The 112040-nt window shown below is 69.4% G+C and carries 100 protein-coding genes and 1 pseudogene (2 of these 101 cut by a window edge); 47 read left to right on the top strand and 54 right to left on the bottom strand.

All coding sequences use genetic code 11. The features are described from left to right. Positions 1-203, bottom strand: the 5' end (the start) of a protein-coding gene (locus DEH84_RS00700) for a hypothetical protein (RefSeq protein ID WP_109033848.1). The gene continues 616 nt to the left of window position 1, outside the view; the window shows 203 of its 819 coding nt (coding positions 1-203); the start codon lies at positions 201-203; its stop codon lies beyond the left edge, outside the window. After that, the gene (locus DEH84_RS00695; protein ID WP_245932798.1) at positions 200-4912 is read right to left on the bottom strand and encodes a contractile injection system protein, VgrG/Pvc8 family; all 4713 of its coding nucleotides are present in this window, start codon (positions 4910-4912) and stop codon (positions 200-202) included. Before DEH84_RS00695 ends, DEH84_RS00700 begins: the two co-directional genes overlap by 4 nt. Between DEH84_RS00695 and DEH84_RS19335 the strand changes: the two genes are divergently transcribed. Together DEH84_RS19335 and DEH84_RS00690 are read left to right on the top strand one after the other, a co-directional pair. Beyond that, positions 4850-5119: a hypothetical protein gene (locus DEH84_RS19335; RefSeq protein WP_245932801.1), complete on the top strand. Its 270-nt coding sequence runs from the start codon at positions 4850-4852 to the stop codon at positions 5117-5119. The two genes, DEH84_RS00695 and DEH84_RS19335, sit on opposite strands and share 63 nt — an antisense overlap. Positions 5120-5368: 249 nt before the next feature. Beyond that, a complete protein-coding gene (locus DEH84_RS00690) occupies positions 5369-6703 on the top strand; it encodes an Hsp70 family protein (RefSeq protein WP_109033846.1) in 1335 nt (444 codons plus the stop codon). Here the strand turns inward: DEH84_RS00690 and DEH84_RS00685 are convergent. Further along, positions 6679-7344: a response regulator gene (locus DEH84_RS00685; RefSeq protein ID WP_109033845.1), complete on the bottom strand. Its 666-nt coding sequence runs from the start codon at positions 7342-7344 to the stop codon at positions 6679-6681. The genes DEH84_RS00690 and DEH84_RS00685 overlap by 25 nt on opposite strands. A 230-nt stretch (positions 7345-7574) precedes the next feature. On the opposite strand from DEH84_RS00685, the gene DEH84_RS00680 reads away from it, so the two are divergent. Then, on the top strand, positions 7575-8669 hold the full coding sequence (locus DEH84_RS00680; RefSeq protein ID WP_109033844.1) for a porin: 1095 nt from the start codon (positions 7575-7577) through the stop codon (positions 8667-8669). A 96-nt stretch (positions 8670-8765) separates the two neighbouring features. Here the strand turns inward: DEH84_RS00680 and DEH84_RS00675 are convergent, their stop codons facing one another. Further along, positions 8766-9803: a ProQ/FINO family protein gene (locus DEH84_RS00675; protein WP_109033843.1), complete on the bottom strand. Its 1038-nt coding sequence runs from the start codon at positions 9801-9803 to the stop codon at positions 8766-8768. Between the two features lie 152 nt (positions 9804-9955). Here DEH84_RS00675 and DEH84_RS00670 point away from each other — a divergent pair, with 152 nt between their 5' ends. After that, positions 9956-10843 carry an MBL fold metallo-hydrolase gene (locus DEH84_RS00670; RefSeq protein WP_109033842.1) on the top strand — a complete coding sequence of 296 codons (888 nt, stop codon included), beginning with the start codon at positions 9956-9958 and terminating at the stop codon, positions 10841-10843. A 151-nt stretch (positions 10844-10994) separates the two neighbouring features. Next, positions 10995-11549 (top strand): isochorismatase family protein, encoded by a 555-nt coding sequence (locus DEH84_RS00665; RefSeq protein WP_109033841.1) that lies wholly within the window; start codon positions 10995-10997, stop codon positions 11547-11549. Between the two features lie 4 nt (positions 11550-11553). Here DEH84_RS00665 and DEH84_RS00660 read toward each other — a convergent pair whose 3' ends face one another. Both DEH84_RS00660 and DEH84_RS00655 read right to left on the bottom strand, forming a co-directional pair. Then, positions 11554-12711: a pyridoxal phosphate-dependent aminotransferase gene (locus tag DEH84_RS00660; protein ID WP_109033840.1), complete on the bottom strand. Its 1158-nt coding sequence runs from the start codon at positions 12709-12711 to the stop codon at positions 11554-11556. A 27-nt stretch (positions 12712-12738) separates the two neighbouring features. Then, positions 12739-14838: a TonB-dependent siderophore receptor gene (locus DEH84_RS00655; protein ID WP_159098792.1), complete on the bottom strand. Its 2100-nt coding sequence runs from the start codon at positions 14836-14838 to the stop codon at positions 12739-12741. Between the two features lie 121 nt (positions 14839-14959). On the opposite strand from DEH84_RS00655, the gene DEH84_RS00650 reads away from it, so the two are divergent. The 3 genes from DEH84_RS00650 to DEH84_RS00640 are packed head-to-tail and all read left to right on the top strand — an operon-like array spanning position 14960 to position 17298. Further along, positions 14960-15274 carry an iron uptake protein gene (locus DEH84_RS00650; protein WP_109038130.1) on the top strand — a complete coding sequence of 105 codons (315 nt, stop codon included), beginning with the start codon at positions 14960-14962 and terminating at the stop codon, positions 15272-15274. Between the two features lie 13 nt (positions 15275-15287). After that, positions 15288-16985 carry a PepSY-associated TM helix domain-containing protein gene (locus tag DEH84_RS00645; protein ID WP_109033838.1) on the top strand — a complete coding sequence of 566 codons (1698 nt, stop codon included), beginning with the start codon at positions 15288-15290 and terminating at the stop codon, positions 16983-16985. Continuing rightward, a complete protein-coding gene (locus DEH84_RS00640) occupies positions 16978-17298 on the top strand; it encodes a DUF3325 domain-containing protein (RefSeq protein WP_109033837.1) in 321 nt (106 codons plus the stop codon). The genes DEH84_RS00645 and DEH84_RS00640 overlap by 8 nt, the downstream gene beginning before the upstream one ends. Positions 17299-17301: 3 nt before the next feature. Here the strand turns inward: DEH84_RS00640 and DEH84_RS00635 are convergent, their stop codons facing one another. The 7 genes from DEH84_RS00635 to rpe form a co-directional block, all read right to left on the bottom strand. Continuing rightward, positions 17302-17997 (bottom strand): response regulator, encoded by a 696-nt coding sequence (locus DEH84_RS00635; protein ID WP_109033836.1) that lies wholly within the window; start codon positions 17995-17997, stop codon positions 17302-17304. Beyond that, entirely contained in the window at positions 17990-19366 is a 1377-nt protein-coding gene (locus tag DEH84_RS00630) for a sensor histidine kinase (protein ID WP_109033835.1), read from the bottom strand. Before DEH84_RS00630 ends, DEH84_RS00635 begins: the two co-directional genes overlap by 8 nt. A gap of 63 nt (positions 19367-19429) precedes the next feature. Continuing rightward, positions 19430-19783 (bottom strand): DUF2149 domain-containing protein, encoded by a 354-nt coding sequence (locus DEH84_RS00625; RefSeq protein ID WP_109033834.1) that lies wholly within the window; start codon positions 19781-19783, stop codon positions 19430-19432. Then, positions 19780-20274 carry a MotA/TolQ/ExbB proton channel family protein gene (locus tag DEH84_RS00620; protein ID WP_109033833.1) on the bottom strand — a complete coding sequence of 165 codons (495 nt, stop codon included), beginning with the start codon at positions 20272-20274 and terminating at the stop codon, positions 19780-19782. The genes DEH84_RS00625 and DEH84_RS00620 overlap by 4 nt, the downstream gene beginning before the upstream one ends. Beyond that, positions 20271-21077 (bottom strand): tetratricopeptide repeat protein, encoded by an 807-nt coding sequence (locus DEH84_RS00615; RefSeq protein WP_159098791.1) that lies wholly within the window; start codon positions 21075-21077, stop codon positions 20271-20273. Before DEH84_RS00615 ends, DEH84_RS00620 begins: the two co-directional genes overlap by 4 nt. Positions 21078-21200: 123 nt before the next feature. Then, the gene (locus DEH84_RS00610; protein ID WP_109033831.1) at positions 21201-21854 is read right to left on the bottom strand and encodes a DsbA family oxidoreductase; all 654 of its coding nucleotides are present in this window, start codon (positions 21852-21854) and stop codon (positions 21201-21203) included. A 17-nt stretch (positions 21855-21871) separates the two neighbouring features. After that, positions 21872-22555, bottom strand: a complete 684-nt coding sequence (gene rpe, locus DEH84_RS00605; protein ID WP_109033830.1) for a ribulose-phosphate 3-epimerase — start codon at positions 22553-22555, stop codon at positions 21872-21874. A 155-nt stretch (positions 22556-22710) separates the two neighbouring features. Here rpe and apaG point away from each other — a divergent pair, with 155 nt between their 5' ends. Together apaG and tlpB are read left to right on the top strand one after the other, a co-directional pair. Further along, positions 22711-23085: a Co2+/Mg2+ efflux facilitator ApaG/CorD gene (gene apaG / locus DEH84_RS00600; RefSeq protein WP_109033829.1), complete on the top strand. Its 375-nt coding sequence runs from the start codon at positions 22711-22713 to the stop codon at positions 23083-23085. Continuing rightward, entirely contained in the window at positions 23085-25262 is a 2178-nt protein-coding gene (tlpB, locus tag DEH84_RS00595) for a transporter-like protein TlpB (protein WP_342755625.1), read from the top strand. Before apaG ends, tlpB begins: the two co-directional genes overlap by 1 nt. Here the strand turns inward: tlpB and DEH84_RS00590 are convergent. After that, positions 25172-25396 (bottom strand): hypothetical protein, encoded by a 225-nt coding sequence (locus tag DEH84_RS00590; protein ID WP_109033828.1) that lies wholly within the window; start codon positions 25394-25396, stop codon positions 25172-25174. The two genes, tlpB and DEH84_RS00590, sit on opposite strands and share 91 nt — an antisense overlap. Here DEH84_RS00590 and mltA point away from each other — a divergent pair. Next, positions 25395-26627 carry a murein transglycosylase A gene (gene mltA, locus DEH84_RS00585; RefSeq protein ID WP_179950598.1) on the top strand — a complete coding sequence of 411 codons (1233 nt, stop codon included), beginning with the start codon at positions 25395-25397 and terminating at the stop codon, positions 26625-26627. The two genes, DEH84_RS00590 and mltA, sit on opposite strands and share 2 nt — an antisense overlap. A 15-nt stretch (positions 26628-26642) precedes the next feature. On the opposite strand, the gene DEH84_RS00580 is transcribed toward mltA, so the two are convergent. The 9 genes and pseudogenes from DEH84_RS00580 to DEH84_RS00540 all read right to left on the bottom strand — a co-directional run bounded on the left by DEH84_RS00580 (position 26643) and on the right by DEH84_RS00540 (position 37887). Then, positions 26643-29186 carry an EAL domain-containing protein gene (locus DEH84_RS00580; protein WP_159098790.1) on the bottom strand — a complete coding sequence of 848 codons (2544 nt, stop codon included), beginning with the start codon at positions 29184-29186 and terminating at the stop codon, positions 26643-26645. A gap of 64 nt (positions 29187-29250) precedes the next feature. Continuing rightward, positions 29251-30075, bottom strand: a complete 825-nt coding sequence (locus tag DEH84_RS00575; RefSeq protein WP_159098789.1) for a DUF481 domain-containing protein — start codon at positions 30073-30075, stop codon at positions 29251-29253. A gap of 115 nt (positions 30076-30190) precedes the next feature. Then, on the bottom strand, positions 30191-30634 hold the full coding sequence (gene cynS, locus DEH84_RS00570; protein ID WP_109033824.1) for a cyanase: 444 nt from the start codon (positions 30632-30634) through the stop codon (positions 30191-30193). An 89-nt stretch (positions 30635-30723) separates the two neighbouring features. Further along, positions 30724-32457 (bottom strand): cation:proton antiporter domain-containing protein, encoded by a 1734-nt coding sequence (locus DEH84_RS00565; protein WP_109033823.1) that lies wholly within the window; start codon positions 32455-32457, stop codon positions 30724-30726. After that, positions 32406-34140, bottom strand: a pseudogene (locus DEH84_RS00560) (methyl-accepting chemotaxis protein). The gene DEH84_RS00565 and the pseudogene DEH84_RS00560 overlap by 52 nt, the downstream one beginning before the upstream one ends. Positions 34141-34272: 132 nt before the next feature. Further along, on the bottom strand, positions 34273-34926 hold the full coding sequence (locus tag DEH84_RS00555) for a response regulator (protein ID WP_109033821.1): 654 nt from the start codon (positions 34924-34926) through the stop codon (positions 34273-34275). Further along, positions 34923-36140: a sensor histidine kinase gene (locus DEH84_RS00550; protein WP_109033820.1), complete on the bottom strand. Its 1218-nt coding sequence runs from the start codon at positions 36138-36140 to the stop codon at positions 34923-34925. The genes DEH84_RS00555 and DEH84_RS00550 overlap by 4 nt, the downstream gene beginning before the upstream one ends. Positions 36141-36182: 42 nt before the next feature. After that, positions 36183-37127, bottom strand: coding sequence for an alpha/beta hydrolase (locus tag DEH84_RS00545; protein WP_109033819.1), 945 nt, complete (start codon positions 37125-37127; stop codon positions 36183-36185). A gap of 28 nt (positions 37128-37155) precedes the next feature. Next, positions 37156-37887 (bottom strand): hypothetical protein, encoded by a 732-nt coding sequence (locus DEH84_RS00540; RefSeq protein WP_159098788.1) that lies wholly within the window; start codon positions 37885-37887, stop codon positions 37156-37158. A 200-nt stretch (positions 37888-38087) separates the two neighbouring features. On the opposite strand from DEH84_RS00540, the gene DEH84_RS00535 reads away from it, so the two are divergent. Next, entirely contained in the window at positions 38088-38915 is an 828-nt protein-coding gene (locus DEH84_RS00535) for an HDOD domain-containing protein (protein ID WP_109033817.1), read from the top strand. Positions 38916-38918: 3 nt separating this feature from the next. Here the strand turns inward: DEH84_RS00535 and priA are convergent, their stop codons facing one another. Further along, positions 38919-41066, bottom strand: a complete 2148-nt coding sequence (gene priA / locus DEH84_RS00530; RefSeq protein ID WP_109033816.1) for a replication restart helicase PriA — start codon at positions 41064-41066, stop codon at positions 38919-38921. A gap of 871 nt (positions 41067-41937) precedes the next feature. On the opposite strand from priA, the gene DEH84_RS00525 reads away from it, so the two are divergent. Then, positions 41938-42150, top strand: a complete 213-nt coding sequence (locus DEH84_RS00525) for a hypothetical protein (protein WP_109033815.1) — start codon at positions 41938-41940, stop codon at positions 42148-42150. A gap of 100 nt (positions 42151-42250) precedes the next feature. Here DEH84_RS00525 and DEH84_RS00520 read toward each other — a convergent pair whose 3' ends face one another. The 4 genes from DEH84_RS00520 to DEH84_RS00505 all read right to left on the bottom strand — a co-directional run bounded on the left by DEH84_RS00520 (position 42251) and on the right by DEH84_RS00505 (position 46141). Continuing rightward, positions 42251-42754, bottom strand: coding sequence for an SET domain-containing protein (locus DEH84_RS00520; RefSeq protein WP_109033814.1), 504 nt, complete (start codon positions 42752-42754; stop codon positions 42251-42253). A 34-nt stretch (positions 42755-42788) separates the two neighbouring features. Then, on the bottom strand, positions 42789-43655 hold the full coding sequence (locus DEH84_RS00515; protein WP_109033813.1) for a hypothetical protein: 867 nt from the start codon (positions 43653-43655) through the stop codon (positions 42789-42791). A gap of 222 nt (positions 43656-43877) precedes the next feature. After that, positions 43878-45179: a class I SAM-dependent methyltransferase gene (locus DEH84_RS00510; RefSeq protein ID WP_109033812.1), complete on the bottom strand. Its 1302-nt coding sequence runs from the start codon at positions 45177-45179 to the stop codon at positions 43878-43880. 80 nt (positions 45180-45259) lie between these two features. Then, positions 45260-46141 (bottom strand): LysR family transcriptional regulator, encoded by an 882-nt coding sequence (locus DEH84_RS00505; protein ID WP_109033811.1) that lies wholly within the window; start codon positions 46139-46141, stop codon positions 45260-45262. 138 nt (positions 46142-46279) lie between these two features. Here DEH84_RS00505 and scpC point away from each other — a divergent pair, with 138 nt between their 5' ends. After that, positions 46280-47791, top strand: coding sequence for a succinyl-CoA:acetate CoA-transferase ScpC (gene scpC, locus DEH84_RS00500; protein WP_109033810.1), 1512 nt, complete (start codon positions 46280-46282; stop codon positions 47789-47791). A gap of 24 nt (positions 47792-47815) precedes the next feature. On the opposite strand, the gene DEH84_RS00495 is transcribed toward scpC, so the two are convergent. Then, positions 47816-48529, bottom strand: a complete 714-nt coding sequence (locus tag DEH84_RS00495) for a Crp/Fnr family transcriptional regulator (protein ID WP_109033809.1) — start codon at positions 48527-48529, stop codon at positions 47816-47818. A 154-nt stretch (positions 48530-48683) separates the two neighbouring features. On the opposite strand from DEH84_RS00495, the gene DEH84_RS00490 reads away from it, so the two are divergent. Genes DEH84_RS00490 through alkB form a run of 3 tightly spaced genes read left to right on the top strand, consistent with a single transcriptional unit; the run spans position 48684 to position 51446 of the window. Next, positions 48684-49220, top strand: coding sequence for an Mpo1 family 2-hydroxy fatty acid dioxygenase (locus DEH84_RS00490; RefSeq protein ID WP_109038128.1), 537 nt, complete (start codon positions 48684-48686; stop codon positions 49218-49220). A gap of 32 nt (positions 49221-49252) precedes the next feature. Further along, on the top strand, positions 49253-50758 hold the full coding sequence (locus tag DEH84_RS00485) for an aminoacyl-histidine dipeptidase (RefSeq protein WP_109033808.1): 1506 nt from the start codon (positions 49253-49255) through the stop codon (positions 50756-50758). Between the two features lies 1 nt (position 50759). Next, on the top strand, positions 50760-51446 hold the full coding sequence (gene alkB, locus DEH84_RS00480; RefSeq protein ID WP_109033807.1) for a DNA oxidative demethylase AlkB: 687 nt from the start codon (positions 50760-50762) through the stop codon (positions 51444-51446). Positions 51447-51467: 21 nt separating this feature from the next. Here the strand turns inward: alkB and DEH84_RS00475 are convergent, their stop codons facing one another. The 4 genes from DEH84_RS00475 to DEH84_RS00460 form a co-directional block, all read right to left on the bottom strand. Then, a complete protein-coding gene (locus DEH84_RS00475; RefSeq protein WP_109033806.1) occupies positions 51468-52400 on the bottom strand; it encodes an MBL fold metallo-hydrolase in 933 nt (310 codons plus the stop codon). Between the two features lie 138 nt (positions 52401-52538). After that, the gene (ahpF, locus tag DEH84_RS00470; RefSeq protein ID WP_109038127.1) at positions 52539-54098 is read right to left on the bottom strand and encodes an alkyl hydroperoxide reductase subunit F; all 1560 of its coding nucleotides are present in this window, start codon (positions 54096-54098) and stop codon (positions 52539-52541) included. A 207-nt stretch (positions 54099-54305) separates the two neighbouring features. Beyond that, on the bottom strand, positions 54306-54881 hold the full coding sequence (ahpC, locus tag DEH84_RS00465; RefSeq protein ID WP_109033805.1) for an alkyl hydroperoxide reductase subunit C: 576 nt from the start codon (positions 54879-54881) through the stop codon (positions 54306-54308). 201 nt (positions 54882-55082) lie between these two features. Next, entirely contained in the window at positions 55083-57020 is a 1938-nt protein-coding gene (locus DEH84_RS00460) for a reprolysin-like metallopeptidase (RefSeq protein ID WP_109033804.1), read from the bottom strand. A gap of 380 nt (positions 57021-57400) precedes the next feature. Between DEH84_RS00460 and flhD the strand changes: the two genes are divergently transcribed. The 3 genes from flhD (at position 57401) to DEH84_RS00445 (ending at position 60963) form a co-directional block, all read left to right on the top strand. After that, positions 57401-57724 carry a flagellar transcriptional regulator FlhD gene (gene flhD, locus DEH84_RS00455; protein WP_109033803.1) on the top strand — a complete coding sequence of 108 codons (324 nt, stop codon included), beginning with the start codon at positions 57401-57403 and terminating at the stop codon, positions 57722-57724. A gap of 56 nt (positions 57725-57780) precedes the next feature. After that, on the top strand, positions 57781-58317 hold the full coding sequence (gene flhC, locus DEH84_RS00450) for a flagellar transcriptional regulator FlhC (protein ID WP_109033802.1): 537 nt from the start codon (positions 57781-57783) through the stop codon (positions 58315-58317). 465 nt (positions 58318-58782) lie between these two features. Then, on the top strand, positions 58783-60963 hold the full coding sequence (locus tag DEH84_RS00445) for a TonB-dependent receptor family protein (RefSeq protein ID WP_109033801.1): 2181 nt from the start codon (positions 58783-58785) through the stop codon (positions 60961-60963). Between the two features lie 75 nt (positions 60964-61038). Here the strand turns inward: DEH84_RS00445 and DEH84_RS19330 are convergent, their stop codons facing one another. Continuing rightward, on the bottom strand, positions 61039-63588 hold the full coding sequence (locus DEH84_RS19330) for a sigma-54-dependent Fis family transcriptional regulator (protein ID WP_245932642.1): 2550 nt from the start codon (positions 63586-63588) through the stop codon (positions 61039-61041). Positions 63589-63846: 258 nt separating this feature from the next. Between DEH84_RS19330 and DEH84_RS00435 the strand changes: the two genes are divergently transcribed. The 11 genes from DEH84_RS00435 to DEH84_RS00385 all read left to right on the top strand — a co-directional run bounded on the left by DEH84_RS00435 (position 63847) and on the right by DEH84_RS00385 (position 76956). Then, positions 63847-65208 carry a PQQ-dependent sugar dehydrogenase gene (locus DEH84_RS00435; protein ID WP_109033800.1) on the top strand — a complete coding sequence of 454 codons (1362 nt, stop codon included), beginning with the start codon at positions 63847-63849 and terminating at the stop codon, positions 65206-65208. A 61-nt stretch (positions 65209-65269) separates the two neighbouring features. Further along, positions 65270-66931, top strand: coding sequence for a diguanylate cyclase domain-containing protein (locus DEH84_RS00430; RefSeq protein ID WP_109033799.1), 1662 nt, complete (start codon positions 65270-65272; stop codon positions 66929-66931). Between the two features lie 49 nt (positions 66932-66980). Further along, positions 66981-67463 carry a DUF456 domain-containing protein gene (locus DEH84_RS00425; RefSeq protein ID WP_109033798.1) on the top strand — a complete coding sequence of 161 codons (483 nt, stop codon included), beginning with the start codon at positions 66981-66983 and terminating at the stop codon, positions 67461-67463. A gap of 139 nt (positions 67464-67602) precedes the next feature. Beyond that, the gene (locus DEH84_RS00420; RefSeq protein ID WP_109038125.1) at positions 67603-70644 is read left to right on the top strand and encodes a type VI secretion system Vgr family protein; all 3042 of its coding nucleotides are present in this window, start codon (positions 67603-67605) and stop codon (positions 70642-70644) included. Next, complete coding sequence (locus DEH84_RS00415) at positions 70593-71471, top strand: DUF4123 domain-containing protein (protein WP_109033797.1); 879 nt, start codon at positions 70593-70595, stop codon at positions 71469-71471. The genes DEH84_RS00420 and DEH84_RS00415 overlap by 52 nt, the downstream gene beginning before the upstream one ends. A gap of 17 nt (positions 71472-71488) precedes the next feature. Continuing rightward, a complete protein-coding gene (locus DEH84_RS00410) occupies positions 71489-72244 on the top strand; it encodes a DUF3304 domain-containing protein (RefSeq protein ID WP_109033796.1) in 756 nt (251 codons plus the stop codon). Then, positions 72241-74436, top strand: coding sequence for a T6SS phospholipase effector Tle1-like catalytic domain-containing protein (locus DEH84_RS00405; protein WP_109033795.1), 2196 nt, complete (start codon positions 72241-72243; stop codon positions 74434-74436). The genes DEH84_RS00410 and DEH84_RS00405 overlap by 4 nt, the downstream gene beginning before the upstream one ends. An 80-nt stretch (positions 74437-74516) precedes the next feature. Next, positions 74517-74966, top strand: a complete 450-nt coding sequence (locus DEH84_RS00400; protein ID WP_109038124.1) for a DUF3304 domain-containing protein — start codon at positions 74517-74519, stop codon at positions 74964-74966. 46 nt (positions 74967-75012) lie between these two features. Further along, complete coding sequence (locus tag DEH84_RS00395; protein WP_109033794.1) at positions 75013-76074, top strand: SEL1-like repeat protein; 1062 nt, start codon at positions 75013-75015, stop codon at positions 76072-76074. Next, positions 76071-76457 carry a YfeK family protein gene (locus tag DEH84_RS00390; protein ID WP_245932641.1) on the top strand — a complete coding sequence of 129 codons (387 nt, stop codon included), beginning with the start codon at positions 76071-76073 and terminating at the stop codon, positions 76455-76457. The genes DEH84_RS00395 and DEH84_RS00390 overlap by 4 nt, the downstream gene beginning before the upstream one ends. A 73-nt stretch (positions 76458-76530) precedes the next feature. Next, a complete protein-coding gene (locus tag DEH84_RS00385) occupies positions 76531-76956 on the top strand; it encodes a hypothetical protein (protein ID WP_109033793.1) in 426 nt (141 codons plus the stop codon). 58 nt (positions 76957-77014) lie between these two features. Here the strand turns inward: DEH84_RS00385 and DEH84_RS00380 are convergent, their stop codons facing one another. The 4 genes from DEH84_RS00380 to eat form a co-directional block, all read right to left on the bottom strand. After that, positions 77015-78409, bottom strand: a complete 1395-nt coding sequence (locus DEH84_RS00380; RefSeq protein WP_109033792.1) for an L-serine ammonia-lyase — start codon at positions 78407-78409, stop codon at positions 77015-77017. Positions 78410-78504: 95 nt separating this feature from the next. Then, entirely contained in the window at positions 78505-79371 is an 867-nt protein-coding gene (gene eutC, locus DEH84_RS00375) for an ethanolamine ammonia-lyase subunit EutC (RefSeq protein ID WP_109033791.1), read from the bottom strand. Beyond that, complete coding sequence (locus DEH84_RS00370) at positions 79371-80780, bottom strand: ethanolamine ammonia-lyase subunit EutB (protein ID WP_109033790.1); 1410 nt, start codon at positions 80778-80780, stop codon at positions 79371-79373. The genes eutC and DEH84_RS00370 overlap by 1 nt, the downstream gene beginning before the upstream one ends. A 2-nt stretch (positions 80781-80782) precedes the next feature. After that, positions 80783-82180, bottom strand: a complete 1398-nt coding sequence (gene eat, locus DEH84_RS00365; RefSeq protein ID WP_109033789.1) for an ethanolamine permease — start codon at positions 82178-82180, stop codon at positions 80783-80785. Positions 82181-82382: 202 nt separating this feature from the next. Between eat and DEH84_RS00360 the strand changes: the two genes are divergently transcribed. Both DEH84_RS00360 and DEH84_RS00355 read left to right on the top strand, forming a co-directional pair. Continuing rightward, positions 82383-83210 (top strand): TorF family putative porin, encoded by an 828-nt coding sequence (locus DEH84_RS00360; RefSeq protein WP_109033788.1) that lies wholly within the window; start codon positions 82383-82385, stop codon positions 83208-83210. An 84-nt stretch (positions 83211-83294) separates the two neighbouring features. Beyond that, the gene (locus DEH84_RS00355; protein ID WP_109033787.1) at positions 83295-84320 is read left to right on the top strand and encodes a helix-turn-helix domain-containing protein; all 1026 of its coding nucleotides are present in this window, start codon (positions 83295-83297) and stop codon (positions 84318-84320) included. Between the two features lie 16 nt (positions 84321-84336). On the opposite strand, the gene DEH84_RS00350 is transcribed toward DEH84_RS00355, so the two are convergent. Continuing rightward, positions 84337-84546 (bottom strand): DUF1289 domain-containing protein, encoded by a 210-nt coding sequence (locus DEH84_RS00350; RefSeq protein ID WP_109033786.1) that lies wholly within the window; start codon positions 84544-84546, stop codon positions 84337-84339. Positions 84547-84648: 102 nt separating this feature from the next. Here DEH84_RS00350 and DEH84_RS00345 point away from each other — a divergent pair, with 102 nt between their 5' ends. From DEH84_RS00345 to DEH84_RS00335, 3 genes are read left to right on the top strand one after another with little or no spacing between them, the layout of a single operon-like run. After that, the gene (locus DEH84_RS00345; protein WP_109033785.1) at positions 84649-85332 is read left to right on the top strand and encodes an ABC transporter ATP-binding protein; all 684 of its coding nucleotides are present in this window, start codon (positions 84649-84651) and stop codon (positions 85330-85332) included. Next, positions 85329-87932, top strand: coding sequence for an ABC transporter permease (locus DEH84_RS00340; protein ID WP_109033784.1), 2604 nt, complete (start codon positions 85329-85331; stop codon positions 87930-87932). Before DEH84_RS00345 ends, DEH84_RS00340 begins: the two co-directional genes overlap by 4 nt. A 5-nt stretch (positions 87933-87937) precedes the next feature. Beyond that, on the top strand, positions 87938-89098 hold the full coding sequence (locus tag DEH84_RS00335; RefSeq protein ID WP_425429015.1) for a lipocalin-like domain-containing protein: 1161 nt from the start codon (positions 87938-87940) through the stop codon (positions 89096-89098). A gap of 236 nt (positions 89099-89334) precedes the next feature. On the opposite strand, the gene DEH84_RS00330 is transcribed toward DEH84_RS00335, so the two are convergent. The 3 genes from DEH84_RS00330 to arfB are packed head-to-tail and all read right to left on the bottom strand — an operon-like array spanning position 89335 to position 91614. Next, entirely contained in the window at positions 89335-90261 is a 927-nt protein-coding gene (locus tag DEH84_RS00330; RefSeq protein ID WP_109033783.1) for a matrixin family metalloprotease, read from the bottom strand. A 51-nt stretch (positions 90262-90312) separates the two neighbouring features. Next, the gene (locus DEH84_RS00325; RefSeq protein WP_109033782.1) at positions 90313-91188 is read right to left on the bottom strand and encodes an SIR2 family NAD-dependent protein deacylase; all 876 of its coding nucleotides are present in this window, start codon (positions 91186-91188) and stop codon (positions 90313-90315) included. Between the two features lie 27 nt (positions 91189-91215). After that, complete coding sequence (gene arfB, locus DEH84_RS00320; protein WP_109033781.1) at positions 91216-91614, bottom strand: alternative ribosome rescue aminoacyl-tRNA hydrolase ArfB; 399 nt, start codon at positions 91612-91614, stop codon at positions 91216-91218. Between the two features lie 111 nt (positions 91615-91725). On the opposite strand from arfB, the gene DEH84_RS00315 reads away from it, so the two are divergent. Together DEH84_RS00315 and DEH84_RS00310 are read left to right on the top strand one after the other, a co-directional pair. Next, complete coding sequence (locus DEH84_RS00315) at positions 91726-92769, top strand: diacylglycerol/lipid kinase family protein (protein WP_245932639.1); 1044 nt, start codon at positions 91726-91728, stop codon at positions 92767-92769. Between the two features lie 6 nt (positions 92770-92775). Then, positions 92776-93573 (top strand): metallophosphoesterase family protein, encoded by a 798-nt coding sequence (locus DEH84_RS00310; protein WP_109033780.1) that lies wholly within the window; start codon positions 92776-92778, stop codon positions 93571-93573. Between the two features lie 8 nt (positions 93574-93581). Here the strand turns inward: DEH84_RS00310 and DEH84_RS00305 are convergent, their stop codons facing one another. Beyond that, a complete protein-coding gene (locus DEH84_RS00305) occupies positions 93582-94172 on the bottom strand; it encodes a GNAT family N-acetyltransferase (RefSeq protein ID WP_109033779.1) in 591 nt (196 codons plus the stop codon). A gap of 152 nt (positions 94173-94324) precedes the next feature. Between DEH84_RS00305 and DEH84_RS00300 the strand changes: the two genes are divergently transcribed. Together DEH84_RS00300 and DEH84_RS00295 are read left to right on the top strand one after the other, a co-directional pair. Further along, positions 94325-95269 (top strand): lipase secretion chaperone, encoded by a 945-nt coding sequence (locus tag DEH84_RS00300; RefSeq protein WP_109033778.1) that lies wholly within the window; start codon positions 94325-94327, stop codon positions 95267-95269. A gap of 24 nt (positions 95270-95293) precedes the next feature. Continuing rightward, a complete protein-coding gene (locus DEH84_RS00295) occupies positions 95294-96244 on the top strand; it encodes a lipase family alpha/beta hydrolase (RefSeq protein WP_109038120.1) in 951 nt (316 codons plus the stop codon). Between the two features lie 43 nt (positions 96245-96287). Here DEH84_RS00295 and alaC read toward each other — a convergent pair whose 3' ends face one another. Then, the gene (alaC, locus tag DEH84_RS00290; protein ID WP_109033777.1) at positions 96288-97496 is read right to left on the bottom strand and encodes an alanine transaminase; all 1209 of its coding nucleotides are present in this window, start codon (positions 97494-97496) and stop codon (positions 96288-96290) included. Positions 97497-97605: 109 nt separating this feature from the next. On the opposite strand from alaC, the gene DEH84_RS00285 reads away from it, so the two are divergent. Beyond that, positions 97606-98112, top strand: a complete 507-nt coding sequence (locus DEH84_RS00285) for a YbaK/EbsC family protein (RefSeq protein ID WP_109033776.1) — start codon at positions 97606-97608, stop codon at positions 98110-98112. A gap of 9 nt (positions 98113-98121) precedes the next feature. On the opposite strand, the gene DEH84_RS00280 is transcribed toward DEH84_RS00285, so the two are convergent. The 5 genes from DEH84_RS00280 to acuI form a co-directional block, all read right to left on the bottom strand. After that, a complete protein-coding gene (locus DEH84_RS00280; RefSeq protein ID WP_109033775.1) occupies positions 98122-98400 on the bottom strand; it encodes a hypothetical protein in 279 nt (92 codons plus the stop codon). A 30-nt stretch (positions 98401-98430) separates the two neighbouring features. Beyond that, entirely contained in the window at positions 98431-99498 is a 1068-nt protein-coding gene (locus tag DEH84_RS00275) for an alpha/beta fold hydrolase (RefSeq protein ID WP_159098786.1), read from the bottom strand. Positions 99499-99567: 69 nt separating this feature from the next. Next, positions 99568-100161 carry an HD domain-containing protein gene (locus tag DEH84_RS00270; protein WP_109033773.1) on the bottom strand — a complete coding sequence of 198 codons (594 nt, stop codon included), beginning with the start codon at positions 100159-100161 and terminating at the stop codon, positions 99568-99570. Positions 100162-100233: 72 nt separating this feature from the next. Then, on the bottom strand, positions 100234-100551 hold the full coding sequence (locus tag DEH84_RS00265) for a nucleotide pyrophosphohydrolase (protein ID WP_109033772.1): 318 nt from the start codon (positions 100549-100551) through the stop codon (positions 100234-100236). An 11-nt stretch (positions 100552-100562) separates the two neighbouring features. Beyond that, complete coding sequence (gene acuI / locus DEH84_RS00260; protein ID WP_109038119.1) at positions 100563-101543, bottom strand: acrylyl-CoA reductase (NADPH); 981 nt, start codon at positions 101541-101543, stop codon at positions 100563-100565. Between the two features lie 136 nt (positions 101544-101679). On the opposite strand from acuI, the gene DEH84_RS00255 reads away from it, so the two are divergent. The 3 genes from DEH84_RS00255 (at position 101680) to DEH84_RS00245 (ending at position 105289) form a co-directional block, all read left to right on the top strand. Then, on the top strand, positions 101680-102156 hold the full coding sequence (locus DEH84_RS00255; protein ID WP_109033771.1) for a prepilin-type N-terminal cleavage/methylation domain-containing protein: 477 nt from the start codon (positions 101680-101682) through the stop codon (positions 102154-102156). A gap of 11 nt (positions 102157-102167) precedes the next feature. After that, complete coding sequence (locus DEH84_RS00250; protein WP_109033770.1) at positions 102168-104516, top strand: putative bifunctional diguanylate cyclase/phosphodiesterase; 2349 nt, start codon at positions 102168-102170, stop codon at positions 104514-104516. 74 nt (positions 104517-104590) lie between these two features. Beyond that, a complete protein-coding gene (locus DEH84_RS00245; protein ID WP_109033769.1) occupies positions 104591-105289 on the top strand; it encodes a DUF4197 domain-containing protein in 699 nt (232 codons plus the stop codon). Between the two features lie 19 nt (positions 105290-105308). Here DEH84_RS00245 and DEH84_RS00240 read toward each other — a convergent pair whose 3' ends face one another. The 5 genes from DEH84_RS00240 to DEH84_RS00220 form a co-directional block, all read right to left on the bottom strand. Beyond that, a complete protein-coding gene (locus DEH84_RS00240; protein ID WP_109033768.1) occupies positions 105309-106574 on the bottom strand; it encodes an MFS transporter in 1266 nt (421 codons plus the stop codon). A 9-nt stretch (positions 106575-106583) separates the two neighbouring features. After that, positions 106584-106934, bottom strand: a complete 351-nt coding sequence (locus tag DEH84_RS00235; RefSeq protein ID WP_109033767.1) for a hypothetical protein — start codon at positions 106932-106934, stop codon at positions 106584-106586. A gap of 67 nt (positions 106935-107001) precedes the next feature. Then, the gene (locus DEH84_RS00230) at positions 107002-108660 is read right to left on the bottom strand and encodes a response regulator (RefSeq protein WP_159098785.1); all 1659 of its coding nucleotides are present in this window, start codon (positions 108658-108660) and stop codon (positions 107002-107004) included. 94 nt (positions 108661-108754) lie between these two features. Next, positions 108755-109006 (bottom strand): ATP-binding protein, encoded by a 252-nt coding sequence (locus DEH84_RS00225; protein WP_245932638.1) that lies wholly within the window; start codon positions 109004-109006, stop codon positions 108755-108757. A gap of 16 nt (positions 109007-109022) precedes the next feature. Next, positions 109023-109364 (bottom strand): zinc ribbon domain-containing protein YjdM, encoded by a 342-nt coding sequence (locus tag DEH84_RS00220; protein ID WP_109033765.1) that lies wholly within the window; start codon positions 109362-109364, stop codon positions 109023-109025. Positions 109365-109504: 140 nt separating this feature from the next. On the opposite strand from DEH84_RS00220, the gene DEH84_RS00215 reads away from it, so the two are divergent. The 3 genes in view from DEH84_RS00215 to DEH84_RS00205 are tightly spaced (at most 1 nt apart) and all read left to right on the top strand, a layout consistent with a single transcriptional unit that may run on beyond the window. Continuing rightward, positions 109505-110338 (top strand): hypothetical protein, encoded by an 834-nt coding sequence (locus DEH84_RS00215; RefSeq protein ID WP_109033764.1) that lies wholly within the window; start codon positions 109505-109507, stop codon positions 110336-110338. Between the two features lies 1 nt (position 110339). After that, a complete protein-coding gene (locus tag DEH84_RS00210) occupies positions 110340-111902 on the top strand; it encodes a hypothetical protein (RefSeq protein WP_109033763.1) in 1563 nt (520 codons plus the stop codon). Then, on the top strand, positions 111883-112040 hold the 5' portion of the coding sequence (locus DEH84_RS00205) for a glycerophosphodiester phosphodiesterase family protein (protein ID WP_159098784.1). The gene runs 766 nt beyond the window's last position; the window shows 158 of its 924 coding nt (coding positions 1-158); its start codon is at positions 111883-111885; its stop codon lies beyond the right edge, outside the window. The genes DEH84_RS00210 and DEH84_RS00205 overlap by 20 nt, the downstream gene beginning before the upstream one ends.

The following is a 112040-nucleotide window of genomic DNA, read 5'->3' as shown; positions in this document are numbered from 1 at the left end:
GGAAATCCGTTCAGACGGAGTTCATCCTGTTTGATGATCACTTGTGGCTGGCCGTTGCGATTGACTCCTTCAGGATCGCCCACATACAGGGGCTCACGGGCATCACAAGCCGCCACGAGCAACGTCATCGCCAACAGGCATGGAGGAAGGCTCTTTGCCCCGCGCAACATGCGGATCAGAAGATGAGTGCTTGCGCCCGTCATGCAACCCCCTCCTTGCGGATGGTTGCCATCACGTCTGTCCTACCAGTCAAAGCTGCATAGTGCTCTGTCCAGAACGCCCATGACGCTTGGAACTGCCGGGGAATGGTACGCTCATGTTCGTGCCCCTCGCTATCGTGTCGATGCTCACGCGCGCGTTTCAAAGCGGAAGTCTGATCTGACGCTTTCACGATCGCCGCTTTGTTGTTCTCAGCCCATATGCGCACATCGTGATCAAACTCAGGGGTGTAGCTAGGGTGTTTGAAATACTTGCTCGCGCAAGCGACGGCTGCCGCTGCGTTTGATTTTCCTTCCCAAACATCTGCCACGCAACGGCCTACATCCAGCACCGCCCGCTGAGCCAGTGAGCCAGCCAGGTCATGCAAGGGATGATCGTTGGCGTCTTTGGCCACCATGGTGTGTGTCGGGTCAATCGAGTTTGCGAAATCATAGTCATCGATCTGCGGCTGGCGAATGCGGCCACCTGCCTGTTGCTTGATCGCGGCGGCCAAAACGCCATACACCCAAACGCGGGCGTCCTGAACACCTGCTTTGATCACGTCAGGCACATAGCCGCCAGCAACATCGATTGCTTTGTACATGACTTGGCAATAGCCCTTGTACGCAGATGCAGTGGAGGTTCGCCCGCTGTCGTTCAATACCGCCCAGAACACCCAATCACTGAGTTCCAACCCCTCGTAATAGATCTTGTTGAGCCTTGATCCGGTTTGGCTGGCTGGCAGCAGCAAGTCGGCCATCTTGTACATGAGCGAGAACTGCGCATCTTGGTCTGTGAACTGGCCTGTTGTGATGGGCATGTCACGCAATTCAGCTTTGGTTGGAACCCAAGCCACGACCTTTCTATACTTTGCTTTGTGAAGCGCCAACTCCACGAAGTTGGTATGCGCAAAGAAGTCTTCCAATACGTGCAAAGCAAACCCCAGTCGCATCAAGCCTTCTGGCGTCTTGCCCAGCTGACAGGCTTTCTGAATTTGTCTTTGCATGTAGACCAGCGATGAGGGGTGATCGCCAGTGAGCGCCGGGTCGGCAATGTAGCGGCGCACGCTGGTCGCGGGATCAACTTCCAGCATTCGCTTGTCGATGGGCAAATCAACCAGCCACCCCTTTGGATACTGATGAGGCCGTTGATCTGGCAAGCCTGCCGGGTTGTCAATGTGCTCTTCCGGCCGGTAGCATCCCAATAGCTCCATGCACTTAGGCAGGCGAGATTTGTGGAACTCAATGTCTGAGCGCGCATTTCCCCAATCAGCCTGACCCTTCAAGTACGAGGCGGCCACCATCTGGCCCATGAGCATCACCGCAGTGGTGATGCTCTCGCGGGAGAGGCCCAAGCCCTTTTTGCCTGGTGGCAACATGAAGGCATCGCACAACTGAGACCAGTCGCGCAGCCAATTTCCGTAGTAAATCAACCCTCGCTCATAGCCCTTGAAACGGTCGTCCGCCGCAAGCGCTGCCTCAATGCTGTGATGGTTGTGAACCCCCTTGCGCGGCTCGTCCTTCATCATCTTGGCATCAAACACCGGCAGGACCTTCGCAGGCCCGTCGCGATCCGGCCTGTACACCCCGTCGTGCAGGTAGGGCACGCCTTGGGTGCCGCTGACGTCCACAGCCTTCAGATAGGCTCTCTCAGTGTGTTGTATGGCCCGTTGAGGCAATTGGTGTCTGACCTTCACATCACCGCTGGCTTCTGGGCTCTGCAAAGCACCATAAACCGTTTCGCCCTGGGCGAGCAAAGGAAGTAGCGTAAGGGAATACGCCGGGCCATCGGCGCCCCCGGACTCTCCTCCGATATCGGACCACACATGGCGCAGTTGGAATTCAATGTATTGGCCCCAGGCACCAACCAGGGCCAGCAGGAGATCCCACTGAGCTGTTTCATCGTTTTGCGCCGCCTTGGCGGCCAGCGCCCGGTCCACCCAGATGCATCTTTCGTCTGGATCGTATTCGGCACCGCCGCCATACGCCAGTTGATGGGGAACCTCTGGCAATCCCGCTTTGGATTTCGCGTAGAACGTCTGGTAAGCGGACAAAGGAATGTCTGTGCCAAAGGTCGAGGCCATGTCGCTCACAAAAGCGGGTTCATCCGACTCCGACGCAAATGTCTTGAGTTGGTCCCGCGCAAACGTTGACCTAAAAGTGCCCTCAGCCACGCCCAACGCAGCGAAACGTTGAGTAGGCATCGCAGGCAAGCGTGCTGCCTGACTCCCGCCTCCCGCCCAATCATGCCCCGCCGCCTTCACCGTCCACGTCCCCGGGCAGGTGAAGGTGATGTTCCCGCCCTTGAGCTCGATCTGGCTCTGCCCGGCCGTCAGCGTGATGCTGTTGCTGGCCTGAATGCGGATCTCGTCGGTGGTGCTCTGGATGGTCAGGTCTTTGTCCGACCAGATTTGCTGCGCGTCGGTGTGGGCACGCAGGCTCAGCGGGCCGTTGGCCGCAATCGCCTTGATGCCGCCCGCGTGCGTGTACAGGCTGGTGGTCTGGCCGCTGACGGCGCTCAGGGTGTGCGCGGCCGTCAGCTGCACGTCGCCCTGCGTGGTCAGGCTCGTGTCCTGGCCGCTGAACAGGCCGATGCTGGCCGGCGTGACGAACACGGCGCTGGCCGGGGTGTCGAGGTGCAGCAGGGGCTTGGCAAAGCGCTCGACCGGGTCCTGCAAGGTGCGGCTGCCGGGTTGGGCCTTCTTCGCTGGCTGGCCGCCTGCCGCGCCGTCGTACTTGCCTTGCGCAGTCGGGTCCATGGCCTCGGTGTGCTGCTGCAGCGCCTGGCTGGCGTCGTGGCTGGCCAAGCCGACCGCGCCCTGCTGGCGGGCGCTCTGGCTCAGCGCATCGCCCAGCTGGCGCGCGCCCTTGAGCTGGCTCACGGCTTCGGCCGCGTCCATCTGGGTGCTCTGCACGCTGGCGCCCATGGCGGGCCGGGCGCTGGTGCTCAGCAGCAGGCCCTGGCCGGCGCGCACCACGGCCCAGCCGTCGGTGTGGCCGTAGAAGCCTTCGCCCAGCCAGGCGCCGCGGTGGGCGCAGCCCGCACCGCCCCGGCCGCTTTGCTGGATCAGGTGGCCCAGGCTCAGTTCGCTCCAGCCGGTGGCGCCGCTGTGGCTGGCCAGGCGCATGCGCAGTTGGCCGGTGGCATCGTCAATCAGCCACTGATTGGCGCCGCCGCCGTCCAGGTGGGGGCTGTGCCAGCCGGAGATCGTGCCGGGGTGGTTGGTGCCGGCGTCCACGCCCGCCGGCCAGGGAAGGTCGTGCTGGCCGTTGTGCAGCTGACCGATCACCAGCGGGCGGTCGATGTCGCCGTCGACGAAGTCGACCAGCACCTCGGTGCCGGCGCGCGGGGTGAAGACGGCGCCCCAGTTGGGGCCGGCCACGCCCTGGGCCACGCGGACCCAGGTGCCGCTGGTGGCGTCGCCCGGCGCATGGCCGGTCTCTGCACCGCCCGGCGTGGTCGGCGCGCTCAGTGCGCCGGCCAGCGGGCGGGCGCCGCGCTGCCAGCCGAACTGAAGGCGGATGCGGCCGTCGCGGTCGGTGGTCAGCGGTTCGCCGTCGTGCGCCACCACCACGGCAGTCTGCAGGCCGGGGGCCGTGGGCGCATCGAGGGGCGCGGGGGCCAGTCGGAGGCTGGCGGGGGCGGCGTCAAAGCGGTTGCGGTAGCTGCCCTGTTCGATGTCGGGCTGGCGCAGCAGGCGGGCGGCTTCGCTGCCGAGGTTGTTGGCCGCCTCGTGCACCACGCGCAGGGCGCGGAAGGCCCCCGGTGCGGTGGGCTCGGTGGCGGGCGGGCGTCCGGCTGCGGCCGTGCGCACGGCCGATGCCAGCGCCGTGGCGCCGCCGTAGAGGCTGTGTTCGGTCAGCAGGAAGCGGGCGCCTTCGTGCAGGCCACGCACGGCGCTGTCCCCCTCGGCGCGGACGTGGTGCAGCGCGTGTGCGGCCATGCGGGCCTGGGCGCGGGCATCGGCCACGGCCGGGCTGCCGGGCTGGGCGGTGCTGACACGGCCGTCAGCGTGCTGGCGTTCACCGTGGCCCCGGTAGTCTTCCAGTGTGGGCAGCGCGCCCTGCTCGGTCGGGGCCGTGGCGGTGCCGGCCACGCCGGCCAGCTGGCGCTCGTCCCACGCAGCGAGGGTGACGGCGTTCGGGCCCACATGGCGGCCCACGCGCCAGGCGGTCACGGTGTCCTGGGCCAGGCCGTCGTCGAACAGGCCGGTGCCCCAGAGACCGCCGCCGCGCATGTCGGGCCGGCTGAAGCGCAGGGGCCCGAGGTCGGGCACCTCGGCCTGGTCGTCGAAGATGACCAGCGTGTGCTTCGCGGCGCGGGCGCCTGTGATTGCGCCTTCACGCGCGCCGTCGTGTTCCAGGCGCCAGCTCCAGCCCTGCTGCGCCATCAGGCGGCGCACGAAGCGCCAGTCGGTCTCGCGGTACTGGGTGGTAATGGCGCGCAGCGGGCCAGGGTCGGCCACGTCGAAGCGGAAGTGCGCCTGCGGCCAGGCCGAGAGCACGTCGGAGACGATGTCCTGCGCGGTGCGATCCTGGAAGATGCGGGTGTCGCGACGGTGGGTGAGCCAGTGGGTCCAGGCCGCCAGCGTGAGGCGGTAGCGGGCCAGGCCGCCGTCGGCGCCGAGTTGGGCGGTGCGCACGACGTAGCCGTGCCAGTTGCGCCAGGTGCCGTCGGCTCGTTTCAGGCGCAGCGTCATCTGCTCGCCTTGCAGGGCCTTGAGTTGGAGGAAAGCGCTGGTGGAGACGGCGTCGACCTCGGCCCACAGCGGTTCGTCGGCCTGCACGGCTTCGGTGATGCGGCAGCGCTCGACCACGAGGGTGGCCGAGGGCAGGGCGGTTTCAAGCTGCAGAAGTCGGGTCGCCTGACCGATGCCCAGCGCCGCCTGGAGGCGCGAGGCGAGCTCGCCGGCCAGGGATGAGGGATCGGACAGAAGAGGCCGCGCAGCACGCGCGGCCGAGACCATGCCGCCCACGGACGGTAGGTTCATGCACTCACCTGAGTTTTATTGTCGGTATCGCGCGATTCTCCGCGGGGCCCTTCCCCCGCCCCACCACACCTGATGGGGAAAATTGCAAACAAGCGTTACGGTGCGCAACCTGCTCGCGGGGTGCGGGGCCCCTACAATCGCGGGCCCGTTTGCTCCCCCTCGCCTCCCGGGCTTGCTTCCATGTCCTACTGCGCCATCGACTTCGGCACCTCCAACTCGGCCATTGCCATCCCGGAGGCCGGCGGCGGCATGCGGCTGGTGCAGCTGGAAGGCGAGCACCTGACCATGCCGACCGCGGTGTTCTATTGCACCGATGCGGACGACCTGCCGCCTGGCTCGGTGCGCGGCGTGGGGCGGGATGACGCGCTGCCCCGCACCTTCGGGCGCGCCGCGGTGGCCGCCTACATCGAGGGCTATGAAGGCCGGCTGATGCGCTCGATGAAGAGCGTGTTGGGCACGGCCCTGGTCGACCAGACCACCGAAGTCGGCAACGGCATGGGCGTGAAGTACCTCGACATCATCACCGGCTACCTGCGGCACCTGCGCGGCAAGGCGGAACAGGCGGGCGGCGCGCAGCTCGACCGCGTGGTGATGGGTCGGCCGGTGTTCTTCGTCGATGAGGACCCCGTGCGGGATGCAGCCGCGCAGGCTTCGCTGGAGGCGGCGGCCCGCGCGGTCGGCTTCACGGACGTGGCCTTCCAGTACGAGCCGATTGCCGCGGCGTTCGACTACGAGCAGCAGGCCACCACCGAGCAACTGGTGCTGGTGGCCGACATCGGCGGCGGCACGTCGGACTTCTCGGTGGTGCGCGTGGGGCCGGAACGCGCCCAGGCACTCGACCGCCGCAGCGACATCCTCGCCAACCACGGCGTGCACATCGCCGGCACCGACTTCGACCGGCGCGTGTCGCTGGCCAGCGTGATGCCGCCGCTGGGCTATGGCGGCTTCGGCCCGAGCCTCAAGGGCCAGGCGCCGCGCCCCGTGCCCAGCCGCGTGTACTTCGACCTGACCACGTGGCACCTGATCAACACGGTGTACCAGCCACAGCGCGTGGCCGAGCTGCGCAGCATGGCCGACTTCTATGGCGACCCGGTGCAGCACCAGCGCCTGATGAAGGTGGTGAACCAGCGGCTGGGGCATGCGCTGGTGGGCCGCGCCGAAGCCGCCAAGATCGCGGTGGCCGAAGGCGGCTCGACGGACATCGACCTGTCACTGATCGAAGCCGGTCTGCACAGCCCGCTGACGGGGGCACAGGCCGAGCAGGCGCTGCGCGACGACCTGGCGCGCATCGTGGCGTGCGCCCGCGAAACGGTGACCCTGGCCGGGGTGCCGGCCGAGGCGATCAGTGCGCTGTACTTCACCGGCGGCTCGACGGGGCTGAAGCTGCTGACCGAGCAGCTGGAAGCGGCCTTCCCGACGGCACAGGCCGTGCGGGGCGACCGGCTCGCTTCGGTGGCCACCGGCCTCGGCCTGCATGCCGCGCGGCTGTTTCAGTCGGCGTCGGTCAGCAGGTAACCCAGGCCGCGCAGCGTGGTGATGCTGGCGCCCGTGCCCTCCAGCTTCTTGCGCAGGCGCGACACATAGCTTTCGATGGCTTCGGGGCGGGCCGAGGCATCCATGTCGTACACCTTCTCGAACAGCAGTTCGCGCGCCACGGGGCGGTCCAGCCGGGACAGCAAGGCCTCGAGCACGGCCAGCTCACGCGGCGTCAGAGACAGCGGGCGGCCCTCGCAGGTGACCAGCCGGCTCGCGGTGTCGAACGCCAGGCGCCCCACCCGCACCACGGGTGCACGCCCCATCCCCCGGCGTGACAACGCCCGCACGCGGGCTTCCAGTTCGCTGAGTTCGAAGGGCTTGGCAAGGTAGTCGTCGGCGCCCATGTCGAGGCCGCTCACGCGCTCGGCCAGGCTGTCGCGCGCGGTGAGGATCAGCACCGGCAGCCCGCTGCCCCGGGCACGCAGGCGGCGCAGCACCTCCAGGCCGTCGATGCCCGGCAGATTGAGGTCGAGGATGGCGAGGTCGTAGGGCTGCGTGGCCAGGGCGTGGTCCGCGTGATCGCCCCGGCCCATCACGTCCACGGCGTGGCCGCCCTGGCGCAGCGCTTTCGCCAGGCAGTCGGCCAGCGCTTCCTGGTCCTCGACAAGCAGCAGGCGCATGGGGATTCAACCTCGTTGTGGTGTGCAGGGGCCTGAAGGCCCACCCGATTTCATCACGGAACGCCCGGCACCGCGCAGCCCGCGCACCGTCGGTGTGGGCGCCGGGTCTCGGTGTTTTCCCGTGAAGCGGCGGCCCGGACGGCCATCGCCAGATTTCTGACAGGAAGGCTGTCGATCATCCGCGGCCACTGACCCATTTTCCTATTTCAACGGGGTCAGACGGAGACGACATGACTCACACCCGCCGCCTTTCCCGCCTGCCTGTCCTGAGTGCCACCGCACTGGCCGCCTTCTTCGCCGCGTTCGGGGCGCAGGCGCAGTCGACCAACCTGACGATGTACGGCCTGATCGACCTGGGCATGGAATACCGCACCCAGAACAACGCCGCCGGTGACAGCCAGTGGCGCCTGAACTCGGGGGGCATCAACACCTCGCGCTTCGGCTTCAAGGGCAAGGAAGACCTCGGCAACGGCCTGAGCGCCCAGTTCAATCTGGAAGGCGAACTGAGTGCCGACACCGGTGCCGCCGACAGCACGCTGTTCGGACGCCAGGCCTGGGTCAGCCTGGACAGCAATGCGCTGGGCAGCGTGGCGCTGGGCCGCATGTCGACCGTGGCTTACGACTTCATCAGCGCACACGACTTCATGGGCTACGCGCCGCAATACTCGTGGGTCACGAGCACGGCCACGGTGCCGAAGGCCTCGTTCACCAGCCGCATCAGCAACGGCGTGCGCTACCTGGGCACCTTCGGCAAGATCAAGCTGGGCCTGAACGCCGGCCTCGGTGAAGTGGCGGGCTCGCTCAACGCGAACACCAGCCGCGGCGTGTCCGTCGGCTACGAAGACGGCCCTGTGTCGGTGCAACTGAGCCTGGATGATGGCCGCACCGCCGCCACGGAAACCGCCACCAACTCGACCAGCAACCGCAGCTGGATCGCCTCGGGCACCTACGCCCTGGGCACGGGCAAGGTCTATGCAGGCGTGCGCGACACCAAGCGCGAGCCAGTGGGCACGGTCAGCAGCAGCAATGCCGCCTTCCACACCACCGTGTACTGGCTGGGCGCCAGCGCGCCGGTTGTCGACAAGGTGACGGCCTTCGGCGGCGTGTATGTCGAGAACAAACATGGCACGCCGTCGAACCCGGTGATGCTGGCTGGCAAGGTGCACTACGACCTGTCGAAGCGCACCCGCCTGTACGCCACTGCGGCCATCGCCCGCGCGAAGACCGAAGACGGCAGCCGGACCCTCACCGGCGTGTTCCGCGACCAGACGCCGCTGACCAACCACCAGACGGGCATCGGCTTCGGGCTGCAGCACCGTTTCTGATCGGCGTTCCGCCCAGAAGAAAAGCCGTGACGGTATGACCGGTCACGGCTTTTTTCATGGCGCGCCGGCGTTCAAGGCCGGCACATGGGACGCAGGTCAGGCCTTGCCGGACTTGGCCTTGGCGGCTTCGAGGGCCAGGGCCAGCGCCGACTTCGGCGCGTTGCCATCAGCCGGGCGCTCGCGGCGCGGGGCGGCGTCCTGACGCGGGCGATCGGAGCGATCGTTGCGGCGGGGACCACGGTCGTTGCGATCGCCGCGGTCGGGGCGCGGGCCTTGGCCGGCACGCTGCTCGCCATCCGGACGGCGAGGGGCGCGGTCGCCGCGGGGGCGATCGCCTTGCGGACGGTCGCCGTGCGGACGGGCGCCCCGCTCTGCACGCTCGCCGCGTTCGGCCGGGGCCGGTCGGGCGCCGGGTTCACCGCCAGCGGCCGGGGCGGCTTCGCCCGGCGCGCGCTCGGCACGCGGGCCGCGCGCACGTTGTTCACCGCGATCGCCGCCGCGGTCACGGCGCGGGCCCTGACCGTTGCGCGGGCCGCGGTTGCGAGGCTCGGGGCGGGGTTCGGCGGCTTCCTTGCGGGCCTGGGCCAGCAGGGCCTCGAACGCTTCGGGCGCCACGCCCTTGTCGGCGCAGTAGGCCTCGGCGGTCAGCTTGCCGGCGTCGACATCGGCCAGCACGGCCGCGCGGTCGCGGCGTGCCTGGGCTTCGGCCTCACGGCGCTCCTTGACCAGCGCGCGGCGGCGGGCCAGCTCGGTCTCGGCAATCTGACGGTGCTCTTCAGACAACTCGCCCGCAGGCTGGCCGTCGAGGTCGAAACGCGAGGTGCCCTTGCTGACGGCGATCAGGTAGGCCGTGGCGTGCGTGTAGCGGCGGAAGAAACCCGACAGGGCCGTCTTGGAGAACACGCCGGGGGCGCGCTCCTGGATGTCGACCTGGATGCGCAGCTTCAGTGGCTTGGGCTCGCCGCCGAACAGCGCGGGGAAGCGGCGCTGGAGCTCGGCCGCGCACTCTGCGGGACTCATGCCGGCCGGTGCAGCCGATGCGTCCGCCTCCGGCACGTCGGGCGTCGCCGGGGTGTCGGGCTCGGCGGGCTGGGCGGAAGGAAGGTCCGAAGGAGGCAGGGGAGTCGAAGACATGAAGCAGGTGGCAGCGCCAGAGGGCGAAACCTCGATTGTGCGCGATGTGGCGGCCGTTGCCACGATAGACCGCTGCCCCAGCGTCGGGAACGGCCCTTGCCGGCACCGTCGGTGCGGCAAAACGTCGCACACGGATCCCCGGGAGGCATGACATGGGCTGCCGCGTACACCACCTCAACTGCATCTCGTCGTGCCCGCTGGGTGGCCGGCTCATGGACGAGCGCCTGCCCACCGTGATCGACCGCGCCGAGCTGAGCTGCCACTGCCTGCTGGTCGAAACGAACGACGGCCTGGTGCTGGTGGACACCGGTTTCGGCCTGGGTGATGTGAAGGCGCCCCGCACCCGGCTCAGCCGCTTCTTCCTGACCTTGCTGCAGCCGGCGCTGGCCGAAGAGATGACAGCGGTGCGGCAGGTGGCGCGTCTGGGCTTTGCCGTGTCGGACGTGCGGCACATCGTGCTCACCCACCTGGATTTCGATCATGCCGGCGGGCTGGACGACTTTCCGAACGCCACGGTGCACATGATGCGCAACGAGTGCGTGCACGCCGAAGCGCAGCGCACCTGGCTGGATCGGCAACGCTTCCGGCCCGCGCAGTGGGGTGCCAGCCGCGCGCGGTGGGTGCTGCATGAGGCTTCGGGCGGCGAGGTGTGGGAGGGCTTCGAGCGCGTGCGCCCCCTCGGTGAGGGGTTGCCGGATCTGGCCCTGGTGCCGCTGCCAGGCCACACCCACGGCCATGCGGGTGTGGCGGTGCAGGCGGACGGGCAGTGGGTGTTGCTGGCGGGCGATGCCTACTTTCACCGCCGCGAGATGGACACCTTTGCCCCCTGGTGCCCGCCCGGGCTGCGCGCATACCAGACGCTGATGGAGAAGGACCGCACCCAGCGGCTGGCCAACCAGGCGCGGCTGCGGGCGCTGCACGGCGCCCACACCACCGGCCTGACGCTGTGCTGCTCGCACGACCCGGTGGAGTTCGAGCGGCTCAGTGGCCGCGCGCTCGGCGCCCTGCCGCAGGCGCCGAGCCACGCGCCGCCGGCCTGAACGGCTCGGTCTATCTGACGCCATGGGAGGCCCGCTGGGGCTGGCAGCACAGTCAGCCGCCCGTGCCTGACTGGCGCTGCTCCATCACCTTGCGCACCCGGCGTCGCGGAACGCGTTACGCTGGGGGCTGAGCCACAACCGGAGCCCCTTCATGCTGATCCGTGCCGACGATGCCCTGCTGCTGGTGGTCGACCTGCAGGACCGCCTGATGCCCGCATTGGCCGAGGGCGACGCCACCGCTCGCCACGCGCTGGACCTGATGGCCACCGCAGCCGAACTCGATGTGCCCATCGTGGTGTCGGAGCATTGCGTGGACAAGCTGGGCGGCTCGCTGCCCACCGTGCGGGACGCCGCCCACGCCACCGGCGCCACCATCGTCAACAAGACGCACTTCAGTTGTGCCAGCGAGCCCGGTTTTCTTGGCATGCTGGAGCGCCTCGGGCGGCGGCAGGTGGTGCTGGTGGGGGCCGAAGCCCATGTGTGCGTGATGCAGACCGGCCTCAGCCTGCTCGCTGCGGGCCACGCCGTGTTCGTGGTGGCCGATGCGGTTGCGTCTCGCGACCCTGCGCAGAAGGCGCTGGCCCTGCAACGACTTCAGGGCGCGGGCGCGGCGGTGGTCAGCAGCGAGATGGTGATGTTCGAGTGGCTTGGTTGCGCCAATCACCCGGCGTTCCGGCAAGTGTTGCCGCGCATCAAACGCGGCTGAACGGTCAGAGGCGGATCAGGCGCTCGAGCGCCTTCTCCAGCGTGGCGGCCGACTTGGCAAAGCAGAAGCGGATCACGCCCTCGTCTCGGCCATCGGGGTAGAAGGCCGAGACCGGGATGGCGGCCACGCCGTGTTCGGTGACCAGGCGCTCGACAAAGGCGCGGTCACCTTCATCGCTGATGGCGCTGTAGCGCACGCACTGGAAGTAGGTGCCTTGGCATGGAAGTAGCTCAAATCGTGAGCCTGAGATCGCCTGGCGAAAGATGTCGCGCTTGCCCTGGTACAGCGCCTTGAGCTGCTCGTACCACCCCGGCCGTTTCATGAACGTCGCCAGCGCCACCTGGCTGGGCGCGTGCACGGTGAACACGATGAACTGATGCGCCTTGCGGAACTCGGCCATCAGCGCGCGAGGCGCCACGCAGTAGGCCACCTTCCAGCCGGTGATGTGATAGGTCTTGCCGAAGCTCGAGACCACCACGCTGCGCTCGGCAAGGCCGGGATAGCGCAGCACGCTTTCGTGACGCACCTGGTCGAACACCATGTGCTCGTAGACCTCGTCGCTGAGCACGACGATGTCGGTGCCCTGGAGCAGCGCCTCCAGCCGGGCCATGTCGTCGGCCGTCCAGACGCTGCCGGTCGGGTTGTGCGGGCTGTTGACGATCACCATCCGCGTGCGCGGCGTGATGAGGCGGCCCACTTCGTCCCAATCGGGTCGCCAGTCGGGCTGGCTCAGCGTGGCGTACACCACCTTGCCGCCCTGCAGCTCGACGCTGGGTGCATAGCTGTCGTAGGCCGGCGCGAAGACGATCACCTCGTCGCCCGGGTGCACCAGCGCCGCGATCGCGGTGAAGAGGCCCTGCGTGGCACCGGCCGTCACGGTGACCTCGGTGTCGACGTCGTAGGCCACGCCGTAAAGCGCCTGTACCTTCTCGGCAATGGCCTCGCGCAGCACCGGCATGCCCGCCATCGGGGCGTACTGGTTGTGGCCGGCGCGCGTGGCCTCGTCGAGCAGCGCCAGCAGGTCGGCCGGCGCATCGAAATCGGGGAAGCCCTGCGAGAGGTTGAGGGCACCGTGCTGCTGGGCCAGCGCCGACATCACCGTGAAGATGGTGGTGCCGACCTGCGGCAGGCGAGAGGCAATGGAGACGGGCGTGTCAGGCATGGGCCAGAGGATAGCCCGTCGCCAACCTCAGAACGTGTAACGGGCCGTCAACGCTGCATTGAGGCGTGCGCCGTAGCCGCAGTCCTGGCCGAGGCCGCGGCACCACGACAGATAGGTCTTGTCAGCCAGGTTCTTCACGTCGAAGCGGAAGTCCCAGGGGCCAGTGACGTAGCCCACCATCGCATCCACCAGGTTGACCGTCTCCAGCAGCGGCTGGCCGTTGGCGCCGGTCACAGACCCGGTATGGCGCACACCCGCGCCCACGCGCCAGCCGCCCGGCAGGCGGTACTGCGCCCAGGTGGACGCGGTGCGCTCGGCCACCGAGGCCAGCCGCAGGCCGGTCTGGTCGTTCACGGCGTTCATGTCGGTGTAGTTGGCCGACAGTTCGAGCGCGTCCATGCGGTGGCGTACCTCCACTTCCCAGCCCTTGGTCGCGGCCCCCGTCTGCGCCACGCCGCCCGGCGTGCTGCCCTGAACCACGCGGTTCGTCTCCTTGATGTCGAACCACGCGAAGTTGACCGAGGTCTGGCCGGAGTCGGACAAGTACTTGAAGCCCGCTTCCTTCTGCTCACCTTCGGTGGGCTTGAGGAAGCTGGCGCTCGACGTGCCGTCCGTGCCGAGGTTGGGCACGAAGGCTTCCGAGTAGCTGACGTAGGGCGACACCCCCATCGGCAGCTTGTACATCAGGCCCAGTCGGCCCGTGGTGGCCTGGTTGTGCACCGTGGTTTCCGCACCGCTGACGGCCACCGTGACGTTGCGCGCGTGGTCACGTCGCAAGGCGGCCGACGCCACCCAGGGGCCCCAGCTGATGTGGTCGGTGGCATACAGGCCGGTCTGAATCAGCTTGCTGTCCGGGCGGTCGCTCCAGGTCAGCGCCGACGTTCTCACGCTGCCATAGACCGGGTTGTAAAGGTTGATGTTGGTGCCCGCGCCATAGCTGTAGTTGTATTCATCCCAGCGCGCGTGCTGGTGGTCGAGGCCCACCGCCACATGGTGGCGCGTCGGGCCCAGCGTCAGCTTGCCCTCCAGGCGCACGTCGCCCGCAAAGACCTCCGTCTTGCGGTCGGTGGTGTAGATGGTGCGGGTGATGTCGCCCGCATCGGTGGGCACAGCCCCCACGGTGGCCCAGTGCTCGCGGGTCACGCTGGCCGAGTGCGTCTTGCGCAGCGTGGCGGTGGTGCGCCAGTCGTCGTTCAGTTGCTGGTCGAGCAACAGCGTGAACTCGTTCTTGCGCGTGTCGTAGCGATCCCAGCCGGGCTCGCCCACGAAAGTGCTGCTCGACAGCCGGCCCAGCGGCGCCGGGTCGATCGTGCCCTTCGAAGGCAGGAACTGCGATGACACCTGCCCCTTGTATTGCTGGTGCGTGTACAGCGCCGTGATGCTCGTGCCAGCGCGCGGCTGCCACGTCACCGAGGGCATCAGCACCACCGCGTCGTCGGCCACGTGGTCCACCTGCGTGTCGCTGTCGCGCTTCAAGGCCACCAGGCGATAGAGCCATTGGCCATCGGCAGACAGGGGCCCCGTCAGGTCAGCGGCCACCTGCTTGCGGTTGTGGCTGCCCACCTGCACCTCGATCTCGCGGCGCGGCGTGGCCTGCGGCCGCTTGCTGACCACGTTCACGATGCCACCCAGTTCGGCCTGGCCGTACAGCACCGAAGACGGGCCCTTGAGGACTTCCACACGCTCCAGCGTGTAGATGTCGGGGCGCACGTTGTTGTAGTAGCCGTAGATGCCGCGCAGGCCGTCGACATAGGCCGCCGGGGACAGGCCGCGGATGGCCGCCCAGTCGCCCCGGGTGTCGAAGCCATAGCGGCCGGCCTGCACCCCGGCGCTGTAGAGCAGCGCGTCTTCCACGCTGCGCGCGCCCGTCTCGCGGATCTGGGCGACGTCAATGACTTCCATCGAGAACGGTGTCTCGTACACGCTGACCGGGCTCTTGCCCACGGTGGCGGCGCGCGTCTGGGTCACCAGCGGGTCGGCCTTGGCCGCCTTGCTGGCCTTGACGCGCACCTCGGGCAGGGCTCCACCGGCCACGGGTGCAGAGACCTCGGCGTCGGCCGCGAAGGCGGTTGCAGAACAGGCCAGCAGGGCGGCCAGAAAGAGCGGAGAAGGAGGGTGACAACGCATGGCAAAGGTATGTCTATGTAACGCTAATGAGATTGATTCGCATTCTATAATCTCATCTCGAAGCATGTCGACCGGCCCGGTAACGATGTGCACCGCCCTCCGTCGCCCACTCGCCACAACCATGTCCACCCTGATCCACGCCCCCTCGCAAGCGCCCCGATGGCGCTGGTTCCACCGCATCGTTCTGAGCGTGCTCGGGGCCTATGCCTTCACGTGGGGCGTTTCGGCGCTGGCCGTGGTGGCCCTGGTCGCCGCTGGCATCGGCTTTCACGAAGCCGAGCACGGCGTGCTGATCGCGGCCTTCCTGGTCTACCTCGTTGCCTTTTTGTGGGCCTTCGCCGCGCCGCGCCTGGGCCGCGTGTGGTGTGTGCTCGGTGGCGGGGGGGCGGCCTCGATGGCAGCCGCCCTGCTGTGGCAGCGCGCGCTGATGAGCTGAAAGGAGCCCTGCAATGAACTGGACTTTCCGTCAGGCCATGGCCTGGATGCACACGTGGTTCGGGCTCGTGCTCGGCTTCGTGCTCATGGTGGTGTTCTTCTTCGGCTCGCTCTCGGTGTTCGACCGCGAGATCGACCGCTGGGCCATTCCGCAGACGCGTTTTGCGCCGCAGCCCATGCCGTCGTTCGACCACATGCTGCGGCCGCTGATGGACAGGCTGGAGCCGTCGCCCGTCGAGTACGCGGCCAAGATGCCGGTGCTGCACGATGCTGCGAAGGGCCCGATGACGCCGCGCGAAGCGCTGCCCATCGACGAGTTCTGGGCCTACACCACCCACCGTGACCCGGTCCTGCTGGTCGGCGCCGATTTCGCCGTGCCCCTGCCCAAGGACCCGGCGGCGCACAACCACATCCACAACCGCGTGACGGTGGACCCCCGCACCGGCCAGATCCTGAAAGACGACCAGCTGAAAGTGGGCAGCGCCTTCTTCTACCCGCTGCACTACAGCTTGCACCTCAAGTGGAAGAACATCGGCTACTTCGTGGTGGGCCTCGCCGCCTTCATCATGCTGGCGGCGCTGGTCAGCGGGGTGGTGATCCACCGGCGGCTGTTCCGCGAGTTCTTCACCTTCCGGCCGCGCAAGCACCTGCAGCGCAGCACGCTCGACCTGCACAACCTGACCGGCGTGCTGGCCCTGCCCTTCCACTTTTTCTTCGCCTTCACGGGGCTGGTGATCTTCGCGGCCTCGATCTACCTGCCGCTGGGCCACACCGTGCTCAAGTCGCTGCACGATCAGCACGCCGTGCTGGAAGCAACGCGCACGGGCCTGCCGCACGAACGCGCCGGGGTGGCCGCACCGCTCGCCTCAGTCGATGCCATGGTGGCCGAAGCGCGCCGCCGCTGGGCCGAGCGCGACATGCCCGGCCAAGTGGGCTTTCTGAAGCTGCACCACATCGGCGATGCCAACGGCTACGTCAGCGTCTACCGCGCGGGCAGCGACCGTGTGGCCCTGGTGGGCGAAGGCATCCACTTCCAGGCCAGCACCGGCCGCGTGCTGTACGAAGACCCCCCCCGGGCGCCCGCGTCAGCCGTGCACCAGTTCCTCTCGGGCCTGCACCTGCAGCACTTCGAACACTGGCTGCTGCGCTGGCTGTATGTGGTGGGCGGCCTGCTGGGCTGCCTGTGCATCGGCACCGGCTTCGTGTTCTTCGTGGAAAAGCGCAAGCAGCAGCACGCGCGCCAGGGATCGGCCGGTGCGCGCGTGGTCGACGCGCTGGCCGTGACCACCGTGACGGGCATGCTGCTGGCCACCACCGGCATGCTGCTGGTGAACCGCCTGCTGCCCGCAGACCTCAGCGGTGCAGCCGATTGGCAGATGCGCGCGTTCTGGGGGATCTGGCTGCTGAGCCTGGTGCATGCAGGCTGGCGCAACGCGCCGGTGTCGCGCGGCCTGCGCTCACCGGCCTGGCGCGAGCAGTGCCTGGCCGTGGCCCTGGTGGCGGTGGCGGCCGTGGTGGCGAACGGCTGGAGCACGGGCGCCCACCTGGGCGTGACCATGCCCGCTGCCAACTGGCCGGTGGCCGGAGTGGACCTGAGCCTGCTGGCCACGGCCCTGCTGGCCCTGGCGGTGCGACGCAAGCTGGGCCGCGTTCAGCCCGTGGTGCAGAACGCGCCGGGCACGCCGCGCGCACAGGAGGTGGCCCATGTCTGACTGGCTCAACACGCTGATGGCGCCCTTGCTGGCCCACGCCGGCATGGTGTGGCTGGCCTTGGCCATGCCGGTGCACTGGCAGCAGGTGCAAGACACCCGCTCAGAACCTGAGCCAGGCACGCAGCGCCGCCTGCGGGTGCTGGGGGCAGCGGCGCTGGGGGGGGCCCTGGTGGCCTGCCTGCAGCGCGATCACCCCTCGATGGCGGTGCTGGTGTGGGTGATGTGGCTCACCGTGGCCGCCGTGGCCGTGACGCTGGGCCTGGCGTGGCGCCCCCGCACGTGGCGCCTGTGGGCCGGCTGGCGCAGAAGCTGATGCTCAGGCGGCCCCGGCGCCGCCTTCCGCCATGGCATTCAGGCTCGCGTCTGCCTGCTCCAGCAGGGGCAGCATGCGCCGGGTCAGCTCGATGTCGCTCGTGACGCCAAGCTTGCGCTTGATCTGGTAGTGCAGGTTGCAGATGGTCTTCTCGCTGAGGTGCAGCGTCGCGGCAATCTCTGCCACCGGCAAGGGCCGAAGCAGCATGCGCAGCACCTCGAACTCGCGCGGCGTCAGCGCATCGAGGCCGGTGTCGCCCTCCACACGGGCCAGCGCGAGGGCCTGCGCCACATCCGGGCTGAGGGCACGCCGGCCGGCGGCCACTTCGGCAATGGCGTTCAACAGCGTCTCGGCCGGGCTCGACTTGCTCACATAGCCCCGCGCCCCGGCCCGCAAGGCCACCTGCGCAAAGTCGGGCGAGCCGTGCATGGTGAAGATCAGCACGCGGGCCTGCGGATCGAGCGCAAGCAGCCGGCGGGTCAGCTCGAGCCCACTCTGCCCCGGCAAGGCCATGTCGGTCACGACCACATCGGGCCGGTTCTGGCGGTAGAGCTGGTAGGCCTCTTCGGCACTGCCCGCGTCGTCGATCAGGTCGAGGTGAGCCTGCCGGCGCAGCAGGTGGCGGTAGCCGGCCCGCACGATGGCATGGTCGTCGACCAGCAGCAGGCGGATGACGGGGGTGGCGGCAGATTCAGGCATGGGCAGACACCGGGCGCAGCGGCCATTGCAGGGTCAGGACAAAGGCGTCTCCGGCCGGGGCCGGCTCGCGCGCCGCGTGCAGATCGCCACCACGGGCACGCACCCGCTCGGCCATCATGCCCAGGCCCAGCCCGGTCCCGGAGGCCGCACGGTTCGGCGGGCTCGATGAACAGGCATTGCGAACCGACAGGCACAGGCGGCCGTGCGCCAGGGTCACCGACAGGCGAACCGGCTCACGTGCATCGGCATAGCGCGCGGCATTGGTCAGGGCCTCCTGGCAGGCGCGGTACAGGCCCAGGCTGGTGGCCTCGTCCAACTCGGCAGGCCAACGTGCGGGCAAGGTCAGCTCGGCCCGAAGCGGTGGCTGGCGCGCCGCACGCTGGCGCAGGTTCCAAGCGCTCACGAGGTCCTGCAAGGCCCACTGCAGGCCCTGCTCATCCAGCAGGGGCGGGCGCAAACGAACCAACAGACCACGCACGCCGGCGGCCAGTTCGTTCACGGTCGCATCCAGGATCTCGGTGTCTTCGATGGTGGCCGGCTCGCCCACCGCGGCACTCTGGCGGATGCCGGACGACACCGCCTGCAGCGCGGCAATGCACTGCCCCATCTCGTCGTGCAGGTCGTGGGCGATGTCGCGGCGCTCGGCCTCCTGGGTGTCGATGAGCCGTATCGTGAGTGCTGCGCGGATGGCCGTCAGCTGTGCCAGGGTGGCGGCCAGCCGCTGGATGCCCTCGCTGAGCCGGCGGAACTCGCGCGCGCCCTGTCTGGGCAAGGACAAGGTGTGCTCGCCTTCGCCCAGCCGGTCGAGGGCCGCCACAAACCCGGCGGTGGGCTGCAACAGGCGGCGCAACACCAGCCACACCAGCAAATCGAGTGCGGCAATGGTGGCGGCCGTCAGGCTGGTCAGGTCCTGCAGCCGGCTCCACAGCTGCTCGATGACAGCGGCCTGCTGGGGCTCGATGCGCAGCACCCCGTCTTCGCGCGACCACAGCCGGATCCCCCGGGTGACACTGACGGGCAGGCGCTCGCCCAGCCACGTGGCCAGCCAGGCCGGCACCGCTTCGGTGGGCACGGGCGGCTCGCACCCCCACTGCACCAGTGGCTGGTCGATGGCCTGGTAGCGCAGGCACACCGGCCGGCCATACAACGCCACCACCCGGGCCAGATCGGGCAGGCGCCCGCCCGCATCCTGCGCCACCAGTTGCCGGCGCAACTGCTGCTCGGTCAGCCGCTGCAGGATGTCTGCCTGGGCCTCGATCGTGCCGCGCCCTTCCTGCTGCAGCCGCCACACCACGAAGCCCGACACCCCGAACCAGCACAGCAGGCCGACCAGGGTCATGCGGATCAGCAGATGGGCAGACAAGGACATGGCCAGCGAGGATACGCGCAGCGGCGGCTTTGCACAGCGGTGTCGGCCCTGTGCCAGGCTGTGTCACTCCGGCACATACACCATGCCGCCGTCCTGCATCTTGTACAGCATGCCGGCCTTCACGCCGGCCCCGGCGCCCTGGCCATCGGTGGCCTTGTAGCGGTCGATCTTCTGGCCGTCCTTGATGACGATCTCCATGTCGGGCTGACCCGCACGGCGGATCACGGTCAGCTTGTCGTCGGTGAAGGGGGTCAACGGGTTCTGGCTCACCACCAGCAGCAGGGCCGCCACCAGCACCAGGAACACGTCGATCAGGTTGACGACCGACAGAATGGGGTCGTCGTCTTCCAGGTCTTCGAGCAGGCCTGAAGTGCGGCGCTGACGTGCACGCGGCGGGACAGGTTGGAAGTCGCTCATGACATGAGCTCCTCGTCGCCGGATAGGCTCAGCATGTCGGCGGCATACCAGCGGCGGCGCACCTGGGCCACCGCATACGTGATGGCCGCCGCAATCAGCGCGAGGATGACGGCCGAGAAGGCCACCATCAGGCTGCGCGAGACCTCGGCCATCTGCCCATCGGCCAGCGCCTTGAGTGCCGGCCCCATCGGGATCATCGTGGCCACCAGGCCCAGCATGGGCGCCACGCGGGTCACCAGCCGCACCAGCTCCAGCCGGCGCAGGGCCAGGGCCTCGAGGTGGCTGAGAGACAAGGCCGGCTCGAGCTCGCGCCACATGCGCATCTCGAAACCGGCCGGCAGGCCCTGGTGGCGCTGCCAGGCCTGCCGCACAAAGCCACCGAGCGCCACGAAGGCGTAGGCAAACGCGGCGCTGATGGCCACCAGCACGGGCACCAGAAAGAGCTGGCTCACGCCATACATGGCGTGGTCGATGGAGGCGATGGCGCTCATGCGGGTTGCCCTCCTGCCTGCAGGCGAATGCCGGCGAGCCGGGTGCGCCCCTGTCGCCACGCCCCGATGGCCACCAGCAGCGCCAGCAGGGCGCCCATCCCCACGGTGTACCAGCCTGGAAATGCCGTTGTGGTGGCGGTGGGCTGCTTCTGCAGCGCCTGGCCCTGCACATCCTCAGTCGGCACGCCCACGCCCTTGCCCGTGCGGTCACGCGAGCCGGTGTGATAGCCAGTCTTCAGAAAGGTCTGCGCATCTTCGCTGCCTTCGGCGGCAGCCTGCTCGAACCACTTGCGCGCCTCGGCCTCGTTGCGGGCCACACCGCGGCCTTCCCACAAGGCGCTGGCGTAATGCAGCTTGCCCATCACGGCATAGCCATCGTGGCCGGACTCGGCCGCGCGCTTGAACATCGCGGTGGCCGCCACAGAGTCCTGCGGCACGCCCTCGCCTTCCTGCAGCAGATGGCCCTTCCAGATCATGGGGCCGACGAAGCCCTTGGCGATGCACTTGTCGAAGATCTTGTGGGCAGTGGCGTAGTCGCCGCACTTGGCGGCGAGGTAGCCGTAGGCGCACATCGTGATGCTGGCGGGTTGCTCGGCCTGGTAGGCCAGCGACAGGTCACTGACGTTGTTGGCCGCCATGCTGGAGGGCCCTGCGCCGGTGGGCTCGGGCTGGCCGCAGGAGCCAGTTTGTGCGCCGGTCTGTGCGCCGGCTGTGGCAGCAGACAGCGCCAGCATCAGCGCCACACCAGAGGGAATCCGGCGCGCGCGGGGTGGACTGAACGAGGGGGATGGAACCGGGGGCATGGGGCACTCCTGAAGCATGAGGCCGCGTCGAGCGGACTGACCTCAATGTAGGAAGCCTTCAGGCCAGCGGCCAGGGAAGGGAGCCCGAGTGGGGGCGGGCAAATTGCCCGAGGTGGCAAGGGCTCAGCCCTGCGCCGCAATCTGCCTCAACACCTTCACATAGTTCTCCACCGGCTGCCCACCCGACACCAGATGCCGGTTGTTCACCACCAGCGCCGGCACGGCCTGGATGCCGGCCGACATGTACATCTCTTCCTGCTCGCGCACCTCGTCGCCGTAGCGGCCTTCGGTCAGCACCATCTGCGCACTGGCCTCGTCCAGGCCGGCCTCGCGCACGCAGGCCAGCAGCACGCCGGGGTCGTCCATGGCCTGGCGGTCGCGGTGGCAGGCTTCCAGCAGCGCCTGCTTCAGCGCCAACTGCTGCTCGGGGTGCTCTTCGCCCGCCCAGTGCAGCAGGCGGTGGGCATGGAAGGTGTTGTAGATGCGGCCGCGGCCTTCGGTGTTGAAGGTGAAGCCCAGCTCGGCCCCGCGCTGGCGGATGGTCTCGCGGATCTGCGCCTGCTGTTCCAGCGTCGAGCCGTACTTGCGTGTCAGGTGCTCGCCAATGTCTTCGCCACCGGGCGGCATCTGCGGGTTCAGCTCAAACGGCTGGAAGCGCAGCGTGAACTGCATCTCATCGGCCAGCTGGGCCATGGCCTGGCGCAGCGAGGCCAGGCCGATGGCGCACCACGGGCAGGACACGTCGGAGACAAAATCGAGTTGCAGCGTGGTGGCCATGAGGGTGAAGCTCCGGTTCAGCGAGCGAGTTCGGCGCGCATCGCGTCGATGACGGCCTTGTAGCTCGGCTGGCCAAAGATGGCGCTGCCGGCCACGAAGGTGTCGGCGCCGGCGTCGGCCACGCGGCGGATGTTGTCGACCTTGATGCCGCCATCGATCTCCAGGCGAATGTCACGGCCCGATGCGTCGATGATCTTGCGCACCTTCTCGGCCTTGCGCAGCGTGCTGTCGATGAAGCTCTGGCCACCGAAGCCGGGGTTGACGCTCATCAGCAGCACCACGTCGACCTTGTCGATCACCCATTCCAGCACGTCCACCGGGGCGGCCGGGTTGAACACCAGGCCGGCCTGCACGCCTTCGGCCTTGATGAGTTGCAGCGTGCGGTCGACGTGCGTGGAGGCATCGGGGTGGAAGGTGACGATGTCGGCGCCCGACTTGGCAAAGGCCGTGGCCAGCGCGTCGACCGGCTGCACCATGAGGTGCACGTCGATGGGCACGGCGGTGCCGTCGGCCCGCACGGCGTGCTTGCGCAGCGCCTGGCACACCATCGGCCCGAACGTCAGGTTGGGCACGTAGTGGTTGTCCATCACGTCGAAGTGGATCCAGTCGGCCCCGGCGTCGATGACGTGGCGCACTTCCTCGCCCAGGCGGGCGAAATCGGCGGACAGGATGCTGGGGGCGATGCGGAAGGTGCGCGACATGCTGGAAACCTCGGGAGACGGGACAAACCGCCATTGTAGGAAGGCAGCCGAAGGGCCGAGCCGCGCCATCAACCCTGACGGCCTCAGGGACAGCCCCACACGATGCTGGGTTTTGTGACGGACGTCACGCGCGGGCTTTCCCTAGAATGGGTCGCATGAGCCTGCCTGAATTCACCTGCTCCGTCCGGCCCGAGTACCTGGCCGAGCAGAGCAACCCCAGCCGCAACGAGTATGCGTTCAGCTACACGGTCACCATCCGCAACACCGGGGCGGTGACGGCGCAGCTGGTGGCGCGGCAATGGCTGATCACCGATGCCACGGGCCGCACCCAGGAGGTGCGCGGGCTGGCCGTGGTGGGGCACCAGCCGGTGCTGAAGCCGGGCGAGCAGTTCGAATACACGAGCTGGACCAGCCTGGACACCCCGCATGGCGTGATGCAGGGCACCTTCTATTGCATGACCGAGGACGCCCGCCCGTTCGAGGCGCCCATTGCGCCGTTCACGCTGGCGCGGTCTCAATCGCTTCATTGATGGCTTTGTTCAAGACTCTGCTGCGACCGCTGACCCGTCAACGCTGGTGGCCCCGGCCCGGCAACGGGATGTCTCTGGAAGCGCTGCTGGACAGCGCCGACCCGCACGCCCCGCTGGTGGAGCGCCACCTGTGGCTGATCCAGCTGATCGACTGGGTGCGCCGGGGTGAACCGCTGAGCGGCACGCAGTATGTGGTGCGGCTGCTGGCCACCCAGCCGGAACGCCGCGCCCGCGTGGTGGCCCTGCTGGCCGCCTTCTGGCGTGACACCGACGTGGCGGCGCTGCTGGCGGACTACGGTTTTTCGCCGCGCAGCTCCTTCCTGAACGAACTGGGCGAGCGTCTGCGCCGCAAGACCCTGCCCGGCACGCCCGATACCGGCGATCTGGCACGGCTGTTCACGCTGCTGTTCGACGACCCGAACGACGACGCCTGGCTGGCGCGCCTGGACGCAGCCACGCTGGCCGAGATGGCAGTACTGTGGCGCGAAGCCCTGGCCGAGCCCACGGTGTCCGCGCGCACGGCGGGCTGGCGCGAGCCGTTTCTGGATGCGATCGCGTACCTGGTTTCTCAGGTGCGGGCCGCGGGCATGTCGCCAGCCTTTCGCGGGCGACTGGGCACGCGGGTGGACGATGGCATCCCCGATGAGCGGGACGCCGGCATCCCCTCACAGACAGTGGCTGCGCAGCTCAGCGACGAGCAACTGGGCCGGCAGGCCTTCCGGCAGCTGGGCCGGGCCGCCGAACGCCTGCACGAACTGTCGCTGACCGAGGCCGAACGGCCCGATGGTGACAACGGCCCCTCGACCGCGCTGCTGCAGGAAGCGCAATACCTGCGCGCCCTGCTGGACCGCTGCGCGCAGGCGGCCAGCGGGCTGCACGGCCACCTGGAGGCGCAGGGCATCTCGGTGGACCTGGTCTTCCAGATCGACCAGCTGTGTGCGCGCTGCCGCCGCGTGGAGCAGCTGCTGGAGGTGATTCTGGCGCCCCAGCCGGCCCCGGTGCTGCGCAACCTGCTGTGCGAACTGCTGGAGCAGGGCCAGCGGCGGCGCAGCGTGCGCGCGCTGTTTTCGCGCCATTACGCGATGCTGGCCCGCAAGGTGGCCGAACGCAGCGCCGAGACAGGCGAGCACTACATCACCCGCAACCGCGCCGAGTACCGCGACATGCTGCGCCGCGCCGGTGGCGGCGGGGCCGTGATCGCCGGCACCACGTACATGAAGTTCGCGGTGGTGGCGCTGGGCCTGTCGCCGTTCTGGGCCGGGCTGGGGGCGGGGTTGAACTACGCGGTGAGTTTCGTCATCGTGCAGCTGCTGCACTGGACGGTGGCCACCAAGCAACCAGCGATGACGGCGCCCGCCATGGCCGCGCGCCTGGCCGACACCCGCACCGACGAGGCCGTGGAAGGGTTTGTCGACGAGGTGGCCCACCTGATCCGTTCGCAGGTGGCGGGCATCGTGGGCAACCTGGCGGTGGTGGGGCCGCTGGTGTTGCTGGCACAGGTGGTGGCCTGGTGGGCGCTGGGCAAGCCGCTGATCAGCCCCGCCAAGGCCGAGTACGTGCTGCATTCGCTGACGCTGCTGGGCCCCTCGCTCTGGTATGCCGCCTTCACCGGGGTGCTGCTGTTTGCCTCGAGCATCATCGCGGGCTGGGTGGAGAACTGGTTCGTGCTGCACCGCCTGGACAGCGCCCTGCGCTGGAACCCGCGGATCCGGCTGTGGCTGGGCGCCGACCGCGCCGCCTACTGGGCCGGCTGGTGGCGCGAGAACATCTCGGGGCTGGCAGCCAATGTGTCGCTGGGGATGATGCTGGGTCTGGTGCCGGTGATTGCCAGTTTTCTGGCGCTGCCGCTGGACGTGCGCCACGTGACGCTGTCGATGGGCCAGCTGATGGCCGCTGCGGGCACGCTGGGCCCCGATGTGATCCACCACCCGGGCTTCTGGTGGTGCGCTGCGGCCGTGCCCCTGACCGGGCTGCTGAACGTGGGGGTGAGCTTCGTGCTGGCCCTGCGCGTGGCCGTGCGTTCGCGCGAGGTGCGCGTGAGCGACCGGGCACGGCTGCGCAAGGCGGTCTGGCGCCGCGTGCGCACTCAGCCCTTGAGCTTCCTGTTCCCGCCGCGTGAAGCCGCGTCGGCCTCGCTGGCCGGCTCGGCCGCCGGGCCGGTCGAGCCGCGGCCCTGAGCCTCGTCGGCCGCGGGCCCACCGGGCTCGTCGTCATCGAGCTCACCGCCGCGGCGGCCCGAGAACATCGTCCACCACACGACGAAGCCCAGCAGCGCCAGCGCGGCAGCGGCTTCCAGCACAATCAGGTCCATGATCGTTCGTCCGTTGAAACCGGGGCGCACCGGCCTGCTCGCGGCCATTGTAGGCACCCTCGCCGCCTGCACCAGCGTGCCCCTGCCCCCGCCGCAGAAGCCTGCGCCCGTGGTCACCCCCACCCCATCGCCTCCGCCCGCCGTGCCGGGGCCGGGCCGCACCGGTCCCATCCCGGGGGCCCTGCAGCGCACCAAGTCGCAATGGGCGCCCGCCCGTTGGGAAGACCTGCCGGGCTGGGACACCGACCGCATCCGCGAGTGGTGGCCGGCGCTGCACCGCAGCTGCCTCAAGCCCGTGAACGGCTGGGCCGGCCTGTGCACCGAGGTGCGCCGCCTGGGCGCGGCCTGGGGTGGGCAGGTGGACGATGGCTTCGTGCGGCAATGGGTGCAAGGGCACCTGCAGCCGTGGCGGGTGGTTGGCCTGGACGGCGTGAGCGACCGCGGCCTGCTGACCGGCTATTTCGAGCCCATGCTGGAAGGGCGCCGCCGACCGGAAGGACGGTTTCAGCACCCGGTGCACCGACCGCCGGCCGACCTGGCCCAGCGCCGCCCGCACCTGAGCCGCACCGCACTGGAAACCACCGCCGAGGGCCGGGCCGCACTGGCCGGCCGCGAGCTGGTGTGGCTGGCCGATCCGCTGGACGTGCTGCTGGTGCAGGTGCAGGGCTCGGGCCGCGTGCGCGTGCTGGACGAGCCCGATGCCCAGGGGCGGCCCCGCGTGGTGCGCCTGGCCTTTGGCGGGCACAACGACCAGCCCTACCAGTCGGTGGCGCGCTGGCTGGTGGACCAGGGTGCCTTCCCGCTGGAGCAGGCCTCGTGGCCGGCCATCCGGCAGTGGGCCGCGCAGAACCCGACCCGCGTCGGCGAGATGCTGCGCGCCAACCCGCGCGTGGTGTTCTTCAAGGAAGAGCCGCTGCCCGACCCGGAGGTGGGGCCGGTGGGCGCACAGGGTGTGCCGCTGACCCCGGGCCGCTCGATTGCCGTCGACCGCGACAGCATCCCGCTGGGCACGCCGGTGTGGGTGGACAGCACGGTGCCGCAGCCGTGGTCGGCCACGCCATCGGCGCAGCCGCCACTGCGCCGTCTGGTGATGGCGCAGGACACGGGTGGCGCCATCCTGGGTGCCGTGCGCGCCGACTTCTTCTGGGGCTGGGGCGACGAGGCCCTGGCGCTGGCGGGCCGCACCAAGCAGCCGGTGGCGCTGTGGGTGCTGTGGCCGCGCACGCCCTGAGGCGCAGACTCTGGCTCAGTCAGTGAGCCACTGGGTGGCAAACACGTCGCCCGGCACGGCGCGGCCGCGGTACCAGCCCTGAACCTGGTCGCAGCCGAGGGCCTGCAGCACGTCGGCCTGCGCGTCGTGCTCGACCCCCTCGGCCAGCGTGCGCAGGCGCAGGGCGCGCGCCATGCTGATGATGGTGTGCACGATGGTGTGATCCTCGGGCTCGTCCAGCATGTCTCGCACGAAGCTCATGTCGATCTTGAGCTTGCTGACGGGCAGGCGCTTGAGCGCCGCCAGCGACGAGTAGCCGGTGCCGAAGTCGTCGATGGACAGCACGAAGCCGGCGGCCACCAGGGCTCGGGCCTGTTCCTCGGCCTTCTTCGGGTCCTGCATCATCGAGCTTTCCGTCACCTCCAGCTCGATGCGCTGCGGCGTGATGCCGTGCGCGTGCACCAGCTGCACGGCCCGCGCCACGAAGCCCTCGTCCGTCATCTGGCGGGCCGACACGTTGACGGCCACCCGCCCGGGGAACACGAGGCCCGCGTCGTCCCAGGCCCGCACCTGGCGCGCCGCCTCGGACAGGGCCCAGTCGCCGAGTTCGTCGATCAGGCCGCGGGTTTCGGCCACGGGGATGAACTCGGATGGAGCGATCCAGCCGGCTTCCGGGTCGTGCCAGCGCGCCAGGGCCTCGGCGCCGCACAGCGCGCCGGTGCTGAGGTCGAACTGCGGCTGGAAGTGCAGTGAGAGCTGGCGCGCATGCAGCGCGCTCTTGAGGCGTGTGGCCAGCAGCATGCGCCGCTGCAGGCCCTCGCTCATGCCCGCGTGATAGAAGCGCATGGTGCCGCCGCCGGCCGCCTTGGCGCGGTACATGGCGGTGTCGGCGTGCTTGAGCAGGTCTTCGGCGGTGCGGCCGTCTTCCGGGTACAGCGCAATGCCGATGCTCATGCCCACCGTGAAGCGCACGCCGTTGACGAGCACCGGCTGCTCGACGGCCTCGAGCAGGCGCTCGGCCACCTGCGAGGCCGAGGCCGCATCCGACGGGCCGAGCAGCACGAACTCGTCGCCACCCAGCCGGGCGAGGGTGTCGCGCTGGCGCACGACGGCATTCAGCCGGGAGGCCACATCGGCCAGCACCTGGTCGCCGATCAGGTGGCCTTGCGTGTCGTTGATTTCCTTGAAGTGGTCGAGGTCGACATAGAGCAGGGCCACGCCATGGTGATCGCGCTCGGCCTGGGCGAGCGCCTGCTGCAGGCGGTCGAGCGCCAGCGTGCGGTTGGGCAGGCCGGTGAGCGTGTCCTGGAAGGCCAGGCGCTGGATGCGCTCGCTGGCCTGGCGGCGCTCGGTGATGTCGTAGACCGTGCCGAACGCCTTGACGACGCGGCCATCGTGCCCGCGTTGCAGCTTGCCGCGCGACTCGACCCAGCGCACGGTGCCATCGGGGCGCACCACGCGGTGTTCGATGCGGAAGGGGCGGCCGGCCAGCGCGGCGCGCCAGGCGCTGTCGACCTCTTCGCGGTCTTCCGGGTGCACGGCCTCGAGAAACGCCTCGTAGTTGACGGGCCCGCCGGGTTCGCGGCCGTACAGCCGGTAGGCCTCGTCGGACCATTGCGTCTGGCCGCTGCGCAGGTCGACGTGCCAGCTGCCGATGGCCGCCACGGCCTGCGCGTTGAGCAGGTCGGTTTCGAGCCGGGCCTGCAGGCGCAGGTCTTCGACGACCAGCAGCAGACGCTGGCCGGGCAGGCCGCTGCTGTCGGGCAGCATCGACAGGGTCAGGCCCACGGGCAGGGCCACTTCGCTCGGGCGGTCCAGCACGCGCAGCGTGGTGGACTCGCGCACCGGCCGGCCCTCGCCCATGCGGGCCAGCAGCGGTTGCAGCGGGCGCAGGTCGACGACCTCACCCAGCGCCAGCCCCTGCAGCGCGGTGGCGGTCGTGCCGATCAGCTCACCGAGCGCCCGGTTGGCGTACAGCACCTTCAGGTCACCCGAGAGCACCAGCGTGCCGAAGGGCATGCCGGTGAACACGTTCACATAGTCCTGCAGGCGGGCGATCTGCTGATCGCGGTGCGCGATGTAGCTGTCGATGGCCAGCCCGATGTCGAGCAGCACCACCTTCATCAACGCCTGCAGTGCCGGCACGAAGCGCGCGGGATCGGTGCCCAGGCGCTCGACCATCGGGGGCAGCAGGTCGACCAGGTAGTGGCTGTAGGCACCCAGATACCAGGCCGGCGCCAGCCCCACGCGGGCGTGCGCCATGCCGATGGCCAGGCGACGCTGCAGGTAGCTGGCGTCGTACGGGCCGGCCGTGAGGCTGTCGAAGTAGGCGCGCTGGGTGAGCTTGAGCCGGTCGAGCACGCCGGGCGACGCGATCAATGGAGCGATCTCGTCGAAGCGCGCGAGGTGGTCGTAGAACGCGTCGACAAAGCCGGGGGCCACATCACCCAGCAGGTCGTGCAGGGCCTGCAGCTCGGCGACATCGGCGGGGCTGAATTCGAGAAAGGCCTGCCGGCGCACAAAATCGGCCAGCGCAGAGGACGGCAGCACGGCAGCGCCATCCCGATCGGTCGGGGCCATGAGGGGTGAGGAGGGAAGGGGGAGGAAAACCCGCATTATGGGGGGTGGTGTCGCCCCCCGTCACTCACTGTCCGATCTTCAGGGAGATGCCGGTGAAGATGGAGAGGTCGCTCTTCTTCTGGCCTTCGGCCACGCGGCTGTTGTAGGTGTTGGTCACGCCCACGGTCAGGGCCAGCGAGCGCGACATGGCCACACTGAGCGAGCCGTTGAAACCCGTGAGGTTGGGCCGCTCGCCCGTGACGCCCGGGTAGTACTCGAGCCGCTGCTTGAAGAAGGTGTTCTCGGTGAGCTGGTGGGTCGTTTCTTCACCGAACAGCAGGCCGCTGCTGCGAAAGCGCATGCCGGTCTCGCCGGAGATGGTCTTGTCGACCTCGTAGCGGTCGTCGGTGTGGCTCACGCCGGCAAAGACGTCGACGGTGTGCACCTCGGTGCGCAGCAGGTGCCGGCCGAAGCCGGCCGCCAGCTGGGTGCGCAGGGCGAGCTGGGTCATGCGGTCGCGCTCGAAGCCGAGCTTGCCGAAGGCGAACACGCGTGCCGAGATGTCGGTGTTGTGCTGGGCCGAGGCATCCCACCGGCCGGCGGTGGTGCGCGAGGTGCCATCCACCTTGTTCTTGCCCTCGTTGACGTGGGCCACCAGCGTGGTGCGCGTGGTGTCGGTGGTGTGCGCCACATCGAAGTTGAGCAGCAGCGCCCGCGTGCTGGTGTTGCCCGAGGTGGCCGCCAGCGAGAGGCCCAGCACGCCCTTCCATTCGCCGGTGGCCTCGCCCGGGGGCACCGCCACCCGCACGGGCGCAATCACCGCTGGCGGCGCGGGACGCTGGGCCAGCACGGGGCCGCACAGGCACAGGGCGAGCAGGGGAACGGCGCGGCATCGGCGGCGGGCGGTCATGGCGAGAGGCTTCCTTCGTGTCCGTGAGGAGGGGGTGCGAAGGATTGTCACGGCAGCCGCCTGCGGCCTTGTTTCACAACGTGATGCCCATGAAGGCATCAGGCGTCTTCCCCCCTCAATACGTCTTGTAGGGCAGGAACTTGCCGGACATGACGATCTGCACGCGGTCGCCGGCGGGGTGGGCTTCGCGCTGCAAGTCCATCCGGAAGTCGATCGCGCTCATGATGCCGTCGCCGAACTCTTCGTGGATCAGGGCCTTGAACGTGGTGCCATAGACGCTGATCAGTTCATAGAAGCGGTAGATCAGCGGGTCGGTGGGCACGCTGGTGGGCAGCGAGCCCTTGTAGGGCACTTCCTGCAGCCACAGGCGGGCTTCGTCGGGCAGATCGAAGACGTCGCCGATGACGGCGGCCTGCTCGGCGGTCAGCGTCATCTGGCCGAGGCAGGCGGCCGTCACCCACTCCTTGCTCAGACCCACTTTTGCGGCCACGTCGGCCCACTTCAGGCCCTTCTTCACCTTGGCCTGGATGACCAGGTCGGTCACGTCTTCGCGGTTCATCGTTGCTCCTGCAGTCGGGATGCCCCACTGTAGGAAGCCGACGATGTGGGCGCCATCACGACACCTGTGATTCCGCTGTAGGGCTGGCCCTACAAGGCCTTGCGGGCGCCGCGCTCCAGCTCGATCGTGTGGGCCACGGCCGCATCCGGCACCCCGAGCGCCTGCAGCGCCGAGGCGGTCAGCTGCAGGCCGGCCTCGACGGCCTCGGGCACGACGACGGTGGCCCCGGCATCCAGCAGCTCGCGCGCATGGTCTTCGTCGCGACTGCGGGCCACCACGGGCACGTGCGGGCAGGCGCTGCGCAGGGCCTGCACCGCGTGCAGGGCGGCGGCGGGCTGGTCCATCGTCACCATGACGACGGCGGCGCGGTCGACGTGCAGCTTCTGCAGCATCTCGGGCCGGGCCGCGTTGCCGTAGAACACGGGCCGGCCTTCGCTGCGCCATTGCGCCACGCGGGCCGCGTCGTGTTCCACCGCGATCCAGGGCACGCCCTGGCGGCTCAGCACGTCGGCGGCCAGGCGGCCCACGCGGCCGAAGCCAGTGATCACCACATGCCCGCCGGAGACATCGGCCTCGTCGACCACGGTCGTGTCACGCGGGCCACGCACCCGGGCATCGAGCGCCTCCCCCGCGCTCGCGCCCCAGCGGGCCAGCATGGGCGTGACGAACAGGCTCAGGCCCACGACCAGCAGAATGAACTGCACGGTCTGGCGGTCCATCAGGCCCGAGGCCGCGGCCACGCCGACCACGATGAAGGCGAACTCGCCTCCCTGGCCGAGCAGGAAGCCGCCTTCGATGGAACGCCCCCACGACAGGCCGCCCGCGCGGAACAGCACGGCCACGATGGCGGCCTTCAGCGCGATCAGGCCCACGACCGACAGCGGCAGCCAGACCGGATCGTGCAGGATGGCCCGCACGTCGATGCCCATGCCGACCGACATGAAGAACAGGCCCATCAGCAGGCCCTTGAAGGGCTCGATGGTGATTTCGACTTCGTGGCGGAACTCGGTTTCGGCCAGCAGCAGCCCGGCCAGGAAGGCACCCAGCGCCATCGACAGGCCGGCCGCCGCGGTGAGGCCGGCCATGCTCATGCTGATGAGCAGCGTGAGCGCCATGAACACCTCGGGCTGACGCTGCTGCGCGAAGGCCCGGAACACCGGCTGGATGAGGCGGCGCCCGAAGACCACGATCAGACCCACCACCAGCACCGACTTGAGCACGGTCAGGCCCACGGCCGTGCCGACGTCGTCCCCCGCGCCGCGCGGGCCGAGCAGGTCGATCAGGATGAGCACGGGCACGACGGCCAGATCCTGGAGCATCAGCACCGAGAACGTGGCCTGGCCCAGCGGCGTGCCCAGCGCCTGACGCTGGGTGAGCAGCTGCACCACCACGGCAGTGGACGACAGCGCCAGCACCAGACCCAGCACCAGCGCATTGGGCCAGCGGTTGCCGAAGGCCCATGCCAGCACACCGATGCATGCGGCGCTCAGCAGCACCTGCGCCGTGCCGGCCCCGAACACCCATTTGCGCAAGGCCCACAGCCGCTCGGCCGACAGCTCGAGCCCGATCATGAACATCAGGAAGATCACGCCGAGTTCGGCCAACTGGGCCACGCCCTCCGTTTCATGGAAGGTGATGTGGGCCAGCCACGGGAAGGTGTCGATCCACAGCGCCAGGCCGTTGGCCCCGAGCAGCACGCCGACGGCCAGGAAGCCGACGATCTGGTTGACGCGCAAGCGCTGCAACAGCGGGATCAGGATCCCGGACAGGGTCAGGAACACCAGCGCTTCGCGCAGAAACGGCAGGGTGTGGGATTCGGACAAGGGCAGACTCCTCCTCGGCGGACAGACGGACGCGGAGGACAGACCTCCATCGTCCGAGCATAGCCGGGCCGTCTGCGGGGTGGTCCGCGAAAAAGCCGCGCGGGGGCCTCAGAGGCCGCGCGGCGCCGGGCTGGCGCGGCGTGCAAACACGCCGATGGCCTCGCTGAGCCGACTCGCGCGTGCATGCAGGTCGGCGGCACTGGAGGCGGCCTGCTCCACCAGCAAGGCGTTCTGCTGGGTCATCTCGTCGAGTTCGGACACCGCGTCCCCCACCTGCGCCACGCCCGACGACTGCTCGGAGGTCGCTTCGCTGATGTCGTTGATCAAGGCCGTGACGCTTTGCACCTGCGCCACGATGGCGGCCATGGACTGCCCGGCCGAGTCCACGAGCGCGGCGCCGTCCTGCACCTTCTGCACGCTGTCGTGGATGAGCGACTTGATCTCGCGGGCGGCCTCGGCGCTGCGTTTGGCGAGGCTGCGCACCTCGCTGGCCACGACGGCAAAGCCGCGCCCCTGCTCTCCGGCCCGGGCCGCCTCGACCGCCGCATTGAGCGCCAGGATGTTGGTCTGGAAGGCGATGCCGTCGATGACCCCGATGATGTCGGCAATCTGGCGGCTGGACGACGAGATGGTGCTCATGGTGCTGACCACCTGCCCCACCACCTCACCGCCCTGGCCTGCCGCCGCACTGGCGCGCCCGGCCAGGTCGGCCGCCTGGCGGGCGGTGTCGGCGTTGGCGCGCACGTTGGCCGTGATCTGCTCCATCGAGGCCGCCGTCTCCTCAAGGTTGGCCGAGGTCTGCTCGGTGCGGGCGCTCAGGGCATCGTTGCCCGCGGCGATCTGCTCGCTGGCCTGCCCCACACCGCGCACCTGCTCCGCCACGTCGTCCACCAGCGAGCGCAGGTTCAGGCCGGCCTGGTTCACCGAGCGCAGGATGGTGCCGATCTCGTCGACGCGGTCGAGCTGGATGTTCTCGCCGGGTTGACCGGCCGCCACACTGAGCGCCTGCCGTTCCAGCTGGGCCAGCGGCCGGGCGATCTGGCACGTCAGCCACCACCCGCTGAGCCCGCCGAGCACCGCGACGGTCGCGCCCAGGCCGGCGAGGGCCGCGCCTTGCATCCCCAGCGCGGCCGCGGCCACCATCGTGAGGGCGCCCGTCAGCAGCAGGGGCGCACCCAGGCGCGCCCGCACGCCCAGTGTCTGCAGGCAGGACAGCCAGCGCCACGCACCGGTGCGGATCACCAGGCCCTGATGAAACCCGAGCGAGCCGGCAGCGCCTTCACGGAAGCGCTTGTAGAGGGCCTCGGCGGCGGCCACTTCCTCACGGCGAGGCTTCGTGCGCACCGACATGTAGCCCGTGACCTGCCCGTTGCGCCGCATGGGGGTGACGTTGGCGCGCACCCAGTAGTGGTCTCCGTCCTTGCGCCGGTTCTTGACCAGCGCCGTCCACGAGCGCCCCTTCTTGAGCGTGTCCCACATGTCGGCGAACGCCTCGACCGGCATGTCCGGGTGGCGCACCACGTTGTGGGGCTGGCCGAGCAATTCGTCGCGCTCGAAGCCGCTGACCGCGAGGAACGCGGCGTTGGCATAGGTCACGCGGCTGTCCGGGTCGGTCGTGGACAGCAGCGTCGCATCGCCGGGGTAGTCGTGCTCGCGTTGGGTGACGGGCTGGTTGCTTCGCATGGGGGGGCCTTCCGCAGATGTGCCGCCCATCCAGGCTTTTCGGTCAGACAGCGGAGCGCATGGTCCCATGATCTGTATCAATACGTAACGTCGCGAGGGCGCGAAGACGTGAACATTTCATGATGGATAACGTCAAACGGTAACAATTCTCTGCCGAACTGCGTACAGCGCCAGCTCGACGTCGTTGCGGGTGCCGGTTTTCTCGAGGATGCGGGCGCGGTAGGTCGAGACCGTGTTGGACGACAGGCTCAGGGCCTGCGCGATCTGGCCCACGGACTGCCCCTGGGCCAGCAGCCGGAACACCTGGTGTTCGCGCTGCGACAGCACCTCGTGGCCGGGGCGGTCGCGCAATTCGTGCAGCGAGACGGCCAACGCCTCGGCCGCCGACGCCGTGAGGTACACCCCGCCCGCCGCCGCCTTGCGCAACGCCGCGGTCAACTCGTCGGGGTCGGCCGTCTTGTTGAGGTAGCCCGCGGCCCCGGCACGCAGGCAGCGCACGGCAAACTGCCGGTCGGGGTAGGTGCTCAGCATCAGCACGGCCAGCCGGGGATGCTCGGCCTTGAGCTGGCGCAGCACGTCCAGGCCATCGCGGCCGGGCAAGGCGATGTCGAGCAGCACCACATCGAGCCCGCCGCCACCCGAAGCGAGCCGCGCACGCGCCTGCTGGACGGCCGTGGCGGCGTCGGCCGCATCGCCCACCACGTCGATGTCGCCGGCATCGGCCAGCAGCTGGCGCAGGCCCCGGCGCACCACGAGGTGATCGTCGACCACCAGCACCCGGATCATGCGGCGCGCTCCTGCGGCAGGCGGCTGTGAACGCCCGCCTGGTACAGCGGCATGCTGAGGATGACCTGCGTGCCCCCGCCGGGCTGGCTGTCGATGTGCAGCCAGCCGCCGAAGTGGCCGGCGCGCTCGCGCATGCCCATCACGCCCCAGGCATCGGGCCGCTCGAAGGCGCTGGGCGGAGCGCCGCGGCCGTTGTCCTTCACGCGCAGTGTCAGGTCGCTGGCCGTGGCGCTGATGCGCACCTGCACCTGCGAGGCGTGGGCGTGTCGGGCCACGTTGCTCAGCAGCTCCTGAAAGATGCGGAAGACGGCGGTGGCCAGCGGGCCCTCGGGCGCCTTCAGCCCCGGCGCGATGTCGATGGCCCAGTCGCAGGCCAGCTCGCTGGCTTCGATGAAGTCCTGCAGTTGCCACTCGAGCGTCGCCCACAGGCCCTGGTGGTCGAGGATGGACGGGCGCAGGTCGGTGATGAGGCGGCCCACGTTGCCCACAGCCCGGTCGATGAGGCCGCGCATGTCCTGGCACTTGCAGCGCAGGGCCGGCTGCTCGAGCACGCGCTTTTCCAGCCAGCTCACGTCCATCTTCAGGCCCACGAGCAGGCTGCCCAGCTCATCGTGGATCTCGCGGGCGATGCGGGTGCGTTCCTGCTCGCGCACGTGCTCGATGTGGGCCTGCAGGTCACGCAGTTGCCCGAGCGCCAGGGTCAGGGCCTGCGTGCGTTCGGCCACCCGGGCCTCCAGCGCGTCGTGCGCCTGCTGCAGCGCGGTCTGCTGGCTGCGCCGCTCGGTGATGTCGACAAAGGTGACGACCGCGCCCAGCACGCGCGCACCATCGAGAATCGGGTAGGACGAGTATTCGGCGGCAAAGGGCCGCCCGTCACGGCGCCACAGCACCTCGCTGTCGATGCGGCACGGCTCGCCGGCGCGGAAGGCGTTGTAGATGGGGCATTCGCCCTCCGGGTAGGCGCGGCCGTCGGTGTGCGTGTGGTGCGCCAGGTCGTGCATGTTGCGGCCCAGCACCTCGTGCGGCTCGTAGCCCAGCAGGCGGGCGCCGGCGCGGTTGATGAAGGTGCACAGGCCTTCGGTGTCGATGCCGTAGACCCCCTCGCCGGTCGATTCGAGCAGCAGGCCCAGCCGGTCCCGCCACGCCGCGGCCGCGCGCGAAGCGTGGGCCTCCGCAGCGGGAGGCCCGGACCGGGGGAGCGAGGGCGTGTCCATGGGGCACGGGCGTCGCAAGGCCCATGCCACCGGCGCATCACGTCACACAGCGAAGGCCTGTCGCAAGGCGGCGGCCAGTTCGGCGTGCGCCTGCCCAGCTTCCGGGATGAAGCGCCCCATGTTGATGAAGTCGTGCAGCACGCCGGGCCATTCGCGCACCTGAACGGGGACACCCGCGGCGCGCAGGCGCTCGCCATACAGGCGGCCCTCGTCGGCCAGCGGGTCGCATTCGGCGAGGCCGATCCACGCCGGCGCCACCCCCGCGTGGCCGGGCGCATGCAGCGGCTCGCGGTGCCAGGCCTGATCCGGCGGCAGCGGCGCGACCGACTGGGCCTGGAACCAGGCCATGAGCTCGGCCGACAGCGGCGTGTCGCGCGACCAGGTCTTGAACGAATCGGTGGCCTGCCGCATCTGCACCGTCGGGTAGAACAGCGCCTGCAGGCGCAGCGGGATGCCGGCATCCCGGGCCAGCAACGCGCACGAGGCGGCCAGGCAACCGCCCGCGCTGTCGCCGCCCACGGCCAGGCGGCGCGTGTCCAGGCCCAGGGTGTGGCCCTGGTCGGCCAGCCAGCGCAGCGCGGCCCAGCTGTCCTCCAGGGCGGCCGGGAAGCGGTATTCGGGCGACAGGCGGTAATCGATGGCGACCACGGCCACGTCGGCCTGCTCGGCCAGGCGCCGGCACATGGCCTCGCAGGTGTCGATGCCACCGATGACGAAGCCCCCACCGTGCAGGTACAGCAGCACCGGCAGGCCGGGCTCGGTGCGCGGTGCCCACAAGGCCGCCGGGATGGCGCCCGCCGGACCCGGGATGCTGAAGCGCTCGGTGCGGGCCAGCGCCGGGCCGGGCTCGGCCATGGCGCCCACGCCGGCGGCATAGGCCTGGCGCGCGGCCGCAACAGGCAGCGTGTGCAACGGTGGGAAGCCCGCGCGCAGGATGTTGTCCAGCAGGGCGCGGGTCAGGGGGCTGAAGCGGTCGGTGGCAGACATGGGTGGCACGTGAGGGGTGAGGGGCCGGTCAGGGGGCGGTGATGCGGATCTCGAGCACGCCGCTGTCCTGCCGTTCGAGGGTGCGGGTCGACAGCGTACCAGCCTGGTCGGTCTCGGTGCGCTGGCCGCTGCGCGCCACCACCAGCCACTGTCCCAGCGGCACCAGCAGGGTGGACGCCACCTCGGCGCGCCGGCTGGTGCCGTCGGGCTCGTAGGCCGTGCCCCGCTGTGCCGAGGTGGCCTGGAACTCCACGCGCACCGGAGCCTGGCCACCGGGCCAGCTGGGCCGCACCACCAGGCCCTGGCCCAGATCCAGAAAGACGGTCTGCCCCCAGGCCTGGGCCTGCGGCTGTGGGGTCGGCGACGTGGGCTGGCCCACGGGTGCGCCCCAACCCCACTGCCAGACGGTGAACGGCCGGCTTTCGCCGACGAACAGGCGCGCCTGCCCGCCGTTGAGCACCAGCATCTGCTGCTGCCCCTGGCCGCTGGACTGCGTCTGCACGCTGCCTGCGCCCAAGGTGACGGTGGTTTCGGTGCGGCGGGTGGTGCTGACCGTGTAGCCGCCGCCTGGGGTGGGCACGTTGCGTGTGGTGGTGGTGACACCCGCCCCGGCGCCCGCGCGGGCGTCCTGCGACTGGCCGCTGGTGCGCCACTCCACCAGCAGATTGCGCTGCGGCAGGGTCTCGGCCCGGGCCGGGCCCCCCAGCGTGGCGGCGAGCAGGGTCAGGGCAACAGGCAGGGCGGCAATCGGCAGCGGCATGGCATCGGCGGGCAAGGGTGCGCGGAGCGCGGAACAGGGGCGGGCAAGCCCTGTTTCTTGCGCCTTCTGAAAAAAGATGCGGCGCAATGCTCAAGACCCGGCCCCACACGGTCGATAACGGTCAATCTGCCACAGACGGTGCGCCCGCGCACTGGCGTGGTCGGTGCTCACTGTGACTTTCGAGATGGAGGCTTGCAAACATGCAGCTCGAAGCCCTTTTCAAACAGCCCCAGGCCCTGCCGGCCATCCCCAAGATCGTCCATGAGCTGATCGACAGCTTCAACAGCGACGATGTCTCGATCGACGAGATCGCCCGCAAGCTCACGGCCGACCCGGTGCTGTCCGCGCGCCTGCTGCGGCTGGCGAACTCGGCCTACTACCACGTGTCGCGCAGCATCGGCACGGTCAACGAGGCGCTGGCCATGCTGGGCTTCGTCACCGTGCGCACGCTGGTCATCAGCTCGGGCCTGACGGGCGGCTACAAGTCCATGCCCGGCATGGACCTCAAGCGCTTCTGGCACTACAGCCTGCACACCGCGGCCATCGGCGGCTGGCTGGCCCGCCGCACGGGGGTCAACAGCGACCAGGCCTTCACGGTCTGCCTGATGCACAGCATCGGCGAACTGGTGATGCACGCCGGCATGCCGGAACAGATGCTGCAGATCGACAAGCTGGCCTCGCCGATGGACCCGCGCCGCATGGACATGGAGCGCACCTCGTTCGGCTACACCTATGCCGACGTGGGCGCCGAGCTGGCCCGCCAGTGGCGCTTTCCGCTGGCCTTTGCCGACGCCATCCAGCACTTCCCCGAACCGCTGGCCCATGAGCCGTTCGACCCCGTGGCCGCGCTGCTGCACGTGTCGGCCTGGCGCGCCCGCGCCGAGCACAACGAGCTGAGCGCCGAGGAGCTGGCCGCCACCGTGCCGGCTGCGGTGCTGGCCCGCCTGGGCCTGACCGCCGACAGCCTGCTCAACGAGATGCCCCCCGTGGCCGAACTGGCCGAGGGCCTCGACTGCCTGATCAGCTGACGCTCAGATCGCCAGCGGATCGACGTCCACCGCCCAGCGGATCAACCCGCTGCGGCGGTGTTGTTGCGCCTGCGCCAGCCACACCGACTGGGCCGCAGCCAGAAAGCGCTGCAAGGCCAGCCGCTGCGGCGACTCGATCATCATCTGCGCCCGCTCCACGTTCGCCACACGCTGCACCGGCGTGGGCACGGGCGGATACAGGCGCACCGCCTCGCCGGCGTGATCCTGCACCAGGCGGGCGGCCTCCAGCAGGAAGGCCTGGGCGGCCTCCTGGGTGCGGCCTTCGGCGCGCAGCATCGCCAGGCTCGCATACGGCGGCAGGCCGGCCATCTCACGCTCCTTGAGCTGCTGCCGCGCGAAGTCGGCGTAGTCGTAGCAGCGCAGCGCCTGGTAGAGCGGGTGCATGGGGTGCCAGGTCTGCACCCACATCTCGCTGTGGCCGGCCACCCCGGCATCGCGCCCGGCCCGGCCGGCGGCCTGCAGCAGCAGCGCGAACTGGCGCTCGGCCGCGCGGAAATCGCTGGCAAACAGCGCCGCATCGGGGTTGACCGCCGCCACCAGCGTGATGCGCCGGAAATCGTGCCCCTTGGCCACCATCTGCGTGCCCACCAGCACGTCGACCTCGCCGGCATGCACGCTGGCCAGCTGGGCCTCCAGTGCGCCCTTGTGCTTGGTCACATCGGCATCGATGCGGCCCAGGCGGGCGCCGGGCAGCGCCTCGGCCAGCTGCTCTTCCAGCCGCTCGGTGCCACGGCCCACGGGGGCGATGTCCTGGTTGCCGCAATCGGGGCAGGCGCGGGGCACGCGCTCGGTGAAGCCACAGTGATGGCAGCGCAGCGTGCGATCCACCTTGTGGAACACGCGCCAGGCGCTGCAGTGCGGGCAGCCGCTTTTCCAGCCGCAGTCCCCGCACTGCAGCACCGGCGCATAGCCGCGGCGGTTGAGCAGCACCAGGCTCTGCTCGCCCCGTTCGACGCGCTCGGTGATGGCGCTCAGCAGCTCCCGCGCCAGTGGCGGGGCACTGTCACCCCGCGCGGGCTTCGGCGCCCTCGACAGATCGAGCACACGCACGGTGGGCATGTTGCCGTCGCCCACACGGGCCGGCATGGCCAGCCGCCGGTAGCGCCCGGTGCCCCCTTCGGCGAGCGGCAGCGCATTGAACCAGCTCTCCAGGCTGGGCGTGGCCGAACCCAGAATCACCGGCACCTTGTGCAGGTGCCCGCGGTACACGGCCAGGTCGCGCGCCGAGTAGCGGGCGCCATCCTGCTGCTTGTAGCTGGGGTCATGCTCTTCGTCGACCACGATGAGCCCCAGGCGCGGCAGCGGCGTGAACACCGCCAGCCGCGTGCCCAGCACCAGATCGGCATGGCCGTAGTGCGCCATCAGCCAGTTGCGCAGGCGCTGCGCCGGGGTCAGGCCGCTGTGCAGCGAGACGATGCGCCGGTCGGCAAAGCGGGCCGCCACCCGGGCCTCGAGCTGCGGCGTGAGGTTGATTTCCGGCACCATCATCAGCACCTGCTGGCCGGCTTCGAGTGCGCGCTCGGCCTGGCGCAGGTAGACCTCGGTCTTGCCGCTGCCGGTGCTGCCCCACAGCAGAAAGGGCTTGGGCGATCCCGGCTCGGCCAGGGCGTCCAGGGCGTCGGCCTGCTGCGGGGTCAGCGGCGGGCGCTCGGCGGTGGCCACGCTGTCATCGTGGCGGGCCACCGCCTTGTGCAGGCGCTTTTCGCGGCGGCCCCACTGGGTGGCATCCAGCTGGCGCAACTCGGGCGGCAGCACCATCAGCGCCATCTCGCCCAGCGCCCGCTGGTAATAGCCGGCCGCAAAGCCCACCAACTGGCGCCACTCAGCGGGCAGCGGCGGCAGGCCGTCGAGCACCTCGGCCACAGGCTTGAGCTGCACGTCGGGCAGCGCGTCGGGGCCGGCCGCGGGCGTGTCCCACACCACGCCGAGCACGGTGCGACGGCCAAGCGGCACCCGCACCAGGGTGCCGGGTGGCAAGGCGGTGGGGGCCAGATAGTCGAGGGGACTGGTCAGGCCGCTGTGCTGAGGGGTTTCGACCACGACCGGAACCCGCCAGCTTCGCGCGGGGGCAGAGGCGGCCGCCGCGTCATCGGGCGGCGTGGTGGGTGTCGCGTTCTCTGACAAGGGCATGAACAAGAACAGGCAAGTGCTTGATCCATAAGGACCAGGCCCTTATCCCCGCAGGCTGTGGATAACTTTGTGGGAAAGGCTTGCAAACGCGCGCTAAATGCTTGTCGCGCCGAGGCAAGTCGCACATTGCCACATCGCGCAGCACACGCCGGCGCCTGAATAAAATCAAGCACTTAGCGAAGCCACCCCGGCATGATACCCGCGCAGGCTCTCGGGGGCCGCGCCGGGCCCTCGCTCGGGCCGCAGTGGGGATAACTGAGGCATCCGTTTACGCAAACAAGGGTTTTCCCGAGTTGCCCCACAGACCCGCGGTCGTGCGGTCGAAGCGTGAATTTCGCCACACAACTTAGGGTATCCGGACATGCGCCGACCCAGTTGCTGGCTTCAATGAATGTGGCACCCGCACAGGCGCACGCAAGTGCTTGATTCTTCGACTGTCAGCTTCCCGACCAAGCTGTGGATAACTTTGTGGGGAAAAGTCGGACAGCCGTTCGGGATGACGGTCAACCCAGGGTTTCCACCCATCCGCGCACAAAAGCGGGATATTCGGAAAATCCTTTTTCTATCAATGACTTACGACGTCTCACCGAGGGATTTCAGACAATGTATCGCCCCGAAGGTGGAGCGAACCCCGCTCGACCGAATGTGGGGATAACTGGCTGACACGGCTCAAGAAAACGTGGGCCGAGCAGCCGCGGTCGACCCGTTTTGTGCTAGCGTGAACCGACCAGAGCCCGTCTCCCTGGGCTTTGTGGCCACAGGAAGCCAAACAATCGTTTGAAAGCGGTATGCTACTGGTTGCACACCAGCACGTGGCTTCGACACGCTGCGCCGTGCGCACCTGTCAACCCATCTCTTGAGAGACACAAGCATGAGCTTCTCGATCGAAACCAAACTCGGTGACCTGCTGGACAACGAGGCCACCAAGGCCGTCCTGGAAAAGCACCTGCCCGGCATCTCGGCCCACCCGCAAATCGGCATGGGCAAGGGCTTCGCCCTGTCGATGGTCGCGAAGTTCTCCGGTGGCCTGATCACCGAAGAAGCGCTGGCCAAGATCGACGAAGAGCTGAAGGCCCTGGGCTGATCGCCCCCCGGGCGGCGCCGGCACCGACGGGTGCCCGCACCGCGCCCGGACACGCCCCCGCACGCCGACCGGCGCCGGGGGCTTTTTCATGGCCGCCGGGTCAGAGGCGCCCGATGCAGCGGGGGGAGCCACAGCGGCACACCAGCCGGCCGCCGTGGTGCGTGGCGCCGTAGCGCGCCGTCAGCTCCTCGCCCGGGGCGATGTCGCGCAGCGCATAGAACGCCACCCGGCCCTGCTGCACCTTCAGCACCATGTTGGGCTCGCAGGCATGGTTGGCGTAGCGCAACGGGTCGGTGGAGGCGGTGGCATCGACCGCCCGGCGCTCCGACACGGCCACCATGAAGATGCGCCCCGTGTCGCGCTCGGCCCGCCGCGCGCGGGCCCGGGCTTCTGCCATGTCGACGAACTCGCCGCGAATCTCGCCGATCTTGGCGCGCGCCGGGATGGCGGCGCCGGCAAACGCCCCCTGGCCGTCGATGGCACTCGGGCCGACGTTCACCGGGTACTTCTGCGGGTCGGCCGGCACGCCGCGTGGCGCCGGCGAAGCAGCAGGGGCAGGCACCTCGGGCGGGGCGGGCGGGATCAGGGGACGCAGGGAGGGCATGCCGCCATTGTCGGCGATCGGCCCGGGCGACGGTTCAGCCCAGGCTGCCCGCCGGGTCGTCCCATTCCAGCACCTGCCAGGCTTCCGGGTCGGCGGTGGCGCCCGGCTCGGCCGGCAGCGTGACGCTGGCCAGGCGGTCATCCAGCCGATGCACGGCACAGGGCAGCGCCTGGTTCTCGAACACCGGCAGCGTCGAACACTGGACCTGCCACGCGGCCCCGTCGAAGGTCCCGAAGCTGATCTCGAAATCGAGCCAGTCGCGCGCCCGTTCGGGCTGGTGCAGCAAGGCCTCCACCAGCGTCATGCCGGGCGGCATGCCCCGGGGCCATCCGGCCTGGCGGGGCCGCGTCCGCATCAGGTAGCGGCCCGCCAGCAGCAGCCGACGCCTGTCGTCCTGCCCGGACACGTCCAGCCCGGCCAGCGCGACGAATCGCCCTCCCGAGTCGGGCAGGCGTTCCCACACTTCGTTGTAATCGGCGTGGATGCCCACCTCCACCAGGCGGTCGGGGCGCTCGAACAGCAGCCAGCCGGAATCGGGATGCAGACTGGGCGGCTGGAAGTCGTGCTCGCGCAGCCAGGTGCAGACCTCGCCCGTGGGCTGGGTCTCGACCCGCGTCACGCCGACAAAGCCCTGCTGCTCGGCCAGCAGCGCCAACTGGGCCGGGGTCTGCTCGGCCAACGGCCGGGCCACGCGGCCCTGGAAGGCGCGCTGCGGCACACGCAGGTCGGCGTGCCAGCGGCTGGTCTGCAGCCAGCGCACCCAGGTGGTGGTGTCGCTGGGCGGCGCACCCACGTGTTCGGCCAGCGTCTCGGTCTGCAACAGCGTGCGCACCCACACGCCCCGCAGGTCCGCGGGCACAGGTCGGGCCTCCGCGCCGGGCATCCGGGCCGCGCGGCTCATCGCGCGGGCTCCGGCGCGCGCGTGCGCATGGAAGCGGTCCGTGACCGGCCTGCCTGTCTCATCCGTGCTCGTCCCTGGCTGCGGTTTGGGTGTTCATGGGGCCGGAGAGGTGCGGCACGCACCGTGCCCGACCTGTCCGTTTCGCCCAGGGGCGACTGTACACACACTTGCCGCCGCAGCCCACCCCGTGTCGGGCGGCCACCCGCCGCCGGGGCGCTGCGTTCAGGCCGGCAGCAAGCCGTCGGCCTGCAGCAGGCTTTCCAGCGCCTGTTCGCGGATGCCGTAGAACGCCTTGATCTCGCGGATCTGGGCGCGCACCTCGTCGTTGGGGCGCGGCTGCGCGCGCTTGACCGCCAGAATCATCTTGTTCTTGTTGGTGTGCTCGAGCGAGATGAACTCGAACACCTGGGTGTCGTAGCCCGCGGCATCGAGCAGCAGGGCGCGCAGGCCGTCGGTCAGCATCTCGGCCTCCTGGCCCAGGTGGATGCCGTGCTGCAGGATGGGCCGCAGCGGGTGCGGGCTCAGCAACTGCGGGCGGATCTGCTTGTGGCAGCACGGCGAGCACAGAATGACCTCTGCGCCGGCGCGGATGCCCAGGTGGATGGCGTAGTCGGTGGCGATGTCGCAGGCGTGCAGGGCGATCACCACGTCGAGGTCGCTCGGGTGGTAGTCGCGCACGTCGCCCTGTTCGTAGGCCATGCCCTGCAAGCCAAGGCGCTGGATCACGCCCTGGCACAGCTTGACCAGGTCGGGCCGCAATTCGACCCCGGTGACGCGCGCCTGGCGCCCCAGCGTGTTCGTCAGCCAGTCGTGCACGGCGAAGGTGAGGTAGCCCTTGCCCGAGCCGAAATCCGCGACGTGCACCGCCGGCTTGTCGGCCAGACGCGATCGGCCCAGCGCCGCGGCAAACACCTCGACGAACTTGTTGATCTGCTTCCACTTGCGCGACATGGCCGGAATCAGATGGCCCTGCGCGTCGGTGACGCCGAGCTCGCGCAGGAAGGGCCGCGAGAGTTCGAGCTGCCGGTGCTTGTCGCGGTTGTGGGCCGCGGAGGCAGCGTGCACCGCCGCACCAGCCGCCCCGCCCGTGGCCGTGGCATCGGGTTCGCCGGCGGCGGTAGCCTCGCCGGGCGCCGCCTTGCCGATGCGCACGCTGGCCTTGCCCTTCTTGCTGAAGGCCAGCTGCACCTCTTCGGATGGCGTGTGCAGGTGGGCATTGCGGAAGGCACCGGCCTGCAACCAGGCCAGGATCGCGTCCACGCCCTCGTTGGCCGGCAGGTTCTTGGTGATGTCCTTGGTGGGATAGCGCCAGACAAAGCTCAGGTGCGGCTCGTCGCGCAGCACCACGGCGCGCACGATGACGCGCTGCAGGGGCTGCCCGGCCGCATCGGCCTCGCCGACGCCGCCCTGGTAGCCCACCAGCACCAGCCGTAGCAGCCGGCCGGCCGCCATCGCCTCGCGCAGCAGGGTCGTGAAGCGGGCCAGATGCGGGGCGTTGAAGGCGGCGAGGTCGGTGTCGGTCATGGCAGGCGGCAAGGTCAGCGCGCGATTGTGCCTGCTTGCCCCCGTGCATGCGACCCCGGTGCGACTGAGCCTGCCGGCGATCACCCCTGGCGGCAGCAGGCCAGCCACGCCCGCGCCGCGTGGCTCATGTAGCGCCCGCGCGCCCACAGATGGGCCACAGCCCACACCATCTCGCGCGCGGGCAGGCGCCGCACGACCAACTCGGGCGCCAGCTGCAGCCGCTCCAGCACCGGCTGCGGCAGGATGGCCGTGCCCATGCCGGCCTGCGCCATCGACAGCAGGAAATCCCACTGGCCGCTTTCGGCCACCACCTGCGGCCGCACCCCCGCCAGGCGCCAGGCATCGTGCAGGTGGCGGTGCAGCGTGAAGCCCTCGCCCGGCATCACCACCGGCTGGCCGTCCAGGCTGGCGAGGCCCGGCCGCTTCAGCCGCGTCCACGCCATGTCGGCCGTGCCCACCAGGCACACCGGGTAGCGGCCCAGCAGTGCCGTCTGCAGGTAGGCCAGTTCGGGCGCGAGCGGCAACGTGCCCACGCCCACTTCCAGCTCGCCGGCCGCGATCATCTGACCGATGACGTCACCGCCCGCCTCCCTCATCTGCAGCGCGATGCCGGGGTGCGCGGCCCGAAAGCGCTGGATGAGCGGCGAGAAGAAGACATTGACCATGGGCGGGATGCCGACCACGAGCGTGCCCCGGCTCAAAGCAGCCAGATCGTCGAGTTCGCGGTGCAGCCCGTGCACCACCGCCAGCGCTTCCTGCCCGCGCGTGAACACCACCTCGCCCACGTCGGTCAGTCGCACGCCGCCGGGCACGCGCCGCAGCAGCGGCTGGCCCACCTCGTCTTCCAGCTGGCGCACCATCTTGCTGACCGTCGACTGCGTGACGTGCAGCGCCTCGGCCGCCTGCGTGAAGCTGTTGCGGCGCACGGTCTCGACGAAGTAGCGCAGGGCGCGCAGATCCATGGGCGGCATTCCTTTCGCGACTGGGGTGCATGAATATTAGTCGCTTTACGCATGGCATGCGCTTTCCGATACTGAGACGACCTCGGCATGCCTGGTTCGCGGCCCGGCCCCCGGGGCACCGACGAACAGGAGACCCCCATGCACCCCGATCGCATCCGCCTGCCCCGGCTGAGGGACAAAGTGATGTCCGCCGAGGAAGCCGCCACCCTCATCCACGACGGCATGACCGTCGGCATGAGCGGCTTCACCCGTGCGGGCGACTGCAAGGCCGTGCCCTTTGCACTGGCCGAGCGCGCGAAGACCCACCCGCTGCAGATCACGCTGATGACCGGCGCCTCACTGGGCCACGATGCCGACAAGGTGCTGAGCGACGCGGGCGTGACGGCCCGCCGCATGCCCTTCCAGGTGGACGCCAGCCTGCGCAAGCGCATCAACGCCGGCGAGGTCATGTTCATGGACCAGCACCTGTCGGAAACGGTGGAGATGCTGCGCAACCGCCAGCTCAAACCGGTGGACATGGCGGTGATCGAAGCCACGTGCATCACGGCCGATGGTGGCATCGTGCCGACCACCTCGGTGGGCAACTCGGCGAGCTTTGCCATCCTGGCTCAGAAAGTGATCGTCGAGATCAACCTGAGCATGCCGCTCGAGCTCGAAGGCCTGCACGACATCTACATCCCGACCTACCGCCCGACCCGCCAGCCCATCCCGCTGGTGTCGGTGGACCAGCGCATCGGTACGCCGGCCATCCCCATCGACCCGGAGAAGATTGCCGCCATCGTCTTCACCAACCGGCCGGACAGCCCCTCGACCGTGCTGCCGCCGGACCTGGAAACGGCGGCGATTGCCGACCACCTCAACGACTTCCTGATGCGCGAGGTCAAGGCCAATCGCCTGAGCGCCGCGCTGCAGCCGCTGCAGGCCGGCATCGGCACGATCGCCAACGCAGTGCTGCACGGCCTGCTCGACTCGCCCTTCCAGGACCTGCGCATGTACTCGGAGGTGCTGCAGGACAGCAGCATCGACCTGCTCGACAGCGGCCGCATGACGTTTGCCTCGGCCTCGTCGATGACGCTGTCGGCCGGCTGCTACGAGCGCGTGATGGCCAACCTCGCGCGCTACAAGTCGCGCCTGGTGCTGCGCCCACAGGAAATCAGCAACCACCCCGAGGTGGTGCGCCGGCTCGGCCTGATCACGATCAACACGGCGCTCGAGTGCGACCTCTACGGCAACGTAAACTCCACGCACGTCAACGGCACGCACATGATGAACGGCATCGGCGGCTCGGGCGACTTTGCCCGCAACGCGCACATGTCGATCTTCGTGACCAAGTCGCTGGCCAAGGGTGGGGACATCTCGAGCATCGTGCCCATGGTCACGCACGTCGACCACACCGAGCACGATGTGGACGTGCTGGTGACCGAGCACGGCCTGGCCGACCTGCGCGGCCTGGCGCCCCGCGAACGCGCGCGCGTGGTGATCGACCAGTGCGTGAGCCCGCTGTACCGTGATGCGCTGAAGGACTACTTCAAGGAAGCCTGCCGCCGCGGGGGCCACACGCCGCATGTGCTGGAAGAGGCCTTTGCCTGGCACACGCGCTTTCGCGAAACGGGCTCGATGCTCAGCCGCGACATGATGCTGGCGGACTGAGCGCCAGCGGCCGCCCGGCCTGGCTCAGGTCGGGCGCGACAGGGCCTTCAGGCCCGCCGCATCGAGGATGTCGACCCGGCCGTAGCCCTTGGCGATGAAGCCTTGGTCGGCCAGCAGGCCGAGCACCTCGTTGACCGTCTGCCGCGTGAGGCCGAGGGTGGCGGCGAACTCTTCCTGGTTGAGCGCCACGGTGCGCAGCGAGGCCTGGGCGGTCAGCATGCCGTGCCCGGTCGACAACTGCAGCAGCCGCTTGGCCACGCGGGCCTGGGTGCCCAGCAGGGCGGCGTCTTCCAGTTCCTCGAACGCGGCGCGCAGTTTCTGCACCGCCAGCGCGGCGAAGTTCTGCCAGTGCTGCGGCTCCCGGGTCAACAAGTTGACCAGATCCGGCAGCGGCACCCAGAGCAGTTCGGTGGCCTCGCGCGCCTCGGTGTCGTGGGTGCGCGGGCCGCCGTCGATCAGCGCCAGCTCGCCAAACCAGTGCGGCGCCGGCACGACGGCCACCAGGTTCTGCCGGCCCGAGCGCGTGACCGAGCCGACATGCACCGAGCCCCGCAGCACGGCATACAGACCGCAGTTCGGCTGCCCCCGGCGGAACAGCACTTCGCCAGCCCGCAGCCGGCGCAGCCGACCGGCATCGAGCAGGGTCTGCTTCAGCGCTTCCGGCAAGCCTGCGAACCATGCATGGCGCTCGAGCAGCGGGCGGTGGGCGCGGGCATCAAAGGCGTTGTCTTGGGACATGCTACTGCTTGGTACTGGTGCGTTCCACTATGCCATGAACGGGGATTCAATACGACAACCGGCAGCCAAGGCCCGGACAAACCCGAGGAATTGGACGCAGAAAACGTCGGCTCACTGACAGACGATGATGGGTGCGGGCGCGGAGCATGGCGGCATGAAAACCCTGACCGACCAGCTTGCCCAGTACGCCGCCTACCACCGGGACCGCCGCAACATCGCGACGCACCTGGTCGGCATCCCGATGATTGTGCTTGCCGTGGCCATCCTGGCGTCGCGGCCGGTGTGGATCCACCTGGATCAGGTGGGGGCGGTGTCGCCCGCCACGTTGCTGGTGGCCGCCACGGTGGCGTATTACCTGCGCCTGCACCTCGGCTATGGCCTGGTGATGGGGGTGCTGCTGGCCGGGGCCCACGTCGTGGGGCAGACCGTGGCCGCGCAAGCAACCGGCATCTGGCTGGGATGGGGGTTGGGCCTGTTCGGGGTGGGCTGGGTGATCCAGTTCATCGGGCACGCTTTCGAAGGGCGCAAGCCGGCCTTCGTGGACGACCTGATCGGCCTGGTGATCGGCCCACTGTTCGTGGTGGCCGAGGTGGGCTTTGCCCTGCACCTGGGCCGCGGGGTGCAGGCCGCGGTGGAAGCCCGCGTCGGGCCCACGCGTGTCGGGCGGCGTACGATGCCATCCTGTCCCTGACGACGCGCCCGTCTGCGGCGCACACGCTTGCCATGTCTGCCGCCGCACCTCTGTCCACGCCTGACCTGTCTGCCCCGTTTGCCGGCCTGGAACCGGCCTTGGTTTGGGCCCACTTCGCCACGCTGTGCCGCATCCCCCGCCCCTCGAAGCACGAGGCGGCGCTGCGTGAGCACCTCATCGACTGGGCCACCGCGCGGGGCCTGTCCAACGAGGTGGACGCGGCGGGCAACCTGCTGATCCGCAAGCCGGCCTCGCCGGGCCACGAGGCGGCGCCGGGCGTGGTGCTGCAGGCCCACCTCGACATGGTCACGCAGAAGAACAGCGACAGCGGGCACGACTTCTTTCAGGACCCGATCGTGCCGGTGCAGCGCGATGGCTGGCTGGTGGCCGAGGGCACGACGCTGGGGGCCGACAACGGCATGGGCGTGGCGATGATGCTGGCGGTGCTGGAAGACGCCACCGCCGTGCACGGGCCGCTGGAAGCGCTGTTCACCGTGGACGAGGAAGCCGGCATGGGCGGTGCCCATGGGCTGGCGGCCGGGGCGCTGGCAGGGCGGTTGATGCTCAACCTCGACACCGAGGAATGGGGCGAGTTCTACCTGGGCTGCGCTGGCGGAGTGGACGTGAACGTGAGCCGCCACGCAGCGCCCCTGCTGCGGCCGGCGCACCTCGCGGTGTTCGACCTGACCCTGCGCGGCCTGCGCGGCGGCCACTCCGGCGTCGACATCCATGAAGAGCGCGGCAACGCCATCAAGCTGCTGGTGCGCGTGCTGCAGGACCTGTGCGCCACCTTGCCGGTGCAGCTGGTGAGCCTGCGCGGTGGCACCGCCCGCAACGCGCTGCCGCGCGAGGCGTTTGCCACGGTGGCCCTGCCGCCAGACCAGGCGGAGGCCCTGCACGCTGCGCTGGCGCGCTGGGCCGGCCTGCTGACCGATGAACTGACGGGCATCGAGTCGGGCCTGAGCCTGACCGCGGAGCCCACACCGGCACCGCTGCCCGGCTACGTGATGGCGCCCGCCGAACAGGCTGTGTGGCTCGCCAGCCTGAACGCCGCCCCGCACGGCGTGCGCCGCATGAGCCGCCAGGTGCCGGGCGTGGTCGAGACCTCCAACAACCTCGGTGTGGTGGGCCTGACGCCCGAAGGCGGGCAGGCGAACTTCATGGTCCGCTCGCTGCGGGACAGCGGCAGCCTGGCGCTGGCCGAAGAGATTGCCAGCCTGTTCAACCTGAGCGGCACCACGGTGCAGATCGACGGGCATTACCCCGGCTGGACGCCGAACCCGGCCTCGCCGCTGCTGGCGCTGTGCCAGCGGGTGTATGCCGCGCGCGAGGGCGCCCCCGCCCGCGTGCAGGTGATCCACGCCGGCCTGGAGTGCGGCATCCTGGCCGCCAAACACCCGGGCATGGACATCGTGTCCTTCGGGCCGACGATCCGCGGGGCGCACGCGCCGGGCGAACGCGTGGACATCGCCTCGGTGGGGCAGTGTCATGCGCTGCTGCTCGCCATCCTGGCCGAGGCCGCCACGCTGCGGGGCTGACATGCCCGACCCGGCCGTCCCCCACCAGGCCGATCTGTTTGGCGCGCCGGCCGATGCCGGGGCACCCGCCCGGCCGGCCCGCATGACGCTGGACGATGGCGTGGTGCTGCTGCCGGGGCACGCACTGGCCAACGAGGCGGCCTTGCTGGCCGGGGTGAACGCCGTTGTGGCCGCAGCCCCCTGGCGCCAGATGCAGACACCCGGCGGCCAGACCATGCAGGTCGCCATGACCAATGCCGGCCCGCTGGGCTGGGTCAGCGACCGGCGCGGCTACCGGTACAGCGCGCAAGACCCCCTGCGCGATGCACCCTGGCCCCCGATGCCGGATGCGTTTCGGGCCCTGGCCCGATCCGCCGCCGCGGCGGCCGGGTTCCCGGGCTTCGAGCCGGATGCCTGCCTGGTGAACCGCTACGTGCCGGGCACGCGCCTGTCACTCCACCAGGACCGCAACGAGCGCGATTTCAGCGCGCCCATCGTGTCGGTCTCGCTCGGTGTGCCGGCCACGTTTCTGCTGGGTGGGCTGGAGCGGGCGGGTGGCACCCAACCCATCCCGCTGTGGCACGGTGATGTGCTGGTGTGGGGTGGCCCCGCCCGGCTGCGCTTTCATGGTGTGCGCCCGATCAAGGCGGCGCACCACCCGGCCTTCGGCCCCGACCGGGTCAACCTCACGTTCCGGCGCGCAGGGTAGCGGCCGGCCCGCCAGGCGGTGTCATCGCGCCGGCGCGTCGATGCCACCGTCGGGCCGAAGCTGCACGGCGCCACTGCGTGCCAGGTTCGCCACCACGTCGCGCGCCACAGCGGCCGCCTCGCGCCCCGCGTAGAGCGCCGCCAGGGCCGGCTGGCGGTCAAACGCGGATCGCACCACCCCCTCCACCGCAGACTGGCTCATCGACTGAGCCTCCATCAGCTTGAACGAGACCAGCACCTTGAGCGCGTACTCGCCGTGCTTCACGGGCTCGTTGCGCAGCCAGTGCAGCCGGGCCTGTGCAGCCTCCAGCGCAGGCTGCACCGCGGTGAAGGGCGCGCCATGGCCCGGAATCACGACGCGCGGCGCGAGATCGGCAATCCGCGCCAGCGTGGCCGCCTGGTCCTCGAAACCCGCCTCGCCCACCAGCTCGGGGAAGATGACGCCGAAGCCCTTCTCCCACAGCGCATCGGCCGACACCAGAATGCCCTGACGGTCGCACCACAGCATCACCATCGCGTCGTCGTGGCCCTGCGCGGGCAGCACGGTCCAGTCCTCGCCCCCCAGGTGCAGGGTGTGGTGGGGGTGCACCAGCGCATCGAAGCGAAAGCGCGGGCACTGCTGGCTGGTGGGGCGGTAGCTCAAGCGATCCTCGTCCCAGGTCGCGGCGGCCTCGCTCTCGCCGGGCGGGATCCAGGTGACGCAATCGTGCCGGGCCTGCAGCGCCGCGTTGCCCCCCGCATGGTCGGAGTGCAGATGGGTGTTCACGATGCGCTTCAACGGCCGGCCGGCCAGCGCCTGGTCGATCAGCCGCAGTGTGTCGTCCACTTCGGTGACGTAGCCGGTGTCTACCACGGTCGCGCCGTCGTCATCGAACAGCAGAATCTGGTTGGATGACAGCCAGCCGCGTTCGAGCACGCGGAGGGAAGGGGGCAGGGGCACGGCGTTCAAGGGCATGGGGCGATGATGCGACGTCGCACTCCGACTGCGGGCTGGGGAATGCCGTGGTTGACAGCACAGCAGGGCCGAAAAAAAGGCCCGCACCCTCGCGGGCGCAGGCCTCTCAAGGAACCAACCGGTTCACGCTGTCATCGTTCAACCCTGGCGGATCAGGTGGTCGAAGGCGCTCAATGCCGCCGTCGCACCGGCCCCGGCCGCGATCACGATCTGCTTGTACGGCACCGTGGTGCAGTCGCCGGCCGCGAACACGCCCGGCACGTTGGTGTGGCCCTTGGCGTCGACGATGATCTCGCCGAACTTGCTCAACTCGACCGTGCCGCGCAGGAACTCGGTGTTGGGCACCAGGCCGATCTGCACGAACACGCCTTCCAGCGGCACCGTGTGCTCTTCACCGGTCGCGCGGTCCTTGTACTTCAGGCCATTGACCTTGCCCTCTGCGCCGGTGATCTCGGTGGTCTGCGCGTTGGTGTGGATGGTCACGTTCGGCAGGCTCTTGAGCTTGTTGACCAGCACGGCGTCGGCCTTGAGCGTGTCGGCAAACTCGATCAGCGTCACGTGGGCCACGATGCCCGCCAGGTCGATGGCGGCCTCGACACCCGAGTTGCCGCCGCCGATGACGGCCGTGCGCTTGCCCTTGAACAGCGGGCCATCGCAGTGCGGGCAGTAGGCCACGCCCTTGTTCTTGTACTCGGCTTCGCCGGGCACGTTCACGTTGCGCCAACGGGCACCGGTCGACAGGATCACGGTCTTGGCCTTGAGCGTGCCGCCGTTTTCCATCTTCACCTGAATCAGGTCACCGGGCTTCGCAGCCGGGATGATCTGCGCGGCCTTCTGCAGGTTCATGATGTCGACGTCGTACGCCTTGGCGTGGGCTTCCAGCGCGGCAGCCAGCTTCGGCCCGTCGGTTTCCAGCACCGAGATGTAGTTCTCGATGGCCAGCGTGTCGTTCACCTGCCCGCCAAACCGTTCGGCGGCGATGCCGGTGCGGATGCCCTTGCGGGCTGCGTACACACCCGCGGCTGCACCGGCAGGGCCACCGCCCACGATCAGCACGTCGTACGGCGCCTTGGCGTCGATCTTGGCGGCTTCCTTGGCAGACGAGTTGGTGTCGAGCTTGGCCACGATCTCGGCCACCGACATCTTGCCCGAGGCAAACACCTGGCCGTTGAGGAACACCATGGGCACCGCCATGATCTCGCGCTTCTCGACCTCTTCCTGGAAGGCGCCGCCTTCGATGACCGTGGTCTTGACCTTCGGGTTCAGGATGGCCATGAGCGACAGCGCCTGCACCACGTCCGGGCAGTTGTGGCAGCTCAGGGACATGTAGACCTCGAAGTTGAAGTCGCCGTCCAGGGCGCGGATGTTGTCCAGCGTCTCGGCTTCTTCCTTCGGGGGGTGACCGCCCGTCCACAGCAGCGCCAGCACCAGCGAGGTGAACTCGTGGCCCAGCGGCAGGCCGGCAAAGCGCAGGCTGGTGTCGCTGCCGGCACGCTGCAGCGTGAACGAAGGCTTGCGGGCGTCCTGCCCGTCGGTCTTCAGGGTGATCTTGTCGGCGCGCAGACCTTGGATCGTCTGCAGCAGCTCGAGCATCTCGCGCGAGTTTTCACTGTCGCTCAGGGAGGCCACGATCTCGAAGGGCTGTTGCACGCGCTCCAGGTAGGCGCCGAGTTGGGCTTTGAGGCTGTCGTCCAGCATGGTGGTCATCCTTTTCTGAGTGAATTCGGTGTCAAGCGACTGTGAAAACCGGCCTCCTGTACTGCGTCAAGGGTTGGGGCCAGCGAGCAGGCTGCACTGCCCCACCCCGGCCGGCTTCGTGGGCCCGCAGGGTAGGCAGTGTCAGCGGTGTGGGAAGGGCGCGCCTTCTCACAGGTCAAACAACAGGGGTGTCTGACGTCAGGTCGATCAGATCTTGCCGACCAGGTCCAGCGACGGAGCCAGGGTCTTGGCGCCTTCCTTCCACTTGGCCGGGCAGACCTGGCCGGGGTTGGCGGCGGTGTACTGGGCAGCCTTCAGCTTGCGCAGGGTTTCCGACACGTCGCGGGCGATCTCGTTCGAGTGGATTTCGACGGTCTTGATGACGCCGTCCGGGTTCACCACGAAGGTGCCGCGCAGGGCCAGGCCTTCTTCGGGGATGTGCACGCCGAAGGCGTTGGTCAGCGTGTGGGTGGGGTCGCCCACCAGCGGGAACTTGGCCTTGCCGACGGCCGGCGAGGTTTCGTGCCACACCTTGTGCGAGAAGTGGGTGTCGGTCGTGACGATGTAGACCTCGGCGCCCGCGGCCTGGAAGGCGGCGTAGTTGTCGGCGGCGTCTTCGATCTCGGTCGGGCAGTTGAAGGTGAAGGCTGCCGGCATGAAGATCAGAACCGACCACTTGCCCTTCAGGCTTTCTTCGGTGACTTCGATGAACTCACCCTTGCCGCCACGGTTGACGAAAGCTTGGGTCTTGAACGGCTGGACTTGCGTGTTGATCAGGCTCATGACTGGGTTCCTTGGTTTGGGTTGTGATGAACAACGAAGTGAATCTTAGGCCAGCCCGGCCCATAAAGCGAATTGATTGAACAAATTCACCTCATTGCCAACAGCTATCAGGCTGGGCATTTCACTTGCCGCAAACGGCCAGGGTGCGCCCCGTCGGACACGAGGCGGTGACGTCGTCATGAGTGAGCGCTAACTTCCTCCTCAACGTACGTAGAACGTGGTGCCGGTGACCGGTCGCTCGGCCAGAGGGTTGACCGCGAAGGTGGCCACGGAGGGGCTGACGGTCTTGCCCACGGCCTTCACCGCGACCGTGATCGACGGGGTGGCGTTGGGCACGCGACACACGTAGAGCCCCGTGGTGCCCGTCGTGCAGGTGACGCCCGGCGTGCTGGTGCTGATGGTGGTGGCCCCGGTGTACGCCGCGCCCGTGGCGGTGCGCAGCGCGCCGGCCACCATGGTCGCGCCGGTCACGGCCACGTCGGCATTCGCCGGCTTGCCCAGCGCCGCCACGACCGACTTGGTCTGCAGCACGGTGGCCACGACGTTTTCCGTGTCGGTGCCGCAGGCCGTGCCGGTGCTCGTGCACTGGAGTTGGGGCGACGAGAACAGCGCCACCCGCGGCGAGATGTAGGACATGACCGTGCCGTAGCTGCCGCTCACACCCTTGCCGTAGCTGTACGGGAACACGCCCGAGGTGCTGGAGTTGGCCTTGTCGTGCAGGGCGCCCAGGTTGTGGCCCAGCTCATGCGGGAAGCTCAACAGCGAGCAGTAACTGCTGGTGGTCTGGCCGTCGTTGAGCGCCGAGTACATCAGCGTGGGGGCCTGCGTGCGGTAGGCTGCCAGCCCCTGCGAGCCGGATGCCGGCACATAGGCCACGCCGCACGTGCTGGAGGCCGCGGTGGTGGTGTTGAACGGGGCGTAGAAGCTGACCATGGCGGCGCCCACGCTGGCCTTCAGCGTCCCGATGCCGGCAAAGGCGCCGCTGCCCGCCCGCAGCGCCGACAGCACGGTCTGCGGCGTGGCGTCGGCCTGGTTCACCAGCTTCCAGCCGACCACCTTGAAGCGCACGCCCGTGCCGCTGTTGCCATAGGCCGCGTTGGCCACCTGCACGATGTTGGACAGCCGTGTGCGCGCCGCGGCTTCGGTGCCCCACTGCCTGACGAAGCTGGGGCTGTAGGTCATCAACAGCGTGAGCGTGGTGTCCACCGTGCCGGCTGCCAGCGGCACGAAGGCCGCGGAGCCCGTGGTCGTGGTGCTGCCCGCCACCGTGGTGGTCTTCGTTGTGGTCTTCGTTGTGGTGGTGCGGGTCGACTGTGCGGCCGCCACGGTGGCGCCGGCCTCGTCGGTGACCGGGATGTGGTCCTCCCCCTGGGGCTGGGCCAGCCCGGCGGCCTGCGGGTCGAGCATCAGCGTGCGGCCCTGGCGGGTCACCAGCTGGTATTCGCCCTGGGGCGTGAAGACGGCGGCAAACACGGCATCGCTGCCCACCGTGATGACGGTGGGACTGCCGCGGCCTTCCAGTCGGCTGATGGCCTGGATCTGCAGATGGCCATGGGCATCCAGGCCGGCGGCGGTCACGATGGCCACCTCGGTGCGGCCGTCGGGCAGGGGCAGCGCGATCTCGCTGCCCACGGTGGCGTCCACCAGGGCCGCCACGTTCTCGTGGACCACGCGGGTGCCCTTGTCCAGACGCTCGCCCAGGCGCCAGGCCTGGCCGCTGATCCGGGCTGCCTCGCGGGCCGCCACCAGGCGCCGGTCGGCCTCCTGCCGGAAGCTCACGAGCTGGCCCTGGTGGCGCAGCGCGCCCACCAGTCGGCCGTTGGGGAAGGCCTGCAGCACGACGCGGTCGCGCTCGTGGCCCGCCAGGTGGCCGTGCCAGTAGCGCAGCCCGCCGCGGCCGGCGGTGGTGTGCTCGAAGACGACGCTGTGGCGCCCCGCCACTGGGAAATCGATGCTCACCACCTCGCCGGGCTGCATGGCCATCAGCCGGGCTGGCGCGAGCGCGGTCTGGGCCTGCAGCGTCATGCCGACCGCAGGCGACGGCGGGGCGGTGGCCAGCGCCGGAGCGCCGGCCAGGCCGAGCGCCAGCCAGGCGGCCACGGGGGTCAGGGTGAAGAAATCCGGTTTCTGCCAGCGCATCGGCGCCCTCCTGGTGTGACGGCAACCTCGTGGGGCGGCGCCGCTGGAGGCGCCTTCATCAGGTGGGTTGCCTTGTTCGCTCCAGCATAGAACCGCCTCCCGCCCGCCCCGTGTGACGCCCGTCACGCAGGCGCCGCCTCCGTGCGCCCGCCGGCGCGAATCGGCAGACAAATAGGCAGGTTTTCACAACCTTTTGTCTGGCCGTGACGGATGCCGCTGTTCGGGGCTTCTGTCAGACAAATTCCTACACGCCGTGTAGCCGCACGCCGACCGGCCTTACAGCCGCGCGCCTATCAAGAAAACTGGCCGTTGTTTGCACAATGACTCCATCGACAACGCAGTTCCGCACTGCACCGCACAGCAAGAACTCGGAGCACACCATGACCAACGAACAGATCCTGAACGAAATCCGCGAAACCAACCTCTCGTACCTGATGCTGGCTCAGAACCTGATCCGCACGGACCGCGAGCAGGCGCTGTTCCGCCTGGGTCTGTCGGAAGAAGCGGCCGACCGCCTGGCCTCGCTCACCCCGGCTCAGGTGCTGAAGATCGCTTCGGGCAACACCCTGGTGTGCCGCATGCGGGTCGACGACGACCTCGTGTGGAACCTGCTGACCAACCACGGCAAGGGCGCGGCCAACGATGCCGTCAGCCGCCTGCACGCTTCCATCCTGATGGCCGGCCGCCACCAGGAAGCCGCCTGATCTTCAGGCCGCCTGATCCGGATCCCGCCGTTTTCGCCCTACCGAGAGAGACCACCATGCGCACCAAGAGCCTGTTGACCGAAGCCAAGCAAATCGAGCGCGCCGTCACCCTGATCAACCTGGGTGCCCGCCTGCAAGTGCTGGAGTCGGAAACCGACATGTCTTACGAGCGCCTGCTGCGCCTCTACAAGGAAGTCTCGGGCAAGTCGCCGTCGAAAGGTCAGCTCCCCTTCTCGACCGACTGGTTCATGACCTGGCAGCCGAACATCCACGCCAGCCTGTTCATGAACATCCACGAGTACCTGAACAAGGCCGCGGAAATGGACGAGATCGACGTGGTGATCAAGGCCTACCAGCTCTATCTGGAACAGACCGCCACCCAGAACCTCGAGCCGCTGCTGTCTGTGACGCGCGCCTGGCGTCTGGTGAAATTCGTCGACAACGGCATGCTGACGATGACCAAGTGCTCCAAGTGTGGCGGCCACTTCGTCACCCACCCGCACGAGATCTCGCGTCACTTCGTGTGTGGCATGTGCAACCCGCCCGCCCGCGCCGGCAAGGGCAAGGCCGCTGGCGGCATCCAGATGCACTGATTTCCGGGGGCGGATGCCCTCACCCCGGCGCGGCGCCGGTTCACGCCGCATCGCAGTGGTTGTACCGGTTGTACCCGTTGTTCCAGTTGTATCCCGCCCGACCGGCCTGGTCGTCAAGTCCCTGCTCCCGTCAGGCGGACTCTTTCTGTTTCATGCTTGTCTCCTCCTAGCAGCACGGCAGTCTTGTGCTTTCGATGCGGGTCCCTCGGGACCCGCTTTTTTTTTGCTCCGCCCGTCCGTGCGATCGCGCGTGCTCCATGACGAGACACGGCGGCGCACCTGTGTCACCGCTGTCACACGGGCTCCTGAAAATCATGAGCGGCGCCGCGGGTCTCCCCGAAAGCCGGCCGGTGCGCGGCGCGTGCTTGCCCCGATGACACGCTGCCGGGGCCCTGGCACGGTGTCTGCACGCGGACACTGTCCGCACCCGGTCCGACCGGCGCACGCTGCCACCACAACGAGATCATGAGACACCACATCGCCCCCCGCCGCCTCCCCGCCTCGCCCCGACTGAGCCCGCTGGCCTGGGCCACGCTGGCCACCTGCGCCGGCCTTCTGCACACCGGGGCCGCCCGGGCAGCCGAAACGTCCGAAGCGGCCTCCGAAGTCGATCCGGTGGTGGTCAGCGCCAGCACCCGCGCCACCCGCCTGCAGGATGCCCCGTTCGCGGCCAGCGTGGTCGACAGCCGCACCCTGCGCGCGGCCGGGCCCATGGTCAACCTGTCGGAAGCGATGGCCCGCGTACCGGGCCTGGTGGTCAACAACCGCAACAACTACGCGCAGGATCTGCAGATCAGCTCGCGCGGCTTCGGCGCCCGCGCCACCTTCGGCGTGCGCGGCCTGCGGCTCTACACCGACGGCATCCCGGCCACCATGCCCGACGGGCAGGGGCAGGTCGGCCACTTCGATCTGGCCAGCGCGCAGCGCATCGAGGTCATCCGCGGCCCGTTCTCGGCGCTGTACGGCAATGCGGCCGGCGGCGTGATCTCGCTGGTGAGCCAGCCCATCACCGAGCGCTTCTTCGAAAGCAGCCTGGATGTGGGCAGCAACGCGCTGTACCAGGTCCGTGTGGCCGGTGGTGCCCCGATCAGCGAGACGCTGTCGATGTCGGCCAGTGCCTCGAGCCTGCACACCGATGGCCCGCGCGACCGCAGCGCCGCAGACCGACACCTGGGCAACGTCAAGGCCGAATGGCGTCTGCCGCATGACCGCATCGTGGCGCAGTTGAGCCACCACGTGCAGCAGGCGCAGGATCCGCTGGGGCTGGAGCGCAAGGACTTCGACGCAGACCCCGATCGGGTTGCCCCCGAAGCGCGACAGTACAACACGCGCAAGAACCTCAACCAGACGCAGATCGGCACGAGCTGGCAGCACCGCTTCACGCAGGCGGGCGCCCTGCAGGAAAGCCAGCTGGTGGCCTACGCCGGCCGGCGAACGGTGACGCAGTACCAGAGCATCCCTTATGACCGTCAGCCCGCGACCCATAGCGGCGGCGTCGTCGACTTCGATCGCGACTACATGGGCCTGGACGGGCGCCTGAACTGGCGCTGGACAAATGTCGATCTGGTCACCGGCGTGAACTTGGAGGACCAGTACGACAACCGTCGCGGCTACCTCAACTATCTCGGCCCCAGCACCGGCCCGACACAGCTCGGCGTCAAGGGCACTCAACGCCGGGACGAAACCAACGCCGCACGCACCCGGGAAGCCTATGTACAGGCCGAATGGAGCTTCGCGCCCGATTGGGCTGCGACGGCCGGGCTCCGCTCCGGACAGGTGTTGCTGGTGAGTAAGGACAGCTATCTCAGCAATGGCAACGACACAGGCACCATGCGGTACGACTACAACACACCCGTACTGGGTCTGCGTTGGAAAGCAGCATCCTCGTGGACGCTGCACGCGGGCGTCGGTCGCGGCTTCGAGTCACCCACGCTCGGTGAGCTCGCTTACCGCACCAGTGAAGGCGGCGGCTTCAACACAGCGCTGAAGCCCCAAACCAGCCGCCATGCCGAAATCGGTAGCAAGTGGCGCCCGACGCCCGGCACGGCCCTCGACGCAACCCTTTTTGTAGTCAACACGAGCAACGAGATCGGCGTGCTCAGCAGCGTGGGCGGACGGTCTTCCTTTCAAAACGTGGGCCACACGCAGCGCAAGGGGCTGGAGCTAAGCGGCCAGTGGCGTCTGACCCCTCAGTGGCGTACCGCCGCAGCCTTCACCTGGCTCGATGCAAGCTACCAAGACAATTTCCTGACCTGCGAAGGCTCGCGTTGCACTCAGGCGAACGTGCCCGTGGCCGCCGGCAACCGCATTGCCGGCACGCAGAAGCAGAACGCCTTTGCCGAGCTGGTGTGGCAGCCGAAGCGCGGCATGGAAGCCGGCCTGGAATGGCAGGCCCGCAGCCGCACCGCCGTCAACGACCGCAACAGCGACTTCGCGGCCGGCTGGGGCATCGTCAACGTGCGCTGGCTCCAGCGCTTCCAGCTTGACGCGAAGGGCAGCGCCATCGAGGTGCTGGCCCGGGTCGACAACGTGGGCGACAAGCGCTACGCCGGCAGCGTCATCGTCAACGATGGCAACGGCCGCTTCTTCGAGACCGCTGCGGGCCGCAACGCCCTGGTGTCCGTGCGCTACCTGCACGGCTTCTGACACCGGTGAAAAAAACGGCGCCATCAGGCGCCGTGGAGGGCCGGGGTGCTGAATCCCGGCGTCGCAATCAGGTCGTCAGTGCTGCTTGTTCTGCCAGTGCAGCTTGCGGTAGATCGTGTTGCGGCTGATGCCGAGTTGCTTGGCTGCTTCCGAGATGTTGCCGCGCGCAGCCTCCACCGCCTGCCGGATGGTCTGCAACTCGATGTCGACCAGCGAGGCGGGCGCCGAAGGCGCACTGACCACGGGGCTCGGTGCAGCGGCCGGCGGCGCTGCGTGCCGGCCCACGTCCATGCCTTCGGCGGCACTCGCTTCGGGGTAGGCGTGCACCGGAGCGCCCGCATGCATCCCGCCCTGCCCATGGCCCTGGCCGTGCAGCCCGCTCGAGGCTGCGGCCGGCGGCACCATGCCACCACCGATGTAGCCTGATCCGGCCATGCTGCCAGCCGAACCGGTCGCGGTGGCCCGTGCACCGAGTCCGGCCTGGCTCTGGCTGCGCAGCACGTCGTCCATGAAGTCGTCCGACAGGTGCGCGCGGGTGATGAACCGCTCGTCGCCCGCCATGACGCAGGCGGTGCGCAACACGCCGGCCAGCTGGCGCACATTGCCTTGCCAGCGGCAGGCCTGGAAGAGATTCAGCACGTCGGGCGCCAGTTCATGGGCCACGTCCGGGCATTCGCGCTGCAGGATGCGCTCGACCAGCACCATCAGGTCGGTGCGCTCGCGCAGCGGCGGGATCCGCACCACCAAGCCGTTGAGGCGGAAGTACAGGTCTTCGCGGAAGGTCTTGCGCTCGATCATCTCGCGCAGGTTGCGGTGGGTGGCGCAGACCAGGTTGATGTCGATCGGGATGGCGCGCCCGCTGCCCAGCGGCGTCACCTCGCGCTCCTGCAGCACGCGCAGCAGGTGGGCCTGCAGCGACAGCGGCATGTCGCCGATTTCATCGAGGAACAGCGTGCCGCCATGGGCCTGCACCATCTTGCCGACCGCGCCCTTGCGCCGCGCGCCGGTGAAGGCGCCCTCCTCGTAGCCGAACAGTTCCGACTCGATCAGCGTTTCAGGGATGGACGCGCAGTTGACTGCGACAAACGGTGCGCTCGCGCGGCTCGAATCCAGGTGGATGGCGCGTGCCAGCAACTCCTTGCCCGTGCCGGTCTCACCCTGGATGAGCACCGGGATGTCACGGTTGAGCACGCGCTTGAGCTTGTCGAGCAGGGCGGCCATCTGCGCGTCGCCGGTGGAAAGCGCACTCAGGCCGAGCTTGCGCGAGGCCGATGAACGCGGTGGCTCACCCGATGAGCTGGTTCCCGGCGTGCCCGGCACGAAGGCATCGGCCAGACGGCCACTCGGCACGCCGAACGGGCTGCCGGGCGGCATGGCCGACGACACCGAGGTCGGCCCGCTGCCCAGCGAGCCGCCCAGCCCGGCCGGGGCCGGTGCCCCGGTCACGCCGCCCATTTCGGCGGTGCGCAGCGGCGTCCGGCCGCCGGGGGCGGCGGAGACGTCCTTGGGCGCGGAGGCCGCAGGCAGCGTCAGGCCGGAGCCGCCCGCCACTGCCGCCACCGGCGTGGCCTCGACGGCATCGGCGGTGGACTCCGACAGGCTGTGCCACACCGGCCAGTTGAAGCGCGCACGCAAGTGCAGCTGCCGGCCCGACACGGTCTCGACCAGCATGGGGCCGACCTGGGGTGAACGGAAGCGCTCGGTCAGCGCGCCCATGGTGGCGCCGAACAGCGACGTCACGGTGTGCATGCGCAGGGCCGCGCTGCTCATGCCCAGCTGCTCCTGCGCACCGCGGTTCGCACCCATGATGCGGCCGTCCGGGTTCACGGCCAGGATGCCCTCGGTCAGCGTGCCGAGGAACTCGGGGCGCGCATGCAGGTAGATGTGCCCGACATTGCGGTGATCGTCCGAGAACCAGTGGTTCTCGATCATGCGCACCGACATGCGCACCAGCCCCAGCGTGTAGGGATGGAAGGTGTGCTGGTCGCCCGTCACGTCGAGCACGCCCAGGATGTTCCCCCGGGGGTCGAGGATGGGCGCGGCCGAGCAGGTCAGGAAATGGTTGGCGTTGATGAAGTGCTCGGCGCCGTGCACCAGCGTCGGCAGTTCCTCGATCAGTGCCGTGCCGATCGCGTTCGTGCCCTTGGTCGACTCCGACCAGTTCACGCCCGGGCTCAGGGCCACCTTGGCCGCGCGCTGCAGGAAAGCGTCCGGCCCGATCGTGTGCAGGATGGTGCCGTTCGCATCGGTCAGCACGACCATGCTCTGCGAATCGAGGATCTGCGAGAACAGCGTCTCCATCACCGGCGCCGCATGCACGTACAGCCGGTGGTTGCGCTCGCGCGCCAGGGCCAGCTCGTTGCGGCTCAGGGTCGGAAAGTCGAGCCGGTCGGTCCGGTTGAGCCCCATGGTGAGGCAGCGCTCATGCGACTGCTGGATGGTCTCGGCATGCCGCTCGCCCATCACGGGTTCGGGCAACACCGGACCGCCTGTCTCGGACAGGCTGCCTCTCAGGGGTGCCCCATGGTGGTGCAGCGTTCGCATGGTCATCTGGCGGGTCTCCTCGTGCTGTGACCGGCTGGCCAGGTGCGGGATCACCGCCGCTGGCACACCGTGCGGGGACATGTGTCCCCGGATCGTCACCTTCTGGAGCACACACCGCCCCAGTGGAGCGCCATGGTAGGCAAGGGTGTCAAGAAGCCGACACTGCCGGGAACCCTTTGAGGGTTAACCCCGTAAAGTGTCACGGAGCGTGACAGGTTTTCGGTGCACCTGTGTCAAACGCGCCGCGTGACACAGTGTCCCGACGTGGTACGGACGCGTTTCAGGCGCGATGCTTGCCAAAAGAAGCCCGCCACCCGTGCCTTGCCACCAGGAGCCGCCATGCACCGTCCCCTCTCTTGCCGGTCTGCCGTTCGCGCCCTTGCCCTCGCCGCCGGCGTTGTCGGCGCCCTCGTGCTCAGCGCGTGCGGTGATGCGAGCGACCTGCCCACCACAGCCGGATACGGCGCGTCCCCGACGCTGCCCGCACCGAACCGACAGTGGGTGCCGACGGTCCACATCGCCGAAGCCACCGGGTGGCCGGCCGGCCAGCAACCGACGGCTGCCGCGGGGCTCAGCGTGCAGCCCTTCGCCACCGGACTGGTCCATCCGCGCTGGCTGCTTGCACTGCCCAATGGCGACGTGCTGGTGGCCGAAACCAATGCCCCGCCCAAGCCGGAGGACGGCAAGGGCATCCGGGGCTGGTTCATGGCCCGGGCCATGAAGAAGGCGGGCTCGTCAGGCCCCAGCGCCAACCGCATCACCCTGCTGCGCGATGCCGACGGCGACGGGCGCGCCGAGGTCCGCACCGTGCTGCGCGACGGCCTGAACTCGCCGTTCGGCATGGCGCTGGTCGGAGGCCACCTCTATGTGGCCAACACCGACGCAGTGGTGCGCCTGCCGTTCAAGCCCGGCCAGACCCGCATCGACGCCGCCCCGGAGAAAGTGCTGGACCTGCCGGGCGGCCCGCTCAACCACCACTGGACCAAGAACCTGATCGCCCGGCCCGACGGGCAACGTCTCTACATCACCGTGGGCTCGAACAGCAACGTGGCCGAGAACGGCATGGAGCAGGAGGTCGGGCGTGCGGCCATCTGGGAACTGGATCTGGCCACCGGGCGTCATCGGCTGTTTGCCACCGGGCTGCGCAACCCCAACGGACTCGCATGGGAAAGCGGCCGGCTGTGGACCGTCGTGAACGAACGCGATGAACTGGGCAACGACCTGGTGCCGGACTACCTGACTTCCGTGCAGGACGGCGGTTTTTACGGCTGGCCTTACAGCTACTGGGGTCAGCACGTCGACGAACGTGTCAAGCCGCAACAGCCCGAGCGGGTCGCCCAGGCCATCACGCCAGACTATGCGCTGGGCGCACACACCGCGTCACTGGGCCTCGTCAACGCCGCCGGCAACACCCTGTCGCCGCAATGGCAGCAGGGCATGTTCATCGGGCAGCACGGCTCGTGGAACCGCAAGCCCCGCAGCGGCTACAAGGTGGTCTTCATCCCGTTTGCGCAAGGCAAGCCTTCGGGCGAGCCGGTGGACGTGCTCACGGGGTTCCTGAGCACGGATGGCAAGGCGCTGGGCCGCCCCGTGGGCGTGGTGCTCGATGGCCGCGGCGCCCTGCTGGTGGCCGATGACGTGGGCAACACGGTGTGGCGTGTCGGCCCCACGCCCCGCACCGCATCCCACATCGTGGAATGAGGGCGGTGTCCCTCGCTTTTCCCCTAGGGCCGTGGCCGGGATGTCCCTATGATCCCGCCCAATGGGATTCCGGCGCATTACCAGCAGCATCGTCACACGTCTCGTCCTCTTCGGCGTGGCGCTGGCGCTCATTGGGTCCGTGGTTCGCTATCACCGGCTGCCGGCCTTCCTGCGCGACGACCTCGGCACGGTGATGGCCGGCCAGCAGGCCGCGCTGGCTGGCTACGTGGCGCGCGACATCACCGCCAAGCTCGACGAACGCGAACGCACGCTGCATCGCCTGGCCACCGCCGCCCCGCTGGGAGACCTGGCCGACCCCGAGGCGCTCCAGGCCTGGCTGGCAACCCAGCACCGGCTGCAGTCCGCCTTCGTGCCCGGCCTCGCGATCCTCGCACCCGACGGCCGGGCCCTGGCCGAAGTGCGGACGGCCTCCCAGATGCTCGCATCCAGCACGGCCGCGGCCATGCCCGCCTGGGTTCGCACCGCCTTCAACGGCACACCGGCACTCGGCCGGCCGCTGCGCGCACCCCAGACCGGCGAAACGCTGCTCCCGATGGCGGCGCCCATCGTCGATCCGCAAGGCCGCGTGGTGGCCGTCCTCACCGGCCTGACGGCACTGGACGCCCCGGGGTTTCTCCAGCCCCTGGCGCAAGCCCGGGTGGGCTCCACCGGCGGGCTGCTGGTGATTTCGCCCCGCGACCGCCTCATCGTCGCGGCCACCGACCCCGAACAGGTGCTGCGCGATGCCCCGGCCATGGGGCAGATCCCGCTGTTCGATGCGGCGGCCATCGGTCACCAGGGCGGTGGACTCATCACCGAGGCAAGCGGGGCCGAAGCGGTGGCCGGTGTGGCGCCGGTACCGGGCGCGGGCTGGTTCGTGGTGGCCCGCATGCCCGCCGACGAGGCCTTCGTCACGATCGCACGCACCCGGCATTTCGTGCGCGTGCACGCCGTGGCCACGGTCGTCGTCTTTCTGCTGCTGGCCTCGGTCGGCCTGCACCTCGTCTTCCGCCCCCTGCTGCGCGCGGCCGACCACGCCGACCGCATGAGCCGAGGCGACATGCCGCTTGCCCCCCTGCCCGTCGTCCGCGACGACGAGGTCGGCCACCTCACCAAGGCCTTCAATCGCCTGCTCGCCCGGCTCATCGACAGCCAGAACGAACTGGCCCGCATGGCCCACCACGACGCGCTCACCGGGCTGCCCAACCGCCTGCTGCTGGCCGACCGCATGGGCCAGGCCCTGGCCCGTGCCCGCCGCACCCGCACCCGGCTCGCCGTCCTCTTCATGGACCTGGACGGCTTCAAGCCCATCAACGACAGCCTGGGCCATGAGGCCGGCGACCTGGCCCTCGTTGAAGTGGGCCGCCGCCTCGCCGCCATCGTTCGCGAAAGCGACACGCTGTCCCGCGTGGGTGGCGACGAGTTCGCCCTGGTGCTCAGCGACCTCGGCCCGGACAGCGAAGATGCCAGCGCCAGCGCACGGGCCGTGGCCACCAAATGCATGCAGGCCCTCGCCGAGCCCGTACAGATCGCCGGGCAGCCGTGCGCGCTGGGCCTGTCCATCGGGATTGCGCTGGGCGATGGCGACAGCTCGTTCGACGCGTTGATGAGCACCGCCGACAGCGCGATGTACCAGGCCAAGCAGACTGGCCGCGGCCGCTACGTGCTGCACCTCGCCGAACCCGAAGTGCTGGACACCCACCCGGCTCGGCTCGCGGGCTGAGCCGGGCCCGCGCAGGGAACCCGCGGCTCGCACCCGAGTCGAAACACGCATGGACCCTCTGCTCGCCTTTCTTGCCATCGCCGCCATCGTCATCGGCGTGCTCGGCGTGGTACTGCCCTTGCTGCCCGGCACGCCGCTGATCTTCGTGGGCATGTGGCTGGCCACCTGGGCGGACGGCTACGCCCGCGTGGGCGGCGGCACGCTGCTCGGCCTGGGCCTGCTGGCCCTGCTCGGCTGGCTGGTCGACTACGTCGCGGCCGTGATCGCGGTCAAGCGCGCGGGCGCCAGCCAGAGCGCCATGGGCGGCGCCGGCATCGGCTCCGTCGCGGGCCTCTTCGGCGGTCTGCCGGGCCTCATCCTCGGGCCCATGCTGGGCGCCTTGCTGGGCGAATGGGTCTCTCGGCGCGACCCGGCCCGCGCAGCGCGCGCCGGGGTCGCCGCCGGCCTGGGCTTCGTGCTCGCACTGGTCCTCAAGCTGATCCTGGCGGCGGCCATGGTCGGCTGGTTCGGGCTGGCCTGGTTCGTCGGCTGACTGCGGCCGGACACGCGCCTTACAAGCTGTTTCAGCCTCACCCATACGGGGTGGACGAAAGCCTCGCGGCCCCGCTCAAAATCCTGCCATCCAAGCGCACCCGCGCACACAAACAGATTTCAGGGAACCCGCCATGGGCATGGGCACATCACTCCTGCCGGACGCTGTCACGTCTGCAGGCCAGGCCGCCGCGTCCGCCATCGGCTCGGCCGCACAGGCCGGGTTGGGGCGTCTGCTGCGGCAACTGATCGCAAGCTGGCAGTCCGACACCCGGCTCTACACCCTCACGGGCGCGTCCAGCGAACGCCCCCTGCCGGCCGACCTCATGGTCGAGCGCTTCGCGCTGCACGAAGCCGTCTCCGAACCTTTCCGGCTCGAACTGCACGCCCTCGTGCTCGACACCCACGTCGCGCTCAAACAGCTCTACGCGCGCCCCGTCACCCTGCACACCACGCTGGCCGACGGCAGCCGCACGCGCCGCAGCGGCTACGTCACCGAGGCCCACAGCCTGGATGCCGATGGCGGCCTGGCCCGCAAGGCGCTCGTCATCCAGCCCTGGATCGCGCTGCTGGGCCACACCCTGCAAAGCCGCATCTGGCAGGACAAGAGCGTCATCGACATCGTCGAAGACGTGTTTGCCGACCATGCCGCTGTGGCCGCCTGGCAATGGGACGACGGCGTGCCCGACCACGTGGCGCAAGGCCTCTTCGCCCGCAATGGCGGCATGCGCTCGTACTGCGCGCAGTACCGCGAATCCGACCTCGCCTTCGTGCAGCGCCTGCTGGCAGAAGAAGGCATCGCCTGGCGCGTGGAGGAAGACGAGACGGCTCCCGGCGGCCACCGCGTGGTCTTTTTCGTGCGCAGCGCCGCCCAGCCGCAAGACCGAACCAGCGCCGGCCATGGCGGCATCCGCTTTCACCGCAGCAGCAGCCAGGAAGCACAGGACAGCATCCAGGCCATGGGTGCCTGGCGGGCGCTGGGCCCCACTGCCACCGTGGTGCAGGGCTGGGACTACAAGGCCCACACTGCCATCACGGCGGAGGTACCCACCGCAAATCCGTGGGGTGGCGAAGAGGCCTCCAGTCTGCAGGGCTGGCTGGCCAGCTACGACCCCACGGGCGATTTCCTCTTCAGCGGCAGCGACGAGGCCACCTTCCTCGCCACCCTGCTGCAGGAAGCCCACGAGGCCCGCTACAAGACCTGGCTCGGCCACGGCACCGTGCGCACGCTGCGTGCCGGCACCTGGTTTGCGCTGACCCAGAGCACGCTCGACCCGCTGGCCGCGCTGGGCCTCAAGGACGAGGACAAGCAGTTCTTCACCACGCGGGTGACGGCGCTCGGCGTCAACAACCTGCCCAAAGACCTGGGCGAGGCAGTGGCCCAGACCATCGGCGCCTCTGACCTGCAGGCCCGTTCGGGAGTGGCGGCCGATGCCGACACCGAGGCCCTGCACGAGCGCGCAGCGGCCACCGGCTTTGCCTGCGCGTTCGAGGCCCTGCGCCGCAGCGTGCCGTGGCGCCCCGTGCTGCTCGACGACACCGGCCTGCGCCCCCGGCCGCGCCCCACCGCACTGGGCCCGCAGACGGCCATCGTCGTGGGCCCGGGTGGCGCCATCTCCCCCAGCGGCGCCGACGAACTGCACACCGACGCCCTCGGCCGCATCAAGGTGCAGTTCCACTGGCAGGCCAACCCGTTTGCGCCGCAGCGCGCCAACATCGACCACAGCTGCTGGCTGCGCGTCGTGCAGCGTGCTGCCGGCCCCGGGATGGGCCAACAGTTCATTCCGCGCATCGGCCAGGAGGTGCTGGTCGGCTTCCTGGGCAACGACATCGACCGCCCCGTGGTCATCGGTGCGCTCTACAACGGCCGGGGTGAATCGGGCCTGCCGCCCACTCCGGGTGGCGAGGCCGCCCAGGCCGACACCACGGCGCTGGCTCAATCCACCGACCACCGCCCGGCCAGCCAGATGAACCGGGTGGCCGCCGGAGCGGGCGGCCACAGCCCCGCGTGGCACGGCGCCGCGCCGGGCAGTGCCACCGACGGCAGCGAGGGCCAGGCCAATGCGGCGGCGCTCAGCGGCGTCAAGAGCAAGGAGTTCGGCGGCAGCGGCCACAACCAGCTGGTGTTCGACGACACGCCCGGCCAGCAGCGCCTGGCCCTGCACACCACGCAGGCGCAGACCTGGCTGCAGATGGGCCACCTGCTGCACCAGGCCGACAACCACCGCGGCAGCTTGCGTGGCCTGGGCCTGGAGCTGCGCACCGACGCCTGGGGCGGCCTGCGCGCCGCGCGCGGCGTGATGCTGAGCACCTATGCCTTGCCGCAGGCGCTAGGCCAGAGCGCCACACCGGCCGGCGACAACGCGCCCGGCATGGCGCTGGCCAAGCAGGCGCAGCAACTGAGCCAGACCTTCCACCAGGCGGCCACCACGCACCAGACGGTGGGCGTGGCCACCGCGGCGGGCTCACTGGGCGCCGGCCAGAGTGCACTCGATGAGGGCGCCGCCCCGGCGGCCGCGCTCACCAAGAGCCTGAGCGGCATGGTCAGCTCGGCGAGCCTGGGCGACGCATGCAGCGACGCGGCAGACCGCTGCACCGCACCTGGCGCCGGCAAGGTGCCGCACATGGTCGACCCCGACATCGCCCTGATCGGCAAGGCCGGACTGGGCCTGACGGCCGGGCAGGACCTGCACCTCAGTGCGCAGGACACCGTGCAGATCGCCAGCGGGCAGGATACGCAGGTGGCCGTGGGCGGGCAGGCCCGCGTGCACACCGGGCAGGCCATCGGTGTGCTGGCCGGGGCGATTCAGCCGGGGGCGGACGCCGCGGGCAAGGGACTGACGATGATCGCCGCGCAAGGCGCGGTGGACATGCAGGCGCAGGCCGGGGCGGCGCAGGTGGCGGCCAAGCAGACGCTGGAGTTGAAGACGGCGAATGGGGTGGTGAACATCGCAGCCGCCAAGAAGGTCGTGCTGGCGGTGTCGGGTGGAGCGAGCATCATCATTGAGGGGGGCAGCTTCACGGCGCAGTGTCCGGGGAAGATCACGGTGAAGGCGGGGAAGAAGGCGATGGTGGGCGGTGGTCAGCAAAGTGCGACCTTTCCTCAGATGCCCAAGAGCATCTGCGTCGAATGCCTCAAGAAGTCGCTGGCGGCCGCGCCTGTTTTCACCTCGGTGGGTTGATCGACATGGCGCTCGATTTCATCGATCCCTGGGTGCCAGACTGGGCTGACCATCTGCAGCGTCTGCAGGGCCGCCTCCTGGAGGGGCATCACGTTCACCTGCTGTTTGACAGCGTTTTTGTCCCGGGTACGCATCAACGGTTCGGGGCCTCGACCCGCTGGCTTGCCTTGTTCGATGGCAATCCGGGTGACCCGGCCACGCTGCGCAGCGTCAGCCCTTTGACCCTCACCTTTGCGCCCCACAACACCGCTTTGCTGACTGTGCTCCAGGCGGGCTCGGGGGCTCCGGCGCTCAGCGCCGTGATCACGCCCGAACCGTTGGAGGACTGGACGGCCCGCTTGCGCCCCTGGTGTGTGGTGCAAGTCGGGAACCAGTGGTTCAACTGCCGCTTTCCGGATACCCGACGCCTGCCGGGCTTCCTCGCTGCACTGAGCGATGCGCAGCGTGCGGCTTTCATCGGCCCGGCCATCGCCTGGCACCACATCGGGCGCGACGGCGCATGGCATGAACTGCCGATCGAGGCCACACCCGACGCCGCCATCCCGGACGAAGTGACGCTCGAGCAGGACCAGTTCGACCAAATGCTGGACGATGCAGCGGTTGACGAAATGCTGTTTCGCTTCATGACCCAAGGGCGCCATCAGCAGTTGACGCACGCAGCGCGATATCGCCTGGCAGCCCAGGCACTGGAGGCGGCCCAGCAACACAAGCTGCCGGAACGCGCCCATCTTGACTGGGTCGACCACTGGCTATCGGAAGCCGGGCGCGCGGATGCGGCTGACACCCCGCCCAACACACCAGACACGGAAACCGCCTTGCGCGCCTAGTCTGAGGAGAACCTCGCTTGATCACATCTTTCACCCGAACCGCGTGGCGCCTGTCCGCCCTCATTCTGCTGCTTGGCAGCACGGCATGCAGCTCGGCGCCCAAGCAGCTGGGCCTGCCTGTGGTGGGCGTGAACTACACCGACTTCGACTACAGCATGTCGGTCTACGACACCGTACGCGCGGACAACCGGGTCAGTTCGGGCGAACTCACGCCTTTCTCCGCCGGTGGCCAGATGTGCTGCTTCGACCTGCCGCGTCAATGGCAGCCCGGCATGAAGCTCAAGGTGCGCAGCTACAAAGGCGTCTCAGAAGGCGGGAAGTGGGTCCGCGACGACGTGACCGAACAGTTGGTGGAAGTGCCGCGCTATGAGCCCGGCGAGCTTGGCACGCTGTGGGTGCTGCAATTCGCGGATGGGCGAGTGGAGGTGCTCAACAGCATGGTATCGCCGGAACACCCGCAGTGGACGGGGTCGGTCAAGGGGTGGCCCAAGCCGTCGTTGGCTTACCGGACGAAGATTTGGAAGATTTATTACGAGAGCGCACGTGACGGAGTTCGCCTTTACGAGGAGCTATTGGCCGAGCTTGAGCAAGCACCGAAGGAAAGAAGTAATAGCGCTTGGGCTCACGCTGCTAGGTACAGACCTGCAGAGCTCAAGGGATACACCGGGCCTTCAGATCCCGCCTACCTGGCACACCTTCGGCGCGAGTACTCGGAGGGCTTGGTGAAAAGCAAAGCACAGGTGAAGAAATTGGAAGGGGAAGAGCCTCGATGATCAAGCTATGTGACCGAGTGGGCTCACAGTTTGAGAGCGCATCCAATGTCAGCGCATTCTTCGATAAAGACAGCGCCGAGACGCTTCGAAAGACGGAACCCCGCGAACAACCCCAATACGGCAAACCCGGCGAGTCCTGCAAGTACAACCTCTTCTTCGGCTTCTTCTTCGACGGGACGCGCAACAATTACATGGCGTGCGAGCCCAGCGACTCACAGGCCGCTGCGACAAAGCGCAAAGAAGACAACGAACGCAAATCCCCCAACTGTCACAGCAACGTCGCACGCCTTTACGACGTCTATCCGGGGCAAAGCGTGCCCGGCGTGCTCGCGCCTGACACCGACTGGGCCTACAAGCCCGAGCTGTACAAGCACTTCTTCAAGGTCTATGTGCCGGGGGTGGGCACCGAGTTCCAGCAGATCGGCGACACCGGCAAGGGCCTGCTCGATGGCACGCTGGGTGCGGCGGCCGCCAACAATGGCAGCGCCCGTCTAGTGTGGGCATTGGTCCAGGCCATCAACAACGTGCATCGCTTCTTTAAGCAGGGGGCCATGCTGATCACGGCCGACGAGGCTCACCGGCTCGCCAACCGGACGTACTTGTCTGCCAACACGTTAAAGCGGCTGTCTGAGCGCGGCTGGTTTGCCGACCCCAGCGACGACGGCGCAGCAGACCCAGCGCGCGCCACCCGCGAGGCCTTCACGGGCCTGCTGACTCGGCTGCATGACGCGATCCGGCCACACTGGCCCACCGGCCCGGACCTGAAGCCGGCGCGGCTAGATCCCGGTATGGTCGAGAAGATCAATGTATCGGTCTTCGGCTTCTCTCGTGGCGCGACCAAGGCACGTGTGTTCGTGAACTGGCTGCAGGCGCTCGGCAAGCTCGACGCGCAGCTCTCTGGCATGTCCACAAAGCACGCAATGACGCTGGGTGGCTTCCCATTCGAGATCGAGTTCCTCGGCATTTTCGACACCGTGGCCTCGGTGGGTCTGGCCAACACACTGGGGAACTCGGCGTTCGGCCGCTGGCTCGACGGGCACTCGGCTTGGTCGGATGCAGAAGTCAGCTTGCGCGTTCCGTCGGATGTACGCTGCCTGCACCTGGTGGCCGCCCATGAGGTGCGGCGCAGCTTCCCACTGGACTCGATCTCGGTCAACGGGCAATACAGCGAGAACCTGCAGGAGATCGTGCTGCCCGGCGTGCACTCCGACATCGGCGGTGGCTATGCGCCGCAGGAGCAAGGCAAAGGCCTGAGCACCGAGGGCGAGGATATGCTGTCGCGCATTCCGCTCATCATGATGTACCGCGAGGCCCGCCTGTCTGGTGTGCCGCTGAAGCTCGAGTTGGCGTCGGACAAGGCGAAGAAGCGGTTTGCACTGTCACGGCGCACCATCGACGACTTCAACCGCTACCTGGAGGTCTGCAAGGCCGGAAAGCCCGTCGTGACTCAGTCGGGGCAGACGGTGTGGCCATCGTCGCTCACCGACATCTTCCGGGAACAGCGCCAGCTGTACATCCAGTGGCGTCTGCTGCGGCGTGTCGGGCAGTCGCTGCCGCTGCATGAAACGGACAGCTTCAGGCGTTCATCGACCTTCGATCAGAACGACCTGCATTCGGCCAACAGGGAACTGGAAAATGAGCTGGACGCCTTCCAGCAGTGGCTCCGGCGCAAGGGGCCGGACTTCGTGCCGAAACGGCAGTCTCCGGGCTTCTCGGACGACCATGCGCGCGAATGGGAAGAACTGGCCACATGGTGGCATGCGGCCACACCGATCACGGATACCGCAGCGGCCTTCTTCGACGAGTACGTGCATGACTCCCGTGCCTGGTTCAAGCTGGTGCCCGGTAACCCGGATAGCCAGGACGACATGGAGGCCATGCTGGAAGATTGGCACAAGCGGATCCAGCGGGCGGAGCGCGCAAGCCAGAGGCACCACGCCGGCCGGGAGATGCCAAATGGCGACGGGTTGACCGACGCTCAGCGCCAGGCTGCCATGGAGTTCCACAGGACGAAGCAGATTCCTCGCATGCTGACCGAAGGCCGTGAGCCCTTCCTGCTTGCGAAGGCGGGCTACCTCCGCTATCGCAAGGTGTACGCGGGCTCGGACAGGATGCTAATTTCCAATGCGCGACCGCCAAAGCCCACGACACCGGATGCTGTGGCCCCGGACAGACCGCGTGCCATCGCATGAGAGGGCAGATCGGAGCCCACGGCCTCCGCCCCACGATCCTTGTCCTCGTGATCTCACTCTGGGCGAGCAACAGTCACGCCATGGGCGAGCGTGTGGTCATGGAAGGCGTGAGCATGACGGGCGTGGACCACTTGGCAGACCACCTCAGCGTGCAGGACTTCTGGGTAGACGGGCGCCATGGGTTTCAGGCCGGGAAGGGCGGTCGCGTCGTTTGCTGTGCGCGCATTCCGCTGAAGTGGAAACCCGCCGCCAGCATTGAGGTGCGATGGGAGGTGGCCAACTGGCGCGAGGGAACATGGCGGTGTTTCCGGCGACGTGTCCTGCTTGATCGCTATACCGAACTGGGTGAACTGTTTGTTCACTTTCTTCCGGATGGCGGCGTCAGGGCGGTGGTGTCCAACTATGCACCGTGGTCTCCAGTTTACCGAGGCCCTCGAACACCAATTCCGCAAAAGGCGCCTTGGGATCACTATCCGATGCCACCGGTTACGGAGCACTGTCCTGAAAATGCGCATCGCACCCCTGAATGAGCGAGAGCATGCCAGAGCCGGAGCGGCAACACGCCGTCAAGCACCAATGAAGATACAAGCCTCTCTCGCATGTCTGCTGCTCGCGAGCACCTTCGTCCCTGCATTCGGCTCGCCTGGTCGACCTGAGCAGAAGGCAGCTCCTGTACAAGAGACGACACACGACGAATCGGAGAAGCCCACGTTCATCTGCACGCACGAAAAGGATCGCATTCCACCGCGCGATCCCGAGGCCGACCAACTCTACAAGCACGCCCGCGGGCTTCGCCGCGGCAACATCCTCAAGCGCGACCCGGCGGTGTTCCCGAAGGTCGAGCGCCTGATCCGCATTGCGACAGCCTACGGCCATGACAAGGCCAACGTGGAGCTGCGCGATCTGCTTGACCGGGGGCAGGCGGTCAGTGCAACGCCAGTGACCGAGCGGGTAAATCTGGTGGAGGACCTCATTCGCCGCGGCATCCCCGGTGGGTACTTCGACATGGGTCAGTTCCTGCGTAGCGGCTACGGCGTCAAGCGGGACTCCGAGGCGGGGATGCAGTACATCCGCAAGGCCGCGGACCTGGGCAACCCGGAGGCGCAATACTGGATCGGCGTCCAGCTCTCGCCCATCACCAAGGCGCCTGAAATCGGACGGAAGATGATGCTCTGCGCAGGAGAACAAGGGCACAAAGTTTCGGCACAGAGGGTGGGGGTCGATTTCCAAACCGTCGGAGAGTACAAAAGCGCGGTGTATGCGCTTCAACTCGGAACGAAGGCTGGTAGTGAACTGGCAGCTGCATTCCTTGAGGGGGGCTTCAGAAGCGAGGACCCCAACGATCGGCTTGATTACATGGCCCTCAAGCCAGACCCGGAACGTTCAGCGCGCTACAAAGCCATCGCGCGCTTCCTCGGGGCCTACTCCTACCTCAACCCCTCCGTCCCCGAACTCGACGACATCGTGCCCCTGCCCCCCGCCAAACTGCCGCCCTGGAACGGCAAGTTCAAGTGGCAGGAGGAGTTCGAGGCCAACATCCCGCCGCCGTTGCCCAGCGAGGCACGCATTGCCGAAATGGCCCGCGCCAAGGGACTGGATCCGGCAACGGGGCGGCCGCTCGCATGGGGCAGCAAGTGAGCCCAGGTGCACGCCTGAGCCGGGCCCTCTGCACGGTGCTCGCAGCCCTGGCGTGCCACGTCAGCCATGCCGCCACACCGGCCACCACCCGATCCGAGATCGATGGGCTGTTGAAGGCGCTGCAGCAATCGGGTTGCGTGTTCCAGCGCAATGGCAGCTGGTTCAGTGCCACCGAGGCGAAAGCCCACATGTTGCGCAAGCTCGATTACCTCGAGGACAAGCGCGGGGGCGTCCCGTCGGCCGAGGCCTTCATCGAGCAGGCCGCCACCCGCAGCAGCATGACCGGTCAGGCCTACCAGGTGCGCTGCGGTACGGCCCCGGCAGAACCCAGCGCACAGTGGATGACACGGACACTCAAACAAGTGCGCCATCCGGGGTCCTGACATCGAACAGCTTGGACTGCGTGCGCCCTTGAGGCAAGATCACACCGCTGTCGTTTCCAGTTGACCCGGTCCCATGCCCACCCGCCTCACCCCCATCCTGGCCCTCGCCGCCGCCCTCATCCTCCCCGCCCACGCCGCCAAGCCTTTCCAGGGCCCTGACCTCAGCGGCGTGTACGACTGCACCGGCCAGGACGCCAAGGAAGGCCCCTACACCGCCGTCGTCACCATGGCGCTCGAGAAGTCGCAGAGCGTGGGCGCTTATGGCTCTTACGCGTTCAAGATGGACGTGCCCGATTTCGGCACCTACCTGGGTCAGGCCGTGGCCACGGGCTCGCACATCGCCATCACCTTTGCCCTGACCGATCCGTCCACCAAGGACTACGGCACCGGCCTGGGCACGGTCTCGGTGCGCAAGGGCAAGGCCAGCTTCCAGAAGTTCTATTACGAGGCCGAGTTCAAGGGCGGCAACCACGGTTTCGAGCGCTGCGTGCGCCGCTGAGCACCGCATGGCCGCCCGCACGCCGAGCGGCCGCTACCCTCGTTGACCCGCTCTCTCCTCAGCACTCCACAATGTTGACGGCCAGCCCGCCGCGGGCCGTCTCCTTGTACTTGCTCATCATGTCGGCGCCGGTTTCGCGCATGGTCTTGATGACCTTGTCCAGGCTCACGTGGTGGCGCCCATCGCCGCGCAGCGCCATGCGGGCCGCGTTCACGGCCTTCACCGACGCGATCGCGTTGCGCTCGATGCACGGGATCTGCACCAGCCCACCCACCGGGTCGCAGGTCAGGCCCAGGTGGTGCTCCATGCCGATCTCGGCGGCGTTCTCGACCTGCTCGGGCGTGCCGCCCAACACGGCGCACAGCGCGCCGGCGGCCATCGAGCAGGCCACGCCCACCTCGCCCTGGCAGCCCACCTCCGCCCCGCTGATGCTGGCGTTTTCCTTGTAGAGGATGCCGATGGCGCCGGCCGTCAGCAGGAAGTCGATGACGCCCTGCTCGCTGGCGCCGGGCACGAACTGCCGGTAGTAGTGCAGCACAGCGGGCACGATGCCGGCCGCGCCGTTGGTGGGCGCCGTCACCACACGCCCCCCCGCGGCGTTCTCCTCGTTCACGGCCAGGGCGTAGAGGTTGATCCAGTCCATGGCGCGCAAGGGGTCCTGTGCGGCGGCGGCATCGGGCGGCGTCGACAGCTGTCGGTGCAGCTCGGCCGCGCGCCGCCGCACCTTGAAGCCGCCAGGCAGGGTGCCGTCGGTGGCGCAGCCGCGGGCCACGCAGTCCTGCATCACGCGCCAGATGCGCAGCAAGCCGCGGTCGATCTCGTCGTCGCTGCGCCAGTGGCGTTCGTTGCGTCGCATGACGGCGGCGATGCTCAGGCCTTCACGGCGCGCCAGCGCCAGCAACTCGTCGGCGCTGCGAAACGGCAGCGGCAGCACGGTGGAGTCGGGAGCAATGACCTTGTGGCGCTGGCCGTCTTCGGCCACCTGTTCGCTGACCACGAAGCCGCCGCCCACCGAGTAGTAGCGCTGCGCGTCGAGCACGGTGCCAGCGTCGTCAAAGGCCGTGCACGCCATGCCGTTGGCGTGAAAGGGCAGCGATTCGCGGCGGTGGAAGATCAGGTCGTCGCGTTCGGCGAAGGCGATGTCGTGAGACCCCAGCAGCGCGATGCGCCCTGCTTCGCGGATGGCGGCCAGCACGGCCGGGATGGCATCCACGTCCACCGATTCGGGCTCGTGGCCGGCCAGACCCAGCAGCACGGCCTTGTCGCTGCCGTGGCCCTTGCCGGTGGCGCCCAGCGAGCCATACAGCGCCACGGTGACGCGGGCGGTGCGGTTCAGCAGGCCGCCGCGCTGCAGGCGCTCGGCAAACATCCGCGCGGCGCGCATGGGCCCCACGGTGTGCGAGCTCGAGGGCCCGATGCCGATCTTGAAGAGGTCGAAGACGCTGACAGCCATGACCCCATTGTTCGGCGGAACGGGGCCGCGCGGCATGGCGGATTCCACCAAGCCCTGATGGGCACAGGGGCAGGGCGGGCCCCAGCCGCCTCGCGTCACCCCTTGTCCGGCAGCAGGAAGTTGCGCGCGCCCAGCCCCAGCGCATCGGCGGGCTGGGCGGTCTCGTCCTTCAGGCCCACGCCGGTCAGTTCGCGGCGGCGGGCTTCGGTCAGCAGCCAGTGCAGCTTGTCGGCGGCTTCGTCGTAAGGCAGACCAGCGGGCCGCACGTTCGAGATGCAGTTGCGGCTGGCGTCGGTCAGGCCCACACGCGGCATCCAGGTCATGTACAGACCCATGCTGTCGGGTGAACTCAGGCCCGGCCGTTCTCCGATCAGGATCACCACCAGGCGGGCGCCGAGCAGCTCGCCCACCTCGTCGGCCACGGCCACGCGGCCTTGTTCGACCAGGGCGATCGGGGCGATGCGCCAGCCTTCGTCGCGAAGGCGGGGCACCATGCGCTGCAGAAAGGGCAGGGCGTGGCTGCCGATCGCGAGCGCAGACAGGCCATCGGCCACGACAAAGGCGAGGTCGTAGGACCGCGCGGAGGGCGCGTCGGGCCCGGCCGTTGCCCGGCTGCCGCCCGCATCACGGCGCTCGGTCAGTTGCGCCCGTGAGGCCGCGTCCAGCCTTCGCCCCAGGTCGGGCCGCTGCAGGTAGGTGTCGCGGTCGGTGGCCGCGCTGTGCAGCCGCAGGCAGCCCAGCTTGAGCGAAGCCAGCGCCTGTCGCAGCGCGTCCAGATCCAGCGCCAGGTGCACGGCATCGCGTGCCTGGGCGTGCGCCAGCTGGAAGGCCAGTTGCGGCTGCGTGGGTTGGCTCACGCCGGCCCGCCCGAGCCCGATGCGCGCGGCGGTGAAGTGGCGCAGCGCGGCCCAGGGGTTGGCGTGCACCAGCGGGGGCGCGTCGGAACGATCATCCTGTGCCATCAGGCCGCCCCCTTGAGCGCAGGCTGAAACAAGGCCGGCATGCCCTCCGGGAGGCGGAAGCCCGCATCGGCCTGGCTGAAGATGCCCACGCGGGCCAGCCACGCTTCGAACTCGGGCGCCGGCCGCAAGCCCAGCACGCGGCGCGCATACAGCGCATCGTGGAAGGACGTGGTCTGGTAGTTCAGCATGATGTCGTCCGAACCCGGGATGCCCATCACGAAGGTGCAGCCGGCCGCGGCCAGCAGCGTCAGCAGCACGTCCATGTCGTTCTGGTCGGCTTCGGCGTGGTTGGTGTAGCAGACGTCGCAGCCCATGGGCAGCCCCAGCAGCTTGGCGCAGAAGTGGTCTTCCAGCCCGGCGCGGATGATCTGCTTGCCGTCGTACAGGTACTCCGGTCCGATGAAGCCCACCACCGTGTTGACCAGCAGCGGCTTGAAGTGGCGCGCCACGGCATAGGCGCGGGCCTCGCAGGTCTGCTGGTCGACACCATGGTGGCCGTTGGCCGACAGCGCACTGCCCTGGCCGGTTTCGAAGTACATGACGTTGTCGCCGACCGTGCCGCGGTGCAGCGACAGCGCCGCCGCGCGGGCCTCGCCCAGCACGGCCAGGTCGATGCCGAAGCTGCGGTTGGTGGCCTCCGTGCCGCCGATGGACTGGAAGACCAGGTCGACCGGTGCGCCGCGCTCGATGGCCTGGATGGTGTTGGTGACGTGGGTCAGCACGCACGACTGCGTGGGGATCTCGTAGCGGTCGATCACCTCGGCCATCATGGTCACCAGCTTGATGACCTGGGGCACGTTGTCGGTGGCCGGGTTGATGCCGATGACGGCGTCGCCGCTGCCATAGAGCAGGCCGTCGAGCATGCTGGCCGCGATGCCGCTGGCGTCGTCGGTCGGGTGATTGGGTTGCAGCCGCGTGGAGAAGCGCCCCGGCAGGCCGATGGTGTTGCGAAAGGCCGAGCGCACCGCGCATTTGCGAGCGACCAGGATCAGGTCCTGGTTGCGCATGATCTTGCTGACGGCCGCCGCCATCTCGGGCGTGATGCCGGGTGCCGCCGCAGCGAGCGCATCGGCATCGGTGTCGTCGGCCAGCAGCCAGTTGCGAAAGTCGCCCACGGTCAGGTGGGCGATGGGCGCAAAGGCGGCGGCATCGTGCGTATCGAGGATGAGGCGGGTGACCTCGTCCTCTTCATACGGGATCAGCGCCTCGTTCAGGAAGGTGGCCAGCGGCAACTCGGCCAGCGCCATCTGGGCCACCACGCGCTCTTGCGCCGAGCCCGCGGCCACGCCGGCCAGCCGGTCGCCGGAGCGCGCGGGCGTGGCCTTGGCCATCAGGTCCTTCAGGTCCCGGAAGGTGAAGGTGTGGGCCCCCACCCGGTGGATGTAGCGCGGCGCGGTGGTCTCGGTCATCGTCAGTGCAGGGCGGGCTTCACGGCCGGTGCGGCGTCGGTGGGCTGGGCGCGCTGGTGGCCCGTGGCGAGGTGGTACACGTAACCCACGGCCAGCATGGCCACGAACACGCCGAAGATCAAGGGGTTGTAATAGACCATCGTGGCCATGCACACCAGGGCGCCGCACAGCGCGATGGCCGGGAAGACCGGGTACAGCGGCGCACGGAAGGGCCGCACCATGCCGGGCTCGGTGCGGCGCAGCTTGAACAGGCTCAGCATGCTGAGGATGTACATGAGGATGGCGCCGAACACGCTCATCGTGACGATGTTGGCCGTCAGCGTCTGGCCGCCAAACTGGATCAGCTGGTCGCTGTAGATGGCGGCGATGCCGACCACCCCACCGGCCAGGATGGCGCGGTGCGGCGTGTGAAAACGCGGGTGAACCTGGGCGAAGAAGGCAGGCAGATAGCCTTCGCGGGCCAGCGCGAAGATCTGGCGCGAGTAGCCCAGGATGATGCCGTGGAAGCTGGCCACCAGGCCGAACAGGCCCAGCCACACCAGCATGTGCAACCAGCCGCTGTTCTCGCCGACGATCATCTTCATGGCCTGGGGCAGCGGGTCGTTGATGTTGGCCAGCTGGGTCCAGTCGCCCGCGCCGCCGGCAAACACCATCACGCCGATCGCCAGCGCCACCAGCGTCAGGATGCCGGTGATGTAGGCGATGGGAATGGAGCGCTTCGGGTCCTTGGCTTCTTCCGCGGCCATGGCCACGCCTTCGATCGCCAGGAAGAACCAGATGGCAAACGGGATGGCGGCGAAGATGCCGGGGATGGCCGCCAGGCTGAATTCGTCCTGGCCGGACCAACCGCCCTTGACCAGGTTGGCCACGGAGAAACCGGGCGAGACCACGCCCATGAAGACGAGCAGCTCGAAGATGGCCAGCAGCGTCACCAGCAGTTCGAAGGTGGCGGCAATCTGCACGCCGACGATGTTGAGGGCCATGAAGATCAGGTAGGCGCCCAGGGCGGCGGTCTTCGGGTCGAGCGAGGGGAACTGCACGTTCAGGTAGGCCCCGATGGCCAGCGCAATGGCCGGTGGCGCGAACACGAACTCGATCAAGGTGGCCGCACCGGCCAGGTAGCCGCCCTTGGGCCCGAAGGCGCGGCGGCTGTAGGCGAACGGACCGCCGGCATGCGGAATCGACGTGGTCAGCTCGGTAAAGCTGAAGATGAAGGTCGTGTACATGGTGGCCACGAACAGCGCCGTGACCATGAAGCCCAGCGTGCCGGCCGAGGCCCAGCCAAAGCTCCAGCCGAAGTACTCGCCCGATATGACGAGGCCGACGGCAATGCCCCAGAGCTGAAGGGTGCTCAGCACGGGCTTGAGGGTGTGCGAACCGGTGGGGGGTGAGGTCGACATGATGGCAACGGGCCGGCAAGGGCGCGCAGGTGGATGGATCTGAGCTCACTGTAGAAAGGCCCCCGGGCGGGCGTTATCGGATTTCGGCAAACCTGTGGGAGGGCGCGGGCTGGCGCCGCAGGTTTGCCGAATCTTGATAAGGATTTCCGCCGAACGCCCGAAATACTGGAGGTGCCTCAGCAACCCACATGGAGCCTCACGCATGTCCCTGATCCACGCGCTGCGCCGCCTTCCCGTCTTGCCCCTTGCGGCCTCGCTGGCCCTGCTTGCCCCGCTGTGCGGCCACGCGCAGACGACCACGGCCTCCGGCTGGACCCTGACCGGCACCGCCGGCGTGGTGTCCGACTACCTGTTCCGCGGTGTGTCGCAAACCCAGGGCAAGCCCGCTGCCCAGTTGACCTTCGACGCGACACACCGGGACGGCTGGTTCGCCGGCCTGTTCGGCTCGGGCGTGTCGAACGCGGCCTACCCCAACGGTTCGGGCACCGAGATCGACCTGTATGGCGGCTGGCGCACCGAGCTCAGCCCGGGCGTGGGGCTGGAACTGGGCTTCATCAGCTACTGGTTCCCTGGCGCCTTCACGCGCGATGCCGATGGCAAGCACGTGAGCTACGACACCCAGGAGTTGCACGCGGCCGTCAGCCACGGCGCCGCCTCGGCCGGGATCTGGCATGCCGTCAGTTCGCACTGGTCCGGCTTTGCGGTGGACCCCTACAGCGGCGCCAACAAGAGCTCGCGCGGCTCGACCTATGTCGAGGCCAACTGGAACCCGGAGATCGCCCCGGGTTGGACGCTCAACCTGCATGCCGGCCGCCAGATCGTCAAGAACTTCGGCCCGTACAACTTCACCGACGTGAAGGTGGGGGTGACGCGCGTGGAAGGCCCCTGGACCTTCTCGCTGGCGGCCAGCCACAACACCGGCGACGCCAAGAAGGGCGACACCGCACTGTGGACCTTCTTCGATTCCAACGGGCGAGGACGGAATGTGGTGGGCACGCGCTGGGTGGCCAGCCTGACCCGGGCCTTCTGATCGGATGACAGGCGTCGGGGGGCACCGCAAAACGGGTAGGAAAGTTGCTTGAAGCAGGGCTGACGCTGTTTTCCGCCCTGCACCATGCCCGCCCACCCGCTCGTAGCCGACCTCCCTCTGCCTGCTGCACCGCTGTGGGGCGCGCTCGCGGCCACCCCGTCGGGCCTGCACCAGGCGGTCGCGCAGGACGTCGATGAACACGCGCACAACCTGACCGCCTGGCATCAGCAGTACGACCAGCTCGGGGCTGGGTGCTTCGTCGGCCGGCTGACCGAGTGGCGCCTGCCCCACATCCAGGTCTTCCGCGAGCAGACCAGCCAGGCGCTGCGCCAGTCGTGCGAGGTCTGGGCCGATTCCTTCTGGTTCGGCGTGCCCGACCCGGCCGCCACGCTGCCCACCCGCATCAACGGCCGCCTGCACGGCTCGCACGACGTGATGGTACGCCCGGGCGGCGAGCGCTTCGACCTCGTCACCCCCGACCGCCACAGCCTGTTCGGCGTGGTGGTGCAGCGCCAGGCACTGCAGGACGCAGCCGCACGGCAAGGCTGCCATGTCGACTGGGACGCGCTGCATCAGGCGGAGGTGCTGCGCGTGCAGGAAGGTGCCCGGCACGCCTGCCTGAACGCGCTGGACGGGCTGCTGCCGCTCAGCGAACCGCATGCCACCGGCTGGCACGGCGCCGACCTGGTGGCCATGGAAGGGGCCGTGCTGAGCCTGCTGCTCGATCTGCTTGACACCAGCGAAGCCGACACCGCAGTACGGCAGAGCGTGGCCCGCCGGCAGAAGGTGGTGGCCCACGCACGCGAGTACGTGCTGGCGCACCCGGACCAGGCGGTGACGGTGCCCGAGCTGTGCGAGCGCCTGCACGTGAGCCGCCGCACGCTGCAGTACTGTTTCGAAGAGGTCATGGGCCTGAGCCCGATCCAGTACCTGCGCGCGATCCGCCTCAATGGCGCCCGCCGCCATCTGCGCGAGGCTGCGCGCCATGGGCAGGGCGTGCAGGATGTGGCCGCGCGCTGGGGCTTCTGGCATTTGAGCCAGTTCGCACTGGACTACCGCAAGCTCTTCGGCGAAAGCCCATCCGACACATTGACCCGCGGCGCGCACTGAGCGCCCGCGCACGCCCTCACGCCAACTGGCCCCAGGCCAGGCGGCGCGCTTCGGCCCGCACCACACACGCCATTCGCTCGGCATCGGGCATCTCGCGCCAGGCGCGGATGTCGTCGATCGTGCGGCCACAGCCGGTGCAGACCTTGTCGGCGTCCAGCTTGCACAGGCTGCGGCACGGGCTGGGCACGGAGGGCTCGGGGGCGGCGGGTTGAACGGGCAACGACATGGGCCCGCACTGTAGGGCAAGCCGCCCGGGTGCGTGCGGCCGTCATGGTCTTGTCCCCACCCGGATGCAGGGCAGGCCGGGCGGTGCCGATATGCTGTGGGCATGCTTCACGTCCGCCAGCTGGCCAAGCGCTATGGCCCCGATCCGGTCTTCTCCCAAGTCGACTTGCACGTCCGTCCGGGCGAGTTCGTCGCCATCGTCGGCGAGTCCGGCGTCGGCAAGTCGACGCTGCTCAATGCGCTGGCCGGGCTGGACACGGTGTCCGAAGGCGAGGTGACGGTGCTGGACACGCCCATCACGACGCTGGGCGAGGCCGAGCAGGCGCTGTTCCGCCGCCGGCACCTGGGCTTCGTGTTCCAGGCCTTTCACGTGCTGCCGCACCTCGACGTGGCGCAGAACGTGGCCCTGCCGCTGATGCTGCTGGGCCAGCGCGACGATGGGCGCGTGGCGCAGGCGCTCGCCGACGTGGGGCTCGATGGCCTGGGCGCGCGGCTGCCGCAGCAGCTTTCGGGCGGGCAGCTGCAGCGCGTGGCGATTGCCCGCGCCCTGGTGCACCGCCCGGCGCTGATCCTGGCCGACGAGCCGACCGGCAACCTCGACCCGCGCACGGCCGAGCAGGTGATGTCGGTGCTGGTGGCGCAGACCCGACAGCATGGCACGGCGTGCGTGATGGTCACCCACTCCGAGGCCGCTGCGGCGCGGGCCGACCGCGTGCTGCGGCTCACGGCCACCGGCCTGACGGAACTGACGCGGCCGGCCCCCGGCACGGCGCCGCATCCAGCATGACGCCCGCAGCCGACACCGCCGCTCCGCGGGTGCTGGGCCGCCTGCTGCGCGCGTTCTCGTGGCCCGAACTGCGCCACCATGGGCTGCGCCATGCCACGGCGGTGCTGGCCGTCATGCTGGGTGTGGCGCTGGCGTTTTCGGTGCAGCTGATCAACAGCTCGGCGCTCAGCGAGTTCAGCGCCGCCGTGCGCAGCGTCAATGGCGAGGCCGACCTGAGCCTGCGCGCGGCCAGCGGCAGCCTGGACGAAGCCCTGTATGCCCGCGTGGCTGCCCACCCGGAGGTGCGGCTTGCCAGCCCGGTGGTCGAGGTGCGCACACGCGCGCGGCGCGTCGGATCAGGCGGCACGCCAGCACAGGCTCAACCGGTGAGCCTGCAGGTGATCGGTCTGGACGGGCTGGTGGCGGCCCCGCTCGCCCCCACGCTGATGGCGCGGCCCGTCGAACGGGCGTCGTCCGACGAGGGCGATCGCTTTGCCTTGTTGCGTCCGGACGCCATCTCGCTGAACGCCACGGCGCGGCGCGCGCTGGGTGTGCAGCCGGGTGATGCCATCGAGGTGCAGGCCGGGCTGGCGTGGCGCCGGCTGTCGGTGGTGGGCGAGGTGGGGGCCACCGGCGCGGCGCTGGGCGTGATGGACATTGCCGGGGCACAGCAGGTGTTCGCGCAGTGGGGCCGGCTGCAGCGGCTCGATCTGCAGCTTGTGGAGGGCGCACAACCCGCCGCCGTGCTGCGCGCACTGGCCCTGCCGCCCGGGGTCAGTGCCGATTCGGCCGACGACGCGGGCGAGCGCGTCTCGAACGTGTCCCGCGCCTACCGCGTCAACCTCACGGTGCTGGCCCTGGTGGCGCTGTTCACCGGTGCGTTCCTGGTGTTCTCGATCCTGTCGCTGTCGGTCGCCAAGCGCCAGCAGCAGTTCGCGCTGCTGGGCGTGCTGGGCCTGGGCGCGCGAGAACGGCTGCAGCTCGTGCTGGCCGAATCGGCGCTGATCGGCGTGGTGGGCTCGGCGCTGGGCCTGGCGCTGGGCACAGGGCTGGCCGCCGCCGCCCTGCGCCTGCTGTCGGGCGACCTGGGTGGCGGCTACTTCCCCGGCATTGCGCCGGCCTTGCAGTGGTCACCCGGCGCGGCCGCCCTGTACGGCGCATTGGGGGTCGTGGCCGCGCTGGCGGGCGGCTGGCTGCCGGCAAGGTCGGCGCAACGGCTGGCCCCCGCGCAGGCGCTGAAGGGCTTGGGCGAACTGGGCGGCGCAGGGCGCTCGGCCTGGATCGGCCCAGGCCTGCTGTTGGTCGGCGTCGGCCTCGCCCTGCTGCCGCCAGTGGGCGGCGTGCCGCTGTGGGCCTACCTGGCCGTCGCCGCCATCCTGATGGGCGGCATTGCCTGTGTGCCGGCCGCAGTGGGCGGGTTGCTGAGCCTGTTCCCGGCGCCTCGACACGCGGCTGCGCTGCTGGCCGTCGAACGCGCCCGTCGCATGCGCCACACCGCCACGGTGGCCATTGCCGGGGTGGTGGCCAGCCTGAGCCTGTCCGTGGCCCTCACGGTCATGGTGGCCAGCTTCCGCGATTCGGTCACCCAGTGGCTCGATGTGGTGCTGCCGGCCGACCTGTATGCGCGCACCGCCACGAACAACGACCAGGCCGAGGCCCAGAACCTCGGGCCGGCCTTGCTCGAGGGCATCCGCGCGCTGCCGGGAGTGCGCCGCGCCGAAGGGGTCCGCGTGGCCAGCTTGCGGCTGGATGCGGCCCAACCGGCCATTGCGCTGATCGCCCGTCCGCTGTCCGATCCGGCACGCGACCTGCCGCTGGTGGGCGTGGCGCTGCCGGCCCGCACGGTGCAGCCGGGTGAAGTGGGGGCGTGGGTCAGCGAGGCCATGGTGGACCTCTACGGCGCCCGGCCCGGCACGCGCCTGATGCTGCCCCTGCGTGCAGGCCAACCGCCCGTGGCCACGCGGGTGCTCGGCGTGTGGCGAGATTACGCGCGTCAGCAAGGGGCCGTGGTGCTGGCCGAGGCCGACTACCAGCGGCTCACCGGCGACCGCACCGTCAACGACCTGGCCTTGTGGCTCGCGCCCGAGGCCCGGACCGATGCCCTGCAGTCGCAGATCCGCACGCTGGCCACGCAGCAGCAACTCGATGGCAGCCTGCTCGAGTTTGCCGAGCCGAGGCAGATCCGCGAGGTCACGCTGCGCATCTTCGACCGCAGCTTTGCCGTGACCTACTGGCTGCAGGCGGTGGCCATCGGCATCGGCCTGTTCGGCACCGCGGCCAGCTTCTCGGCGCAGGTGCTGGCGCGTCGCAAGGAGTTCGGCCTGCTGGGCCACCTGGGCTTCACGCGCCGGCAGATTCTGGCCACGGTGGCCGGCGAGGGCGCCGCGCTCACCGGTGTCGGAGCCCTGCTGGGGCTGGGCCTCGGCGTCGCCGTCAGCGTGGTGCTGGTGCATGTGGTGAACCCGCAGAGCTTTCACTGGACGATGGACCTGCTGCTGCCGGGATGGCGGCTGGCCGCGCTATGCGCCAGCGTGGTGCTGGCGGGCACGCTGACGGCCTGGCTGGCGGGCCGCGCCGCCGCCGGGCACGACGCGGTGATGGCCGTGAAGGAGGACTGGTGATGCCGATGGACCGACGCCGGGCACTGGCTCGCTTGATGAGCCTGTGCACGCTGCCACCGGGTGCGGCGGCCTGGGCGGCCCAGCCCGAAGGCCGCGGGCCGGCCGATGGTCGCTCGCCCGAAGACCTTCCTCGTGCCGGGCGCACGCTGCGGTTTCCGCGCGACTTCGGCGCCCACCCGGGCAGCCGCACCGAATGGTGGTACCTGACGGGGGCGCTGCAGACGGCCGGCCCCTCGCCACGCCGCTTCGGCTTCCAGATCACCTTCTTTCGCTCGCGCACCGACGTCGGGCCTGACAACCCGAGCGCCTTCGCCCCGCACCAGCTGCTGTTCGCCCACGCTGCCGTGACCGACCTGGCCGGCCGGCGCCTGCTGCACGACCAGCGACTGGCCCGCGCCGGCTTTGGCCTGGCGGAGGCCAGCACCCGCGACACCGACGTGCGCCTGCGCGGCTGGAGCCTGCGCCGCGACGGCGAAGCGGCACAGAGCCGCTACATCGGCCGCGTCGACGCCAGCGACTTTCTGCTCGACCTGCGCTTCAGCCAGACCCAGCCCGTGCTGCTTCAAGGGCGGGGCGGCTTTTCACGCAAGGGGCCCGAGGTCGGTCAAGCCAGCCACTATTACTCGCATCCCCAGCTGCAGGTGGACGGCCGCCTGACGCTCAAGCGGGTCGACCACGCTGGCTCACGCATTGAGCCACTGGTCGTGCAGGGCCGGGCCTGGATGGACCATGAATGGAGCGAGACCGTGATGCACCCCGACGCGGTGGGCTGGGACTGGGTCGGCATGAACCTGGCCGATGGCAGCGCCCTCACCGCCTTCAGGCTGAGGCGGGCCGATGGCAGCACGCTGTGGACCGGCGGCAGCTGGCGCGCACCAGGCCAGCTCGCGCAGGCCTTTGCGAATGGCGAAGTGCAGTTCGCCGCAGGCCGGCGCTGGCGCAGCCCGGCCACCGGGGCCAACTACCCGGTGGCCTGGACGGTGACCCTGCCCGGGGGCCGCCGCTACACGGTAGAGGCCGAACTCGACAACCAGGAGCTCGACAGCCGCGGCAGCACCGGCAGCGTCTACTGGGAAGGGTTGAGCACGCTGAAGGACGACACCGGCCGCATTGTGGGCGGCGGCTATCTGGAGATGACGGGTTACGCCAGCCGACTGGCACTGTGAGCCGCGCACACGCCGGGTACCGCGGGGTTCCCCTGCCTTGCGCTCGACGCTTGACGGGTCTTCAATGGCGGTTCCGCGTGGCATCCCTCACGAAACGTCAATCGTTGCCACGCCATCCCCTCAGGAGGTGCGATGGACTCTCGGCAAGCCCCTTCCCCGTGGCGACGCGCTCGCGTGATCGCCACCGTGGCCGCCCTGGCGGGCCTGTTGGCCGCGGTCTGGGCCGGCGCCACCGGTCATCTGCCCATGGCGGCCCTGCTCGCGGCCGCTGCGGTGGCACTGCTGCCCAGCTCGCTGCTCGGGCGACGGGCCCGGCACCGCTCGGCCTGACGCGCAGGCGCCTGGGATCGGCGCCGCACCCGCCAGCCCACCACGGCGAGCGCCGAGCCCACCAGCAGCCAGCCGTCGGGCTCGGGCACCGGTGCACCCAGCACGGCAAAGGGCGTGATCGAAATGAACCGCTGCCCCCATGCATCCGTCTGCACGAACCGGCTGGACAGGATGGTGCTGACCTGAAGTGACGTCAGCGCGTAGGCGGCCGGGTCCTGCAGCGTCGCGTCCATGAGGTTGTTCTCGACAAGGGTGTGCATCAGGCCCAGGTTGTGGCCCAGTTCGTGCGCCACCACTGCGGCAGCACGCCACCGATGGGCTTCGATCTCGGCTGGGCCGACAGCTGGTGAGGGCACATGGCACCCCGGGATATGTGCATCTGGCGGCGGACACGGCCACTGTCCTGCCGGCCTGGGCAGCAGGTCCGCCTGAAAGTCGGCACGCACGGTGACGCCCGCGCTGCCCACGCGGGCCAGCCCCACCACGGACGGCGCCGGGATGCCGCGTTCGACATAGCCATCCACATAGAAAAGCGGGATGGTGGGCGACCCGGCCAATCCGGCGCTCTCGGTCAGCGCGCCGAGCGAACCTCGCACATGGCCCCAGGCCTTCAGGTCGATGGTGCGCCAGTCTGCGTTGTGGATCACGCCACCCGGGTTGAAACGGATGTCGATCGGGCTGGCACCGAAGCTGTCCTGCGAAAAGATCGCATCGAGGAAGGACTCGCGCAGAGGCTGGATCTCGGCCGCGTGCGATGCGCCCATCAGGCAGGCGAGCGCCAGCGCCGCCACGCTGGGGTGGCATCGGGCGCGCCGTGAAACGGTCTCGGACATGGGGCCTCCCTTGTTGGCGTCGCGGTGTGCGCGGCCGGTGAGCCCGAAACCTTACTCCGATGGCCTGCTTTGCGCCAGACGGTGATCCAGGGCTTGCAGGGCCGCCAGCGCGCCCATCGGCAGGCCCACGTCCAGCCCGGTGGGCACGGCCGGCTCGCGCAGGTTGATGCGCACCAAGCGCCCGCCCAGCTGCTGCACCACCGCATGGCTGAAATGCCGCACGGTGGGCACCGCGGTGCCGGCGCCCAATTCCACCACCACCGGGCGGCTGACCTGCGCCAGCCAGCGCCGCAGCCGGTCCGACTGGGCTTGCTCGCGGTCGGCCACCCAGCCATCGTCGTTGAACATCAGGATGTTGGGCCGCGCCAGGCCGCCGCACCGTGGGCACGTGGGGGCGGCATTGCGCAGCTGACAGGCCTCCTCGTCCACATCGGGCACGAAGGCATCGGCCGGCCAGATGGCCTCGCTGCAGGGCTTCAGGCACTGCAGATGGTGGATGGAGCCATGGCACTCGTGCACCGCGCCCGCATCGAAGCCGGCCTTCTGAAACTGCCCGTCGACGTTGCTGGTGAACACCCGCGCGCCCTGCAACATGCCGTCGCCCCAGCGCTTGAGGATGCCAAAGCCGGCGTGGGGCATGGTGGCGCGGTACAGCGCGAGCCGGTGGCCGTAGAAGCCCCAGGCCAGCCCGGGCCGCCGCGCAAAGGAAGCCGGTGAAGCGGCGTCGGAGAAGCCCATGCGGGCCCGCCCCAGCGCCGGGTAGGCCCGCCAGAAGCCTTCGTTGCCTCGGAAATCGGGCAGGCCCGAGTCGACCCCCATGCCGGCGCCGGCGGCCACGATCAGCCCATCGGCCTGCTGGATCAGTTCGGCAGCCTGATCCAGGGCCTCGCCCAGGGCGGGAGACAGCGGTTCGTCGTTCGGATTCATACAGCCGGCTTGATCCAAGCGGGTCACTCAGAACACGAGCTTGCCACGGCCGGCCTTCACCTCGGCGCGCACCGTCTTGCCCTTCAATCGCCGCTGCTTGGAAGCGAACGTGGGTCGTGTCGGGCGCCGGGTCTTCTGCACCACGCTGGCTTCAGCCACCAGGGCTTCGAGCCGGGCCAGCGCCTCGGTCTTGTTCTGCTCCAGGCTGCGTGCCGATTGCGCCTTGATCACGATGACGCCACCCTTGCTGATGCGCTGGTCGCCCAGCGCCAGCAAGCGCGCCTTGACCGCCTCGGGCAGCGACGAGGCGGGCACATCGAACCGCAGGTGCACCGCGTTCGACACCTTGTTGACGTTCTGCCCGCCCGGCCCCTGGGCACGGATGGCGATGAACTCGACGTCGTGGTGTGAAACGAGGGGCGGCATGAGGCGGGGCCATGGTTGGGATGAAGGCCGGTGCCCATCATAGGGTGCAGAGAGGCCCGACGGCCGTTGCGGGCATGGCGCTTGCCGGACACTGCCCCCAAGGAGCACCTCATGCCTGCATCCTCACCCTGTCCTGTGCCGGTCATCGGCTTTCAGGACGCCCCGCCGCCCGATGCCATGCCCGCGCGGCCGGCATCGACCCCGGCCGACACGGGCGCCGCCGACGCCTGGCCCTTTCTGCGGCCGGAGGCGCCGCTCCATGTGGTCCTGAACCCCCGATCAGGGCGGCCGGACACCGAGGGCTGCGCGGCCGCTCTCAAGGCGGTGCTGGGCGAAGCCGGTCGGCGTTTCGAGCTGATCACGCCCCGGCACCCGCGCGAACTGATGGCAGCCGGCAGGCAGGCCGTGGCACGCGCACAGGCCGAAGGCGGCGCCGTGGTGGCCGCAGGCGGCGACGGCACGGTCAACACCCTGGCCGGCCTGGTGCTGCCCACCGGCCTGCCGTTCGGCGTGTTGCCCCAGGGCACATTCAATTACGTGGCACGCGCCCACGGCATCCCGACCGACACCGAGGCCGCCGTCCGCGCGCTGGTGTCCCCCCGCGTGCGGCCCGTGCAGGTCGGGCAGGTCAACGGCCGGGTGTTCCTCGTCAACGGCAGCATGGGCCTCTACACCCAGGCGCTCGACGACCGCGAGCGCTTCAAGCAACGGCTGGGCCGCAGCCGGGCGGTGGCGTTGCTGGCCGGCCTGTTCACCGCCCTCGCCCCGCACCGCAACTGGGTGATCCGGCTGGAGGTCGACGGGCAGGAGACCACCGTGGTGACGCCCACGCTCTTCGTGGGCAACAACCCGCTGCAGCTGGCACAGCTGGGCCTGGTGCAACCCGAAGGGCGAGGTGAAGGGCTGGTGGCCATCATGGCGCGCCCCATGAGCCGGCTGGCCATGCTGGGGCTGCTGGTGCGCGGGGCGGCCGGGCACTTTGCCGAATCGGAGGCGGTCACCTGCCTGGCCTTCCGGCGGTTGACGGTCGAGCCGCGCCTGCCGCACAGGCCGGGGCGGCTGAAGATCGCCACCGACGGCGAGACCAGCTGGATGCGGCCGCCGCTGTGCTTTGAAGCCGCGGCGCAGCGGCTGAACCTGCTGGTGCCGGGCTGAGGCCGCATGGGCGTGCTGCTGCACCTGTCCGACCCCCACTTCGGCACCGAGGCGCCCGAAGCGGTGGACGCCCTGCTGGCCCTCGCCGCCCGCGAGCGGCCCGATGTGGTGGTCTGGTCCGGCGACATCACGCAACGCGCCCGCCCCGCCCAGTTCGAGGCTGCACGGCGTTTCCATGCCGCCCTGCGCGCCCCGCATGTGCTCGCCATTCCCGGCAACCACGACATCCCGTTGTTCAACGTGGCGGCCCGCGCGCTCAGGCCCTATGCCGGCTTCCGCAAGGCCTTTGGCTCGACCGACGACCCCCATCTGTCCCTGCCGGGTCTCATGGTGGCCGGCGTCAACACCACCCGCGCGTGGCGGCACAAGCACGGTGAGGTGTCGTCCGCCCAGATCACGCGCGCAGCGTGCCGGGTGCGCCAGGCTGCGGCCGACCAGCTCAAGGTGATCGTGGTGCACCAGCCGGTGTGGGTGGCCTGTGCTCAGGACCGCATCAACCTGCTGCGTGGCCACGCGGCGGCCCTGGCCGCCTGGGCCGATGCGGGCGTGGACGTCGTGCTGAGCGGGCACATCCACCTCCCCTCCGTCCACCCGCTGTCCCTCGCTGCGTCCGACGGCTCACCCCGCACGGTGTGGAACGTGCAGGCCGGCACGGCGGTGTCGCACCGGGTGCGCGGTGGCATCGGCCAGTCCATCCACCTGATCCGCTACCAGGCCGGGCCCCACGGACGCCGCATCATCGAGCGCTGGGACCTGCCGCCGGGCCAGCGCGCCTTCGAACGGGTGGGCCGCCACGCGCTCTGACCGCTGGCTCAGGACGTGAGCTGGGTCTTTTCCAGCAACCCGGCTTTCACCTGCGGCCACTCGGCCCGGGTGATGCTGAAGATCACCGAGTTGCGCACGAAGCCGTCGCGCATCACCATGTGGCTGCGCAGCAGGCCCTCTTCCGTGGCACCCAGGCGCAGGATGGCCTGGCGTGACCGGGTGTTGCGCTCGTCCGTCAGCAGCTCGACCCGGTTGCAGCCCCAGGTCTCGAAGGCGTGCGTGAGCATCAGCAGCTTGGCCTCGGTGTTGATCGGCGTGCGCTGCGCCGACGCCGCCAGAAAGGTGAAGCCGATCTCGACGCGCCGGTGGGCCGCCTCGATACAACGGAAGCGCGTGCTGCCCACGATCCGGCCGCTGGCCGACGACACGGTGGCGAAAGCCAGTTCGCGCCCGGCGGCGAAGGCAGTCTCTGCGTGGGCGAGAAAACCGTCGAGCTCAGCGGGTGGCGGCACGAAGGTGACCGGCAGGGTCCAGAGCTGGCCGTCCTCAATGGCTTCGGCCAGTCCCGGCAGGTGATGCGCGGCCAGCGGTTCAAGGCGGACATGGCGCCCCGTCAGAGTGACCTGATCGACTTTCATTCAATTCAACCCGTTCGTTTTCTACCAATTGCGCCAGCATGCCAAAAAACGCGCTGCCGATGAGGCTGGATCCAGGGACTTTGCCTGATGCGCGAACGCGAAGGCCTGATGCTGAATAGGCGGTGACGCACCGTACCACCTCGCCACCCTGCATGTCCTCGCATCCCGCCGTGCTTCTGTCGACCCCGCGCCTGCGCCGCCTTCCCTGGCTGCTGGGGGCGCTGGCTCTGGGCTCCGCGGGGTGGCTGATCTGGCGGCTCGCCGGGCAGGCACCGGATTCGGCTCCGGCCACCGCCGCACTCACACAGCCCGCAGCGCCATGGCCCGCCCCCAGCCTGGCTGGCACCGAGCCCGACGGACAGGTGCACCAGGCCGGTGGCCAGCTGCTGCTGGGCCCGCAGCTGCTGCGCCGTTTCGACTACTGGCTCACCACCTACGGCGAGCGACCGCTCGATGCGATCGAGGCCGATGTGCGCCGGGACATGGCCGACGAACTGCACGCCGACGCACTGGCTCAGGCCATGAGCCTGTGGAAGGCCTATGTCGCCTTCAAGGCCGAACTGGCCCGGCTGCCCGCCCTGCCCAGCGGCACGCTGGAGGCAGACAGCCTGGCGCAGCAGGTGCAGGCGGTGCGTGCCGTTCGCGCACGCCACTTCAACGCCGTCCAGGTGCAGGCGCTGTTTGCGGAAGAAGACGCCGACGACGACCTCGCCCTGGCGCGCCTGCGCATCCAGCAGGACACCACGCTGACGGCCGCCGAACGGGCCCGCCGCCTGGCCGACCTGCAGGCCCGGCTGACCCCGGCCCAGCGCGAGGCCGAGGCCGCCCCGCTGGTGCACCAGACGGTGCGCGAAGCCGTGGAGGCCGCCCGGGCCCGGGGCGCCGATGCCGCCGAGGTGCAGGCCCTCCGCGCGCGCCTGGTCGGCCCGGAGGCTGCCGCCCGCCTGGCTGCACTCGACGATGCCGAAGCCGCCTGGCACGCCCGCGTGCAGCGTTACCGCCACCTGTTGCAACACGATCCCCAAGAAGCGGCCGCCCACAAGGCCGCGCAGTTCAGCGAGACGGAACAGCTCCGCCTGGCTGCCTACGAGCCCTGACCCCGAAGAGGAGACAACCCGATGATGAAGCGCACGCTCACCCGCGTGATGGCCGCCCTGGCCATCGCCACCGGCACCCTGGCCGCCATCGCGCCCGCCCAGGCGCAAACCAGCACCTACACGCAGACGCGTTATCCGGTCGTGCTGGTGCACGGCCTGTTCGGCTTCGACTCGCTGGCCGGCTCGCTCGACTACTGGTACAAGATCCCGCAGGCGCTGCGCGCAGGCGGTGCCCAGGTCTACGTGGCCAAGGTGTCGGCGGCCAACTCGACCGAGGTGCGTGGCGAGCAGCTGCTGACGCAGGTGCGCGAAATCCTCGCGATCTCGGGCGCGAAGAAGGTCAACCTGATCGGCCACAGCCACGGCGGCCCGACCACGCGCTATGTGGCCGGCGTCGCGCCCGAACTCGTGGCCTCGGTCACCAGCATCGGCGGTGTGAACCGCGGCTCGGCCGTGGCCGACGCCCTGCTGAAGGTCGCCCCGGATGGCTCGCCGCTCAATGGCGCACTGGCCGGCACCGTCGACAGCACGCTGGTCGCCCTGATCGAGAAGCTCGCCGGCCAGCCTTCGCTGCCGCGCGATTCGGGCGCCGCACTGCTGTCGCTCAGCACCGCGGGCAGCGCGAAGTTCAACCAGCGCTTCCCGGCCGGCGTGCCCACCAGCGGCTGCGGCGATGGCGAGCCGGTCGTCAAGGGCGTGCGCTACTACTCGTGGGGCGGCAACCGCACGCTGACCAACCCGCTGGACATCAGCGACCCGGTTCTGGCGGCCACCGGCCTGCTCTTCAAGGGCGCGCCCAACGACGGCCTGGTGGCCGCGTGCTCGATGAACCTCGGCAAGGTGATCCGCACCGACTACCGCATGAACCACCTCGACGAGGTCAACCAGGTGCTGGGCCTGGTCAGCCTGTTCGAGACCAACCCGGTCGAGGTGTACCGCCAGCACGCCAACCGGCTGAAGAACGCGGGCCTCTGAGCCCGCGTGGGCCGGCCGGGCGTGATGTCTGCCAGGGTGGAGGTCAGGCCGGCGTCACCCCGTCGGCCTTGAACATCGTCTTGATGCCGCGGATGGCCTGGCGGATGCGCGATTCGTTTTCGATCAGCGCAAACCGCACGTGGTCATCGCCGTGGTCACCAAAGCCGATGCCGGGTGACACGCACACCTTGGCCTTGTCCAGCATCTGGCGTGCGAACTCGATCGAGCCCAGGTGCCGGTAGGCCTCGGGGATCTTCGCCCAGATGTACATCGAGGCCTTGGGCTTGTCGACCATCCAGCCCGCCTCGTGCAGCCCCTTGACCAGCACGTCGCGGCGCTTCTGGTACTGCGCGGCAATGTCCTTCACGCACTGCTGATCGCCTTCCAGCGCGGCAATGGCGGCCACCTGCAGCGGCGTGAAGGTGCCGTAGTCGTGGTAGCTCTTGATGCGAGCCAGTGCGGCCACCAGATCGGGGTTGCCGACCATGAAGCCAATGCGCCAGCCCGCCATGTTGTAGCTCTTGCTGAGCGTGAAGAACTCGACCGCAATGTCCTTGGCGCCGGGCACCTGCATGATCGACGGGGCCTTCCAGCCGTCGTAGACGATGTCTGCATAGGCCAGGTCGTGCACGACGAAGATGTCGTGCTTCTTCGCCAGCGCCACCACGCGCTCGAAGAAATCCAGCTCCACGCACTGCGCCGTCGGATTGGACGGGAAGCCGAGGATCATCATCTTCGGCTTGGGGTAGCTGCCGCGGATCGCCTTTTCCAATTCGGCAAAGAAGTCCACGCCCGGCACCAGCGGCACCGAGCGGATGTCGGCCCCGGCGATCACGGCGCCATAGATGTGGATGGGGTACGACGGGTCGGGCACGAGCACGGTGTCGCCGCGGTCCAGCGTCGCCAGCATCAGGTGCGCCAGGCCTTCCTTCGAGCCGATGGTGACGATGGCCTCCTTGTCGGCATCGATGTCGACGTCGTAGCGATCCTTGTACCAGTGCGAGATCGCGCGGCGCAGGCGCGGGATGCCCTTCGAGGCCGAGTAGCCGTGGGTGTCGGGCCGCTGGGCCACTTCGGTGAGCTTGGCGACGATGTGCGGTGGCGTGGCCCCGTCGGGGTTGCCCATGCTCATGTCGATGATGTCTTCCCCGCGGCGGCGGGCGGCCAGTTTGAGTTCGGCCGTGATGTTGAAGACGTAGGGGGGAAGGCGGTCGATGCGCGCAAAGCGGCGCTTGCCCGTCAGAGAGGACATGGTGTGGTCTTTCACGTGAGCGCCCGGAACCGTCCGAGCGACGTGACCGCGCAATGTGGCGCAGCCCGCAGCCATCCTAGCCGAAGTGCTGGCAGCGATAATCCCCCGCATGTGTGGAGCCGAAGTCAAACCCCTGTCCGACAGCGTGCGCCGCGTGTGCACGCTGCTTGAAACCCTGGGTCATCCCCATCTGCCGATCGCGCTCGACGACGCCGCGCACACCGCACAGCAGGCGGCCGATGCGCTGGGCGTGTCGCTCGGGCAGATCGCCAAGAGCATCATCTTTCGCCTCAAGCCCGATGACCGCGCCGTGCTGGTCGTGACCAGCGGCGACCGCCGGGTCGACGAGCACAAGGTGCAGGCGCTGGTGTGCGGTGCGGGCCAGTCGCTGGGCCGCGCGAATGCCGAGTTCGTGAAGGCGCGCACGGGCTTCACGATCGGTGGGGTGTCGCCGCTGGGCCATGTCGAGCCGCCGGTGGTGCTGCTCGATGAAGCGCTGGGCCGCTTCGATGTGATCTGGGCGGCGGCCGGCCACCCCAACGCGGTCTTCAAGCTGACGCTGGCCGACCTGGTGGCGTGGACGCAGGCGCCCGTGGTGGATGTGACGGTGCGCTGACCGGCGCGGTCACGCCAGGGTCTTGGGTGGATTCCCCTTGTCGGGCGGGCCGCCCCGGTGCGACTTGGTCCAGCTGTAGTCGGCCGGGCGTTCGTCGCTGACGCCAGCCAGCCCGACGTGGTCGCCCAGTTCGGTGCTGATCACGACATGGCTGTGCAGCGGCTGACCTTCGGCACTGCGCGCCTTGCGCTGCGCCTCGGCGAAGGCCAGCGCCTCGGACAGTTCCCCATCCGCAAAGCCCTGTACGCCAGGGCCCTGCGCGCTCAACCAGTAAACGACGATGCTCATGGCGCCATCATCGCACCGCCGACGCAGGCCTCAGGCCGCCGGCTGCAGCGCGATGTCTTCCGGCGCCATGCGTGCGGGGGCGTCCAGGTCCACCGGCGTGGTCGGGGTTACCAGCGAGGCGACCTCGCGCACCGCGTCGAACACCGCATCGGGCGCGGTGTGGTGCACCATGTGCCCGGCACCCGGCACGATGTGCAGTCGGGATTGCGGCATGCGTTCGCTGACACGCCCGGAGTGCCAACCGGAAGTGATGAGGCGGTCCTGCTCGCCGGCCACCAGCACCACCGGCACCTGCAGGCCAGCGTGTTGCGAACGTTGCCACACCGACGCCGGAACCAGCATCGCGGCCTCGGCCGCAGCGGCCTGGATGGACTGTGGCCGCAGCGTCATCCACTTCGGGTAGCGGGCGTTGAAGTCCCGGCGCGCCTCGCTGGGGGCGGGCGAGAACACCCGCCACATCGTCGGCGCCCAGATGGCGCGCGAGAACAGCGGCGACAGCGTGTGCGCCAGCAGCGGGCCCAGCAGCGGCACCGCCGGCAGGCTGTTGAACAGCACATCGAAGCGCGGCGCCGGCGTGTAGTAGCCGCCCACCAGCACCAGCCCCTTGAGTTCGGTGGGTGCCTGCTCGGCCATGGCCACGGCGATCAGCGTGGCCCACGAGTGCCCCAGCACCACCGGCCGGTGCACGCCCAGCAGCGACAGCGCCTGCAAGAACAGCCGGGCCTGTTCTTCGGGTGTGTAAAGGCGGCCGGACGGGCGGGTGCTGTGGCCGTAGCCCGGGCGGTCGAACACGAGCACGCGGTACTGCTGCGCAGCCCGTTCCACCAGCCCGCTCATCTCCATTTCCTGGCCCATCATGCCCATGCCGTGCAGCAGCACCAGCGGCGGGGCGGCCGGGTCACCGTGCTCGGTGTAGTGCAGGCGCACCCCATCGACCTCGACGAAGCGGCCCGCCGGCGGGTTCTCCGCCTCGACCCGCGTGCGCTGGCGTTTCACGTACCAGGCACTGGCCCCCAGCATGGCCACCGCCCCGGCGGCCAGGGCCAGGGAGGAAGCCCGGGCGGGGGCCCGGGAAGCGGTCTTGCGCAACATCGACATGGTGGCTCCTGAAAGAATGCGGGAAGCCATGCCCGGCAAACCGGATGCCCGCCTTTCGGGGCCGCGGGCTCAGGTGTCGAGTGCGCGCTGGTACAGGCTGCGTTTCGGTGCGGCGAACACCCGTCGCACCATGGGCTCGAAGAAGTCCAGTGGCAGCGACTCGGCCTCGGGGTCGAACGCGGCGGCGTCGTAACGCTCGCAGAAATGCGCCGTGCGGCGGTACAGCTCGGGCTGCTCCTTGAAGCGCTCGCGCAGGTTGCGGTCCATGCCCAGGTGGTGGAAGAAGTAGTAGCCCTGGAAGATGCCGTGGTGGGCCACCATCCAGTGGTTTTCCTCGCTCACGAAGGGCTGCAGGATGACGGCTGCCACGTCGGCATGGTTGTAGCTGCCCAGCGTGTCGCCAATGTCGTGCAGCAGCGCACACACCACGTACTCCTCGTCCTGCCCGTCGCGGTGGGCCAGGGTGGCGGTCTGCAGGCAGTGCGTGAGTCGATCGACCGGAAAGCCGCCGAAGTCACCGTCCAGCAGCTTCAGGTGGGTCAGCACGCGGCCGGGCAGCTCGCGGGCGTAGGCACCGAACTCGCGCGCGATCACGGCCCAGTCTTCGGGCGTGCCGTCACGCATGTGGTGGAAGGCGGCGGTGGAGGGGGCAGCGAGGGTCATGCGTCCACTGTGCGCCCGCTGCGCAGCCGCTTCAACCGGGAAAGCCAGCACCTGGCGCCCGCGCAAGGCCGCTCAGGTCGGCTTCGGGTACTTGGCGGCGTTCTTCACCAGCTTGTCCTGCACGGCCGCCTCCAGGTCGATGCCGGTCTGCATCGCGATCTGCACGAGGTACAGCATCACGTCGGCCATCTCCTCGCCGATGTGCTGGCGCGTGGCCGGGTCGTCCGCGGCACGGGCCGATTCCTCCGGCGTCATCCACTGGAAGATCTCGGCCAGTTCGGCCGCCTCGACCATGAGCGCCATCGACAGGTTCTTGGGGGTGTGGAACGGCTGCCAGTTGCGCGCTTCGGCGAACGCGCGCAACCGGGCCTGCAGGTGGGTCAGGTCCATGGGCCGGCAGGTCAGGCGATCTTCACGACGACACGGCCGCGCACCTGGCCGTCCAGCAGCTTCTGCGCAGTCGGGATGGCGTCGGCCAGCGAAATCGTCTCGGTGATGAGGGCCAGCTTGGCCGGGTCGAGGTCGCGGCCGAGGCGCGACCAAGCTTCCAGGCGCTGCGCGCGCGGGGCCATCACGCTGTCGATGCCCGCCAGCGTCACGCCGCGCAGGATGAAGGGCGCCACCGTGGCCGGGAAGTCCATGCCGCCGGCCAGACCGCAGGCTGTGACCACGCCACCGTACTTCGTGCTGGCACACACATTGGCCAGCGTGTGGCTGCCCACGGTGTCCACCGCCCCGGCCCAGCGCTCTTTCGCCAGCGGCTTGCCCGGGTTGCTGAACGCGCTGCGCTCGAGGATCTCGGCTGCGCCCAGGGTCTTGAGGTAGTCGGCCTCCTGCGGACGGCCGGTCACGGCCACCACGGTGTAGCCCAGCTTGGCCAGCAGGGCCACGGCCACGCTGCCCACACCGCCCGCGGCCCCGGTCACGATGATCTCGCCGCGGTCCGGCGTCACGCCGTGGCGCTCCAGCGCCAGCACGCACAGCATGGCCGTATAGCCCGCTGTGCCAATGGCCATCGCCTGTTCAGGGGAGAAGGCCGCGGGCAGCGGCACCAGCCAGTCGCCCTTCAAGCGGGCCTTCTCGGCCAGGCCGCCCCAGTGGGTTTCGCCCACGCCCCAACCATTGAGCACCACCTGATCACCGGGCTTCCAGGCGGAGTGGGTGCTCACCTCGACGGTGCCGGCCAGGTCGATGCCAGGCACCAGGGGGAACTGCCGCACCACGGGGGATTTCCCGGTGATGGCCAGCCCGTCCTTGTAGTTCAGCGTCGAGGCCGCGACGCGGACGGTCACGTCGCCGTCGGGCAGCTGGGCTTCGTCGAGGGACTCGAGGGCGGCGCGGTAGCCTTGTTCGTCCTTGCGGATGAGGATGCCTTGAAACACGTCTGTCTCCATGCTGTTGGGGGGCCGAGCGGGCAGCATACTGTGTTGCGGCACGGGCAACATGCGGCCCGCGCTCAAGTACCCCCGCCGGTGTCCGATATCGAAACAGGCGCCTGCTTCGCTTCTGCCTGACCGCATGCAACCTACCTTGCTCATCCCCTGGCGCCCGTCTCGTGCCCCCCGCGGGTTCACGCTGATCGAGGTCCTGCTCATCGTCGCGCTGATCGGCGTGCTGGCCGCCATCGCCCTGCCGATGTACCACGGCTACCAGGACCGCACCCGCACACGCATTGCGGCGCAGGACATCGCGGCCATCTCGGTGCAGATCCAGCGCCACTGGGATGACAACCGGGCCTTTCCGGCGGATCTCGCCGCCGTCGGGGCCAACCGCAATGACCCCTGGGGGAGGCCCTATGTCTATTACAACGTCGACGCCAACGGCCGCGGCGGCGCGCGCAAGGACCGTGCGCTGAACCCGATCAACAGCGACTTCGACCTTTACAGCATGGGCCCCGATGGCGTGACCAAGAGTCAGGTCTCGAACCAGGACAGCCTGGACGATGTCATCCGCGGGCGCGACGGCCAGTACGTCGGCGTGGCCAGCGAGTTCTGAGGCAGCACGCCGTGCCCTTGCGCACCCTGCTTGCACGTCAGCTGGGACGCCGGCTCGCCCACCGCCTTTTTGCGCTGTTCCTGCTCGCGGCCGTCGTGCCCCTGGCGCTGTCCGACTGGCTGTCGAGCACCGCGATCACCGAGGTGGCGCGTGAGCTCGACGCACGCGCCCGCCTCGATACCACCGAGCGCACCAGCCGACAGGTGTTCGATCGGCTGCTGGCCGGCAAGACGCTGCTGACCGCCGTGCCCGTCACCGCCCTGGGGGCCGCCCGCGCCCCGGACGGGCTCACCTGGCTGCCCGGCTTGCACCGTGTCTTCGTCCGCCTGTCCTGGATGGACGAACGCGGCGACACCCGATGGTCGAGCGACCCGGACTTCGACCTGGGCCACGCGTGGCAGCTGGCGCAGGCAGGTCCTTACAACCGCGCGCCCATTCCCGAGCAGCGAGGCGATGACCGCATCGAGGTGCGGCTGCGGGTGGCCGAGGCCGCGGGACAGACGCCCCGCGTGCTGATGGCCGTGAGCCACAGCGGGGTGCTGCGCTGGGTGGGCGAGCTGCACGCCGCGCACCTCTGGGCGCCGGTGGTCGATGCGGGGGAGGATGGGCTCTGGCATGTGCGCGATGCCCGCGGCGTGCTGCTGGCCCGGCTGGGAGGCGGCGATGCCCTGGACCAGCCGGACGCCGAGCGGCTCCATACCCGGAGCCGCCTGTACCTGGGCGCCGAGTTCGGCGCGGGCGACTGGGTGTTCGAGCAGGACAGCCCGCGCCCCGAGGTCCGGTGGATGGGCCGGCCCCTCGGCATGTGGCTGGCCCTGGTGGCCGTGGCGACGCTCCTGGCCATCGCGCTGCTCAGCCTGTGGCAGCTTCGGCGCACGCTGCAGCCCCTGGCCGAACTGACGGAAGGCGCCCGCCGTCTGGCCGATGGCGCCACCCGCACGCGGGTGGCCATTTCACGGGACGACGAGATCGGCACCCTGGCGCAGGCCTTCAACCACATGGCCGGTCGCATCGAAGACCGCGAGCAGCAACTGGTGCACCGGGCCGTGCACGACAGCCTGACGGGCCTGGCCAACCGCGACGGGCTGCATGACCGGCTGGATGCGCTGCTGAGCGCACCCGGCGTGGCGGCCAGGGTGGCGGTGCTCTTTCTGGATCTCGACCACTTCAAGGACGTCAACGACAGCCGCGGGCACGCCGCCGGCGACACCGTGCTGCGCCTCGTTGCGCAGCGCCTGACGGACGCCGTGCCGGTGGACGCCTTCGTGGCCCGCCAGGGCGGCGACGAGTTCGTCATCGTGCTGCCCGAAGCCACCGAGCACACCGCCTGCGCGGTGGCCGACACGGCGCTGGCCGCGGTCACCCAACCGTGCGCCTTGCCGGACGGCGAGCACCTGCTGGGCGCCAGTGTGGGCATTGCGCTGAGCCCGCAGCACGGCCTCACGCGCGAGGAGTTGCTGCGCTGCGCCGACATCGCGCTGTATGCCGCCAAGACCGGCGGACGGGGGCAGCACAAGGTCTTCCACCGCCTGCTCGACATCGCCGCGCGCGAGCGGGTGCTGCTGCTGGCCCAGCTGCGACAGGCCCTGGTGCGCAACGAGTTCCTGCTGCACTACCAGCCGCGCGTGCGCCCGGTCGACGGCGCCATCGACTCGGCCGAGGCGCTGATCCGTTGGCAGCACCCCGAGCACGGCCTGCTCAACCCCGGCGCCTTCATCGAGGCGGCCGAGGCCGGCGGGCTGATCGACGAGATCGGCCTGTGGGTGCTCGACGCCGCCTGCGCCCAGATTGCCGCGTGGCGCCGTCAGGGCCTGGCGCTGGGCCGCGTGTCGGTCAACGTGTCGCCGCGGCAGCTGGCCAGCGGCGAGCTGGTGGCCCAGGTGCGCGACACCCTGGCGCGCCACCAGGTGCCGCCGCAGGCACTCGAACTGGAGGTGACCGAAAGCCTGCTGGTGGGCGATGCCCGGGCCGCGTGCGCCCAGTTGGGCGAGCTGCGCAGCTGGGGCGTCACGGTGGCGCTCGACGACTTCGGCACCGGCTACTCGTCGATGGCCACGCTGCGGCAGCTGCCCATCGACGTGATGAAGATCGACCGCGCCTTCGTGACCGACCTGGGGCACGATCCGGGCGCGATGGCGATCGCCTCGGCCATCGTGGCCATGGCGCGGTCGCTGAGGCTCCACCTCGTGGCCGAAGGCATTGAAACCCCGGCCCAGGCGGCCATCCTGCGCGACATGGGATGTGACGAACTGCAAGGCTTCTTCTACAGCCGCCCCCTGCCACCCGAGGCGTTCCACCTGCTGCCCCGGCACCTCGTACCGGAAGCCAGCCCATCCCAATGGGCAGGGCTGGCCCCGTGACCAGGCCATGCCGGCGCCCCCCATCCGGCCCGGCCCGCGCTAGAGTGGGTGGTTGACCCAGGAGGTTTGCCACCATGTTCCGTCGCACCTTTCTCGCTCGATCCAGCATGGCCCTGCTCGTGCTGGCGGCCACCCGCCAGGCACAGGCCCTTTCGCTGTCCGACCTCAGCAACCAGGACGCCAGTGCCGGCATCAAGGCCGCGCTCGAGCGCGGGGCCCTGGCGGCCGTCAGCCTGCTCGGCCAGACCGACGGCTTTCTGGGCAACCCCAAGGTGCGCATCCCGCTGCCGGGGTACCTGGAAGACGCGGCCCGGCTGCTGCGCATGACGGGCCAGGGCAAGCGCGTGGACGATCTCGTCACCACGATGAACCGGGCCGCCGAAACCGCCGTGCCGCTGGGCAAGGATCTGCTGGTCGGGGCCGTGAAGTCGATGAGCGTGAGCGACGCCCGGCAGATCCTGCGCGGGGGCGACAACGCCGTCACCACCTTCTTTGCCGACAAGACCCGCGTGCCGCTGAGCGAAAAGTTCCTGCCCGTCGTCACGCAGGCCACCAGCCAGGTCGGCCTGGCCAAGAGCTACAACCGCGTGGCGAGCAAGGTGTCGGCCGCCGGCCTGGTCAAGCCCGAAGAGGCCAGCATCGAGCAGTATGTGACAGGCAAGACGCTGGACGGCCTCTACACCCTGATCGGCGAAGAAGAGCGCAAGATCCGCCAGGACCCGGTGGGCACCGGCAGCGCGCTGCTGCAGAAGGTGTTCGGCGCGGCGAAGTAAGTCGCGCTCGGTGCCGCGTTCACCACGCCTCGCGCACGCGGGGGGTGAGGGGGCGCACATCGAGCCAGCGCACCAGCGCGAGCAGCCCCAGCACCGACACCACCGCGCCCGCCGCAAAGGCCGGCGCGTAGCCCGCCAGGTCGCCCACGAGGCCACCGGCCACGCCGCCCACTGCGGCCAGCGACACCCCGACACTGCCCAGCAAGGTGTAGTCGGTGCCGGGGTGAGCCGGGTCGGCCGCGTCCATCATCAGCGAGAACAGCGCCACGGTGACCACCGTGCCGACCACCCCCTCGGCCACCGTGGCCAGCCACAAGAGCGGCACCCCGCCCGCCCCCAGCGCCGCGGCCACGTACAGGCCGTAGACCGCCGCCTGCAGCAGCCCGCTGCCCAGCAGCGCCGCGCGCCGCCCCACGCGCAGCAGCAGCGCCCCGCCCAGCGCTGCGCCCAGCAGGCTGGTGCCCGAGCCGACCGTGCCCTTGAGCAGCGCCAGATCGGCCTTGCTCAGACCCTGGTCCAGCAGGAAGGGGGTGATCAGCCCGGCGGCCATCTGGTCACCGAAGCGGAAACAGAAGATCAGCCCCGCCAGGGGCAGCACGCCAGGGCGCAGCGCCCGGTGCAGCCACAGCCACGCCAGCGCGGGGCGGGCCGGCCCGTCGGACAGCAACGCGGGACGCATCGACGCCGGCCGGTCGGCGTCGGGCTCTGCCACGGTCGCCGGCGGCTCGGCCATGCGCCACACCGGCCAGGTCAGCAGCGCCAGCAGCGCCGCCATGCCCACGAAGGCCACCGTCCAGCTGGTGCGGGCGAGCACCCACAACAGCAGCCCGCCGCCCAGAATCATCCCGAAGCGGTAGGCCCCCACCTGGATGCCGTTGGCCAGCCCGCGCTGGCGAGCGTTCAGCAGCCGCACGGCCAACCCGTCGGTGGCCACATCCTGCGTGGCCGCCAGCAGGTTGAAGGCGAACACCGCCACGAAGAGCACGATGCTGCCTTCATGAAAACCCAGCACCGCCATGGCCACCGCCAGCGCGCACGAAGCCAGCTGCATCGTCAGCAGCCAGGTGCGGCGGCGACCGTGGTGGTCCACCACCGGCGCCCACAGAAACTTCAGCGCCCACGGGGCCGCCAGAAACTGCAGAAAGCCCAGCGCCGTGAGCGACCAGCCGGCCTCGCGCATCAGCACCGGCAGCGCCAGCGTGAAGAAACCGAAGGGCAGGCCCTGGGCCGCGTACAGGCAGGCCAGCAAGGGCAGGGGGGACGAGGGCGGGGCAGGCGGGCGCATGCCCGCATGCTAGTCGTTGCGCCGCGGGCCGGTGACCGGGGTGTCGCTGTCGGGCAGCGGATAGGGGTCGGCCACGTAGGTCGGCCCCTTCATCAGCATGACGATGCCGCAGCCGATGGCCACGGTGAGCACCAGCGTCCAGTGCAGCAACACCACCCCGATCAGCACGAACACGTGCCGCAAGGCCTCCGGATCGTGCGAGGCCGCATCGGTGCCCGGCGCGGTGAGCCACAGCGCCCCGGCAATCAGCAAGGGCAGCACCGTGCCCACCAGCAGCACCATGGGCAGGCGCTTCCACACCCGCCATTCCAGCCCGGAAGGCGAGCGCACGGATTGAGGATGTTTGACGAGCCAGGGCATGTGGGGAGCATACGCTCCTGCCACGGCACCCCGCGGGATGCCCCCTGAAGTCACTGTGGCGTCAGGGTCAGGCCGACGACGGTGCCGGCACGGCCTTTGCCGCTGCAGAACCCGGCATGAGGATGCTGCCCGGTTCGCGCCCGCCGAAGCTGGGGTCCTTGAAGGCCCCGGGCAGCAACGCCACCCGCAGTTCCTCAATCACCTTGGCCAGTTCCTCAGCCCGCGCGATCTTGGCGCCGTGGCGCTTGAGCGAGCCTTCGGCCGTCTCGACAAAGCGGGGGTTGCGTGTCTCCTTGGCCCCAGCGATCAGCGCGCGCACCGCCGCCTCGTGGTGGCCCTCGATGCTCTGCGCCATGGCCGCCTGGATGCGCGCATTCAGCGCCTGCCACGCCCCGCGGATCAGCGTCTGGTGGGCCTCGCCCTCGGCGGCCCCCAGCAGCACGTCCAGCGTCACACGGGACGAGCAGAAGCGCGCGGCGATGGAGGCAATGGTGCGGTCGGCGAACTCCTTGTTCGACACCCGTTCGGCGATCAACCCCAGCAGTCGCACGATGTTGCTGGCCGCCTCGAAGTCGCCCGTGGGCGACAGCACGTCCTTGACCATGGCTTCGAGGTGCGATGCGAGTTCGCTGACCTGCTTGCGGCGACACATCACCAGCGCCTGCGTGATGTCCGCAAAGCGCTTGAGGCGAAGGTCAAGCGGGTCGCGCTCGAAGGCCCGCTGGATGTCGTCGGCGCAGCGCTGCAACCACTTGTCGTCGTCGCCCAGGTACTTGCAGAACGCGAGCACCACGATGGCGATCGGATCGAACATCTTCGAGCCCAGGCCGATGCGCACCACGCGCTCCATCAACCGCTCGGCCTCGGCGGTGCGGCCTGTGTAGAGCGCCATCAGGCCCGCCTTCTGCAGCCGCGTGATCGACGAGGGCGTGATCTCGCAGGCCATGGCGTACGTCTCGTAGGCCGCATCCAGGTCGCCCTGGCCGATCTGCACCTTGCCCATCACGTCGTACGCGTCGGCATACGAGCGGTGGTCGGCAATCAGGTTTTCGAGCGTGGTGCGGGCTTCACCCAGCAGGCCCTCGGCCCCCTGCACCCGGGCGATGCCCAGTCGTGCCCAGGGCAGTGCCTTCTCGGCGGTGACGACCTCGTACAGGTGGCGGGCCATCTCGATGTTGCCCTGGCTGATCGAGATCTCGGCACCGATGCGGGCGGTGTAGAGCCAGTAAGGCCGGCGGTCCTCGAAGTGCGACAGGCACAGTTCGGCCGCCCGCCCCATGTCGTTGAGCTCGATGGCATCGAAGATCTCCTTGAGCTCGCGCTTGCGCGTGCGCGCCGCCGAGATCCGCGAGAACAGGCTGTTGGCCGTGTAGGGCTTGAGCAGATAGCCATCGAGTGCGGCCTCGGCCGCCTCGGCCACACATGCGTAGCTCGCCTCGCCCGTCACCATCACGAAAGTGGTGGACAGCGGCAGCAGGCCGTTCTGGCGCAGGTCGTCCAGCAGATCCCGCCCGGTGTACTGCGTGCGGTCGAAGTGGTATTCGCACACCACGAGATCGTAGGTGCCCACCTCCAGCTTCTTGCGGGCATCCTGTGCGCGGCCCACCTGCTGGATCTGCATGACACCGAAGTCCCGCAGCTGCGACACCAGAATGCTGCGCGACAGCAGGTTGCCGTCCACCACCAGGGCACGGATCGTGTGGCGGTCTGCATCCCGGGCGATCATGGAACCAGCATACCCCCGGGTGTTCCGGGGCAATCGCCGGAACAACCCCCCTGCAGCCGAACGCACGCCAGCGGGCCGTGAAAAACTGCACGCATCATCCCGCCCCCTCGCTGCGCCGCACCATGGTGATGGCGCGAAATGGGCACACGACGGCGCATTGCGCGCAGCCGGTGCAACCCGGCGCATCGTGCAGCACGGCGTGCTTGGCGCCCCACCCGCCCGGGCATTCGGCCTCGAGCCACAGCACCTTGGGCGGGCACCGGGCCACGCAGCGGCCACACCCGGTGCAACGCGCGGGATCGACCTCGGGCAGTGCCCGAGCGCGCAGGCCAGGGGTGGCGTTCACGGCGGCCCGCGCCGGCTCAGGCCTTCTTGATGAACTCGGACTTCAGCTGCATCGGGCCGAAGCCGTCGATCTTGCAGTCGATGTCGTGGTCGCCCTCGATCAGGCGGATGTTCTTCACCTTGGTGCCCACCTTGATCACGGCCGACGAGCCCTTGATCTTCAGGTCCTTGACCAGGGTGACGGTGTCGCCATCGTTGAGCACATTGCCGTGCGCGTCCTTCCACACCTTGGCGACGGGCTCCGTGTCGGCCGGGACGCCAGCGCGCCATTCATGGCCGCATTCGGGGCAGACCAGCTGGGTGCCGTCTTCGTAGGTGTAGGCAGAGGCGCACTGAGGGCAGGGCGGCAGGGTGCTCATCGGGAACTTTCAGGATCGTGTCGCAGGCCGCGATCGTACGCCCATGCCTCGTCCGAGCGGCTGATGCAGGTCGACCCCCGACGCCATGGCGTCCTGTAGCATCTGTTTCAAACCCTGACATCGCCCCGCACGAACGCCCCATGCCGACCTCGTCCCTGCGCCGCGCCTCGCGGACCGCCCTGCTGCTGTGCTGCGCCACCCTCATCGGCGGCTGCGCCGTCCAGACCGACCGTCGGGGGCAGCTGCAGTTCCAGGTCGACAACGCCGAGCTGTTCGGCCAGGCCGTCCAGACCTTTGCCCTGCCCGACGGCAGCGAAGCCAAGCTGCGCGTGCTGGGCGGGCAGTATTCGATCAAGCTGCAGAAGTACCTGCGTGTGATCCCGCTGGAGAACGCCACCGACGTCAAGGTGCGCTCGGCAACGCTGATCGACGGGCGCACCGTCATCGTGATCGACAAGGCCGAGCGCAACTGCGGCTTCAAGATGCACCTGATCTCGGTGAAGGGATCGGAGGTGCTGGCCTGGGATTTCGGGGACTGCCAGACCGCCCCGAACGTGAACCTGTATGCCGACGGCGCCACGTTCGACTTCGCCTACCCGAACAAGACCATCCGCTACACGTACCAGAACGCGCGCCTGGTGCGCAACGATTACGCCGGTGCGCCGCCCGGGGCCCCGGCCGCCAGCGCCGGCCCCATTGCCGCCGGCGCGCCGCGACATGTGCCCGGCCTGCCCAGCGCCCCCAACGGCGAGCGGCCAGCGGGCGGCACGGCCAGCAGCGGCAACCCGCCCACCTCTGCGCGCACGGCAACCGCCCCCCGCACCACGCCAGCCTCATCCGGCGCGCCCTCGGCACCGACCCGTCGCAGCACCGCGGCGACGCCTGCGCCCCGCGGGGCCACACCGGCCCCCAGCGCCACCATGAACTTCCCGTCGCAGGAGCAGAAGCCCGTGCGCATCGTGCTCGACAACTGACATGACCCGCGGACAGACCGTCTTCATCGCGCTGCTCACGGCGCTCTACCTCTGCTTCGAACTCGCCTTCAACGCCCGCCTGCTGGACGTGGTCGGCGGCGCACCCAGCACGGACGCACTCCATCGCATCGAGGTCTTCGGCCGCAGCCTGTCGGGCATCGCGGTCGCCCTGGTCGTGCTGCAGGTGCTGCTCGGCCGCCGCCAGCGCTCGGGCCGGCGCTCGCCCAGCTTCATGGCCATCGCGTTCTGGTGCGCGCTGTCGGGCGGGGTCGTGTACGGCTCGCTGCAGACGCTGATCGAAGGCCTCGTGGCCACCAGCACCCCGGCCTTCCGCCGCGCCAGCCTCAACATCGTGCTGGTGCAGCGCGCGCTGGTCGACGGCCGGGTGCAGCTCGCCGGCCTCGATGACGACGCAGCGCTGTTCAGTCAGCCGGCGGGCAAGGCCTTTCTGGCGCAGTTCCCGGTCATGGCCGCGTCCGTCAACCGGCTCGACGAGAAGATCCACGATGCCAAGCTCACGCTGATCACCCGCCAGGTCGAGCAGGGCTTTGGCGGCCCGGCGGGCTACTACGACCGCTACGCCGAGGCCGTGAAGAAGACGCAGGAGCAATGGCGTCGCTACGCGCGCATGCCGGGCGCCACGGATGTGGACGGCGAGGTGGCCCGCCGACAGGACCAGGCCTGGGGCGACTACCTGTCCGACCTGGGCCGCCGCGGCTGGACGCCTTCGACCGTGCCAGGCCACGCCCAGGACGCCGTGCGCCGCAAGGTGCGCCAGCGTGTGCCCGTGCCCGCCGGCTGGGACCTGGCCGACGAAGCCACCTTCCGCGACGCCGTGGCCACGCAGGTGCGCCGCAAGGCCGACCGGGCCGGCGCGCAATCGCTGACGGTCAAGGGCCGCCGCATCCCGCCAGGCCTGAGCTGGCCGGCCTTCTTTGCCCACCCCGGCGTGCAGGCCGAGCTGCGTGACAAGCTGCACCTGCCGGCGGGCGTGGCGCTGCAGCCGGCCTACCGCGACGGTGCCGAGTTCCAGCGCGAGGTCTTCCAGCCGCTGGTGGCCAAGGTGGCGCGCGAAGAGCTGGTGCGCTACGACGCCCCCGCAGAAGATTTCGCCGATGGCCGCCCGCTGGCCGAGCGCGGCGTCGAGGCCGCCCGTGCCGCCATCGTGCCGCCGGTGGCCCTGTTCTTCTCGTTGCTGGGCGCCGTGGGCCACCTGGCCAAGCTGAGCTATCTGCTGCTGTCGCTCGTGGTCTCGGCCGTGCCAGCCTGGCAGGCGCGCGCCCGCTTCCTGTGGGCCACGCCGTTTGCCGTGCTCGCCCTGGTGTGGGTGGTGCTGAGCTGGACGGACAACGCCGTCACGCAAAGCCGCCTGTACGGCTACATGCGCGACCAGGTGCGCGACGGCCTCTCGCAACCCGAAGACACCGGCGTGCGCGGCTGGCTGCTGGGCAACGCGCTGCACGTCGTCGCCGTGGGCCAGGGCTACGGCTATCCCGTCAATGAACTCGTCCGCACCCGCCTGTTGGGCGGCATCACCTATGGCTATGTGCCCCCGACCCGCTGAGCCCCGTCGACTGGCTCACATCCTGATCCTGGCCGCCACGCTGCTGGCCCCCGTGGCCGCGCACGCCACCTGCCAGGGCATGGTGCTGCATGCGCACCGCGGCCACCCCGACGCCCCGGAAAACGCACAGAGCGCCAT

The organism is Aquabacterium olei (genome assembly GCF_003100395.1).
Classification (GTDB): Bacteria; Pseudomonadota; Gammaproteobacteria; order Burkholderiales; family Burkholderiaceae_C; genus Aquabacterium; species Aquabacterium olei.
The sequence above is the reverse complement of the archived record's forward strand: the minus strand, read 5'-3'. Positions and strand labels throughout refer to the sequence as shown.

What these genes read in the sequence shown, in the direction of transcription:
- DEH84_RS00385 (WP_109033793.1), top strand. Translation starts at nt 76,531, where the DNA reads ATGCCCACCCGCCTCACCCCCATCCTGGCCCTCGCCGCCGCCCTCATC.
- DEH84_RS00270 (WP_109033773.1), bottom strand. Translation starts at nt 100,161, where the DNA reads ATGACCCTCGCTGCCCCCTCCACCGCCGCCTTCCACCACATGCGTGAC.
- DEH84_RS00475 (WP_109033806.1), bottom strand. Translation starts at nt 52,400, where the DNA reads ATGCCCTTGAACGCCGTGCCCCTGCCCCCTTCCCTCCGCGTGCTCGAA.
- mltA (WP_179950598.1), top strand. Translation starts at nt 25,395, where the DNA reads ATGATCGTTCGTCCGTTGAAACCGGGGCGCACCGGCCTGCTCGCGGCC.
- DEH84_RS00360 (WP_109033788.1), top strand. Translation starts at nt 82,383, where the DNA reads ATGTCCCTGATCCACGCGCTGCGCCGCCTTCCCGTCTTGCCCCTTGCG.
- DEH84_RS00295 (WP_109038120.1), top strand. Translation starts at nt 95,294, where the DNA reads ATGAAGCGCACGCTCACCCGCGTGATGGCCGCCCTGGCCATCGCCACC.
- DEH84_RS00340 (WP_109033784.1), top strand. Translation starts at nt 85,329, where the DNA reads ATGACGCCCGCAGCCGACACCGCCGCTCCGCGGGTGCTGGGCCGCCTG.
- DEH84_RS00555 (WP_109033821.1), bottom strand. Translation starts at nt 34,926, where the DNA reads ATGATCCGGGTGCTGGTGGTCGACGATCACCTCGTGGTGCGCCGGGGC.
- DEH84_RS00425 (WP_109033798.1), top strand. Translation starts at nt 66,981, where the DNA reads ATGGACCCTCTGCTCGCCTTTCTTGCCATCGCCGCCATCGTCATCGGC.
- DEH84_RS00400 (WP_109038124.1), top strand. Translation starts at nt 74,517, where the DNA reads ATGGGCGAGCGTGTGGTCATGGAAGGCGTGAGCATGACGGGCGTGGAC.
- DEH84_RS00230 (WP_159098785.1), bottom strand. Translation starts at nt 108,660, where the DNA reads ATGATCGCCCGGGATGCAGACCGCCACACGATCCGTGCCCTGGTGGTG.
- DEH84_RS00235 (WP_109033767.1), bottom strand. Translation starts at nt 106,934, where the DNA reads ATGCCCTGGCTCGTCAAACATCCTCAATCCGTGCGCTCGCCTTCCGGG.
- DEH84_RS00510 (WP_109033812.1), bottom strand. Translation starts at nt 45,179, where the DNA reads ATGACCGACACCGACCTCGCCGCCTTCAACGCCCCGCATCTGGCCCGC.
- tlpB (WP_342755625.1), top strand. Translation starts at nt 23,085, where the DNA reads ATGGCTTTGTTCAAGACTCTGCTGCGACCGCTGACCCGTCAACGCTGG.
- DEH84_RS00325 (WP_109033782.1), bottom strand. Translation starts at nt 91,188, where the DNA reads ATGAATCCGAACGACGAACCGCTGTCTCCCGCCCTGGGCGAGGCCCTG.
- DEH84_RS00405 (WP_109033795.1), top strand. Translation starts at nt 72,241, where the DNA reads ATGATCAAGCTATGTGACCGAGTGGGCTCACAGTTTGAGAGCGCATCC.
- DEH84_RS00380 (WP_109033792.1), bottom strand. Translation starts at nt 78,409, where the DNA reads ATGGCTGTCAGCGTCTTCGACCTCTTCAAGATCGGCATCGGGCCCTCG.
- DEH84_RS00665 (WP_109033841.1), top strand. Translation starts at nt 10,995, where the DNA reads ATGCTGATCCGTGCCGACGATGCCCTGCTGCTGGTGGTCGACCTGCAG.
- DEH84_RS00215 (WP_109033764.1), top strand. Translation starts at nt 109,505, where the DNA reads ATGCCGACCTCGTCCCTGCGCCGCGCCTCGCGGACCGCCCTGCTGCTG.
- DEH84_RS00330 (WP_109033783.1), bottom strand. Translation starts at nt 90,261, where the DNA reads ATGTCCGAGACCGTTTCACGGCGCGCCCGATGCCACCCCAGCGTGGCG.
- ahpC (WP_109033805.1), bottom strand. Translation starts at nt 54,881, where the DNA reads ATGAGCCTGATCAACACGCAAGTCCAGCCGTTCAAGACCCAAGCTTTC.
- apaG (WP_109033829.1), top strand. Translation starts at nt 22,711, where the DNA reads ATGAGCCTGCCTGAATTCACCTGCTCCGTCCGGCCCGAGTACCTGGCC.
- DEH84_RS00520 (WP_109033814.1), bottom strand. Translation starts at nt 42,754, where the DNA reads ATGCCCTCCCTGCGTCCCCTGATCCCGCCCGCCCCGCCCGAGGTGCCT.
- DEH84_RS00610 (WP_109033831.1), bottom strand. Translation starts at nt 21,854, where the DNA reads ATGGCCACCACGCTGCAACTCGATTTTGTCTCCGACGTGTCCTGCCCG.
- DEH84_RS00685 (WP_109033845.1), bottom strand. Translation starts at nt 7,344, where the DNA reads ATGCGCCTGCTGCTTGTCGAGGACCAGGAAGCGCTGGCCGACTGCCTG.
- DEH84_RS00615 (WP_159098791.1), bottom strand. Translation starts at nt 21,077, where the DNA reads ATGCCCCCGGTTCCATCCCCCTCGTTCAGTCCACCCCGCGCGCGCCGG.
- DEH84_RS00580 (WP_159098790.1), bottom strand. Translation starts at nt 29,186, where the DNA reads ATGGCCCCGACCGATCGGGATGGCGCTGCCGTGCTGCCGTCCTCTGCG.
- DEH84_RS00645 (WP_109033838.1), top strand. Translation starts at nt 15,288, where the DNA reads ATGAACTGGACTTTCCGTCAGGCCATGGCCTGGATGCACACGTGGTTC.
- eat (WP_109033789.1), bottom strand. Translation starts at nt 82,180, where the DNA reads ATGTCGACCTCACCCCCCACCGGTTCGCACACCCTCAAGCCCGTGCTG.
- priA (WP_109033816.1), bottom strand. Translation starts at nt 41,066, where the DNA reads ATGCCCTTGTCAGAGAACGCGACACCCACCACGCCGCCCGATGACGCG.
- DEH84_RS00275 (WP_159098786.1), bottom strand. Translation starts at nt 99,498, where the DNA reads ATGTCGATGTTGCGCAAGACCGCTTCCCGGGCCCCCGCCCGGGCTTCC.
- DEH84_RS00460 (WP_109033804.1), bottom strand. Translation starts at nt 57,020, where the DNA reads ATGCGCTGGCAGAAACCGGATTTCTTCACCCTGACCCCCGTGGCCGCC.
- DEH84_RS00305 (WP_109033779.1), bottom strand. Translation starts at nt 94,172, where the DNA reads ATGAAAGTCGATCAGGTCACTCTGACGGGGCGCCATGTCCGCCTTGAA.
- DEH84_RS00355 (WP_109033787.1), top strand. Translation starts at nt 83,295, where the DNA reads ATGCCCGCCCACCCGCTCGTAGCCGACCTCCCTCTGCCTGCTGCACCG.
- DEH84_RS00515 (WP_109033813.1), bottom strand. Translation starts at nt 43,655, where the DNA reads ATGAGCCGCGCGGCCCGGATGCCCGGCGCGGAGGCCCGACCTGTGCCC.
- DEH84_RS00505 (WP_109033811.1), bottom strand. Translation starts at nt 46,141, where the DNA reads ATGGATCTGCGCGCCCTGCGCTACTTCGTCGAGACCGTGCGCCGCAAC.
- rpe (WP_109033830.1), bottom strand. Translation starts at nt 22,555, where the DNA reads ATGTCGCGCACCTTCCGCATCGCCCCCAGCATCCTGTCCGCCGATTTC.
- DEH84_RS00680 (WP_109033844.1), top strand. Translation starts at nt 7,575, where the DNA reads ATGACTCACACCCGCCGCCTTTCCCGCCTGCCTGTCCTGAGTGCCACC.
- DEH84_RS00640 (WP_109033837.1), top strand. Translation starts at nt 16,978, where the DNA reads ATGTCTGACTGGCTCAACACGCTGATGGCGCCCTTGCTGGCCCACGCC.
- DEH84_RS00675 (WP_109033843.1), bottom strand. Translation starts at nt 9,803, where the DNA reads ATGTCTTCGACTCCCCTGCCTCCTTCGGACCTTCCTTCCGCCCAGCCC.
- eutC (WP_109033791.1), bottom strand. Translation starts at nt 79,371, where the DNA reads ATGGCACAGGATGATCGTTCCGACGCGCCCCCGCTGGTGCACGCCAAC.
- DEH84_RS00485 (WP_109033808.1), top strand. Translation starts at nt 49,253, where the DNA reads ATGTCTGCCGCCGCACCTCTGTCCACGCCTGACCTGTCTGCCCCGTTT.
- DEH84_RS00300 (WP_109033778.1), top strand. Translation starts at nt 94,325, where the DNA reads ATGTCCTCGCATCCCGCCGTGCTTCTGTCGACCCCGCGCCTGCGCCGC.
- DEH84_RS00210 (WP_109033763.1), top strand. Translation starts at nt 110,340, where the DNA reads ATGACCCGCGGACAGACCGTCTTCATCGCGCTGCTCACGGCGCTCTAC.
- DEH84_RS00285 (WP_109033776.1), top strand. Translation starts at nt 97,606, where the DNA reads ATGTGTGGAGCCGAAGTCAAACCCCTGTCCGACAGCGTGCGCCGCGTG.
- DEH84_RS00310 (WP_109033780.1), top strand. Translation starts at nt 92,776, where the DNA reads ATGGGCGTGCTGCTGCACCTGTCCGACCCCCACTTCGGCACCGAGGCG.
- DEH84_RS00315 (WP_245932639.1), top strand. Translation starts at nt 91,726, where the DNA reads ATGCCTGCATCCTCACCCTGTCCTGTGCCGGTCATCGGCTTTCAGGAC.
- DEH84_RS00415 (WP_109033797.1), top strand. Translation starts at nt 70,593, where the DNA reads ATGCCTCAAGAAGTCGCTGGCGGCCGCGCCTGTTTTCACCTCGGTGGG.
- DEH84_RS00445 (WP_109033801.1), top strand. Translation starts at nt 58,783, where the DNA reads ATGAGACACCACATCGCCCCCCGCCGCCTCCCCGCCTCGCCCCGACTG.
- DEH84_RS00660 (WP_109033840.1), bottom strand. Translation starts at nt 12,711, where the DNA reads ATGCCTGACACGCCCGTCTCCATTGCCTCTCGCCTGCCGCAGGTCGGC.
- DEH84_RS00240 (WP_109033768.1), bottom strand. Translation starts at nt 106,574, where the DNA reads ATGCGCCCGCCTGCCCCGCCCTCGTCCCCCCTGCCCTTGCTGGCCTGC.
- DEH84_RS00280 (WP_109033775.1), bottom strand. Translation starts at nt 98,400, where the DNA reads ATGAGCATCGTCGTTTACTGGTTGAGCGCGCAGGGCCCTGGCGTACAG.
- DEH84_RS00395 (WP_109033794.1), top strand. Translation starts at nt 75,013, where the DNA reads ATGAAGATACAAGCCTCTCTCGCATGTCTGCTGCTCGCGAGCACCTTC.
- scpC (WP_109033810.1), top strand. Translation starts at nt 46,280, where the DNA reads ATGCACCCCGATCGCATCCGCCTGCCCCGGCTGAGGGACAAAGTGATG.
- DEH84_RS00625 (WP_109033834.1), bottom strand. Translation starts at nt 19,783, where the DNA reads ATGAGCGACTTCCAACCTGTCCCGCCGCGTGCACGTCAGCGCCGCACT.
- alkB (WP_109033807.1), top strand. Translation starts at nt 50,760, where the DNA reads ATGCCCGACCCGGCCGTCCCCCACCAGGCCGATCTGTTTGGCGCGCCG.
- DEH84_RS00420 (WP_109038125.1), top strand. Translation starts at nt 67,603, where the DNA reads ATGGGCACATCACTCCTGCCGGACGCTGTCACGTCTGCAGGCCAGGCC.
- DEH84_RS00430 (WP_109033799.1), top strand. Translation starts at nt 65,270, where the DNA reads ATGGGATTCCGGCGCATTACCAGCAGCATCGTCACACGTCTCGTCCTC.
- alaC (WP_109033777.1), bottom strand. Translation starts at nt 97,496, where the DNA reads ATGTCCTCTCTGACGGGCAAGCGCCGCTTTGCGCGCATCGACCGCCTT.
- DEH84_RS00670 (WP_109033842.1), top strand. Translation starts at nt 9,956, where the DNA reads ATGGGCTGCCGCGTACACCACCTCAACTGCATCTCGTCGTGCCCGCTG.
- DEH84_RS00630 (WP_109033835.1), bottom strand. Translation starts at nt 19,366, where the DNA reads ATGTCCTTGTCTGCCCATCTGCTGATCCGCATGACCCTGGTCGGCCTG.
- DEH84_RS00370 (WP_109033790.1), bottom strand. Translation starts at nt 80,780, where the DNA reads ATGACCGAGACCACCGCGCCGCGCTACATCCACCGGGTGGGGGCCCAC.
- DEH84_RS00490 (WP_109038128.1), top strand. Translation starts at nt 48,684, where the DNA reads ATGAAAACCCTGACCGACCAGCTTGCCCAGTACGCCGCCTACCACCGG.
- DEH84_RS00540 (WP_159098788.1), bottom strand. Translation starts at nt 37,887, where the DNA reads ATGCCGCTGCCGATTGCCGCCCTGCCTGTTGCCCTGACCCTGCTCGCC.
- cynS (WP_109033824.1), bottom strand. Translation starts at nt 30,634, where the DNA reads ATGAACCGCGAAGACGTGACCGACCTGGTCATCCAGGCCAAGGTGAAG.
- DEH84_RS00535 (WP_109033817.1), top strand. Translation starts at nt 38,088, where the DNA reads ATGCAGCTCGAAGCCCTTTTCAAACAGCCCCAGGCCCTGCCGGCCATC.
- arfB (WP_109033781.1), bottom strand. Translation starts at nt 91,614, where the DNA reads ATGCCGCCCCTCGTTTCACACCACGACGTCGAGTTCATCGCCATCCGT.
- DEH84_RS00345 (WP_109033785.1), top strand. Translation starts at nt 84,649, where the DNA reads ATGCTTCACGTCCGCCAGCTGGCCAAGCGCTATGGCCCCGATCCGGTC.
- DEH84_RS00335 (WP_425429015.1), top strand. Translation starts at nt 87,938, where the DNA reads ATGGACCGACGCCGGGCACTGGCTCGCTTGATGAGCCTGTGCACGCTG.
- DEH84_RS00575 (WP_159098789.1), bottom strand. Translation starts at nt 30,075, where the DNA reads ATGACCGCCCGCCGCCGATGCCGCGCCGTTCCCCTGCTCGCCCTGTGC.
- DEH84_RS00255 (WP_109033771.1), top strand. Translation starts at nt 101,680, where the DNA reads ATGCAACCTACCTTGCTCATCCCCTGGCGCCCGTCTCGTGCCCCCCGC.
- DEH84_RS00245 (WP_109033769.1), top strand. Translation starts at nt 104,591, where the DNA reads ATGTTCCGTCGCACCTTTCTCGCTCGATCCAGCATGGCCCTGCTCGTG.
- DEH84_RS00525 (WP_109033815.1), top strand. Translation starts at nt 41,938, where the DNA reads ATGAGCTTCTCGATCGAAACCAAACTCGGTGACCTGCTGGACAACGAG.
- DEH84_RS00220 (WP_109033765.1), bottom strand. Translation starts at nt 109,364, where the DNA reads ATGAGCACCCTGCCGCCCTGCCCTCAGTGCGCCTCTGCCTACACCTAC.
- ahpF (WP_109038127.1), bottom strand. Translation starts at nt 54,098, where the DNA reads ATGCTGGACGACAGCCTCAAAGCCCAACTCGGCGCCTACCTGGAGCGC.
- DEH84_RS00690 (WP_109033846.1), top strand. Translation starts at nt 5,369, where the DNA reads ATGTCCTACTGCGCCATCGACTTCGGCACCTCCAACTCGGCCATTGCC.
- flhC (WP_109033802.1), top strand. Translation starts at nt 57,781, where the DNA reads ATGCGCACCAAGAGCCTGTTGACCGAAGCCAAGCAAATCGAGCGCGCC.
- DEH84_RS00620 (WP_109033833.1), bottom strand. Translation starts at nt 20,274, where the DNA reads ATGAGCGCCATCGCCTCCATCGACCACGCCATGTATGGCGTGAGCCAG.
- DEH84_RS00655 (WP_159098792.1), bottom strand. Translation starts at nt 14,838, where the DNA reads ATGCGTTGTCACCCTCCTTCTCCGCTCTTTCTGGCCGCCCTGCTGGCC.
- flhD (WP_109033803.1), top strand. Translation starts at nt 57,401, where the DNA reads ATGACCAACGAACAGATCCTGAACGAAATCCGCGAAACCAACCTCTCG.
- DEH84_RS00635 (WP_109033836.1), bottom strand. Translation starts at nt 17,997, where the DNA reads ATGCCTGAATCTGCCGCCACCCCCGTCATCCGCCTGCTGCTGGTCGAC.
- DEH84_RS00350 (WP_109033786.1), bottom strand. Translation starts at nt 84,546, where the DNA reads ATGTCGTTGCCCGTTCAACCCGCCGCCCCCGAGCCCTCCGTGCCCAGC.
- DEH84_RS00545 (WP_109033819.1), bottom strand. Translation starts at nt 37,127, where the DNA reads ATGTCTGCCACCGACCGCTTCAGCCCCCTGACCCGCGCCCTGCTGGAC.
- DEH84_RS00550 (WP_109033820.1), bottom strand. Translation starts at nt 36,140, where the DNA reads ATGGACACGCCCTCGCTCCCCCGGTCCGGGCCTCCCGCTGCGGAGGCC.
- DEH84_RS00650 (WP_109038130.1), top strand. Translation starts at nt 14,960, where the DNA reads ATGTCCACCCTGATCCACGCCCCCTCGCAAGCGCCCCGATGGCGCTGG.
- DEH84_RS00435 (WP_109033800.1), top strand. Translation starts at nt 63,847, where the DNA reads ATGCACCGTCCCCTCTCTTGCCGGTCTGCCGTTCGCGCCCTTGCCCTC.
- DEH84_RS00590 (WP_109033828.1), bottom strand. Translation starts at nt 25,396, where the DNA reads ATGGACCTGATTGTGCTGGAAGCCGCTGCCGCGCTGGCGCTGCTGGGC.
- DEH84_RS00265 (WP_109033772.1), bottom strand. Translation starts at nt 100,551, where the DNA reads ATGGACCTGACCCACCTGCAGGCCCGGTTGCGCGCGTTCGCCGAAGCG.
- DEH84_RS19330 (WP_245932642.1), bottom strand. Translation starts at nt 63,588, where the DNA reads ATGTCCCCGCACGGTGTGCCAGCGGCGGTGATCCCGCACCTGGCCAGC.
- DEH84_RS00495 (WP_109033809.1), bottom strand. Translation starts at nt 48,529, where the DNA reads ATGTCCCAAGACAACGCCTTTGATGCCCGCGCCCACCGCCCGCTGCTC.